At 45.5% G+C, this 86766-nt stretch carries 86 protein-coding genes and 2 tRNA genes (1 of these 88 only partly in view); 51 read left to right on the top strand and 37 right to left on the bottom strand.

Translation table 11 applies throughout. The features are described 5' to 3' along the window. Window positions 1–257, top strand: a 257-nt coding sequence (locus C1A02_RS09670) for a BMC domain-containing protein (RefSeq protein WP_101697988.1), incomplete at its 5' end; no start/stop codon positions are given. A gap of 197 nt (window positions 258–454) precedes the next feature. Here C1A02_RS09670 and C1A02_RS09665 read toward each other — a convergent pair. Continuing rightward, entirely contained in the window at window positions 455–1204 is a 750-nt protein-coding gene (locus C1A02_RS09665) for a response regulator transcription factor (protein WP_101697987.1), read from the bottom strand. Then, on the bottom strand, window positions 1201–2448 hold the full coding sequence (locus C1A02_RS09660; protein ID WP_306437207.1) for a sensor histidine kinase: 1248 nt from the start codon (window positions 2446–2448) through the stop codon (window positions 1201–1203). Before C1A02_RS09660 ends, C1A02_RS09665 begins: the two co-directional genes overlap by 4 nt. A 177-nt stretch (window positions 2449–2625) precedes the next feature. Here C1A02_RS09660 and C1A02_RS09655 point away from each other — a divergent pair, with 177 nt between their 5' ends. Then, window positions 2626–2847, top strand: a complete 222-nt coding sequence (locus C1A02_RS09655) for a hypothetical protein (RefSeq protein ID WP_101697986.1) — start codon at window positions 2626–2628, stop codon at window positions 2845–2847. Window positions 2848–2931: 84 nt separating this feature from the next. Here C1A02_RS09655 and C1A02_RS09650 read toward each other — a convergent pair whose 3' ends face one another. Then, on the bottom strand, window positions 2932–4050 hold the full coding sequence (locus C1A02_RS09650) for a 1-propanol dehydrogenase PduQ (RefSeq protein WP_306437208.1): 1119 nt from the start codon (window positions 4048–4050) through the stop codon (window positions 2932–2934). Between the two features lie 393 nt (window positions 4051–4443). Here C1A02_RS09650 and C1A02_RS09640 point away from each other — a divergent pair, with 393 nt between their 5' ends. Further along, window positions 4444–5361: a phosphotransferase gene (locus C1A02_RS09640; RefSeq protein ID WP_101698029.1), complete on the top strand. Its 918-nt coding sequence runs from the start codon at window positions 4444–4446 to the stop codon at window positions 5359–5361. A gap of 290 nt (window positions 5362–5651) precedes the next feature. Here the strand turns inward: C1A02_RS09640 and pflA are convergent, their stop codons facing one another. Together pflA and pflB are read right to left on the bottom strand one after the other, a co-directional pair. Then, a complete protein-coding gene (gene pflA, locus C1A02_RS09635; protein ID WP_101697983.1) occupies window positions 5652–6389 on the bottom strand; it encodes a pyruvate formate-lyase-activating protein in 738 nt (245 codons plus the stop codon). Between the two features lie 341 nt (window positions 6390–6730). Continuing rightward, the gene (gene pflB / locus C1A02_RS09630; protein ID WP_101697982.1) at window positions 6731–8944 is read right to left on the bottom strand and encodes a formate C-acetyltransferase; all 2214 of its coding nucleotides are present in this window, start codon (window positions 8942–8944) and stop codon (window positions 6731–6733) included. A 243-nt stretch (window positions 8945–9187) separates the two neighbouring features. On the opposite strand from pflB, the gene C1A02_RS09625 reads away from it, so the two are divergent. From C1A02_RS09625 to C1A02_RS09605, 5 genes are all read left to right on the top strand, one after another. Further along, window positions 9188–9961, top strand: coding sequence for a Crp/Fnr family transcriptional regulator (locus tag C1A02_RS09625; RefSeq protein WP_101698028.1), 774 nt, complete (start codon window positions 9188–9190; stop codon window positions 9959–9961). Between the two features lie 289 nt (window positions 9962–10250). Next, a complete protein-coding gene (typA, locus tag C1A02_RS09620; RefSeq protein ID WP_101697981.1) occupies window positions 10251–12065 on the top strand; it encodes a translational GTPase TypA in 1815 nt (604 codons plus the stop codon). A gap of 208 nt (window positions 12066–12273) precedes the next feature. Continuing rightward, window positions 12274–13179, top strand: coding sequence for a 3'-5' exonuclease (locus C1A02_RS09615; protein WP_101697980.1), 906 nt, complete (start codon window positions 12274–12276; stop codon window positions 13177–13179). A 47-nt stretch (window positions 13180–13226) separates the two neighbouring features. Beyond that, on the top strand, window positions 13227–14072 hold the full coding sequence (pgeF, locus tag C1A02_RS09610; protein ID WP_101697979.1) for a peptidoglycan editing factor PgeF: 846 nt from the start codon (window positions 13227–13229) through the stop codon (window positions 14070–14072). Then, complete coding sequence (locus C1A02_RS09605) at window positions 14062–14952, top strand: radical SAM protein (protein WP_101697978.1); 891 nt, start codon at window positions 14062–14064, stop codon at window positions 14950–14952. Before pgeF ends, C1A02_RS09605 begins: the two co-directional genes overlap by 11 nt. Before the next feature lie 682 nt (window positions 14953–15634). Here C1A02_RS09605 and C1A02_RS09595 read toward each other — a convergent pair. Then, window positions 15635–16777: an FtsW/RodA/SpoVE family cell cycle protein gene (locus C1A02_RS09595; RefSeq protein ID WP_101697976.1), complete on the bottom strand. Its 1143-nt coding sequence runs from the start codon at window positions 16775–16777 to the stop codon at window positions 15635–15637. Window positions 16778–17122: 345 nt separating this feature from the next. Here C1A02_RS09595 and tsaE point away from each other — a divergent pair, with 345 nt between their 5' ends. From tsaE to upp, 4 genes are read left to right on the top strand one after another with little or no spacing between them, the layout of a single operon-like run. Beyond that, window positions 17123–17545, top strand: coding sequence for a tRNA (adenosine(37)-N6)-threonylcarbamoyltransferase complex ATPase subunit type 1 TsaE (gene tsaE / locus C1A02_RS09590; protein WP_101698027.1), 423 nt, complete (start codon window positions 17123–17125; stop codon window positions 17543–17545). Then, entirely contained in the window at window positions 17542–18255 is a 714-nt protein-coding gene (tsaB, locus tag C1A02_RS09585) for a tRNA (adenosine(37)-N6)-threonylcarbamoyltransferase complex dimerization subunit type 1 TsaB (RefSeq protein WP_101697975.1), read from the top strand. The genes tsaE and tsaB overlap by 4 nt, the downstream gene beginning before the upstream one ends. Window positions 18256–18257: 2 nt before the next feature. After that, a complete protein-coding gene (rpiB, locus tag C1A02_RS09580) occupies window positions 18258–18704 on the top strand; it encodes a ribose 5-phosphate isomerase B (protein WP_101697974.1) in 447 nt (148 codons plus the stop codon). 12 nt (window positions 18705–18716) lie between these two features. After that, window positions 18717–19349 carry a uracil phosphoribosyltransferase gene (gene upp / locus C1A02_RS09575; protein WP_101697973.1) on the top strand — a complete coding sequence of 211 codons (633 nt, stop codon included), beginning with the start codon at window positions 18717–18719 and terminating at the stop codon, window positions 19347–19349. A gap of 236 nt (window positions 19350–19585) precedes the next feature. Here the strand turns inward: upp and C1A02_RS09570 are convergent, their stop codons facing one another. Together C1A02_RS09570 and C1A02_RS09565 are read right to left on the bottom strand one after the other, a co-directional pair. Further along, a complete protein-coding gene (locus C1A02_RS09570) occupies window positions 19586–20479 on the bottom strand; it encodes a YitT family protein (protein ID WP_101697972.1) in 894 nt (297 codons plus the stop codon). Window positions 20480–20765: 286 nt separating this feature from the next. Then, entirely contained in the window at window positions 20766–21428 is a 663-nt protein-coding gene (locus tag C1A02_RS09565) for a hypothetical protein (RefSeq protein WP_101697971.1), read from the bottom strand. Between the two features lie 284 nt (window positions 21429–21712). Here C1A02_RS09565 and C1A02_RS09560 point away from each other — a divergent pair, with 284 nt between their 5' ends. Further along, window positions 21713–22288 (top strand): zinc dependent phospholipase C family protein, encoded by a 576-nt coding sequence (locus C1A02_RS09560; RefSeq protein WP_101697970.1) that lies wholly within the window; start codon window positions 21713–21715, stop codon window positions 22286–22288. A gap of 225 nt (window positions 22289–22513) precedes the next feature. Here the strand turns inward: C1A02_RS09560 and C1A02_RS13340 are convergent, their stop codons facing one another. Continuing rightward, window positions 22514–23266, bottom strand: coding sequence for an alpha-helical endospore appendage domain-containing protein (locus C1A02_RS13340; protein WP_129588157.1), 753 nt, complete (start codon window positions 23264–23266; stop codon window positions 22514–22516). 129 nt (window positions 23267–23395) lie between these two features. On the opposite strand from C1A02_RS13340, the gene C1A02_RS13335 reads away from it, so the two are divergent. Beyond that, the gene (locus C1A02_RS13335) at window positions 23396–23917 is read left to right on the top strand and encodes an alpha-helical endospore appendage domain-containing protein (RefSeq protein ID WP_129588156.1); all 522 of its coding nucleotides are present in this window, start codon (window positions 23396–23398) and stop codon (window positions 23915–23917) included. On the opposite strand, the gene C1A02_RS09540 is transcribed toward C1A02_RS13335, so the two are convergent. Beyond that, window positions 23914–25587: a recombinase family protein gene (locus tag C1A02_RS09540; protein WP_101697966.1), complete on the bottom strand. Its 1674-nt coding sequence runs from the start codon at window positions 25585–25587 to the stop codon at window positions 23914–23916. The two genes, C1A02_RS13335 and C1A02_RS09540, sit on opposite strands and share 4 nt — an antisense overlap. An 84-nt stretch (window positions 25588–25671) precedes the next feature. After that, the gene (locus C1A02_RS09535) at window positions 25672–25935 is read right to left on the bottom strand and encodes a DUF6870 family protein (protein WP_010723032.1); all 264 of its coding nucleotides are present in this window, start codon (window positions 25933–25935) and stop codon (window positions 25672–25674) included. A gap of 407 nt (window positions 25936–26342) precedes the next feature. Between C1A02_RS09535 and C1A02_RS09525 the strand changes: the two genes are divergently transcribed. From C1A02_RS09525 to C1A02_RS13855, 5 genes are all read left to right on the top strand, one after another. Then, complete coding sequence (locus C1A02_RS09525) at window positions 26343–26858, top strand: MarR family winged helix-turn-helix transcriptional regulator (RefSeq protein WP_243577978.1); 516 nt, start codon at window positions 26343–26345, stop codon at window positions 26856–26858. Window positions 26859–26887: 29 nt separating this feature from the next. Beyond that, the gene (locus C1A02_RS09520; RefSeq protein ID WP_101697964.1) at window positions 26888–28051 is read left to right on the top strand and encodes an MFS transporter; all 1164 of its coding nucleotides are present in this window, start codon (window positions 26888–26890) and stop codon (window positions 28049–28051) included. Window positions 28052–28078: 27 nt separating this feature from the next. After that, window positions 28079–28219 carry a VOC family protein gene (locus C1A02_RS13525; protein ID WP_164997184.1) on the top strand — a complete coding sequence of 47 codons (141 nt, stop codon included), beginning with the start codon at window positions 28079–28081 and terminating at the stop codon, window positions 28217–28219. A gap of 150 nt (window positions 28220–28369) precedes the next feature. Continuing rightward, entirely contained in the window at window positions 28370–28780 is a 411-nt protein-coding gene (locus tag C1A02_RS09515) for a BclA C-terminal domain-containing protein (protein WP_101697963.1), read from the top strand. 13 nt (window positions 28781–28793) lie between these two features. Continuing rightward, window positions 28794–29711 carry a BclA C-terminal domain-containing protein gene (locus C1A02_RS13855; RefSeq protein ID WP_164997183.1) on the top strand — a complete coding sequence of 306 codons (918 nt, stop codon included), beginning with the start codon at window positions 28794–28796 and terminating at the stop codon, window positions 29709–29711. A 316-nt stretch (window positions 29712–30027) separates the two neighbouring features. Here the strand turns inward: C1A02_RS13855 and C1A02_RS09500 are convergent, their stop codons facing one another. From C1A02_RS09500 to C1A02_RS09480, 5 genes are read right to left on the bottom strand one after another with little or no spacing between them, the layout of a single operon-like run. After that, the gene (locus C1A02_RS09500; RefSeq protein WP_101697961.1) at window positions 30028–31752 is read right to left on the bottom strand and encodes an ABC transporter ATP-binding protein; all 1725 of its coding nucleotides are present in this window, start codon (window positions 31750–31752) and stop codon (window positions 30028–30030) included. Continuing rightward, window positions 31749–32570, bottom strand: coding sequence for an ABC transporter ATP-binding protein (locus C1A02_RS09495; RefSeq protein WP_101697960.1), 822 nt, complete (start codon window positions 32568–32570; stop codon window positions 31749–31751). Before C1A02_RS09495 ends, C1A02_RS09500 begins: the two co-directional genes overlap by 4 nt. A gap of 9 nt (window positions 32571–32579) precedes the next feature. Continuing rightward, window positions 32580–33593 carry a FecCD family ABC transporter permease gene (locus C1A02_RS09490; protein WP_101697959.1) on the bottom strand — a complete coding sequence of 338 codons (1014 nt, stop codon included), beginning with the start codon at window positions 33591–33593 and terminating at the stop codon, window positions 32580–32582. Further along, window positions 33590–34621, bottom strand: coding sequence for a FecCD family ABC transporter permease (locus C1A02_RS09485; RefSeq protein WP_101697958.1), 1032 nt, complete (start codon window positions 34619–34621; stop codon window positions 33590–33592). The genes C1A02_RS09490 and C1A02_RS09485 overlap by 4 nt, the downstream gene beginning before the upstream one ends. A gap of 22 nt (window positions 34622–34643) precedes the next feature. Continuing rightward, window positions 34644–35597: an ABC transporter substrate-binding protein gene (locus C1A02_RS09480; RefSeq protein WP_243577977.1), complete on the bottom strand. Its 954-nt coding sequence runs from the start codon at window positions 35595–35597 to the stop codon at window positions 34644–34646. 329 nt (window positions 35598–35926) lie between these two features. On the opposite strand from C1A02_RS09480, the gene C1A02_RS09475 reads away from it, so the two are divergent. Then, entirely contained in the window at window positions 35927–36895 is a 969-nt protein-coding gene (locus tag C1A02_RS09475; protein WP_101697957.1) for a helix-turn-helix domain-containing protein, read from the top strand. 266 nt (window positions 36896–37161) lie between these two features. On the opposite strand, the gene C1A02_RS09470 is transcribed toward C1A02_RS09475, so the two are convergent. Continuing rightward, on the bottom strand, window positions 37162–37584 hold the full coding sequence (locus C1A02_RS09470) for a hemerythrin domain-containing protein (protein ID WP_101697956.1): 423 nt from the start codon (window positions 37582–37584) through the stop codon (window positions 37162–37164). Window positions 37585–38045: 461 nt separating this feature from the next. On the opposite strand from C1A02_RS09470, the gene C1A02_RS09465 reads away from it, so the two are divergent. After that, window positions 38046–38321 (top strand): late competence development ComFB family protein, encoded by a 276-nt coding sequence (locus tag C1A02_RS09465; RefSeq protein ID WP_101697955.1) that lies wholly within the window; start codon window positions 38046–38048, stop codon window positions 38319–38321. A gap of 306 nt (window positions 38322–38627) precedes the next feature. Here C1A02_RS09465 and C1A02_RS09460 read toward each other — a convergent pair whose 3' ends face one another. From C1A02_RS09460 to C1A02_RS09450, 3 genes are all read right to left on the bottom strand, one after another. Continuing rightward, window positions 38628–38846, bottom strand: coding sequence for a hypothetical protein (locus C1A02_RS09460; RefSeq protein ID WP_101697954.1), 219 nt, complete (start codon window positions 38844–38846; stop codon window positions 38628–38630). A gap of 300 nt (window positions 38847–39146) precedes the next feature. Beyond that, a tRNA-Thr gene (locus C1A02_RS09455) sits at window positions 39147–39222 on the bottom strand. 4 nt (window positions 39223–39226) lie between these two features. Then, window positions 39227–39303, bottom strand: a tRNA-Asp gene (locus tag C1A02_RS09450). 377 nt (window positions 39304–39680) lie between these two features. Between C1A02_RS09450 and C1A02_RS09445 the strand changes: the two genes are divergently transcribed. Next, a complete protein-coding gene (locus tag C1A02_RS09445; RefSeq protein WP_101697953.1) occupies window positions 39681–40841 on the top strand; it encodes a 5-bromo-4-chloroindolyl phosphate hydrolysis family protein in 1161 nt (386 codons plus the stop codon). A gap of 877 nt (window positions 40842–41718) precedes the next feature. Here C1A02_RS09445 and C1A02_RS09440 read toward each other — a convergent pair. The 9 genes from C1A02_RS09440 to C1A02_RS09395 form a co-directional block, all read right to left on the bottom strand. Continuing rightward, window positions 41719–42363 (bottom strand): NAD(P)H-dependent oxidoreductase, encoded by a 645-nt coding sequence (locus C1A02_RS09440; RefSeq protein WP_101697952.1) that lies wholly within the window; start codon window positions 42361–42363, stop codon window positions 41719–41721. Continuing rightward, the gene (locus C1A02_RS09435; RefSeq protein WP_101697951.1) at window positions 42360–42866 is read right to left on the bottom strand and encodes a flavodoxin family protein; all 507 of its coding nucleotides are present in this window, start codon (window positions 42864–42866) and stop codon (window positions 42360–42362) included. Before C1A02_RS09435 ends, C1A02_RS09440 begins: the two co-directional genes overlap by 4 nt. Window positions 42867–43107: 241 nt before the next feature. Next, a complete protein-coding gene (locus C1A02_RS09430; RefSeq protein ID WP_101697950.1) occupies window positions 43108–43629 on the bottom strand; it encodes a PadR family transcriptional regulator in 522 nt (173 codons plus the stop codon). 403 nt (window positions 43630–44032) lie between these two features. Next, window positions 44033–44332 (bottom strand): GNAT family N-acetyltransferase, encoded by a 300-nt coding sequence (locus C1A02_RS09420; RefSeq protein WP_101697948.1) that lies wholly within the window; start codon window positions 44330–44332, stop codon window positions 44033–44035. A gap of 31 nt (window positions 44333–44363) precedes the next feature. Continuing rightward, entirely contained in the window at window positions 44364–45779 is a 1416-nt protein-coding gene (gene gatB / locus C1A02_RS09415; protein WP_101697947.1) for an Asp-tRNA(Asn)/Glu-tRNA(Gln) amidotransferase subunit GatB, read from the bottom strand. Continuing rightward, window positions 45776–47245, bottom strand: a complete 1470-nt coding sequence (gene gatA, locus C1A02_RS09410) for an Asp-tRNA(Asn)/Glu-tRNA(Gln) amidotransferase subunit GatA (RefSeq protein ID WP_101697946.1) — start codon at window positions 47243–47245, stop codon at window positions 45776–45778. Before gatA ends, gatB begins: the two co-directional genes overlap by 4 nt. A gap of 14 nt (window positions 47246–47259) precedes the next feature. After that, window positions 47260–47538: an Asp-tRNA(Asn)/Glu-tRNA(Gln) amidotransferase subunit GatC gene (gene gatC, locus C1A02_RS09405; RefSeq protein WP_101697945.1), complete on the bottom strand. Its 279-nt coding sequence runs from the start codon at window positions 47536–47538 to the stop codon at window positions 47260–47262. Between the two features lie 23 nt (window positions 47539–47561). Beyond that, window positions 47562–49310 carry an aspartate--tRNA ligase gene (gene aspS / locus C1A02_RS09400; protein WP_101697944.1) on the bottom strand — a complete coding sequence of 583 codons (1749 nt, stop codon included), beginning with the start codon at window positions 49308–49310 and terminating at the stop codon, window positions 47562–47564. A 658-nt stretch (window positions 49311–49968) separates the two neighbouring features. Continuing rightward, window positions 49969–50742 (bottom strand): IclR family transcriptional regulator, encoded by a 774-nt coding sequence (locus tag C1A02_RS09395; RefSeq protein ID WP_101697943.1) that lies wholly within the window; start codon window positions 50740–50742, stop codon window positions 49969–49971. Window positions 50743–50927: 185 nt separating this feature from the next. Here C1A02_RS09395 and C1A02_RS09390 point away from each other — a divergent pair, with 185 nt between their 5' ends. The 6 genes from C1A02_RS09390 (at window position 50928) to C1A02_RS09365 (ending at window position 56831) form a co-directional block, all read left to right on the top strand. Beyond that, a complete protein-coding gene (locus tag C1A02_RS09390; protein WP_101697942.1) occupies window positions 50928–51893 on the top strand; it encodes a bifunctional 4-hydroxy-2-oxoglutarate aldolase/2-dehydro-3-deoxy-phosphogluconate aldolase in 966 nt (321 codons plus the stop codon). A 63-nt stretch (window positions 51894–51956) separates the two neighbouring features. Next, complete coding sequence (locus C1A02_RS09385) at window positions 51957–52976, top strand: sugar kinase (protein WP_101697941.1); 1020 nt, start codon at window positions 51957–51959, stop codon at window positions 52974–52976. Window positions 52977–53147: 171 nt separating this feature from the next. Continuing rightward, on the top strand, window positions 53148–54173 hold the full coding sequence (locus C1A02_RS09380; RefSeq protein WP_101697940.1) for a sugar kinase: 1026 nt from the start codon (window positions 53148–53150) through the stop codon (window positions 54171–54173). 279 nt (window positions 54174–54452) lie between these two features. After that, a complete protein-coding gene (locus C1A02_RS09375) occupies window positions 54453–55220 on the top strand; it encodes an AIM24 family protein (protein WP_101697939.1) in 768 nt (255 codons plus the stop codon). 265 nt (window positions 55221–55485) lie between these two features. Then, entirely contained in the window at window positions 55486–56202 is a 717-nt protein-coding gene (locus C1A02_RS09370; protein ID WP_101698025.1) for an AAA family ATPase, read from the top strand. A gap of 98 nt (window positions 56203–56300) precedes the next feature. Then, the gene (locus C1A02_RS09365) at window positions 56301–56831 is read left to right on the top strand and encodes a hypothetical protein (RefSeq protein WP_101697938.1); all 531 of its coding nucleotides are present in this window, start codon (window positions 56301–56303) and stop codon (window positions 56829–56831) included. A gap of 112 nt (window positions 56832–56943) precedes the next feature. Here C1A02_RS09365 and sufU read toward each other — a convergent pair whose 3' ends face one another. From sufU to sufC, 5 genes are read right to left on the bottom strand one after another with little or no spacing between them, the layout of a single operon-like run. Then, complete coding sequence (sufU, locus tag C1A02_RS09360) at window positions 56944–57417, bottom strand: Fe-S cluster assembly sulfur transfer protein SufU (RefSeq protein ID WP_101697937.1); 474 nt, start codon at window positions 57415–57417, stop codon at window positions 56944–56946. Then, a complete protein-coding gene (locus C1A02_RS09355; protein WP_101697936.1) occupies window positions 57407–58633 on the bottom strand; it encodes a SufS family cysteine desulfurase in 1227 nt (408 codons plus the stop codon). Before C1A02_RS09355 ends, sufU begins: the two co-directional genes overlap by 11 nt. Next, on the bottom strand, window positions 58630–59712 hold the full coding sequence (locus C1A02_RS09350; protein WP_101697935.1) for a SufB/SufD family protein: 1083 nt from the start codon (window positions 59710–59712) through the stop codon (window positions 58630–58632). Before C1A02_RS09350 ends, C1A02_RS09355 begins: the two co-directional genes overlap by 4 nt. Before the next feature lie 13 nt (window positions 59713–59725). Continuing rightward, a complete protein-coding gene (gene sufB, locus C1A02_RS09345) occupies window positions 59726–61144 on the bottom strand; it encodes a Fe-S cluster assembly protein SufB (protein ID WP_101697934.1) in 1419 nt (472 codons plus the stop codon). Continuing rightward, window positions 61141–61896, bottom strand: a complete 756-nt coding sequence (gene sufC / locus C1A02_RS09340) for a Fe-S cluster assembly ATPase SufC (protein ID WP_101697933.1) — start codon at window positions 61894–61896, stop codon at window positions 61141–61143. The genes sufB and sufC overlap by 4 nt, the downstream gene beginning before the upstream one ends. 304 nt (window positions 61897–62200) lie before the next feature. Here sufC and sigG point away from each other — a divergent pair, with 304 nt between their 5' ends. The 20 genes from sigG (at window position 62201) to hisE (ending at window position 82640) form a co-directional block, all read left to right on the top strand. Beyond that, window positions 62201–62983 (top strand): RNA polymerase sporulation sigma factor SigG, encoded by a 783-nt coding sequence (gene sigG / locus C1A02_RS09335; RefSeq protein ID WP_101697932.1) that lies wholly within the window; start codon window positions 62201–62203, stop codon window positions 62981–62983. 202 nt (window positions 62984–63185) lie between these two features. After that, window positions 63186–63476, top strand: a complete 291-nt coding sequence (locus C1A02_RS09330) for a YlmC/YmxH family sporulation protein (RefSeq protein ID WP_101697931.1) — start codon at window positions 63186–63188, stop codon at window positions 63474–63476. Window positions 63477–63636: 160 nt separating this feature from the next. Further along, window positions 63637–64374, top strand: coding sequence for a 30S ribosomal protein S2 (gene rpsB, locus C1A02_RS09325; RefSeq protein ID WP_101697930.1), 738 nt, complete (start codon window positions 63637–63639; stop codon window positions 64372–64374). 101 nt (window positions 64375–64475) lie between these two features. Further along, a complete protein-coding gene (gene tsf, locus C1A02_RS09320; protein ID WP_101697929.1) occupies window positions 64476–65390 on the top strand; it encodes a translation elongation factor Ts in 915 nt (304 codons plus the stop codon). Between the two features lie 242 nt (window positions 65391–65632). Next, window positions 65633–66343, top strand: coding sequence for a UMP kinase (gene pyrH, locus C1A02_RS09315; RefSeq protein ID WP_243577976.1), 711 nt, complete (start codon window positions 65633–65635; stop codon window positions 66341–66343). Window positions 66344–66379: 36 nt separating this feature from the next. After that, on the top strand, window positions 66380–66934 hold the full coding sequence (gene frr / locus C1A02_RS09310; RefSeq protein WP_101697927.1) for a ribosome recycling factor: 555 nt from the start codon (window positions 66380–66382) through the stop codon (window positions 66932–66934). Between the two features lie 9 nt (window positions 66935–66943). After that, on the top strand, window positions 66944–67681 hold the full coding sequence (gene uppS / locus C1A02_RS09305) for an undecaprenyl pyrophosphate synthase (RefSeq protein WP_101697926.1): 738 nt from the start codon (window positions 66944–66946) through the stop codon (window positions 67679–67681). Window position 67682: 1 nt separating this feature from the next. After that, window positions 67683–68507, top strand: coding sequence for a phosphatidate cytidylyltransferase (locus tag C1A02_RS09300; RefSeq protein ID WP_101697925.1), 825 nt, complete (start codon window positions 67683–67685; stop codon window positions 68505–68507). A 49-nt stretch (window positions 68508–68556) separates the two neighbouring features. Beyond that, window positions 68557–69702: a 1-deoxy-D-xylulose-5-phosphate reductoisomerase gene (locus C1A02_RS09295; RefSeq protein ID WP_101697924.1), complete on the top strand. Its 1146-nt coding sequence runs from the start codon at window positions 68557–68559 to the stop codon at window positions 69700–69702. A gap of 25 nt (window positions 69703–69727) precedes the next feature. Beyond that, complete coding sequence (locus C1A02_RS09290) at window positions 69728–70801, top strand: M50 family metallopeptidase (RefSeq protein ID WP_101697923.1); 1074 nt, start codon at window positions 69728–69730, stop codon at window positions 70799–70801. Continuing rightward, window positions 70798–71844, top strand: coding sequence for a flavodoxin-dependent (E)-4-hydroxy-3-methylbut-2-enyl-diphosphate synthase (gene ispG, locus C1A02_RS09285; protein ID WP_101697922.1), 1047 nt, complete (start codon window positions 70798–70800; stop codon window positions 71842–71844). The genes C1A02_RS09290 and ispG overlap by 4 nt, the downstream gene beginning before the upstream one ends. 42 nt (window positions 71845–71886) lie before the next feature. Continuing rightward, the gene (locus C1A02_RS09280) at window positions 71887–76233 is read left to right on the top strand and encodes a PolC-type DNA polymerase III (protein ID WP_101697921.1); all 4347 of its coding nucleotides are present in this window, start codon (window positions 71887–71889) and stop codon (window positions 76231–76233) included. Window positions 76234–76440: 207 nt separating this feature from the next. Beyond that, window positions 76441–77652: an ATP phosphoribosyltransferase regulatory subunit gene (gene hisZ / locus C1A02_RS09275; RefSeq protein WP_101697920.1), complete on the top strand. Its 1212-nt coding sequence runs from the start codon at window positions 76441–76443 to the stop codon at window positions 77650–77652. Continuing rightward, window positions 77649–78317: an ATP phosphoribosyltransferase gene (hisG, locus tag C1A02_RS09270; protein ID WP_101697919.1), complete on the top strand. Its 669-nt coding sequence runs from the start codon at window positions 77649–77651 to the stop codon at window positions 78315–78317. Before hisZ ends, hisG begins: the two co-directional genes overlap by 4 nt. Further along, window positions 78296–79579, top strand: coding sequence for a histidinol dehydrogenase (gene hisD, locus C1A02_RS09265; RefSeq protein ID WP_101697918.1), 1284 nt, complete (start codon window positions 78296–78298; stop codon window positions 79577–79579). Before hisG ends, hisD begins: the two co-directional genes overlap by 22 nt. 6 nt (window positions 79580–79585) lie before the next feature. After that, entirely contained in the window at window positions 79586–80650 is a 1065-nt protein-coding gene (locus C1A02_RS09260) for a pyridoxal phosphate-dependent aminotransferase (protein WP_101697917.1), read from the top strand. After that, on the top strand, window positions 80647–81225 hold the full coding sequence (gene hisB / locus C1A02_RS09255; protein ID WP_101697916.1) for an imidazoleglycerol-phosphate dehydratase HisB: 579 nt from the start codon (window positions 80647–80649) through the stop codon (window positions 81223–81225). Before C1A02_RS09260 ends, hisB begins: the two co-directional genes overlap by 4 nt. 14 nt (window positions 81226–81239) lie before the next feature. Further along, window positions 81240–81956 carry a 1-(5-phosphoribosyl)-5-[(5-phosphoribosylamino)methylideneamino]imidazole-4-carboxamide isomerase gene (gene hisA / locus C1A02_RS09250; protein WP_101697915.1) on the top strand — a complete coding sequence of 239 codons (717 nt, stop codon included), beginning with the start codon at window positions 81240–81242 and terminating at the stop codon, window positions 81954–81956. Between the two features lie 4 nt (window positions 81957–81960). Further along, entirely contained in the window at window positions 81961–82317 is a 357-nt protein-coding gene (gene hisI, locus C1A02_RS09245; RefSeq protein WP_101697914.1) for a phosphoribosyl-AMP cyclohydrolase, read from the top strand. Further along, window positions 82314–82640, top strand: coding sequence for a phosphoribosyl-ATP diphosphatase (hisE, locus tag C1A02_RS09240; protein WP_101697913.1), 327 nt, complete (start codon window positions 82314–82316; stop codon window positions 82638–82640). Before hisI ends, hisE begins: the two co-directional genes overlap by 4 nt. Before the next feature lie 65 nt (window positions 82641–82705). On the opposite strand, the gene C1A02_RS09235 is transcribed toward hisE, so the two are convergent. The 3 genes from C1A02_RS09235 to C1A02_RS09225 form a co-directional block, all read right to left on the bottom strand. Beyond that, window positions 82706–83005, bottom strand: a complete 300-nt coding sequence (locus C1A02_RS09235) for a hypothetical protein (RefSeq protein ID WP_101697912.1) — start codon at window positions 83003–83005, stop codon at window positions 82706–82708. A gap of 121 nt (window positions 83006–83126) precedes the next feature. Beyond that, window positions 83127–83606 carry a GNAT family N-acetyltransferase gene (locus C1A02_RS09230; protein ID WP_442338928.1) on the bottom strand — a complete coding sequence of 160 codons (480 nt, stop codon included), beginning with the start codon at window positions 83604–83606 and terminating at the stop codon, window positions 83127–83129. 25 nt (window positions 83607–83631) lie between these two features. Continuing rightward, the gene (locus tag C1A02_RS09225) at window positions 83632–84594 is read right to left on the bottom strand and encodes an RluA family pseudouridine synthase (RefSeq protein WP_101697911.1); all 963 of its coding nucleotides are present in this window, start codon (window positions 84592–84594) and stop codon (window positions 83632–83634) included. A 211-nt stretch (window positions 84595–84805) separates the two neighbouring features. Between C1A02_RS09225 and pyrE the strand changes: the two genes are divergently transcribed. The 3 genes from pyrE to uvrB form a co-directional block, all read left to right on the top strand. Further along, window positions 84806–85387, top strand: a complete 582-nt coding sequence (pyrE, locus tag C1A02_RS09220) for an orotate phosphoribosyltransferase (protein WP_101697910.1) — start codon at window positions 84806–84808, stop codon at window positions 85385–85387. A 34-nt stretch (window positions 85388–85421) separates the two neighbouring features. Beyond that, complete coding sequence (locus C1A02_RS09215; RefSeq protein ID WP_101697909.1) at window positions 85422–86150, top strand: JAB domain-containing protein; 729 nt, start codon at window positions 85422–85424, stop codon at window positions 86148–86150. 116 nt (window positions 86151–86266) lie between these two features. Continuing rightward, window positions 86267–86766, top strand: partial view of an excinuclease ABC subunit UvrB gene (uvrB, locus tag C1A02_RS09210; protein WP_101697908.1) — the 5' portion only. 1462 nt of this gene lie beyond the right edge of the window; 500 of the gene's 1962 nt are visible here — the first part of the coding sequence; it begins with the start codon at window positions 86267–86269; the stop codon falls past the right edge of the window.

Raw genomic sequence — 86766 nt, 5'->3', positions numbered from 1 at the left:
CAAAAGGTTTAGTAGGTTCCATCGAAGCAGCCGACGCCATGGTAAAGGCAGCAAACGTTTACCTGATCGGCAAAGAGCACGTGGGCGGCGGTTTGGTAACCGTGATGGTCAGAGGCGACGTTGGCGCCGTGAAGGCTGCCACCGATGCCGGCGCTGCTGCCGCACAGCGCGTGGGCGAGCTGGTTTCCGTCCACGTTATCCCCAGACCCCACGCCGAGGTCGAAGCAATTCTGCCCAGCATGAACAAAGAAGCTTAATAGAAGCTGGAAATTTGGTCAAGAAGCCCCGAAGGAATTCCTTTGGGGCTTTTCTTTTTATTCTTTCACTCTGAAAAATCATGAGTTTGCAATTATGGAACATGATGAAAAAGCTCTCAAACAACAGTGACTGTTGGTTGAGAGCTTTTTTTATGTGCTTTATTCTCGAAAGAATAAAAAGAAGAACAGTATGTTCTTTAAGAAGTAGCGGTTCGGCGATACGCCTGAGGAGTCATGTTCATGCGAGAACAAAAGACTCGGTTAAAATAAGAGGGATCGGAAAAACCGCTTTCGAAGGAAATTCGATAAGCCGGATAATTGGTTTTGCTTAAAAGACGGCACGCATACTGAATCCGCAGATTAATCACATATTCCGTAAAAGCTACGCCGGTTTCCCGTTTAAATACATGGCTAAAATATTTGGGGTTCACAAATACTTGAGACGCGACCATCTCTAGTGTGAGTCTTTCCCGAAAATGCTCGTTAATGTAGTTAAGTGCTTCCTCCACAAAGCATTGATGCTCTTTTTTGACTATTTGAGAAGAAGGGATTGCCTCTGTTTTCATTACCGATTGGGTGGCAGCATTGCGCATTTTGCGAAAGGTTTCAAGAAAGGCAGTGGGCTTGATGGGTTTTAAAAGAAAATCAAATACACCCAAACCAATTGCACGCTGTGCATAACTAAAATCGGAATAGGCCGATAACACAGTGACACAGGTATCCGGTAAAAAAGATTTTACATCCTGAATGGCGGTTAGGCCATCCATTTCCGGTAAAACCACATCCATAAAAATAAAGTTGGGCTGATGCTGCTTTGACAGTTTTACTGCCTGCAATCCGCTTTCACAAGTGAAAAGCTGATCCTGTGGTGAAAGCTCGTCTTGTACGACAGAGCGAAGAAATTCCTGTTCTAAAATCTCGTCCTCTACGATTAATACCACACTCATTCTGTATACCCCCTGTTGAGTTGTGCAGGAATCGTAATGGTGACTGTACTCCCGCTGTAATCGGATTTTACAATTTCAAGGCCATAGCCTTCTCCGAAATATTTTTGCAGACGCTTGTGGGTGCTGCGGAATCCCAAACCGGAAGAATTTTCTTTCTTTTTCATTTTCTCAAGCACTTCTTTGGGGAATCCATTGCCGTTATCCACTACAAAGATGACAATTCCCTTTTCGTTTTCTTCTGCGTAAATACTGACTTTTCCGCCGTCACGTTTGGGCATCAGGCCATGAATAATTGCATTCTCCACAATGGGCATAATGACCATGTTTGGGATTCGATGCGCTTTGATCTTTTCAGAAATGTGAATCTCATAATCCAAGCGGTTTTTGAAACGAATCTTTTGAATGTGCAGATATTTTTCAATATTGCTGATTTCTGAACCGATGGTATGCAAATTATCCACTTGCTTTAAATTGTACCGTAACAGGTCAGACAAACAGTAAATCAGTTCCTCTGTGGTGTGAGATTTTTCAAAATATGCAATGCGGGCAATGCAGTTTAGTGTATTGAATAAAAAGTGCGGATTCACCACCAGCGACATGTTTTTGGTTTCTAAATCGATGATTTTCTTTTCTAAAATTTCTTTTTCAATAGAGAGCCTGGCCACATCGGGATCTGTATGAGTTTCAATTTCAGAAAGATCAAACGAAATATTTCTTGCAATGTGGGAACAGAGCTGCTGATGAATTTTAATTTTATTGGGTTCCACGGTTTTAAGCGATGAAACTGTTTTTGCAATGAATTCTAGGCCGCAATTTTTTTGTTCCTGCAGTCCCTGTATGTTAATCAGATATTTTTGATATTCGTTATCTGGCAAATAAGCCTGCATTCCGGCAATATAGGCAACCGTTTCCCCATGAACTGCAATTGGCAAAAGGGTGTTTTCCAGGCCATGCCGGCACACAAAACAGTCTTCCCGCCCAGAACTCAGGCGCCGTTTATAATCTTGGCAAACCTGGTTGTTTTTTTCTTGACAAACATAAGTGCAAAAGTCTGGTGATGGTATAAATTCCAGAAGAATATTGCCATCGGTATCAATCAGAAACATCGAAATATCGGATAAAGATAATATTCCGCTGTACCGGGTATATAAGTTAGAAGAAATCAAATTTTGAAGCATATGATTCATCGTACCGTCTTTTGGAACGGTATGATTTTGTTTTGTTTCCGACATCATATTGATCATAGATTCCTCCAGTAAAACAAACAAAAAAGGCTGCCCGATTTTATGCGGAATTTTCTTGATTATTTTTTAAAAATGATACTCTTATTGTAAACGAAAATACCATAAAAAGCAAACAAATCCGGTGTGAATTTTAGATAAACCTAGCAGGAAAAATTCAGCAAATGCGTGAGTTTGCGAGTGCTTCTCAGTATTGATGAACAGACCGGAAAAACGACAAGGAAATCGTTGGAAAATGGGCGAAAAAAACTCCTTCCAGCAAGTCGGGCCCTAAAGGCCGTAACTGTGCAGAAGGAGGTTGGAAGGGCATTGGAAAAAGAAAATAAAAAAGCAAGAAACGCACTCATTTTAAGGAGGATAAGAGGAAACATGGAAAAAAGAGAGGGGAGCCTTGCCGATTGAAAGGCCAAGCATAAAAAGAGTGCGTTTTCCTGCTGAACCGATAGTAGTCAGATTGCGTTATTTTCACCGTGTTATAAACCGGTTTTATTCATAACATCTTTGATAAATCTGGATTAAGTCCTCTTTGGTGGGCTGGCGGGGATTGCTGGGCGTGCAGCGATCTGCCAAAGCGCTTTGTGCCATGGATTCCAGAGAACGTTCAAACAGTTCCGGTTCCACCCCAAGGGCACGGATGCTGGTTTCTACATCCAGCTTTTTCTTTAGCTGTTCCACAGCTTGAATGAAGCTGACAACGCCTTCTCTGTGGGTTCGGGCGGGCAGCCCCAAAACAGCGGCCAGTTGGGCGTAGCGCTCGGCGGCATATCCGTCAGCGGAGCCTTTCAGGTTGGAGTTGTATTCTAACACTCCTGTTAGCAAGATTGCGTTAGAACGTCCGTGAGGAATGTGGAACGTGGCTCCAAAAGCGTGAGCCAGACTGTGGTTGATTCCCAAATTGGTATTGGTAAAAGCCATACCGGCCATGCACGAAGCATTTTGCACTTTATCCCGTGCAGCAGAATCTTCGCTGTTTTTATAACAAGTTTCTAAATGTTCAAAAATAATTTTAATTGCTTTTTCTGCCAAAGCGTCAGTAAAATCTGTGGCGTTAACCGAAACATATGCTTCAATGGCATGCACCAGAACGTCAATTCCGGTATCTGCCACTACACGTTGGGGCACATGCTGAATACAGGTCGAGTCCAGAATTGCAATATCCGGTGAGATATAATCATCCACAATGCAGACCTTTTCTCCATCCGATGTGATAACCGAAAAATCAGTTACCTCAGACCCGGTTCCGCTGGTGGAGGGAATGGCGATAAACAACGGTTTGTGGAACGCCCGGTCGTCGCCTAATTTCCAGGCGAAGTACAGAATCCCTTTGGCCGTGTCAATTGCAGAGCCGCCGCCCAGAGCCACCAAAATATCCGCACCGCTTTCCCGAAAGCGTTTTAGTCCTTCTGTAACCACAGAAGTATCCGGATCCGGCCGTACTTCGGTAAAGGCAGTGGTGTCAATGCCCGCTTCTTTTAAATAGCAAATCGCTTGCTGTAAGTAGCCCAGCTTTTCCATAATGGCATCCGAAACAATAAAGGCACGCGAGCCGCTGATTTCTTTTAAAAATTGCATGGATTGCTGGTTAAAATAAACTTTGGATTTCAGAGTGAATTGCTTTGTAATAATTGCTCTCTCCGTCCTTTCTTGTTGACAATATCGGACTTAGTACAATTCTTTGTTTTAAGAATAACACACTGGCGGGCGGATGTGTGGAAGATTTGTCATGCTCTTTTGGGATTCTTTCAGGGTTTTGTGTGGGGATATGGTACAAATTCTTTTTTCTTGCACAAAAGCCATGGAAAAGGTGAGATTCGGCAGATGGGGACGAAAAGCGTTTTCTTTTTTGTCAATACTATCAGAAAATCTTCCGCGGCCAAACTGTTTTTTACGGCAATAGTCCATTGTTTCCTGCGGGTGTTTTTGCTATAATGAAAAAAATTGAATGGCTCTGTATTTTCGGAAGGATGAAAAGAAACGAAACCTATGGTGGAAAACTGTATGAAAATAGAAGAATTAGTCCAGCAAACATTGCGTATGGTCTTTCAGGATGACAGCCTTATATTTGATAAATCCCGGTTTGCGGGCGGATTAACAAATTACAACTATATCATGAAAATTCATGGAATCGAATATGTGATTCGGGAACCGGGCGGTATGACGGATCAGATGATCGATCGAAGAATTGAGAAAAGAAACAATGCCATTGCGTCCGAATTGGGACTGAATTCGGCATGTATATATTTTGATGAAGATACCGGCATAAAAATCAGCAGGTATGTAGAGAGCAGCCGCAATATTGCTCTGGCGAATCCGGAGGATCCGAACAATATGCGTGAAGTTTCCCGGCTGATCAAAACAATCCATAACAGTCCCCGGCTTTTTTCCAACGAATTTAACTGGAAGCAAGAATTAGTTAAATATGAAAAAATCGTAGAGGAACTCAACGGCAGTTTTTTCTTCGATTATAGTGAGCTGAAACAGCAGCTTCTGACTTTGGTGAAGGAGAATGTGAAACAGATTACTCTGGTTCCGTGTCACAATGACACTGTGCCGGAAAACTTTTTGCTGTGCGACAGCGGAAAAGTTTATCTGATCGACTGGGAGTATGCCGGCCTAAATGATCCCAGTTGGGATGTGGCAGCTTATATTTTGGAATCCCGCCTGTCGGAGGAAGCTATTCATCAGCTGATGCTGGAATATTATGGGCAGCCGCCCGCTAAAGAAGAAATCGCTAAAATCAAGTGTTATATTTTGGCTCAGGATTTACTGTGGACAGTTTGGGCGCTAATTCGGCATTATAACGGGGACGATTTTCTGGAGTATTGTGTTTTTCGGTATGACCGGTTCCGAAAAAACATTCGGGAGTTTTCTAAATACGCCGAGTATCCTATTTCTGAAATGGTAAAAGTGGACTAAAAGCATGCTGGACATTGCATGGCACCCCGGTTGTTAGACCGTATCAATACGATTTAACAACCGGGGTGATTTTTGTTCTAACGGGAATACCAAATAAAAAAGATGCACCAGAGTTTAAGAAGTATAAAACAAACACAATACGGGTTGTTTTGTCTGCCACATGCGTCGTTATCTCACTGTTTTTAAAACAGCTAACTGACTTCCAGTCCGTATGTCTTAGTTTATAATTCTCAAAGTAAAAAGAGTAAGTCCGGCAGCATCGGGCTTACTCTTTTTACTTATATTTTTATTTAAGCTTCTTTTAAAAGGTAGGGTAACCTACGTTTATCAAAAATTTCTTGCACCATATGCAGTTCTTCTGCGGAAGGCTCTGGTGTGTGTGCCAGCGTGTATTTCAGGTTCAGTTCCTTCCATTTAAATTCCCCCATTTTATGAAAGGGAAGAAGTTCTATCACTTCAATACAAGAAAAGTCAGCCAGATAATCTGCCAGTTCTTCCAACAGGCTTTTTTCCAAGGTCAAACCAGGGACCAGCACATGGCGCAGCCACACCCGCTTTTGGGTGCTCTCGCAGTAATCCAGTGTTTCCAGTGTGTGTTCCGGTCCTTGTCCGGTTAATTGCAGACATAAGGAATCATCAAGGCTTTTAACATCCAGAAGAAGCATGTCTGCAGCATCAATGACCGGTTTAGAGACAGCAAGGGGAACACTCCCTGCGGTATCCACCGCCGTATGAATTCCCTGCATCTGACATCGGTTCAGAAGATCTTCCACAAAAGCGGGCTGAAGCAGTGGTTCCCCACCCGAAATGGTAACCCCGCCGGAACGAATAAAATTACGGTAGCTGAGAATTTCCTTTTCCATCTGTTCGGAATCTACCAGCCTGCCGCTGGAGATATCCCAGGTATCCGGATTGTGACAGTAAAGACAGCGCAGGCCGCAGCCTTGCAAAAAAAGCACATAGCGGATTCCCGGGCCGTCTACTGTGCCAAAGCTTTCTACGGAATGAATACGCCCCAATATTCCCATTCGGATTCCTCCTGATTTTTGGAATTTTTCCTTTGTCTTATTACGTTTTGGTGTGTGGTGTATGGATTGGCATCTTCTTATTACACCGCTATGGTACAACATCCATTTTGCTTTTTGGTTCAGCCCTCATGCCGGACGAGGGCTGGTTGGCGAATGGTCGTTTTTTAACAGAACGAAAAGGCGGCAATGTGCCGCCTTTGTAGGGCTGTTCTTTTTATAGAATTCAGTGATGCGGCTCCATAGGGGCAATCATCAGCGGGAAACAATGCCCCTAGATGGAGCGGACTGATATTTAAACCTGATTCAGCAGTCTGATATTATTCTGTCAAAATGGTTTTCTCTTAAAATTTTTCGTGGAAAGTACGGCTGAGTACCTCTTTCTGCTGTTCACGGGTCAGCTTAATAAAGTTGACGGCATAGCCGCTGACGCGGATGGTCAGCTGCGGGTATTTTTCCGGATGATCCATAGCATCCAGCAGGGTTTCTCGGTCAAATACATTGACATTGATATGATGCCCGGTTTCCAGGAAGTAGCCGTCTAAAAGCGACACCAGATTTTCTGTTTTTTGCTTTTTCAGCTTGCCCAAAGCATCGGGAATGATGCTGAATGTGTAAGAAATACCATCTTCAGAATCATCATAAGGAAGCTTCGCCACGCTCTTCATGCTGGCCACTGAACCGCTGGTGTCACGGCCGTGCATAGGGTTGGCGCCCGGTGCAAAAGGTTCTCCCTTTTTGCGTCCGTCGGGGGTGGTTCCCGTCTTTTTGCCATACACCACGTTAGAGGTGATGGTCAGAACCGACATGGTTTGAAGCGAATTGCGATAGGTTTTTTGGCGGCGCAGTTTGTGCATAAAGCTGCTGACGATCTCACTAGCGATATCGTCGGCTTCTGAGTCATTATTGCCGTATTTGGGATAATCGCCCTCAATGATAAAGTCCACTGCCAGTCCTTCTTCGTTGCGAACCGGCTTTACTTTGGCATGTTTAATTGCAGAAAGGCTGTCTGCTACTACGCTCAATCCGGCAATACCGGCGGCCATGGTGCGAAGAACTTCTTCGTCATGCAAAGCCATCTCAATTCGTTCATAGCAATATTTGTCGTGCATATAGTGAATCACGTTTAAGGTGTTGATGTACAAATTGGCCAGCCAATCGCACACAGCATCAAATTTACGGCGAACCTCATCATAATCCAGATATTCCGATGTGATGGGGGCCAGTTCGGGGCCGACCTGCATTCCATAGCGTTCGTCTTTTCCGCCGTTAATGGCGTATAGAAGCGCTTTGGCTAAATTGGCGCGCGCGCCGAAGAACTGCATCTGCTTTCCAATCCGCATAGCGGAAACACAGCAGGCAATGCCGTAATCATCGCCGTATTTCGGGCGCATGATATCGTCGTTTTCATACTGGATGGAAGAGGTTTCAATAGAAACCCTGGCGCAGTATTTTTTGAAATTGTCTGGCAAATGAACGCTCCACAATACCGTCAGGTTAGGTTCTGGGGCAGGGCCCAGATTTGTTAGGGTATGCAAAAAACGATAGGTCATTTTTGTGACCATATGCCGCCCGTCCAGTGCGATTCCGCCCAAAGCTTCGGTTACCCAGGTGGGGTCGCCGCTGAATAGCTCGTCATAATCTGGGGTGCGCAGAAAACGGACAATGCGCAGCTTCATCACGAAATGATCTACCATTTCCTGAATCTGTTCTTCGGTGAAGATGCCGTTTTTCAGGTCTTGCTCGGCGTAAATATCCAAAAAGGTAGAAACACGCCCCAAGCTCATTGCTGCGCCGTTTTGTTCTTTTACAGCAGCCAAATAGCCAAAATACAGCCACTGAATGGCTTCTTTGGTGTTGGAAGCGGGTTTGGAAATATCAAATCCATAGGACGCCGCCATTTCGGTCAGTTCGCCCAAAGCGCGAATCTGTTCGCTGATTTCTTCGCGAAGCTGCATCAAATCGCTGTCCATAGTGGCAGACACATACTCTTTTTTTGCTTTCTTTTTTTGCTCAATGAGAAAAGCAGTGCCGTATAGAGCCACCCGGCGGTAATCGCCGATGATGCGGCCCCGTCCATAGGCATCTGGCAAACCGGTGATAATTCCGCAGTGACGTGCCAGTTTCATCTCATCGGTGTAAACATCGAATACACCGTCATTGTGCGTTTTGCGATACCGGAATACTTCGTTGATTTCCTGCGGAAGCTTGCGGCCATAGGTTTCCAGCTCGGTATGAACCAGCCGGATTCCGCCAAAAGGCATGATAGATCGCTTGAGCGGTTCATCGGTTTGAACACCGACAATAGTTTCCAATTCTTTGTTGATATAGCCGGGATCGTGAGAAGTGATGGTGGATATGGTGTGTTCGTCAATATCATATACACCGCCGCGCTCGTTTTCTACTTTCATCTTGGCTGAAAGTTCCTCCCACAGCTTTTTCGTGTTTTCGCTGGGGGGTGTCAGAAAACTTTCATCCCCATCATAAGGGGTGAAGTTTAAAAGGATAAAATCGCGTGTGTCAATTTTCTTGGTCCACAGACCTTCTGCAAAAGACATTAGGCATGCTCCCTTCTGTTTGGAAATCAATCGAATCAGAAAACCTCTTTACGAGTTACATTATACTAACAAGTGAAAATTTATACTGTGACTTGTATCACAATTAACAAGCAAATCAGAAGGAATGATTCTTTTAAAAAATTATTTCGATCACTTTGACAAAAAATGAACATTTCCTTATAATGAAAGAAAAAATAGATCTGGATGATGGATTGCGCCGTGCGAAAAGAGGGATTTGGAACATTGAATTGTAATCGAAAATGCTTTAATTGCCTGAAAGAGCTGTGCGTACATAAGGTTCCTTTGTTTTCTGCGCTGGAACCAGAAGATTTTGAAGAAATTGCGGACCGGATGATATATCGCAAATACAGCAAAGGAGAAATCATTCTGGCCCAGGGTTCTATGCCACACGCTATTACCATATTAAGCAAAGGGAGCGCTAAGGCTTGCCGAATTACTTCGGATGGACAGGAAAAAATTCTGTATATTTTTTCGAAAAATGATTTTTTCGGGGAGCAATATTTATTCGGGGATCAGCGGGCTAACTACAATGTGGTAGCGCTTCAGGCCTGTGAAACCTGTTCCTTTTCCCGCGAGCATTTTCAGCAAATGATTTCCACACGTCCCACATTAGCTCAGCGCTGTATTGAGGATTTGGGGCGACGGGTAATTGCGCTGGAGCATGCGGTGCACAATGCCTGCAATCAAAAATTAGATTCCCGAATTGCCGCGCTTTTGCTGGATTTTTACCGCAAATACGGTGTGCAAACACCCCAGGGGCCGGCTGTGGTTTTGCCGCTGAGCCGCGAAGGGCTGGCCAACTATTTGGGAGTGGCGCGTGAAACACTTAGCCGAAAGCTGGGGCAGTTAGAAGGGGAAAGGATCATCCGCCCCATGGGGAATAAAAAAATTCTTCTTTTGCAGCCAGAGGTTTTAAAAGACATTGCGGCAGGGGAGCAGGGGGTGGGGATTCCTTCGGAAAAAGAAGCCGGGAATCTGTCAGGCGATTCGATCTAAATTCAGTAAAACAAAACGTTTGCAAAAAATGAAAACTCCCATTTTTTGCTTTTTCTTTGGTTCTTCTATGGAAAAAACACCCGATAAACTGTAAAAAATAATGAAAAAGACGGCTGACACAAGCAAAGGGTTGGCTGTCTTTTCTGTGATTTCCTATGCAAACCGTCTGTGCAAACGGGTTCTTTTTTACACAAACTTTGTAGGATTTGTTTGCAGCACTTTCTATGAAAATCGGGAAAAGTATGTTATACTATGAAATGTTTGTTATTTTGTAAAAAGAGGTAATTTGATGGACGTTAGAAATGACTTAAGAAATATTGCGATTATTGCGCACGTTGACCACGGCAAAACCACGCTGGTTGACCAGCTTCTGCGCCAAAGCGGAATCTTTCGCGCCAATGAAACAGTAGCCGAACGAGTGATGGATTCCAATGATCTGGAGCGCGAGCGCGGGATCACAATTCTTGCTAAAAATACGGCTGTGATGTATCAAGACACCAAAATTAACATTGTGGATACACCTGGCCATGCTGATTTTGGCGGTGAAGTAGAACGAATTCTGATGATGGTTGACGGAGTTCTTCTGCTGGTGGATGCGTTTGAAGGCTGTATGCCTCAAACCCGTTTTGTTCTGAAAAAGGCATTGGGCCTTGGCAAAAAGCCTTTGGTAGTGGTGAATAAAATTGACCGTCCCGGTGCACGTCCGCTGGAAGTAATCGACGAGGTTCTGGATCTGTTCATTGAACTGGGCGCCGACGAAAGCCAGCTGGAATTCCCGGTGGTCTATGCTTCCGGACGAGATGGCTATGCATCTTTGGATCTGGAAAAACCGGGTGAAAACATGGTTCCCTTATTTGAAGCGATTCTTCAGAATGTTCCGGCCCCTCAGGGCGATTTGGAAGGGCCGGCTCAGGTTCTGTTTTCAAATATTGACTATGATGAGTATGTGGGACGCATCGGCATTGGTCGTGTGGAACGCGGCAGAATCCGCGATGGCCAGGCAGTTGTGCTGTGCGGCCATGAAGACGGCAACCGAAATTCCCGCATTGTAAAGCTGTATCAGTTTGAAGGGTTAAAGCGTGTAGAAGTGACAGCTGCCGCCTTGGGTGATATCGTGGCTGTTTCAGGCATTACCGATTTAAATATCGGCGAAACGGCTTGTTCACCTGATTGTGTGGAGCCGCTGCCCTTTGTCAAGATTGACGAACCCACCGTTTCCATGATGTTCATGGTAAACAACAGCCCCTTTGCGGGAAAAGAAGGCAAATTCGTTACTTCTCGCAATCTGCGTGACCGCCTGTTTAAAGAGGTGGAAACCAACGTGGCTTTGCGTGTGGAAGAAACAGAATCTGCAGATACCTTTAAAGTGTCTGGCCGCGGAGAACTGCATCTTTCTATTTTGATTGAAACCATGCGCCGTCAGAACTTTGAGTTTCAGGTGTCTCGTCCCAGTGTGATTTACAAGACCATTCAGGACAAAAGACACGAGCCCATCGAGCTTTTGATGATTGAAGTGCCGGACAATTATGTGGGCGCCGTTATGGAAAAGCTGGGATACCGCAAAGCGGAAATCGTTAACATGGGAACCAGAGAATCTGGCATTACCCATATGGAATTTAAGATTCCTGCCCGCGGCCTGATGGGGTACCGTTCAGAGTTTATGACGGACACCAACGGCAACGGCATTATGAACCATGTGTTTGATTCTTATCAACCGTACCGCGGCGATATTATGCAGCGTCCCCAAGGCTCTTTGGTGGCGCATGAAACAGGGCAAACCACTGCGTATGGCCTGTTTGCTGCCCAAGATCGCGGCAAGCTGTTTATTGGTGCGGGTGTAGAGGTTTACGAAGGCATGATTGTTGGCGCCAGCCCCAAGCAAGAAGACATCGCGGTTAATGTGTGCAAAAAAAAGCATGTGACCAATACCCGTGCATCTGGTTCTGACGATGCATTAAAGCTGACTCCTCACACGGTTTTAAGCTTGGAACAGTCTTTGGAATTTATCACCGATGACGAATTGGTTGAGGTTACCCCAAAATCGATTCGTATGCGCAAAATGATTTTAAATAAAGAACAGCGCATGAAAAAAATGAAAAAATAATCAGACCTTGTTTGGAAAAGGAAAAGTTTGGCCGCTGAAGCATTCTGAGCCGATTGCGTCAAAAAGTATTTGGTATACAGAATGTGCTTTGTCGGTGTTTTGCGCCGCAGCCCATTGCTTTTCCTTTTTGAATCAGGGCTGGGCAATTGTTTGAAACTATAAATTTTGAATAGGCGCTTTTGCTTATTCGATAAGCCCGGAGAAGCCAATGAATTTGATCATCTTAGATTTGGAATGGAACGGAACCTATAGCCGCCGGCTGAAGGGCTATATCAATGAAATCATCGAATTCGGAGCGGTCAGGGTAGATGAAAGCCTGACCGTTGTGGATACTTTTCACGCTTTTGTCCGGCCACAGGTTGGGAAGAAAATCAGCGGTAAGATACAAAATCTAACCCGGCTGCGCAACGAAGATCTGGAAGATGGCATCCTGTTCATGCAGGCGGTCAGCCGTTTTAAAAAGTGGGCCGGCGATGGAATACTGATGACCTGGGGAACCTCTGATCTATTGGCTTTGATTGAGAATTGCCGGTATTTTTGCGGCAACGGACATATTCCTTTTTTAAAGGAATATGTGGATTTGCAGCGGTATTGCGAATCACGGCTTCCCGGGATCGGCGGTATGCAGATGGGGCTTTCCACCTGTGCAAGTCTTCTGGGAATTGAAGAAGAGGAATCAGAGCATCACCGGGCGCTGAATGACAGTATGCTTTCGCTGGATTGTTTTCGGATTCTTTATCAAAAAGAGGCATTTTTGTCGATGGTTCAGGATGCAGACGACCCGGATTTTTATCCCCGGCTGACCTTTAAGACTGTCGTTTTGTCCGATTGGGATCATCCGTTGGTGCAAACGGCCGACATGACGGTATACTGTGACCAGTGCGGCCGGGAGGCCGAGCGCTTGGGTGACTGGATTATTAAAAACAAAAGCTTTCGGGCGGATTTTTATTGCGCACCCTGCGATTACCGTTTTGTGGGGCGGATTCAGTTAAAACTAAAGTATGACGGATTAATTATCAAAAAGAAAAACCTTCCGTTTCAGCCCGAAGAAACCGAGCAGGAAGGGGAAGACCTTACGGATTCCGCCGAGGAGTTACAGGAGTTGGATTCCTGAACCCGGCGGATTTTCCGCTTTTCGGAGTATTATTCAGGAGGTAGACTATGCAGCTGAATCACATGGAACAAAAAGAGAAAAATGGGGTATCTTATCTTACTTTTCCGGTTTTTGATCACTATCCGCAGTTGCTCCATTCTTTTTCCACCCGTTTGGGCGGTGTAAGCCAGGGGGAGTTTGAAAGCCTGAATCTAAACTTCCGCCCCGGGGACGCAAGAGAGAATGTGCTGGAAAATTACCGCCGTATTTGTGATGCAGTGGGCTATTCCTTTGATGGATTGGTGTCCTCTGCACAGGATCATCACACCGTGCTGCGGCGGGTGACAAATGCAGAAAAGGGAATAGGGTTTACCAGACCCCGTGATATGCCCAGTGTGGATGGCCTTTACACCAATGTTCCCGGCATTACTTTGGTGACCAGCTATGCCGATTGTGTGCCCCTTTATTTCTTTGATCCGGTGAAGCGGGTCATTGGTTTGGCACATGCCGGCTGGCGTGGCACGGTACAGCGGATCGGAGAAATCATGACAAACACTTTGCAAAAAGAGTTTGGCTGCAATCCCCAGGATTTGCTGGCGGCTGTCGGCCCTTCTATTGGGCCGTGTTGTTATGAGGTGGACGACGTGGTGCGGGATCAGGTGATGCAGCATGAGGATTTGATTCCGCTGGAACTTATGAAAGAATTGGGCGGCGGTAAGTACCTGCTGGATTTGTGGGAATGCAACCGCCGGATTCTGGTGTTATCCGGAATTCCGGATCAGAATATTACCGTGGGAGAGGTCTGCACCAAGTGTCATCCCGAACTGTTCTTTTCTCACCGTTTGATGGGGGACAAACGGGGCGGCATGACAGCTATGATGGCCTTGAAGGAGGCGCACTCTTTTGATTCTTGAGCAGTGCAGTCTGTGCCCCCGCCACTGTGGTGTGCGCAGAGAGCCTTCACAAGGGAAGGGGTTCTGTCAAATGGGAATTCACCCGATGGTGGCCCGTGCAGCCCTTCACTTTTGGGAGGAACCCTGTATCAGCGGTACAAAAGGATCCGGAACGGTATTTTTTACCGGCTGTACTTTAGGATGTGTTTTTTGCCAGAACTATGAAATCAGCACCCGGCGGGCTGTCGGAAAGGAACTGACGATTCCTGAGCTGGCCGATGTGTTTCAGCGTTTGATAGAGCAGGGGGCTCATAATATCAATCTGGTCAGCCCCACGCAATTTGCCCTTCCCATTGCACAGGCTTTGCGTTTACGCCCGGTACCTGTTCCGGTTGTCTATAACAGCAGCGGATATGAAACGCAAGAAACTTTGCAAATGTTGGAGGGTCTGGTGGATGTTTATTTGCCGGATTTAAAATATGTGACTCCCCATATCGCCGGCCGATACTCCGGAGCGCCGGATTATCCGGAATATGCCCAAAAAGCGATTTTAGAAATGCTAAGACAAACCGGCCCGGCACAGTTTGATGAACAGGGAATTCTGGTGAAAGGGACTATGGTGCGGCATTTGATTTTACCGGGAAATACACGAGAATCCATTGCGGTATTAGAGTGGCTGCGAGATAACCTGCCGTCGGGTGTTCCCGTCAGTTTAATGGCTCAGTATGTTCCCTGCGGCAAAGCGGCGCAGTTTCCGGAAATTAACCGTTCTATCACGGTCCGCGAATTTGAGAAGGTAGAACATTGCCTGATGGAAACTGGGTTAGATGGTTTTGTACAGGAGCGTTCGTCGGCTCAAAAAGGATATATTCCACCTTTTGATTTGCAGGGACTGAAGTAAACAAACGGAGAAGTGTATGAAAAAAGAGGAAAGTTTCCAAGATTTATGGAACTTTCCTCTTTTTTTTATTATTTTTCGAAAAATGGTCACAAAACCACTGTGTCATTTGTTTTAATAATAGGAAGAATTTATTTCAACCAATGTTAATAGGCTGCTGTGGATATCTGCTTTTATCACCATGGAGACGAGGGAATTTGTGTGAGCCGATATGTTAAATATTATATTGTTGAAATATGTTCCTTATTTTTTATCTGCTTGCTATGGGTTTCTTTTTTTCGGATTTTCACTTATCAAAACACCGGCAAGCTGCTGCTGATCAGCACTGTAGGAATGTTTTTAACCAACCAGTATTATTATGCAAGGAATGCAGAAAAGAAAAAATCTGATATTGATTATTTAAAAAAGAACAGCACCCTATTTTCCATTTTGTCAAAGAGCAGCGTTGTTATGATTGCCGTGTCTTGTGTCTGCCTTTTCATAGCTGTGATTCTGTGGATAATTTTGGAATATATTGGGGTTTTAACGATTTAGACAGACATTTGTTGTTTTGTTAGATTTTTATTTTTGCATTCAAAACCAGCCTTATTTTACTTTTGCCATCCCTTCTTATGATTCATATAATGCAGTAAAGAAGAAGTCCCTGCCTAAAAAGCAGGGACTTCTTCTTTTTATTTTGATTCGTTTAAAGCCGTAATCGAACCTTATCGGTATCATGCTGAAACATATACACGCTCTGCACCAGTCCAAAGCCCAAATACAAACAAGCTGTGGAAGAACCGCCGGCACTGAAAAAGGGGAGCGTTACACCCATAACAGGAAGAAGACTCAAACACATGCCTACATTAAAAATCGTTTGAGAAGCAATCATTCCAAAAAATCCAAAGCACAGATAGGTTCCCAGCGGATCACTTGCTTTTCTGGCGCAGTACAGGGTGCACAAAAGCAGTGCTAACAGTAAAAACAGAATCAGAGAAGTTCCGAGGAACCCCAGTTCCTCGCCTGCAACTGAAAAGATAAAATCACTTTGCTGAATGGGAACGCTGTTGCGGGCTACCCGAGGACCTTCAAACAGACCGCGCCCAAAGATTTGGCCGGAACCAATCGAGATTTTTCCTTGGATCTGCTGAAGCCCTGCACCGAGAGGATCGGCTTCCGGATTCATCATGTTAATCAGGCGGGTTTTTTGATAATCTGCCAAAACATATTGCCAGGCAATGGGGGCACCTATCATCATTGCGCCGAAAACCAAAGCAAAATAGCGAAGCTGTATTCCGGCTGCGAAGGACATAGCCAAAAACATGCAGAAAAAAATCACAGCAGCACCGTCATCGCCCTGAAAATGGGTCAAAAGCATGGGAATCAGGGCGTGCGCCCCTAAAGAAACCACATACAATGGGGATTTTAAAAGTCCCCGTTCCTCCAGAACCGATAAATGCTTGGAAAAGGTAATCATAAAGCCGATTTTGGCCAGTTCAGAGGGCTGAAACGTAGTTCCGCCGGGCAGTTTGATCCATGCCCTGGCATCAACACCAGAAGTTCCCGTGGCAGCATGTCCAAAAATCAGTGTGTAAATAATTAGAAAAATACAAAATCCCGCCACCAGATACCAGAAATTTGATATTTCCCGATAGTTCAGGCGAGTCAGAATAAATGCGGCAATGTACCCTAAAATCACAGCGATTAACTGTGTTTTAAAATAGTTTACGCTAAATGCTCGAGTCACGCTGGCAACCAGCAGCAGCCCAAATACTGAAATGGATATCATAATCAGCCACAGGGGTTTGTTTGTGCGCCGAAAATACGATCGAAAGGATTCTAACACCATAATTTCACCTCTTGTCCTATTATATGATTAAAGGCACTAAAGTTCAAGCAAATACTTTTATCCGAATACAGGATGTGGTATAATAACTTGACGCCGCACTCACAAGCGGCGCTTTTAGCGGCTGAAAGAACCTAAGATGATTGTTTGTGTTGGCACACAACAGCAACATAGCGGGATGAAATATGCCGCTGACTCAGATAGAACTGAAAACTAGACGCATATAAAAAGGTTTGGCCTGCCCACATTAGGCAGCTGATTGCAATAATATATTGAAATAATCTGTCGGGTCTAAAAGTTTTGGCCCAGCATCGGATTATTTGCACGATTTTTAAAGGAGGATTTATGTTGGAGATTGTCACAGACTCGCCTGCACAGACAGAAGAACTGGGGCGCCGTATTGCGCAAAAGCTGGGTGGGGGAGAAGTCCTTGCGCTGTTCGGCGGCATGGGGATGGGGAAAACCGCATTCACTCGGGGTCTGGCAGATGGGCTTGGAATCTCTTCCGGGGTCAGCAGCCCCACCTTTGCACTGGTCAATGAGTATCATGGCCGCCTGACGGTCTATCATTTTGATATGTTTCGGGTGGATAGCTGGGACGACCTGTATTCCACCGGATTTTTCGATTATCTGGACACAGAGGCTGTTTTGGTAATCGAATGGAGTGAAAATATAGAGGGAGCGCTTCCGCCTGACGCAATTCGCATAGAAATAGCGGCAGGAAAGACAGAGCAGGAGCGAGTTTTCCAAATAGAGGGGATAGAGCCATGAAAATTCTTGCAATCGATTCCACAGCCGTGGCGGCCTCCGCAGCTGTGATGGAGGATGACCGTCTGCTGGGGGAATTTTTTATTCATACCAAACAGACTCACAGCCAGACACTGATGCCTATGGTTCAACAGGTGTTAGATTGCACCGGAATATCCATCAATGAAATTGACCTGTTTGCCGCGGCAGCAGGCCCCGGTTCTTTTACCGGGGTGCGTATTGGGGTGGCCTGTGTAAAAGGGATGGCAATGGCACAGAATAAGCCTTGTGTGGGGGTTTCTACCTTAGAGGCAATGGCCTATAACCTGTCTTGTCCCGGCGCCGTGGTATGTGCGGTGATGGATGCCCGGCGGGAACAGGTTTATAATGCTCTGTTTCAACTGACAAAGGATGGATTTCAGCGATTGACTCCGGATCGAGCCATTTCAATTGAGGACTTGGCACAAGAATGTAAAAACTTTAACAGCTCTTTATTTCTTGTTGGAGATGGAGCTAAATTATGTTATAATACAAACGGGTTTCAGGAGCTTTCTGCTCTTCTTCCGCCGGAACCGTCTCTTTATCAGCGGGCTTTTGGTGTGGGAAAAGCGGCGTATCGGGCCTGTTTGCAGGGACAAGCGGTACCCGCCGGGGAACTGCTGCCTGTATACCTGCGCCTGCCTCAGGCGGAGCGCGAGCTGAAAAAACGGCTGGAAAATCAGAAGGAGGACTAAGCATGGTAGTATTAGGAGCAGACCATGGCGGCTTTCGTTTAAAGGAAGCGGTTCGGGCCTATTTGGAACAAAATTCCATCCCGTACAAAGATTATGGCTGCTACAGCGAAGATTCGGTGGATTATGCACCGTTTGCTTTTCAGGTAGCCAGCGATGTGGCACAGGGGAAAGCGGAGCAGGGAATTTTGTGTTGCGGCACGGGCATTGGCATTTCTATTGCGGCCAATAAGGTCAAGGGAATCCGTGCGGCCGTTTGCACCAATGAGTTCTGTGCACAGGCTACTCGTCAGCACAATGACGCCAATGTTCTTTGTATGGGCGGGCGTGTAATCGATGAGGAAACAGCGGTGAAACTGGCAAAGCTGTTTTTAGAAACACCTTTTGAAGGCGGCCGCCATGCCAGACGGATCGCGCAAATTGAACAAATAGAAAACGGAGAAAAGCTGTAAAGGAGTACACGAATGGAACATCAAGTTTTTGAAATGACACACCCTCTAATCCAACACAAGCTGACTTTATTAAGGGATAAAAACACCGGATCAAAAGAGTTTCGCAGCCTGATCGGTGAGGTTGCTATGCTGATGTGTTATGATGCAACACGGGATCTGCCGCTGGTAGAAACACAGGTGGAAACACCGGTTTCTGTTGCTACCACAAAGGTGCTTTCGGGTCGCAAGCTGGCTTTTGTGCCGATTCTGCGTGCCGGCCTTGGTATGGTAGATGCTGTTTTAGAGATGGTTCCTGCCGCAAAGGTTGGGCATATTGGTCTGTACCGTGACCATGAAACATTGCAGCCGGTGGAATACTACAGCAAGCTGCCCCAAGATACCAGCGAGCGTGATGTGATTGTTTTGGATCCCATGCTGGCGACAGGCGGTTCCGCAGTGGATGCCATTACCATCATTAAGAGAAGCCATCCCAAAAGCATTAAATTTATGTGCATTATCGCTGCTCCTGAGGGTGTTGAGGCGTTGGTTAAGGCGCATCCCGATGTGCCGATTTATTGTGCCCATATTGATGAGTGCCTGAATGAGCAGGGGTACATTGTTCCCGGTTTAGGCGATGCGGGCGACCGTATTTTCGGTACTCAGTGAGTCTTCGTTTTTTGAAACTATTTTAAATTAAAAAAGAGATGCTGCCTAAGGCGCGGTGAAATTCCGCCGGTTTTAGGGAGAATCTCTTTTTTTGTTTTCTATCACGCCAGGGCAGATGGCAGAGAACCGCTTTGTATGATTAAAAGAACCAAAGCAGGTGCAATTCCCTGCTTTGGTTCTTTTGAAAAGAGAATCTTTTATTAAGATACCCTCAAGTATTTCATTGGTTTTAGAATCTATAAGCGCTTGATGAAGTTTCCGCTGATATCCAGGCGGTCATTGATGATAATGAATGCCTGTGGATCAATGTCGTGCACGATCTTTTTGATTCGATTAATTTCAAATTTAGAAACGACCGTCATGAAGATGTAAGAGGACTCGTGGGTATAAGCTCCATAGCCCTGCCAGCAAGTGACGCCTCTTTGCAAAAGCTGCACAATTGTATCGGCCACTTCCGGATGCTTGGTAAAAATCATGGCGCTGGACTTTATGTTTTGATAATGGGCCCGGTCTACCACCAGCGAGGTGACGGCTGCAAAAATGATGGAGTAAACCACAATTTCTACTTCATAGCGGAACAGGCAATAGAAGAAAACCAGACTGCTGACAGAGATGGAAAGCTTGCCCACACTCATATCGGGGAATTTTTTAGAGCAGTAAACGCCGATGATGTCTGTTCCGCCGCCGGAACCGCCAGAGCGCAGCATCAGGCCGATTCCGCTGCCGGCTATCAAGCCGCCAATAATACAGGCGGTCAGGTAATCACTGATAATGGGGGAGGAAGGCACCGGAATGATCATCATAGCCACAGACTGGCAAGCTACAGTTAGCACCGATTTGATAAAGAAAACTCGGCTGATTTCCCGATAAGCCAAAAGCATCAGGGGAACGTTCAGCAAAAGCAGGAAAAAGCCAGAGAAATTAAACGTAGGGGGAATGTTTACATGCAATACATGAATTAAGAAATCAGACATAATTTGCGAAATACCCACAAATCCGCCGTTAAATAGCTTTAATGGAATGATGATGGTATTCAAGTTTGTCGCACAAATGATTCCGCCTAAAACCGAAAAGAAATAGCCGGACAGCATCTGCATTTTTTCCTTGCGCAGGATACGCGTTTTTTGCATATCTTTTCCCCCTGATTTGTTTCATTTATTTCCAATTGATATGTATATACACACATTATATCGGTAGAACCGGAATAGTCAAGCAATTTATGCGGAATCGATGAAGCCCGGTTATAAATTTAAAAAGAAAAAAATCGTGCAATGCTTTTGCGTTAGAGTGGATTTTATTGATTAAGAGAAAAATAAAAATGCCGGCAATGCAGGCATTTTTATTTTAACATTCGCCATTTTGGTTGTGTGTATCATCAGGCTGTTTGATTACGCCATGCATTGAGCCAGAGGCTTTTTATGCATTGGTAAATTGAATGGAAGATAAAACATTGTTGATTTCGGTCAGTTTTGCATCATCCAAACTTCCCTGACGGGTGGTATAAGTAAAGGTATATATTGTTTCGTCAAAAGCGGTAATGGCCTGATAAATAGACAGGGGAATGTCTGATTTCGTGTAATTAAATTGATAAATAACATATAAATTGCCGGCGATTGTTTTGTTTTCCGGTTCGGAAACAAAAGCAAAGTCTTCGCCGTCCAGTGCTCTGGCAAACGCAGTTTGTTCTTTCATACTATCCAGTACTTCTTTTCCCTTTAAGCTAGAGGCCTGAAATCCAGGCATTTCTACAGAGATAAGATTTAGATTGGACGCACAGTCCTGAAGAGCCAGTTCTGAATCAAACAGTACAAAGTCGTAAAGGCTTAGTGATTGCTCTATGGTATCTTCCGAAATTCCCGATTTTTCGTAAATGGATTTTAGTGCTTCGGAATCGTTTTCACCCTCTGAATGAACGGCCAGCCAGGTGGGGGGGTACTGCAATTTGATATTTGGACTGGTACTTTCATAAGTCAAATATCCGTCCAGTTGCTCTTTTGGGGCGTTGGCTGCTTGTTGTGAACACGCGCAAAGTACCATAAGCAGCGAAAATGCCAACAACAAGCTTAATTTACGTTTCATAATAGCCTCCTAAAAATTATAATACCCTTTCAATATAAAGCAAATTTGCTAATTATCGACTATTTTAAAAGAATTATTCAATGAAAATTATTTAAAAAATCTAAAAAATAACGGTTTGTTGATGATTATACAGGCTGAAAGTATCATTCACAGAAATTCACACTTTTTTTATAATGGAATAAAGTAAGTTTTGGAATCGTGTAAAAAGGATTTTACTTTTTGAAAAAATGTGGTATAGTGTAAAACGATGTTTCTAATAACCAAAAGGGAGAGGAATGCCTGATATGAATAGTCCGAATCATGTGCTAATCGGACTGATTGTTTATGGATATGTTCGTGACAAATATGGGGTTCACCTGGATAAAGCCAGCTTTTTAAAGGGAAACACCAGCCCGGATCATTCCCTTTCGTTTCTTCGGCCGCACCGGATGCGCTACTGCCGTGAACTCATGCGCAGAAAAATTGCCCGCATGTGCCGTTCGGAATGGGAAGACGATAACCGGCGCCTGTCGAAACGACTGGGTGTATTATGTCACTATTATTCTGATTTTTTTTGCTTGGCTCATAATCCGGAATTTGACGGCAGTCTTTCGGAACATATTCAATATGAACAAGATTTGTTGTTTTATATGAGCCGAAGGCTGGAATATTTTTGGGGACTGGATTATGTTCCCTCCATTGATGTTCCATTGGACGCTGATGAAATCTATGAACATATGCATCAAAGAATTCAGCAAAAGTTTAAGGAAGAACAAGATTTTGAAATAGAGTTGTATTATGCGATTCGTTCTTGTATCGAACTGGTGCTGCACGTGTTTTTTCAGGAACGCTGCCAGGCTTGGCCTGTGGTTCAGCAATAAACCGGCACTTTACTTTATTCGCAATGTAACGTCATAAATTTTGGGGCAGACAGCAAACCGCTGTCTGCCCTGGCTTTTTTCATTCCCAAAAAACAACGGATAAAAGAACCTTGCCCATGATAAAAACGGCAAAGTTCTTTTTGGAAAGGTAAATTGAGAATTTTCGCTTTCATTGAGCTTGACTTCGATTCTGATTTTTAGAAGCAAACCGATGATAAGAACCATTTATAGTTCAATTACTCTTAAAATAGATCTCTGAATTTTAATGCTGTCTTTTGATAACAGAATTAAACTGACTTTAACAGGTTGCGTACATGCTACAGTTGACACAACGCCGCCCCCGGTAATCACACACCCGGCAGGGGAAGAAAACGAATTCGGATAAAACCCAATTTGCTGGTTTTCTGCCTCAAAACCAATGCAAATATCTGTTTTTGTATTCCATTCCAATGTGGCAGAAAAACCAAGAGAATATTGTTTGCCCGGTAAAAGCACAATGGCAGATGGATTACAGGATGCCAGAAAAGCAGAACAGCCACAGCCGGACTCAAAAACGAGGCGGTTATTGGGAATCCAGCGGAAACATCTTGATTGAAATTCCCCACAGACAGCCCATTGACAGCAAACAGGTGGGGTGGGTGAAGGCGGCGGTTTGGGATCTGGCGGTGGAGGAGGGCAAGGCTTTGGAGGGGGGGGAGGAGATGGTATTTTATCTAATACCTTTTCCATTTTATTTTTCAGGAGCATTTGCAGCTGTGCTACAGTTTCTAACAAAGAGGTGACACTATTATTTACCTCAATCACTTCTTGAGGACAGGTTTGAGATTCCTTTCCCAATATATATTTAATTTTTTCACTTTCCGCATTCATGATATTGCTGAGTGCTAATTCCTCCATTGCAATAGAGGAAAGAAGCATATTAAGCGCCTGATCTCTCGTCAGATATGGATCATGTGGCGGAAATTCAGGCATGGACATTAAAATTCTCCTTCCTTATTACTATAGTTTATTCCCAAATAAGATAGGACGTACTAGCAAAACCACTGAAAAGTCCATATATTATTAGCACAGATCAAGCTTGGCTTGATATTATATGGAGGTGTTTTTTTGTCTATTCCATCTTTTCCGCCAATAGATCCTTCCGTATCAAGAGAAGATGTTATAAATCAGATTCTGTCTTCCATCGCGATGGAAGAATTAGCACTGAGTCATATCATTAACTCTGAGGGCGAAAAACTACAGTATGTATTGGGGACAATCCCAGGAGTTACAGGGCCTGACGCAACCATAGATGATATTCTTCGAGCGAACCAAAGCATTCGCAGCACGTTGGAAAGCGCTGCTTACAGTCAGTTATTTTTAAAGGCGAAAATGCAGCAGGCACTTTCTTCGTCAGAAATGCAGGGCCCCACGGGCCCCACAGGACCTACTGGAGCGCCCGGGCCTTCAGGCGGCGATACCGGGCCAACCGGACCAGCCGGACCCACCGGACCGATGGGGCCGGCTGGCGCACAGGGGCCCACAGGGGCTACAGGCCCTACAGGACCCGCAGGCCCCACAGGCCCCACAGGGTTAACTGAACCTGTTTTATTAGGAAAACAAACTGCCTTTTTATTAGCGGCCTGTTAAACCGCTTCGGATTGGGTATTGATTTCAATGTATTCCATTACCCGGCGTAGCTCGTCAGCGAATTTAAATTTCACGCTGATGTTGCCGTTCTCATGTACTTTGATATGGTCTACAAGTTCAACTAAAATCTCTCTCGCCAGTTTGTCGATAGTTTCAAACTTCTTGAAAGCCACCAAGCAAGGGCTTTCGGCGGTAATGCCGTTTTGCAATTCCTCACGTTCTGCGTGTAGGTTTTTCAAAATTTCGCCCAAAGCGGCTATTTGCCGTTCGTAATTTTCGCTCATATGGCGGTAGTCGCTGTGGGTGATTTCTCCGTCTTTCCAGTCCTGATAAATGGATTGCTTGTAACGCATGATTTTGGAGCGTTCCTTTTCTTTCGCGTCTATGAGTACTTCAATCCGAATGGACTGACTTTTTTGAAGCGGTGCGGTGCTGATGTATTCTAAAGTGTTGGCATAGTGTACCGCAAGATATACCTGTTGTTGAATGGCATACAATACTGCCGCTTCCAGCCGGTTGTGATTAATGGAATGTTTGGTGCAAGCCGTTTTTGACTGGTCTTTATAGGTGCGGCAGAAGTAGTACACCGTGCCTTTTACTTGACTGCGGCTCATAGCCTTGCCGCAATCGGCACAACGGAGAAAGCCACTGAACAGATAGAGTTTCTTTTTCTGTGGAGCGGTGCGGGTGTCACGCTTTAGCAATTCCTGCACTTTCTCAAAGATAGGCCGTTCTATGACCCCCTCATGGGTATTCTCCACAATGTACCATTCATTTTCGGGAACCTGTTCCTGCGTATGTATCTTGTAGCTTTTCACACGCTGGCGGCCTTGCACCATATCTCCTACATAAAGGCGGTTTTTCAAAATGTCGGTTATCGTCTTTGCGCTCCATAAGGGCCTTTCTGAACCGCTTGGGTGCTGATAATTGAGGCCCTTGCTTTTCTTGTACTCGGACGGACACAAAATGCCACGGTCATTAAGATTTCGTACAATAGCATTTTTACTCATACCGTCCAAAAACCACTCATAGATATTCTTTACGACCTCGGCGGCTTCTTCATCAACGATTAAGGCGTTTTTGTCCTTTGGGTTCTTCGTGTAACCATAGGCGGCAAACCCGCCGATAAACTCACCATTGCGCCGCTTCATATCAAAAACCTGCCGTATCTTCTTTGAAGTCTGGTAGCAGAAATTGTCGTTGATAACATTGGTAATCGGCACAATGAGATTGGAAATACTGTCTGGGTTCAAGTAGCTGTCAATGCCCTCTGCCAAGCTGATAAAACGTACATTCATCTGCACAAACAGATTTTCAATCAAGCTTCCTGCGTCCGTATAGTTACGGGATAGGCGAGAAAGGTCTTTGACGATAACACAGGTTACCTTTTTGGCGTATATGTCAGAAAGTAATCTTTGAAAGCTACCTCGGTTGGTGTCCGTTCCAGTGTACCCATCGTCCACATAAGGCGGCTGAACGCTTTCAAACTCGTCTATGTGCTGCTCATAGTAATCATCAAGCAACGCCTTTTGATTGACAACACTGTTACTGTCGTCTTTTCCACGGTTTAAATCCTCTTTGGATAGGCGGATATATTGACCAAGCTTCCAGCGGATATTTTGAGGTGCGAATATTTTTTCCTCAAAACCCCTATTTTTAGTTCGTGCCATGTGTCCTCCTTCCTATCACATTACACTTATATTATACTATTTCAGCGTAATGCGAAAAATGTTGCCGCGGCCTGTAAACTGGCTTTACAGGCCGCTTTTCTTGCGTTTCAGGAAGTCGGCAAACACATCTTGCAATGGGGGAGCGTTTTCTGGAAACTCTAGCTTCACACCCATATCACCCACACGAAAACAATAGGGATTTTTTACTGCTGCTATGACTTTTGCCGCACGTTGTTCCTGCGGTACAGTCGTATCAAAGGTGAAGCCGCTAACATCAACTAAATCCTCTTTGTTTACTGCTTCTATGTCTACGCTTGCCAACTCTGATATTGGAATACGTTTCTTCAATCACAATCGCCCCCTCCTTTCCATGAATATGTATTTCTCGGATTGTCCTATGAGAAAACACAAACAGCCACCGCTTTATCAACAAAAGTGATGGCTGTTAATTTTACCTCACACTTCTGGCCAAATTGGCCCGAAGTGTGAGGTAAAAGACGCGACAGCTTGTTAGGGGAAAAGGAGAGAGCACAATGGATACTGCAAAAGCAAAAAAGGCACTGAAAAAACTTGCCAAACAAAAAGGAATCAGTGAGAGGGATGTACGCCAGGAAATTGAAATTGCGATATAGGAAGCAATGACAAGCCCCAACCCACAGACAGGCGTTCTGGAAAGCCATTCCCCATGAGGGAGAACAGCCAACGCCGGAAGAAGTCCTTGCCTACATCGCGGATATGGTTAAGTAAAATATTAGTTGCACAGCAAACTGCTTTTTGCTATAATTTTATTAGTTTCCCTTTCAACTAATTATGGAGGCAAAACAGTAATGGATAATATAGGAAAATTGAACGCAGCCATTTATCGGAATTTACAAAGCATATTAAGTTTAAAATTGCAGGGCATCCCTATCCGAAGCGGACAGCACGATTTTTTATATGTCATATCACAGAATGAAGGTATCACACAAAAAGAACTTAGCGAAAGATTATTTGTAGATAAATCTACCACAGCAAAAGCGGTCAAAAACCTTATTTCACAGGGTTATGTGGTAAAAGAAACTCTTTTGGCGGACAAGCGTTTCGTGCAATTATATCTAACGGAACAAGGGAAGCAAATTATCCCCCATATACAAAAGACGTTTTTAGAACTCATTGAAATTTCGACGCGGAACTTGTCAAAAGAGGAAGCAGACCAAGCTGTTTCTTTGCTGAAAATTATTCTGGATGGTTTGGTAGAGGAAAAAACGCAGTTATATACAAAAGCCGAATAAGTAAACATGATACAGCAAGGAGATACGCAATGGAACAACAAAAAACACCGTTATGGACAAAAGATTTTATTATTATATCGATCCTCAATCTACTCTTGTTTTGTGGATTTCAAATGCTTTTGCCAACGCTGCCAATACATGCGAAATCTTTAGGCGGTTCCAATACAATGCTTGGCTGGATTATAGGCGCATCAACCGTAGCGTCTCTTTTGATACGCCCTGTTTCAGGAATGCTTCTTGATAAAATGGGCAGAAAAGGCATACTCATAGGGGGGCTGTGTATCCTTATACTTGTCACTCTTTCCTATGGTTGGCTCCCTTCTCTAGGTGCAATTATCGCCGTTCGATTTTTACATGGACTTGGCTGGGGAATGGCCAGTACCGCCAGCAGCACAATCGCATCAGACCAAATTCCAAAACATCGTTTTGGGGAAGGAATGGGATTTTTCAGCTTATCCAGCAGCCTGGCTATCGCATTGGCTCCAAGTATAGGACTTGGAGTATTAGCCGCTTATGGCTTCAATCCTCTTACATTTTTGTCAGCAGGTTTTACTATAGCCGTATTGCTATTATCCATTTTTATTAAAAGCACTGAAAAGGCTCCCCAGAATACTAAAAATGTAAAACTGGCACCTTATGAACGTGCTTCCGTATTTCCCTCTGTGATTATGTTTTTTGCCAGTGCTACTTACGGTTCCCTAACGGGCTTTTTATCCTTGTATGCCGCCGAGAAAAACATAGCCAATATTGGTATGTTTTTTACTGTTTATGCCGCATTTTTGTTGCTGTCACGGCCCATTTATGGGAAACTGACAGACCGGTTCGGTTTTAATGTGATTGTATTTCCCGGTCTGTTACTACTGATGGTAGCTATGTTTTTCTTATCAAAGTCAAACACCTTGGTTATGTTTTTAATCAGCGCTGCTATTTATGGTACGGGTTTCAGCGCAGTGCAATCCAGTTTTCAAACAATGGCTATTATGCGCGCTCCTAAGGAACGTTTGGGTGCCGCAAATGCAACCTTTTTCACAGGGTTTGACGGAGGGATTGGGTTTGGTTCGGTCATTGGCGGTATCATTGCGGCATCTGCTGGTTACAGTCGTATGTACCTGTCCTTTTCTATTTTTATAGTTATTGCAGCAATTTTATATTTTGTTGGTTTTATTAAAGATAATAAGCTTACCCAAGCTTAATGATAACTCCTTAGAAGGATTAAAATCATGAATTTTTCTTGGGTTACTCTACCGGTAAAAAATCTTGAAGCAGCTCTCGTCTTTTATTATGGTGTACTTGGACTTCCGATTGACGGCAAACACGGCGGGAATGGAAATGGTTATGCTGGGAGAAGAAAACCAGCCTAAGATTGAGTTAATCTATGCCCCGGCCAATCAAAACAAAAGCCTACATAGGGTTTTGGCAGTTTTCCTTAACAAAAGCCTACATAGGGTTTTGGCAGTTTTCCTTAATTAACTGGTTCAACTGGTGCCACGGGCCCCACCGGACCCACGGGCGTGAATGTAACGCAAACCACTGCTTATGCGACAAACGGCGGCGGTTCACTGGTAGCGGTATCCCTGGGTACGCCGGTGCCGCTTCCCAACAATCAGATTTTACCTCCCGGAATTACAGTGGATGGAACCAACACGGTGTTTACTGTGGCAACCCCCGGTCGGTATCGCATTTCCTATACAATTAATACAACTGCCTCTTTGCTGTTGGGCGCGGGTATTTATGTCAATGCTGCTTTGGTGCCTGCATCCAATATTCCTGTATCGCTGATCAATCTTTCCACTTACTCTGCTGAGATTTTGGTTGATCTGCTTGCTAACTCTACAGTTTCGCTTTATTTGTTTGGTGCAAACGTAAATGCTTCTCTGGTATCGGGAGCAGGCGCCTCCCTTATGATCGTGCGTTTAAGTTAAGGAGGGGAGAAATATGTCACAGCCTTCATTTCCCGATAACCCCAATATTCCCAGAGATAATGCGGTTAATCAGATTATATCGTCTATTGCTTCAGAAGAACTGGCACTCAGCCATATTCTGAACGCTCAGGGGGAAAGCATCCAATATGCGGTTGGAACTCTTCCTGGATTGCAGGAAAACAGCACGGTGGATGATGTTTTAAATGCCAATCAAAGTATGCAAGATGTTCTAAACTCACTTTTAGAAAATCAAATGCTGTTAAATGGTAAATTTGCAGATGCCGTACAGACTCCTGTCGTTATGGGTCCTACCGGGCCAACCGGGCCAACCGGCCCAACTGGTTCTCCCACAGGGGATACCGGCCCAGCCGGCCCAATCGGATCTGTTGGTCCAACTGGACCTGTTGGCCTTCCGGGGCCGATTGGCCCAATCGGCCCTACTGGCCCAGTCGGTCCCACAGGGGATACGGGCCCAACAGGGAGCGCCGGACTTCAAGGTGCCCCGGCTCCCGTTTCGCCAACTGTTTCGTCCAGCTTTGCAGTGAATACTTCCGGCACTTCTTTTCCATTGCTGATTTTAGGCTCTACAGCCAATATTCCTTTGTCCAATGCGCAGCTCTTGACGGGTGTAACCGCCAGTTCCGGCAATACGGTGTTTACGATAAATCAGGACGGCTTCTATCGAATTTCGTATTCCATTAACCTTACACTGGCATTGCTGATGGGAGCCCGACTCGTGGTTAATTCGGCTGCGCTGCCGCAGGCCACAGTTCCTGTTGGGCTGGCTCGTTCCCGGTTTCAGGGTGAGGTGGAACTGTACTTGACGTCTGGTACTACTGTATCGTTACAATTAGTTTCGGGTTTAATCGGAAGTGCCACCTTGATTTCTGGCGGTGTAGGTGCATCTTTAATGATTATTCGTTTGAGTTAATCTTGCCGTATGCCTACAGAAACTCATCACAAATGTAGGGAAAAGATTCTTAAAATAATTTATGCATCCATTCATTAAAATATATAGTCCCGGTGCTTCTAAAAGAAGGTTCCGGGGCTTTTCTTAGCTATTATGTAATGATATTAATATTTAAATTATTAAATTAAAACAAATAAAAATCCCTTAGCGAAACGTGCGGTAAAAATGCACATTCGACTAAGGGAAGAGAAAGGTTTGTTTAGTTATTGTCCTATAAGTTACATAAAAAGGATTAGCCAGAAAGAGTGTTCATCGATTTTATTTAGAGAATAGCCGATTAACTGGCCTGTACCTGGTGAAGCCCTGCATAGATGCCGCCACGCCGTATGAGTTCATCATGAGTTCCCAGCTCGGCAATGCCGGTGCCGTCCAGTACCACAATTTTATCTGCATTCCGAATGGTGGAAAGCCGGTGAGCGATAATCAGAGTCGTCCGCTCTTTCGAGAATAGATCCAAAGCATCCTGAATCTCTTGTTCTGTTTTGGTATCCAGTGCTGAGGTCGCTTCGTCCAGAATCAGTATGGGGGCATTGCGCAAAATCGCCCGGGCAATGGATAGCCGTTGCTTTTGGCCGCCGGAAAGGCGAACTCCGCGCTCTCCAATTACGGTATCATAGCCTTCTTCCAGTTCCATAATGAAAGTATGGGCGTTAGCGGCTTTGGCCGCGGCAATAACCTGTTCGCGTGTGGAGCCTTGGTAGCCATAAACAATGTTCTCATACACTGTCCCGTTGAAGAGAAAAGTGTCTTGCAATACCATGGAAATATTGTCGCGAAGACTGGACAGGGTTACTTCGCAAATGTCGATTCCGTCAATGAGAACCTTGCCTTCCCATGGGTCATAAAAACGATTTAATAGACTGGCAATGGTAGTTTTTCCAACACCTGTCGTGCCGACCAGTGCTATGGTTTGGCCCGCCGTCACAGTCAGGTTTACCTTTGACAGTATAGGGGTTTCTGGGTTGTAGCCAAAGGACAAATCCCGCAATTCGATGTTTCCCTTTGCAAGGGGCATTTTCTTGGCGTTTTTCTTCTCTTCTACATCCGGTGTTTCGTCGATTACTTCAAAGACGCGCCGACACCCGGCGGTGGCTTCTCCGGCCATTTCTATCAGGCGAGAAAAGTTTTTTATGGGTCCGTAGAACATGCCCAGATACATCACGAAAGCGACAATATCCGCAATGCTGACTTCACCGGTTCCCACCAGACGGCCGCCGAGAATAATGACAATTACAGTTCCCAGGGCAGTAAAAAAAGCCAAGAGGGGATAGGTGGTTTCAATAAAGAAGCTGGCTTTCAGGTATGCTTTGGTATGCCGCAAAGACAGCCCCGCCACCTTTTTTTCTTCTTGTGCCTGCTGGTTAAAAATCTGGATTTCTTTTATGCCGGACAAATTGTCCTGTACTGTGCCGGAAAGCTCTCCGCGAACTTTAAAATTCTCTTTCCAGATGGGGGACAAGTGTCTGCTTTGCCAAATGGTAATGCCCAAAAGGAAGGGGATTGCCGCAAGGCTGGCAAACGCCAACTTTGCATTAATCGTAACCAGCAAAAAACCAACCCCGGTAAAAGTTAAAACATTTACGATAAAATCAGGGATGACATGAGCCAGAAGAATTTCTGCCTGCATGGCGTCATTGACAACGCGCCCGGTCAAATCCCCGGTTCGGCTGTGGTTAAAATACCGCAGACTCATATGCTGCAGCTTTCGGTATAGCTGGGTGCGCAGATCTTTCACATAATGCAGTGCTGCATAGTGGTTCAGATATCCGGAAGCAGAAGCTCCCAAGGTTTGCAAAACGGTGGCTCCCAGAAGCAGAAGGCCGATGCGCATTGACTGAACCGCAAAATCTTCGCCGCCTTGTGTGGCCAGATTGGTGAGTTCCCGCAGTGCCCAAGGGGTATAGAATCCGGCAATGGTAGAAATGATGACCGCTACAAACGCCGCTGCAAGGTGTGCCCAATAGTGTTTTGCTCCCTGCAATACGCGCAACGCTGTTTTCATATAGCAATTTTCTCCCTTCTGGCCGGATCTTGTTCCCGCAGCAAATCATAGGTGATGCAAACCGGGCGGCCGGTGCGGGGATCTGAAACAATTTGAGCGTCTATGCTGAATGCTTCCTGCAAAACAGAAGGCATCATCACCTGATCCGGTGTCCCGTGCCGGATGATATGGCCGCCACGAATGGCTATCATATAATCTGAAAAGCGGGCGGCCAGATTCAGATCATGCAGCACCATGGCGATGGTACAGCCCTGCTGTGTATTTAAATCCCTCAAAAGCTCCAGCACCTCCAGCTGATGAGCCAGATCCAAATAGGTGGTGGGTTCGTCCAGCAAAATCAGGTCGGTTTGCTGCGCCAGTGCCATGGCGATCCATACTCGTTGACGCTGCCCGCCGGAAAGCGTGTCAACCTCCCGGTTTTCCAATTCATCCAGTTTGGTAACATGAATGGCCCATTTGACAATTTCTTTATCTTGCGGGGTCAGCCGGCCAAACCCTTTCTGATGGGGAAAACGCCCGTATGCCACCAGTTCCCCAACCGTCAATCCACTGGGGGCAGTGGGGGTTTGCGGCAAAATGGCCATTTTTTTAGCGATATCCTTAGTGGTCAGGTTCCGAATATCTTCTCCGCTTAAATACACCATTCCGTTTTTGGGTTTCAAAATACGCCCCACCGCTTTTAACACGGTGGATTTTCCGCAGCCGTTCGGCCCGATAATGGATGTTATTTTTCCATGGGGAATTTCCATGTTTAACGCTTTTACAATTAGATTCTCTTCATAGGCGACATCTAATTTTTCTGTTGCAATGCTGTTCATAGTATCCTCCTAATTTGCCTTTGCCAGCAGATACAGAAAATATGGCGTACTCAGCACCGTGATAATAATGCCGGTGGGTACATCGGTTCCCAGACTGATGGTGCGGGTTATGGTATCTGCCAGCAGCACGATTATGGCTCCTGCCAAAGAAGACGCCGGCAGCAGCAGCTTGTGGTTTGGCCCCACCAGTTTTCGGGCCATATGGGGGGAAATCATTCCCACAAAGAAAAAATTTCCGCCCAAAGCCACACTTCCCGATGACAATGCCACCGCCGCAACAGACAAGCCCAGAAACTCGGGCTTTACCGCAACGCCCAGGCCTGTGGCTGTTTGGTTCCCCAGGTGAAGTGTGTTTAAAATACGGGATTTGTAAAACACATAGCCGCAAAGGATTAGTGTCCAAGGGGCTAAAATGGAAAGATAGTTCCAGTTGTCTCCCCACAGGCTGCCGGCATTCCAACGCTGAATAAACTCCATTTGAGATTCGTCCAGCCTTAAAGTCAGCAAAGTGGTAAATGCTCCATAGCCGCTGCTGAGTGCCACACCGGTTAAAATCAGCCCGGTGGGTGAAATTTCTTTTCCCCGGCGGTAAGACAGCAGAAAAATCAGCCCGGCGGCGGTCATTCCGCCCACAAAAGCCAAAAGCGGCAATACGATGGCAGAAGACATCGTTTGCTTTGAGAAAAAAACCACAAAAAGAAGGACAAACAATCCGGAACCGGAGCTGATGCCAAGGGTTCCCGGGCTGGCCATGTCATTGCGAAGAAGACTCTGCATAATACAGCCGGAAGCCCCCATGCCCAAGCCCACCAGAATGGCAAGAATAATACGGGGAAGGCGAAACTCAAATACAATCAGATTCTGCCGGGCGCTTCCCTTGCCAAACAGCACCGTCAATACTTCTGTTGGTGACAGATTCATCTTGCCGGAATTAATACTGATGACGGCAATTGACAGCACCAAAAGAATGAGAATACAAATTAAAAAGATTCCGCGTTTTTGCGTAAAGCGTTTTTTCTTCATTCGAACTCCCTCCTTTGCTTTCTGGCAAGATAAAGGAAGTAGGGGACACCCACAACAGCAAAGATGATTCCGATGGGTGTTTCATAGGGTTTGTTGATCAGCCGCCCGATTAAATCGGCCCCCACGGTCAGCAGTGCCCCATATACCGCAGAAGCGGGGATGATATAGCGGTAATCCACGCCGATAAAATATCGCACGATGTGCGGGGTAATCAAACCTACAAAGCCTACAGGGCCAACAACAATGACGGAAATTCCGGTTAACACTAAAACAATAAGGGTGGAAATTCCTTTGATCAGCCGTGTCTTCAGGCCCAGCGCGGTGGCGACGTCTTCCCCAAGGCTCAACACCGTAACAGAAGGAGAGATGGCGATAGACGCCAAAATGCCGATTACAAAAAAGGGAGCCACAATTGCCAGCTCGCTCCACTTGGCGCCGGCGGTCCCCCCGGCGGTCCAATAGGCAAGAGCGTGCCCCAAATGATACTTTATGGCAATGTATTGGCTGAATGCGCCGAACAGCGCGGAAATGGACATTCCGGCCAGCACCAGACGCTGGGGGGTCATGCCCCTTTTTCCCAAGGAGGCAATGAAATAGGTCATTAAGGTGGTTACGGCTGCGCCCATAAAGGCGAACAGCATGGTTTGGCTGTAAGTTCTGGCTGGCAAAAATGCCATGCATAATGCGATGGCAAATCCGGCGCCGCTGCTGATGCCCATCAGGCCGGAATCCGCCAGTGGATTGCGGGTGGTTCCTTGCATAATAGCACCACAGACGGCCAGGCTGCACCCCACCAGAATGTCGGCTACGGTTCGGGGGAAACGCAGGGTTTGAATAATCTGGTGTTCTGTTTTTGAGGGGTCGAAACGAAAAATCGCTTCCCATGCTGTGGCCAAACGCATCTCAGCGGCGCCGAATGAGATCGACGCCGCCGACACAAGCACCAGCAACCCAAGCCCCACAGCCATATAAATTGCAAAGCGAGCGGTTCCGCGCCGCTTTTGCTTTAAGGGGATGGTCTGTTGCATTCCAAATGTTCCTTTCGGGGGATTATTCTGCCAGTTTGTTGAGTGTGTCGATAATATAGTCCAGCTGAGCGGTCAGGCTGGCAACGTCGGAATAATAGAAAAGGCCCTGATATTTGCCGGGAATTGCTGCAAGCCGACCTTCGGTAACCGCCGGAATACTCTTCCAGATTTCTGTTTTGGCATACTCGGAATCTTTTCCTTCTTGCTGGAACCACAAGATATAATCGCCGAAATACTCATGTGCCACTTCATAACTTAAAGTGCCCCGGCCTTTGCCGGATTCTGCAACCAGCTTTTCCAGTTTTTCGGGCTTTTTCAGTTCCAGATATTCATAAACCAAAGTGCCGCCTCTGGATCCGGTTTCATAAGCCACACCGCTCCAATCGCCGGAAGGACCCCAGTCCTCTAAAATACTGAAGGTTTTGCCCTGAAAAGCATTGTTCTGCAATTCTTCTTTGGCTGCAGCCAGTTTGGTTTCAAAGTTTTTCACAGCGGCTTCGGCTTCTTGAGCGCGCCCGGTGGCTTCCCCAAGAATCATCGTGCGTTCTAAAGAGGTGATGGGGGTTTCTGGAATCACCAAAACCGGTGCAATTTTTCCGAACTTCTCAAAATCCTCTTCCTGATATGTAACAATCAAATCCGGCTCCAGCTTCATAACGTCTTCCGGTGACCAGTTTTCCAGTTTAGTGGAAGCGGTAAGTTCCTCATAAAAAGGCATGGTTTCCTGTTCCCAGGCGCTGTATCCCACCAGGTTCAGGCCTAAGGCAATTACATCGCCCACATACCAGTTGGCCACGATTCTTTGAGGATTAGAGGGAACCTGAATGTCACCCATTACAGTGCTGACTGTGCGGGTTGCGGATTCTGATGTATCTGAATTGGTTTGCGCACCGTCGGTGCCGTTGGTTCCGACGCATCCGGTTAAGGATGTCAAAAGCATGGCAGATACGCAAAGAAGGCTGAAAAGCTTTTTCATAGAATACTCCTTTTTTTCACCTGTTTTTTCTAATACAACATAAGCGCTTAAATTGTGTAATGCTCTTCGAGTTAGATGAGTCTAACTAGGCTGAATATTATCATGAATCCAACAGTCCGTCAATATACTTTTCATTTTGTTGTCAGAAGAAAAGAATTTTACAAATTTGTGTTTGTCCAGTAAAATAGAGGATAAGAAGGGGAAATCAAAAGGCCTGAATTTTATTCTTGGATTATAATTAAAACAAAATGGAGTATTTTTATCTTGTGTCAATTTCAAGCGCAGTTTATAATATAAATATCTTATTTTAAAGATTGTGGTGTTAAAAAATGGATGAGTATGAAAAAGCAGCTTGGCTTGCTGTGGCAGAAAAATATAATTTAAAACAATTGGCCTATGGAAATGGAAAAAGCTATCAGTTCCCCCCGCATTGGTCCAATGGATGGATTGCAGAAATGCGGCCTGCGCCGGGACTGTTTGTTTCCAGTGCATGGTTTACACCCAACCAGAAAATTACCCATACGGTGAATGTTTCAAAGCCTTGCATGTGGATTTTTTGCGTTGACTGCGGTGAGGTTATTTACAGTCAGCAGGGGAAACCGGCTCGATGCCTGACCCCTATGAACCATGTCATTATTAACCCACAAAAACAGTTTCGATTTACTTTCCCAAAAGATATACACGCTTGTTTTACCAGCGTTCTGGTTTTTGATGATTTTATCCAATCTTTTTTGCAGGCGCGCGAAGAGAAAACCAGAATGGGAATTACCGATGCCATGGACTGGGAATCAGAAAATTATAACACGCCAAATACCATGCTGATTTTGGAACAAATCCGTTGGGGGGTTCGCAATATGGATATGCCGCTTTTGGGGTTTGAAGGCATGGTGCTTCACCTTTTGGCCTCTATTGCCCGCAATGCTCCCGAAGTGCCAAAAAGAAGAAGCCACCGCCGGAATTATGTCACATGGGAAAATGAGCAAAAGGTATTTCATGTCAAAACTGAAATGGATCAGGATATTCTGAATGTTCCCCCGGTGAGCGAATTGGCCAAACGTGCCGGGATGAGTGAAAGCAAATTTCGCCTGTCCTTTAAAAATATCTATGGAATCCCGCTGTATCATTATATCCAGCGTGAAATCATGAAACGGGCGATGCAGTTTTTATCAGAAGATCACCTGAGTATTCGGGATATTGCAGAACGCTGCGGCTATCAAAATGCAGCTAAATTTGCAGCTGCATTTAAAAAAATTCATGGAATCACCCCTCGGGAATTTCGAAAAGCGTTTAATTTATAGTGGGATTATTGTAAAGGGAGCTTCTCAATGATTTGCCGATTTGCAGGCTAAATGTGAAACCACCTGTTCTATTTAGAATGGAACAGGTGGTTTCACTGGTTTTTGTGTCTATTTCAGTTTTTCTATCGCTGTTCGCACGATGCAAGATGTTTTAAGGAACTGTAAGCTGCCAAATAAAATGACTTGGAGTCCTTCGTAAAGAGGGTTTTTCTTAGTTGATATCGTCATCCGTGAATTTCATGCTCTTGATTTGTTTGGCAAGTGATTTAAAAGGAACTTTCATCAAGTAGCGGATATAAGTCGTGATCTTCTTTTTTGATTCTTTCTCGAATCAGCCGGAACACTTCCGGGCTTTTTGCCATGAACTCATTTTTGTTTTGAAGAATTTTGGCTGGGGTATTATATTGGGATACGAAGTCCTTTAGCTGTTCAGAAAGTCCGCTCATTTCTGTATTAAATCGGTGGGCAGTGTCTTTAATCGCTTTGTTTTGATGATTTAACAGATGGGGATACAGAAATTTATCTTCGGATAAAAGGTGCATTTTGAGCTTCCCGGATAAAGTATTGATGCAATAGGCAATCTCGCTGGCGGCCTCCTCTTTCATATTCGGATAGCTTAATTTTTCTATGTTCTTTATTAATTCCAACACTTCGGTATGCTGTTTTTTCAGATTTGTTAAATTACCCATGTGAATTGCTCCTTTTGTCAGATTTTAACATCTTTTACTGCTCTAAAGATACCGGTTTCCAGCAAAAAAATCAGTTGCAATTGCAACAAATGAAATATCAAATGATATGTTTTTAATTTGTTAAGTTTGATAAAGGGAAGAAAGGAAAAAGATTTTAATGAAAGCTTTCGGCATTGACGCTATGATAAGAGGATAAGAAATCAAGAAGTAAAATCCGGTTTTATTCGCTGGAGTAACCAAGAATATGAATTCAAAAGCCGCAGATTTATAGAATGGCAGAAGTGTTTTTCTGAGAAATCCGCCGTTTTTTGGAATGTATCACACAAAAAGTTACTATAAATGGAAAATGGCGAGTTTCATCAAAATTCAATTTACTTTTTGATTGCATAGTGTTAGTATAAAAAGAAACTATTGGTAAAATATTCCAAAAATTATTTATAAGAAAGAAATAGGTGGCTGTGATGGAAATTGTTTTAAAAAATTTGGCAGAGTCACTGATTTTGCTCAAACTAGATGAGTGCGTTGAAAAGCTGGGATGCTGCAAATGTGAAAAATGCAGAATGGATATTGCTTCTTATGCTTTAAATCGAATTCCGCCTAAATATGTAGCAACTTATGAAGGGGAAGTGTATTCAAAGCTAGATACGCTTTCTTTGCAGTACGAAACCGATTTATTAAATGCATTGTATCATGCGGCACGAGTGGTTGCGCAAAATCCCCGGCATGAAGAATTATAGTTCTGGGGCCGGGACTTCGATTGAATAGGCTGGTTTTTCGAAAGCTATATTGGCATCGCAAATAAATACTATCTACAAAAGGAACTGCATGTTAAGCATGTGGTTCCTTTTTTGTAAATATAACAAAAATTTTCTTTTAAAAATAGCTTATATTTTTTGGACAGACGCACGGGGAAGGGGCAAGAGAAAAGATGCGCGAAAATGAATTTGCCGCCTTTGAGCCAAAGCACAAAGACGGCAATGCGGACTATTTTAATTCATAAGAAAGGTGATTGCTTTTTTTAAAAATTAAGAAAGCGAAACAGGCTAATGTTCCAAAGGGTTTTCAAGTAATGTTTCATCTCCACCGCGGGCAATAAAATCGGTCTTTACTTTTTCCATTAGGGGTTGGATGTCGCGAATTTCTTCTCCGGTTTTTGTGATTTCCTCTGCATTTTTGGGGTTTTGCAAATATCCAATGCATTGATTTTTATATGCTTGCAGCGCTGAGTATAAAACAGTGGTTTCGGGTATCGTATAATCCACTTTATCACCTCTTTTCTATTTGTATTTTATCTCAATTCAGGAAAAGATTGTAAGGATGAGAAACGATTGACAGAGTCCCAATGCCAAAAACGACAGGTGCTGCGAAAAATTTCGCGAAAGCAAATTAGTCAGTGGTTTTTCACTTGTGATTCTCTTTGGCAAAATCACTTTGTAGATTAAAACCTGATAAAAAGTTGCCCTTTTTTCACTTTTCTGATACATTCCAAATTAAAGTAATCTGCTGTTATTTTTAAATTCAAAACAAAAAAACCGCTTAGTTTTAAACTAAGCGGTTTTTATTGGAGCTGCTAACGCGATTCGAACGCGTGACCTCGTCCTTACCAAGGACGTGCTCTGCCAACTGAGCCATAGCAGCAAATTGGCGACTCGGAACGGGTTCGAACCGTCGACCTCTAGCGTGACAGGCTAGCGTTCTAACCAACTGAACTACCGAGCCGTGTGTAAAACACGGAAACAATTTACCGGGACAACGATGATTATTATATCTGGTTTTCTGCTATATGTCAATATGTTTTTAAAACTTTTTTCAAAATTTTTCAAACTTTGACATATTTCGTAAAAAGAAGAAAATAAACAAGGTTAAAAAGAAGGGGTGGAACACCTATATCGAATACAATGTTGTCAATTTCGTATTATTTCGGTATAATAAAAGTGCAGCATCACAGAGTAAATGGCTTTTGATGCGTGACACAATAGAAAGAGATAGCTGTTGTGATGGTTCCGGAACAGCTGGGGCACAAAAACAGATTTTCAGTTTCAGACACTGGAATGGAAAGCTGTCCTTTTTAAAGAACTACATAGTGAGGAAACAATATGTTTGAAAAATTTTTTTCGATGTTGGGAAGACAGATCAGTCATAGTGTGAAAGATGTGGTTCGATCCGAAGAATTCCAGGATTTAAAGAATGAGGTAGAAGACACCTTTCATGGTGCATTTGGAGGGAAGTCCTACGCTTATCGTCACAAGCGGAATAAACGCTCTCGCAAAAGGCCAGAAGAGCCTATGGCAGACCCAATGATGCCGCAGGTAACGCCCCTGCGGTATTCGGATTCTAATTTCCCATGGAAACAGGTGGCCAGCGTTCTGCTTTTGGTTTTTGGGGGTCTATTTGGTCTGGTTGCCGCGTTATCGGTTTTTGGACTTATGCTTTCCGCTATAACCGGCATGGCCATGGAAATGGTTTTTGGTGTCTTTTTGGCAGGGGTGATTCCCTTTGGGGCAATGTCAGCCTTGATGTTGGGGAAAGGCTGCAAACTAAGGGGAAGGCTCTCTCGTTTAAAGCTTTATTTAAAATGTGTTGGCGGTGCTAATTTCTGTTCCATTGATCAATTGGCTAAAATGGTGCGAAAAGAACCGGAATTTGTGGTGAAGGACCTGGAAAAAATAATTCGAACAAACATGCTTCCGGATGGATATCTGGATGATCAGCGAACCTGCCTGATGTTGGGGCAGGAAACTTATCAGCAATATTTGCAGGCGCAGCATTCTATGGAGGAAAGAGAACGTGAATCCTCAGAAAAGAGCACCCGGGATTCTTCTGTAGTAGAAAAGGGCAGGAATCAGCTTCATCAAATTCGGCTGGCAAAGGATTTTGTAAAAGATGATGTCCTTTATTTAAAGATTACCAGACTGGAAAGTGTAACGGAAAAAATCTTAAGTTATGTGGAGAAACATCCCGAAAAGGAAAGTCAGATCCGAAAATTTAATGATTATTATTTGCCCACCACGTTGAAACTAATCAATTCTTATTGTCATTTTGATATGCAGCCGGTTCAGGGCGAAAATATTACCACGGCAAAAAAACAAATTCGTGAAAGTCTGGATACCATTAATACTGCATTTGAAAATTTATTAGACAGCCTGTTCGGAGATGTGACTTTGGATATTTCTTCTGATATTTCGGTTTTAGAGGCTATGCTGGCTCGGGAAGGGCTGACTGGCAACGATTTTAAGAAAAATGAGGACTCGGAATAGTATATTCCTGATCTGAAATTCCGGGTAATTACAATGAATAAAACTTTCTGTCTTCTAATGATAGAGAATTGTTTCGTAAGAAAAGCTTCATTTTCGAAGGTTTCTGCCCCCAAAAGCAACTTCTATTTTATAAAGGATAAAATAGAAAAATTACAAAATTTTCTTCTTTTTCCATGTTAAAAATTGCATTTGATCAATGGTTACAGAAATGTTACACTTTAGGCACATTCAAAAGCAATCAATAAACCTTTGAGTGAATCTAAAAAAGGAGAATGTTGATTATGAATTGCCAGGAACTGATTCAGCTGTTGCTCCAATCTTTGGGCCAGTGCAGCAAATAACTCTTTTCTTTAAAAAGTACATTTTATTTTTTGATTGATGAAAAAGGAGAATAATTATGAATTGCCAGGATTTATTTCAACTGCTTCTCCAGTATCTGGGACAGTGCCAGTAAAAGAAAATAATAAGCCGCGGCTCGGATAATTAATCCGGGCCGCGATTTTTTATCCATATTTTTGAAATGTTCTTATTGGGTTCATAGTTTTCACATATCTGTATCTTATACTAAAAACAACAAAGAAACACTGCTATAAACCGCCTGTGGTTGGTCGGAATACCGAACCACAGGCCGGCAGACAAATTATAAGTACCTCTTTTTGAGGATTGAAATATTTGAATTTTTCATGTTTTCTCTTTTTGAAAAAATGCTAACTAACCCGCCGTCAGGCGGACAAATCCCCCACAGCCCCTTTTGGTTTTGTGGGGGATTTTGTTTTTATAGGGCACGGATACAGACAAACCTGATTTTTATATAGTTCATCCGCTTCTCGTAGCCCTTTCATTAAAACATAAAAACATAACAGCTGATAGAGTTTATTTAGTCTATTTTAGCATAGTACAAGTCTTTTTTAGACAAACCATTTGCTTTCGCACGCTTATTCCATACTAAAATAGAAGCACCCATTTTCCAAGCAAATCGTGGAATATTAGGTGAGACAATTATGTTTTCACCCATGTCTAAGCGGTTGATTGTGTCTACTATTTTATCAAGGGCTTTCCCTAAATTGGCGGTTGGCCCTACTCCCATTGGCACACTGGAAAGTGAACCATACATATCGCCAGCGCCGCTGCCAAGGGCCTGACCCCATTTCAGTCCTGCTTTTTTGCACCAATGTTTCATCATATCAATTGCAATAATGGAATTTTTTCCTTCGTAAAAGCCTCCGTTTACGATTGTATAAACAACAGGGTTATTTAGGGGGTTATCTTTCCGATAGCTTTCCATTTGGAACAGGGGGGACAGAAGATGTGAGGGCAAAGAATCCATGTATACAGGCAGGGCAAAAACAACGGCATCCGCATCGAAAATCTTTGCCATGTTTTCCGGTGTAAGATCTTTACCGCTAATATCATATAGTTCTGTTCTGATATCCGGCAGTAGTTTCGTTTTGATATAATTTAAAAGTAGCCCAGATGTGCTTTTATCAGCCTTTGGGCTCGCGTTGATCAGAGCGATTTTCATAATACCAGTCCCTTCATTTCTATAATAGAGCTATAAAATTTGACACAGGACTCATTTCTTATGTTGAATTGGCGGCTGTTTGCTAATACCAGTTGCTTTGCTGTCTTTTTCTCTTCTTGGGTAATGTCTTCACCATAAAAATGCACTTGAATGGTATTTATCTTCTTTTTGTACCGTAGTTTATGTCGGCTTTCACCTTTTCGTATTTCCAGATAAGGCAGAAAATACGAAAGACTTCTATCCATAATCCCTTTTACAAAAGGACTAAAGCCCCCATAATAGCAATTGCTGATCATAATAATGTCATCACAGTTGGCAAATACCTTTCCCAAATTGCTATAATCATCCTTGATGGCACATTTTGTCGGTGTTTTTAACCAACAGTCATAACATCCCAAACAGCTATGGAGTTTGTTTGTTTCAGAGATGACGATATCATCCTTTTGCCTTTGTATCACGTCGTTAAAATCCTTCTCACTCAAATCATGAATATATAATTTCATAGCTTACGTACTCCTGTCGTATAAATATATATCGAAACGATACAATGGGGCAAAATTTTATCCACTTTCCAAATGATTAAAACTGTTTTTATAATCATCAATGCCTTTTCGTATTGTAGATAAGAGAATCAGGATAAATCCGGATGTCACAAATAAAATGCGAAGAATAAGTTTAATAGGAAATTTTAATTTTATCCTTTTCATAAGAATGTTTGCTCCTTAAATAATAGGATAAAAAATGTTAGGCATCTTCTAATTGGTAAACCAATCCATTACACCAAGTTAAAATAGCCTCAAAATAATGAATCCCACAAATAATAGTAGAATATGCAAAATTACCTTTCACAGAATACATATTTTCAGCTCTCTGTTTTTGCCGATTTAACTGATCTAAATGCTGCTTCAAAACAATAATAAAATCTTTTAGATTTCGAATCGCTACATCAAGCGGCAAGTAATGATAGAAATAAATACGGACTAAATAACTATGGTTGGCTTTTACAAACTCGATTGGCTGCTCCAGCCAATCGAGAAAATCTTTCTTTCCAATATCAGTGATGGAATATAGTTTTTTGAACTTACTGTCTTCCACTGACTCACGGCAAACAATATAGCCCTTTTGCTCCATTCTTTTGAGAGCAGGGTAGATGCTGCCGAAACTTGCATCAAAAAAATAAGAAGTACATTCTCCCATCCATTGTTTTAGATCATATCCGCTCATTTCTTTTTGCATTAACATACCCAAAATGATATACTCTAACATAAATATCTCCATATCAATTAATTATATATCGGTTAGATATAAACCGATTGTAGCAAAGAATTTTTTGTTTGTCAATCCAATTAAGGGAGCCGCCTTATTATTTTGTGGTTACTAAGAGAAACGCAAAAAAACAAGGGGAAGAACCACCAGAGTTCTTCCCCCGTTTTTATTCAGTCTTGCTTTAATAGTGATATTATACGTCCTGTCATAGGCGGACTTACCAAGAGGCTTCAAGCAAAAAATATTCCATTCAGAAGTTTTCTGCAAATAGATTTGGCTGAAAACAAAGGGCAGAAGCGATCTCTGAAAGAGAATCATAATTCTATCCTATTTCGGAAGAATTTTAGTCAATGACTTTTTAAAACGCTTGAACTGCCTCGACAATAGCTTGTGCAGAAGACCATTAATTATTGCTGGAAATATCTGCGGAGGAAGCCAATAAATCGGAAAAATCGGAATTTTTTTCAAACCATTTTACTGCATAAGGGCAGGTGGCAATGGCTTTCTTGCCTTGAGCCCGAATGCTGTCCACAGCCGCCAGCATTAACTGGCCTGCAATGCCTTGCCCGCGCAGAGAATCATCCACAAAGGTGTGGTTAATGTCAACAGCCGTGTCAGAAATCGCAGGAAATGTAATTTCAGCAATTAGTTTTCCGTTTTCATCATTTGCGAAAATGCGGTTTGCATTTTTAGTGAATTCCATGGAACTATCCCTCCGTTTTTCCATCCGTATTTTATTCGGAAATCAGTTCGATTAACAGCCGCTCCGCTTCTAAAGCATCTGCTCTTCCGCGGGAAGCTTTCATAACATTGCCTAAAAGCGCCTTCAAAGCCTTTTCTTTGCCGGCACGGTAATCGGCCACTGCATTGGGGTTTGCCGCCACAGCCTCTTGGCAGTATTTTTTCAGGGTGTCGGAATCCACGCCGCTTAAATCGTTTTCGCTTAGGAATTCGGCAGCAGGCTTTCCGCTATCCAGCATTTTGTCCAAAGTTGTTTTAAGCAGATTCATGCGAATCTTCCCACTGTCCAAAAGAAGAACCAGATCTCTTAAATAAGAGGCTGGAATCGATACCTCAAACTTTTCTTTGGCATCGTCATTTTCCATCCGGCGGAAAATTTGACCGATGATGCAGTTGGCTACCACTTTGGGGTTTGCCACGCCTTCACAGGCGGCTTCAAAGAACTCTGCAATGGCACGGGATTTGGCCAGCTGCAATGCATCTGCCTCAGGCAAGCCCAGCTCTGCGATATACCGTTCGCGCTTGACGTGGGGCAGCTCCGGCAAAGACCGGCGCAGTGCATCCACTTCTTCGTCGGTAACGTGAATGGTTACCAGATCCGGGTCGCGGAAATAACGGTAATCGTCAGCGTCTTCTTTGCTTCTCATGCTGGAAGTGGTGTTGTCCTGCTCATTGTAGCGCAGAGTTTCCTGAGTAATGGTTCCGCCGTTTTCCAAAACATCTATTTGGCGGCTGTATTCGTATTCTATGGCCTTTGTCATAAAGGTAATGGAGTTCATGTTTTTAATTTCGGTGCGGGTTCCATATTCTTCGCTGCCTTCAGGGCGCACAGAGATGTTCACGTCACAGCGCATAGAGCCTTCTTGCATTTTGCAGTCGGACACGCCGATGTATTTCATGATCAGCTGAAGCTTTTCCACATATTCGCGGGTTTCTTCGCTGCTGCGAATGTCCGGTTCTGTTACGATTTCAATCAGAGGAACACCGCCGCGGTTGTAATCTACATAGGTGTTGCCGTTTTGATGAACCAGCTTTCCGGCATCTTCTTCAATGTGAATATGGTTAATCCGGATTTTGCGCCCGTTGGAAAGCTCAATAAATCCGTTTTTGCAAATCGGCATATCAAATTGAGAAATCTGGTATGCCTTCGGCAAATCCGGATAGAAATAGTTTTTGCGATCCATTTTTGAAATATTAGAAATTTCACAGTTGGTGGCAAGACCGGCCATAATGGCATATTCCACCGCTCTTTTATTCAGCGTGGGAAGGGTTCCCGGAAAGCCCAGGCACACGGGGCAGCAGTGGCTGTTGGGTTCGCCGCCGAACTCTGTCGAGCAGCTGCAAAAGATTTTTGTGTTGGTGGAAAGCTCTACATGAGTTTCCAACCCCGATACTAATTCATATTTCATAGTTGCACCCCCGTTTTTGCTGCGCGGAAGACAGTTTCTCTGGTTGCCTGCTCAAATTGATAAGCCGCATTCAGCAGAGTCGCTTCGCAGAAGGAATTTCCGATCAGCTGCAAGCCGATAGGAAGTCCTTTTTGATCAAAGCCGCAGGGAACCGATAGTGCCGGCAGCCCCGCAATGTTGACAGGTACGGTGCAGATGTCGGTCTGATAAGTTTCCACAGCGCTTTGTGCTGCTTTGTTTCGTTCAAAAGCGGTCATCGGTACTGTGGGGGCAACAATAACATCACAGCGCTCAAAAGCACTTTTAAATGCCTCAATTAAGACGCCGCGCAAGCTTTGTGCTTTCTTATAATAGGCATCATAATAACCGGCACTTAAAACATAAGTCCCCAACAGAATTCTGCGCTTTACTTCATCGCCAAAGCCTTCGCTTCTGGTTTTGGCTACCATTTCATTCACATCATTATAATGCTGGGTTTTGTATCCATAACGGATTCCGTCGAAACGGCCCAGGTTGGAAGAGGCCTCTGCGCAGCTTAAAATGTAGTAAACCGGCAAAGAGTAGGAAAGCTGGGGAAGATCCAGTTCCACCAATTCTGCACCCAAGTCTTGATAGACTTGCATGGATTTTTCCACCGCTTGCTTTACTTCTTCGCGCACGCCGTTAAAGTATTGCTTAGCAAAACCGATTTTCATGCCCTTAATATCCTTTGGAAGAGCATTGTAAGCGGAGCCTTCTGTACTGCGGGAAGTGGAGTCCTTCGGATCGTATTTGGCCAGAGCATCGTGTACCAAGGCGATATCCTCAACCGATGTGGCAATAGGGCCAACCTGATCAAAACTGGAAGCATACGCCACCACGCCATAACGGGAAACAGCGCCATAGGTGGGTTTCAGGCCCACAATGCCGCAAAAACTGGCCGGCTGGCGAATGGATCCGCCGGTATCTGTACCCAGCCCGTAAACGGCCAGATTTCCGGCCACAGCGCTGGCAACGCCGCCAGAGCTTCCTCCGGCTACATAATCAGTGTTATGGGGGTTCCAAGAACCGCCGTAAACAGAAGTTTCGCTGGAAGAACCCATAGCGAATTCATCCATATTGGTTTTGCCCAAAAGCACCGCGTTGCGGTTTTGCAGCAATTCCCAAACGGTTGCGTCAAACACCGGGCGGTAATTTTCCAGCATTTTAGAGCCGCAGGTGGTTTCAATCCCTTTGGTAGAGATGTTGTCCTTCAGCGTCATGGGGATGCCTTCCAGAAGATCCAGCTGTTCGCCCCGGGCAATTTTTGCATCTACCTTGCGGGCGGTTTGCAGGGCTGCTTCATGGGTAGTATGAACATAGGCATTAAGGGCAGCGTTATCGGCCTCAATTGCCTTAATATATTTTTGGGTCAGTTCCTCGCAGGAAAATTCCTTATTCTGCAAAGACTCATGCAGCTTTTTAATTTTTCCGGTACCGGTTTCCATAAAACACACCTGCCTTATCCTCTTTTTCTCACCAGAAAATAACCATCCTCCTGGCTGTCTGCATTGCTCAGAATTTCTTCAGGGGGAAGGGACGGAACGACTACGTCCTCACGAAATACATTTTCCAGATGATTAATATTATCAAAGTCGGAGGATTCCACCGTTGCCTGATTAATCGTATTGGCGAAATTGATGATTTCATCCATATCTTTGGTGAAGGCATCCAGCTCATCCTCATGAATGGAGAGCTTAGAAAGCCGTGCGATTTTTAATACATCCTCATGTGTGACCATGTGGAAACGCCTCCTTAGCCTATTTATCTAATTTTAATGTGAACCTCTCTGAGCTGCTGTTCGGTTACCTCAGTGGGGGCACCAAGCAGCAAATCCTGCGCATTGCTGTTCATGGGGAACGCAATGACTTCGCGGATGTTCTGCTGTTCTGTCAGCAGCATGACCATGCGGTCAATTCCGGGCGCCATGCCGGCATGGGGCGGTGCACCGTAATGGAACGCATTGTAAAGTGCGCCGAATTTTTCCTGAATATCTTCTTCGGTGTAACCGGCAATTTCAAAGGCTTTGACCATGATTTCTGTGTCATGGTTACGCACTGCACCGGAAGAGAGCTCTACGCCGTTGCAAACAATATCATACTGGTATGCCAGAATCTCTTCCGGATTTTTGGTTTGCAGCGCTTCCAATCCGCCTTGCGGCATGGAGAAGGGGTTGTGGGTAAAAATATACTTTCCGGTTTCTTCGTCGATTTCATACATGGGGAAGTCCACGATAAAGCACATTTCGAAAGAAGATTCGTCAATCAGGTTCAAACGTCTGCCCAGTTCGGTGCGGATTTGGCCAGCCAATTTCGCCGCCGCATTCTTTTCGTCGGCGATGAAGAAAATAACGTCGCCGGGAATCAGGCCTGCGCGGGAGATCAGTTCTTCGCGCTTATCATCGGGCAAAAACTTGTTGATAGGACCTTTGTATTCGCCTTCGCCGATTACGCTGATATAGCCCAGACCTTTCATGCCGATTTCGGTGGCGAACTTCAGCATGTTTTCAAAGAAGCTTTTCGGTTGGGCGGTGCATCCCGGCACACGGATGGCCCGAATGGTTTTATTTTTAAAGGGAGCAAAGGTGGTGTTGTCAAAGATATCGGAAATATCAATGATTTCCAGCGGGTTTCTCAAATCAGGCTTGTCTGTGCCATATTTCAGCATAGACTCTGCAAACGGGATGCGCTGGAAGGGGGCCTGAGATACCTTCTTGTCCGAAAATTTAGCAAATACGGAGGAAAGCACTTCTTCCGCCACAGCAAAAACATCTTCCTGAGTGGCAAAAGCCATTTCAAAGTCCAGCTGATAGAACTCACCGGGAGAACGATCGGCTCTGGCATCTTCATCGCGGAAGCAAGGGGCTACCTGAAAATACCGGTCAAATCCGGAAACCATCAAAAGCTGTTTGAAAATCTGCGGAGCCTGAGGCAGCGCATAGAATTTTCCGTGATGCTTGCGGCTGGGGATCAAGTAATCCCGCGCGCCCTCCGGAGAAGAGGTGGAGAGAATCGGGGTCTGAATTTCCAAAAAGCCCTGCTCGGTCATTTTCTGGCGCAGAAAGGAAATCACCTGCGAACGAAGCACGATATTTTGATGAACTTCTGGATTTCGCAAATCCAAAAAGCGGTATTTCAGACGAACGTCCTCTTTGGTTTCGGTGGAGTTCGGAACCTCGAAGGGGAGGGGGTTCGATACCTTACCCAAAACGATCAGGGTGTCTGCTTTTACTTCCACCGTTCCGGTGGCCAGTTTGGGATTCACGGTTTCTTGGTCGCGAAGGGTCACTTTGCCCTCTACGCTGATGGTGCATTCACGAACCACATTTTCCAGCATGGCCTCATCATGTACCACGACCTGTACCACACCATAATGATCCCGCAGATCCAGAAACTGTACCCCGCCATGGTCCCGGATATTTTCTACCCAGCCCGCTACACGGATCGTCTGGTCCATATCGGTTTCGCTCACCCTGCCGCACAGGCGGGTGTGATATTTGTTAGCGCAAATCATATCTTAATTTATCCTTTCATCTGCTCAGATTTCTGAAAACAATCACAAATAATTATAGCATCAAATTCAGGGGGTTTCAACAAAAGTCGTATAGTTTTTGCATAAAAAACCCTATGTATCCTATCTTTTCCGCAAAACCTTGGTTTTTGCCTTTTTCTTCTGATAGAGAAACACAGGACAAACGCAAAAGAATCAAGAATTTAAACGGAAGAAATCCTAAAAAGTTTTATCGGCATATTCCGTTTTTTCTATCGTTTTAGGTATAACATTCATGCCAGCCGAAGCCTTGCCCTAAGGAACAAGATTCGCAAGAGAAGCGTAAAAACGCAATCCTTCTTCCATTACTACAAAACAGTTTGCATTACTGTCGATAGACGAAAACGAAGCAAAACCTTTGGGATGCACCAAGAAAAATTCATTTTGATCTTTAAGCACACCCGGGTATTGCGGTGGCTTTTACACAAATATGAGATCGAAAATAGAATTCAATAGGGATTGTTTGCTTGTTTATAAAAATATAGACTGTGGAAAATCACCCATCATATCCTGCCTTACTCCATTCTTATTCCTATAAAGGAGAAAGCAAAAAAAGCCCATGCCTTTTCTAGCTTCTCCAAATTGTGGTATAATAATTAAGAAAAGAATGGACCGTTTTTTCTTATAAATCCCCAGAGTATCCTATCTCCCGAGAAAGTTCGCATCGGGTTTGCAGTATCTGTTCTGCCAGTTCCAACACCCGTTCGTCGGACATGCGGGCAACCGGGGCTGATATACTGAATGCATTCAGGGCTCGGCCCCGGTAATCCAACACACAGGCTGCCACACAGCGGACGCCCAGTTCGTTTTCTTCATTGTCCAAAGCATATCCTAAGCGGCGAATGGTTTCGATTTCCCGCAAAAGCTGGTCGTAAGTGACAATCGTATAGGGCGTAAAGGCCTGAATATCGCTTTGCTTCCATATTTCATGAATTTCGCTGTCTTTCAGGTGCGCCAGAATTGCTTTGCCGACCCCGGTGGAATACATGGGCTGGCGCAGGCCGATGCGGGAAACCATGCGGATGCTGTTGGCGTCGGATTCCACTTTATCCACATAAATAATATGGGTATTTTCCCGCTGGACGAAATGAACGGTTTCATGGGTTTGTTTCATCAGCTGCTCCAAATGGGGACGTGCTGCGGTCAATATATCAATTTTTGAAAGCACTTTCCCAGCCAGACTCAAAATTTTGAAAGTGGAAAGATATTTTCCGGAGTCTTTTTCCTGCCGCACATAACCCATGGCCACAAGGGATTTCAGCAGCCGGTGTACAGTGCTTTTGTGCAGGGAAAGGCGGGTGCTCAGTTCAGTCAGGCTTAACGGGCCTTCTTGAACCAGTGTTTCTAAAATTTCAAAAATACGTTCTGCAGATTGAACCGGATTGGTTTGGGGCATATCGCACCTTCTTTCTGTTGTGCGTTTCCGTTTGATTAGAATTATCTTATCACAGCGTACTGGGAAAAACAATTGGGAAGAAGGCAGATTCTATTGACTTCCCAGGGGGAAGCAGTATAATAAAGGTACAAATATTTGAAACTCAGTTTCACATTATGAAACAAAAAATATAAGGGGTGCTGAAAATGAATGAAGTGTTAGAAAAGATTGGCGCGATTGGTATTGTTCCTGTTGTGAAAATTGATGATGCGAAGGACGCCGTACCGCTGGCGAAAGCATTGTGTGAGGGCGGCTTGCCCTGCGCAGAGGTGACTTTTCGTACCGCTGCCGCGGAAGAAGCCATTCGCGCAATGACACAGGCTTATCCCGAAATGCTGGTGGGTGCCGGCACGGTTTTGACTACAGAGCAGGTGGACAAAGCAGTGAACGCGGGTGCGAAATTTATCGTCAGTCCCGGACTGAACCCCAAAATCGTAACATACTGCGTGGAAAAGGGTGTGCCGATTACCCCCGGAACTTCTAACGCCAGCGATATTGAGCAGGCTTTGGAATTGGGACTGGAAGTGGTCAAGTTTTTCCCGGCGGAACAGGCGGGCGGCTTGGCGATGATTAAGGCTTTGGCGGCCCCCTATGTGAATGTGAAATTTATGCCCACCGGCGGGGTGAACGCAAAGAATCTGAATGACTATCTGGGGTACAATAAAGTGTTGGCCTGCGGCGGCAGCTGGATGGTGAAAAGCGAACTGATTAATGAAGGCGCGTTTGATCAAATCCGTGACATGACCCGCCAGGCCGTTCAGACTATGCTTGGCTTTGAACTGGGTCATATTGGTATTAATACAGAAAATACGCAGGAAGCAGAAGAGGTAACCGATGCTTTTGACCGTATTTTCGGCCTGACCAAAAGAGAGACCGCGGTTTCTTTCTTTGCGGGCACTGCGGTGGAAGTGATGAAGGGAAAAGGATATGGTGTGCATGGACATATGTCGATCAATACCAATTATTTGCCCAGAGCCATCCATTATTTAAAGAGTCAGGGCATAAAGTTTGACGAGGAGTCCGCAAAATATGATGCCGACGGAAACATGACCATTATTTATTTGGAACAGGATTTTGCCGGTGTCCGGGTACACCTCGCTCAGAAAAAATAAGATGCAGTACCGATGAGCTCAATTATTTGACATGGAAAATAGAATGTGGAGGGTTCCAAAATTATGAAAGTAGTCACCTTTGGAGAAATTATGCTTCGTCTGGCCCCAGAAGGGTTTTACCGTTTTATTCAGGCAGAAAGTTTTGGGGCCACTTATGGCGGCGGAGAGGCCAACGTAGCGGTTTCTTTAGCCAATTACGGCATTGATGCCAGCTTTGTCACAAAGCTGCCCAAGCATGATATCGGACAAAGTGCTGTGAATTCCCTGAGAAGATTCGGTGTGGATGTTTCTAAAATTACCCGTGGCGGTGACCGGGTGGGCATTTATTTTTTGGAAAAAGGAGCAAGTCAGCGTCCGTCCAAAGTGATTTATGATCGTGCGGGTTCTGCAATTGCCACCGCTCAGCCTTCTGACTTTCATTGGGATGATATTTTTGAAGGGGTAGACTGGTTCCACTTTACCGGCATTACTCCCGCCATCAGCGACAGTGCGGCGGCAATTTGTCTGGAAGCCTGCAAGGCGGCGAAAAAGCATCATGTTACGGTCAGCTGTGACCTGAATTACCGCAAAAACCTATGGTCCAGAGAAAAGGCAGGCAAGGTGATGGGCGGACTGATGGAATATGTGGACGTCTGCATTTCCAACGAAGAGGATGCCAGCGATGTATTCGGCATCAAAGCGGTCAATACCGATATTACCGGGGGCAAAATCAGTCACGAGGGTTACAAAGAGGTAGCCAAGAAATTAGCGGATACCTTCCATTTTGACAAGGTTGCCATTACGCTGCGCGGTTCCATTTCTGCCAGTGACAATAATTGGGCGGCTATGCTTTATGACGGCAAGGATTACTATTTCAGCAAAAACTATTTGATTCGCATTGTGGATCGTGTAGGCGGCGGCGACAGCTTTGGCGGCGGGCTGATCTATTCTTTGCTGAACCAGTATGAACCTCAGGATGCCATTGAGTTTGCCGTTGCAGCCAGCTGCCTGAAGCACACCATCGAAGGGGACTTTAATCAGGTTTCTGTGGATGAAGTAAATAAACTGGCTAAGGGCGATGGTTCCGGCCGCGTACAAAGATAAAAACGGTTAGGCTAACGGCAGATGTGGGTTTGGATGAATTCGGTCTGCGCTGTTTTGTGGCCTGCAAAAGGCAGGGCTCCCATAATGATCAAAAACATCATTCGGGAGCTCTGTCTTTCTATAAAAATGCGTTGGCTCGGTGTGAACCAACCGTGGAAAGAGAGAATTACGATGGAATCGAAAAAACCTTTTGATGCGATCACCTTCGGTGAAATTATGCTGCGTCTTTCGCCTGCCATCAATGAACGGATCGTCGATGGCGTTAGTTTTGAAAAGCGGGCGGGCGGTTCGGAACTAAATGTGTCTTCCGGATTGTCATTATTGGGACTGCGCACCGGAATTATTTCTAAACTTCCCCGCAGTGAAATCGGCACTTTTATTAAAAATCGGATTCGGTTCGGTGGGGTCAGCGATGACTTTTTGGTGTATGACGAAAGTCCGGATGCGCGACTTGGTGTTTATTATTATGAAAACGGGGCTCATCCACGAAAACCTTGTGTGGTGTATGATCGAAAATATTCCTCGATTAACAGCATTTGTTTAGAGGAAATTCCGGAATCAGCCTATACCAGTACCCGGGTATTTCATACCAGCGGCATTTCTTTGGCGCTTAGCCGGCAGACCCGTGAGGTGACGACAGAAATCATTCAGCGTTTTCGTCGGGGAGGAGCCAAAATCTCTTTCGATGTGAACTACCGTGCTAATCTGTGGGAAGAGCAAGAGGCCCGCCGAACCATAGAGAGCATTTTGCCTTATGTTAATATTTTGTTTGTTTCTTCTGAAACATCCCGCAGAATGTTTGGAAAAACCGGAGAACTGCGCGATATCATGAAAAGCTACTGTGAAGAATATGGGGTAGAGGTGGTGGCTACCACCGACCGCAAAATCATCAGCCCCAAGCAGCATACCTTTGGCTCTATTTTGTATAGCGCCAAAGAAGATACTTATTATGAAGAAGAACCGTATACGAATATTGAAGTGGTAGACAGAATCGGCAGCGGCGACGCTTATGTGGCAGGGGTGCTGTTTGGCCTGTTAAAATATGGGGATCACCAAAAGGCGCTGGAATTCGGCAATGCCAGCAGTGCGGTGAAAAACACCATCCCCGGCGATATGCCGGCTTCTGATTTTTATGAGGTCGAGCGGCTGATTCAGGAGCATCAGCATACCGGGGCACAAAGTGAAATGAACCGTTAATAAAAAATAGCAAACAGCCCGGAACAAGTCATAGGGATTTGTTCCGGGCTGTTTTTTCGTAAATAATTCTTAATTTTTTCAGATGGTATGGCGGGAAGTATTCCTGTTAAGCGATTCAGAGTTTGTTCCTTTTTGCCAAATTCTGTGTATAGATTCATACAGGATAAACATTTCTTGACAGATTCATACAATTCCTGATAGGATAAAATCATAGTAACCGAAAGATAGCAAATAAATCAGGGTTTCGTTATCAGAACCGAAATAGAAGGGGAAATAATTATGTACAAAATTTCAAATTTCACAAATAATGATGATATCAAAACGCTGGATTCCTTAGGAGCGTTTACTGTCATTGAGTATCAACGGGATTTAAGCGTTATGCCGGGGGATGCCGAGCAGGCTTATTTTTGCAGTAAAATGAATGTGCGCAAGCGCCAGGTGATTTGCGATCTTAGCAAGGCGCAGATTACGCTGCAAGCAGGTGCGATGCAATGGACTGTGGGAAATGTGAATGCAACCACTGGCATTAAAGGGGTGGGGGATTTCTTAGGCAAAGCGATGCGTGGTAAAGTGACAGGTGAGTCTGCCATTAAGCCGGAATACACCGGTGACGGGATTATGGTGCTCGAGCCCACTTACCGCCATATTATTCTAATTGATCTGAGGGATTGGAACGGTTCTATTGTACTAGATGACGGACTATTTCTTGCTTGCGATTCCAACTTAAAACACAAGGCAGTGATGCGCTCGAATTTCTCTTCCGCAGTGGCTGGAGGAGAGGGTCTGTTTAATCTGGGCGTGAGCGGCAGCGGTGTGATCTGCCTGGAATCCGTGTGCCCCCGTGAGGAATTGGTGGAGATTGCTTTGGAGAATGATGTTCTCAAGGTAGACGGAAATATGGCTGTTGCTTGGAGTGGCAGCTTGGATTTCACCGTGGAGCGGTCGGGAAAATCACTTTTAGGCTCGGCTGCTTCTGGAGAGGGGCTTGTGAATGTATACCGTGGTACGGGAAAAGTTCTGCTGGCTCCGATTGCGCAGGGTGTTTGAGTTACGAAATGAAGTATGATAGATTGGGTAACCTGATGTTGCAATTTGTATGACATGGGTATTTCCTTTAAACTATGAGCCTGAAAACCTGATGAGAAAGAGAGTCACTTTCTCAGCAGGTTTCTGTTTTTATTTTTTTAATTTATTCATCGGGGCTTACTGGCAACTTGCCCACCCAGTGTTCTGGTGATACAATAATAAGAATCAGACATGTCATAAAAGGGGAGGAGAGTATTTGGAAACACGGTATATCAAACGAATTGAAATGGATACTCTGCCAAAGGAACCCTATTACTGGAAGGATCTGCCTGCTGTTCAATCTCTCTGGAGAAATCGTGGCCTTCCGCTGGAGGCGGATGTCACTTTTTTGGTGGGGGAAAACGGAACAGGAAAATCCACATTGCTGGAAGCTGTGGCGGTGGCCTATGGTTTTAATCCGGAGGGAGGCACGAAAAATTTTTCGTTTGCATCCAAAGAAACCCATTCGGAACTAAATCAATACCTGCATCTGGTGAAGGGATATCGGCGGCCACGGGATGGTTTTTTTCTGCGGGCTGAAAGTTTTTACAATGTGGCAACCGAGGTGGATCGCTTAAATCATCTTTCGATGGTTCCTCTTGTAAAGAGTTATGGCGGCAAATCCCTGCACAATCAATCCCATGGAGAAAGCTTTCTGTCGCTAATTACGAATCGGTTTGGGGGGAATGGGCTGTATATTTTGGATGAACCGGAGGCTGCGTTGTCGCCGTCCCGCCAAATGTCGCTTTTAACTTGTATTCATCAGTTGGTGAATCAGGATTCTCAGTTTATTATCGCAACCCATTCACCCATTTTGCTTTCATACCCGGGCGCATGTATTTATGTATTATCACAGAATGGAATTCAGAAAACCCCATATCAGGAAACAGAGCATTATGTTTTAACCCGGGAATTTTTAAATCATCCGGAAAAAATGCTGCAATATTTGCTGGAGGGTGAATGAGGTTTTTTCTCCTCGGCAAGCAATGGTCATAAAAACGGGTGGAGCGGCAAATCATTCGAAAAACATTAAGAAAAGGAACGAATGAGGAAGGATATAGTGTGGCTTTGAAACAAAACAGAAAGCAGAAACTGAAAAAAGAATTAAAGCAGTTGGCCGTGTTAGAAGCCTATAATGCCGTTGCTTTTATCGCTCTTTATTTTTTCTGGATTTGGCAATTCCAAGAACGGTTTTCTCTGATTGCATTTTATCCGATTTTACTTTGCAGCATAATTTTATTACAGGGAGCGGCTTACTGGAAAATCTGTTTGGAGCGGGTGAAAGAGAAAAAGAATAGGGGTGAAAAAACGGCTCGTATTTTTTCTTGCTTTCGATGGTTGGATATTTTTCTGCTGTTGATTTATCTTGTGATATTGGGGCTGCAGTGGCAGGAGCCCCAATCCGGCTGGCTGATTTTTGGTATTGGAATGTACGTTTTTGCGATTATTGAGTATTTTAATTATTATTTTATCAGGCTGTCTTATCCTGTTGTACCGTTTTTTCGCAGATTGGCTCAGCTGGATTTCGGAAAATCTCAAATTGCCAAAGAAATTCAGGATTATCGCCGTGGGCTTGCTCGTAAAATAAAATAAAACGAAAGAAACCGGCCTTCCTATCAGGAAAAGCCGGTTTCTTTCGTTTGGGCATGGGTCAGTGCGCCCTGTGCCGAATTTTATTGCAGAAAACTATTTTAAAAAGATGATATTATGCTTTTGCTGTGTGCCCAGAAACAGCTTCCTCTGGACAGTTTTCTTCCGATGAAACTGCGTCTTTCAGGGTGTGCCAAGCCAGAACAGCGCACTTTACCCGTGCAGGAAGCTTCGAAATATTCTGAAAAGCCACAGCATCTTCTAATTCTTCCAAAACGGTTTCGTCATTCAGACCGTCCTTAATCATAGAAAAGAAGATTTCGCCCAGACGAAGAGCTTCTTCTGCCTTTTTTCCTTTAATCAGGTCGATCATAATCGAGGCAGATGCCTGAGAAATGGCACAGCCGACCCCGGTAAAGGACGCATCCTCAATGATGCCGTCTTTTTCCCGGATTTGAAGAGAAATCTCATCGCCGCAGCTGGGGTTTACCCCTTTGATAATTGCGGTGGGGTTTTCCAGCTGTCTTTTATTCCGGGTGGAGCGGCTGTTTTCCGTAATGATTTCCGTGTAAATCTGGTTAAGATCCATATCCAAGGACTCCTCTTACTTTTTTCAGACTATTCAGGAATGCGTCGATATCCTCCCGTGTATTATAAACCGCAAAGCTGATGCGGTTGGCGGCATACAGGTTCAGGTGATGCAATAAAGGCTGCGCGCAGTGATGGCCTGCGCGGATGCAAACACCGTCTGCGTCCAGAATGCTTGCCACGTCATGAGGATGTGCGTCCTGCACGTTAAAGGAAATCACGCCATACCGCTCTTCGGCGGGAATGCTGCCGCCCAGCACGGTTACATAAGGCAGTTGACGCAATCCATCCAAAGCATATGCCATCAAATCATGTTCGATGCGGGTGATTTCTTCCCAGCCGATTTTCTGCATGAAACGAATTGCAGCGGCCAAAGCCACCGCGCCGCCGGCGTTTTGAGTTCCAGCCTCAAATTTCTGGGGAATAGGGGCATAGGAGGTCACCTGTTCTTCCACCGAATCGATCATATCGCCGCCGGACAAAAAGGGCGGCATTTTTTCCAGAAGGCTTCTGCGGCCCCATAAAACGCCGATGCCCAAGGGTGCGTACATTTTGTGGCCGGAAAATGCGGCAAAATCCACATCCAGTTTTTGCACATCCACCGGAATATGAGGAATACTCTGGGCGCAGTCCAGCACTACCACAGCGCCGACTTCCCGGGCACGCTTCACGATTTTTTCCAGAGGGAACACCACGCCCAAAACATTCGAAATATGGACAACGGAAACTAATTTGGTTTTTTCCGTAATTTTTGCGGCAATTTCTTCGTCAGAAATTTGCGCTCCGTCAGTCAGATATAAATAATCCAAAGAAGCACCGGTCACCTTGGCAACCTGCTGCCAGGGCACCAGGTTGCTGTGATGCTCTGCAACTGAAATGGTAATGCCGTCTTCAGCAGATAAAAAGTTCATTCCATAGCTGTAAGCAATTAGATTTAATGCTTCGGTGGCGTTTCGGGTAAAAATTACTTCCGCTTCGTCTTTTACCCCGATAAAGTCCGCCACCACCTTGCGGGAAGCCTCAAATGCCTGAGTGGCACGCATGGCCAAATCGTAAACGCCCCGATGGGGATTGGCGTTCGAGGTGGTGTAGAACTCCTCCAGTGCTTTCAGTACACTGACCGGTTTTTGAGAGGTTGCGGCATTATCCAAATAAGCAATCGGGTTTCCGTTGACTTTTTGCTGTAAAATGGGAAATTCTTTTTGAATTTGGTTCATTCCATTCCCATCCTTTCCTTCAGCCAATGACGCACGGAATCCTGCAGTGATTCCACAGAGATTTTTTCAATTGCGGGGGTGAATTGCGCTTCAATTACAATCTGTTTTGCCTGTGCTTCAGACAAACCGCGGGACATCAAATAAAACAGTTTGGTTTGATCGATTTTTCCAATGCTGGCGGCATGCTGCCCTTCCACATTCTCTTCACCGCAAAGAATCAGCGGTGCGGTGCGGTTGCGTACACGGGGGCTGAACAGCAGAGTGTATTCGCCTTCGTGACCCACAGAATAAGCGGCGCCTCGAACAAAATCGATGGTGCCCCGATAGATTTTTTGGCTTTCATCCAGCAAAGCACCGTTGGCGTGAATTTCGCTTTCTGTTTCTCTGCCAATATGCTGTGCCACATAATTCATATCGATGATACGGGACTTATCTCCCAAATAGATCGTTTCAGATTCAAAGCGACTTCGGCGCTCTGCCAAAATGGCCTTGCAGCCGGAAAACAGCTTGCGTGCACCCAGTTCAATATGAATTACTTCCACATGAGCGTTTTCTTTTATGATTACGCCCACATCATCAAAATGGAATGCGGTGTCGTCCAAAAGCTGTACCTGCACCAGACGTACCGATGCACCCTTTTCTGCAAAAATCTTAGTCAGGCTGCCGTGAAAAACCGGCGCATCTCCCTGTGAATGATAGTGCATCACCACAGTGATTTGGCTATTTTCTTTTGCATAAATCGTATTGTAATCCGCTAAAGTCGGACAGGATTCCTTTAAAAGATAATCCAGTAACAAAGGTTCCTGTGTTTTTATTCCGGTTTCCACCGTCAGGTGAATTCCGGCGTTGCGGTTTTCTTTTACAAAGTTTTCGGCCTCTTGGCCCATACCGGTTTCAATTTCATCTGCGCCGTCAAAAGCGCCGTTCTCTTGTTTCACACCATTGGGCAAAGAAAGCGGTTTTGATTCCCACGGCAAAAACTCTGCTGGAATCGGTTCTTCTACTGCTGTGCCGTTCACTCCAAGCCATTTCCAGGTTCTGACCGGCAGCGTGTTTATTTGATTCAAGGTAATGTTCATTCCAATGCTCCTTTCATCCGATGCTGCCGCTCATTTCGAGCTTAATCAGGTTGTTCATTTCTACGGCATATTCCATCGGCAGTTCCTTTGCGATGGGCTCTGCGAAGCCGCTCACGATAATGGAACGGGCATCGTCTTCGCTCAGGCCGCGGCTCATCAGATAGAAAATAGCGGTGTCGCTGATTCGGCCGATTTTTGCTTCATGCCCGATGTCCGCTTCATCATTTTGAATATCCATCACAGGGATGGTATCGGACCGGGACTCGGAATCCAGCATCAAAGATTCGCAGGAAACAGAGGATTTGCTGTGTGCCGCATTGGGGGTTACCACCACACTGCTGCGGTAAATACATTTGCCGCCGTCCTTTGAAATCGACTTGGTGCTGATCCAGGAGCTGGTGTTGGGTGCAGCGTGAACCACTTTCGATCCGTTATCTAAAGTTTGACCCTTGCCCGCAAAAGTAATTCCGGTAAATTCGGTGCGTGCGCCTTCGCCTTTCAAAACACTCATGGGGTAAAGGCAGGACGTGTTGGAGCCAAAGGAACCCGATACCCATTCAATTGCGCCGCCTTTTTCGACCAAAGCACGCTTGGTGTTCAGGTTATACATATTTTTTGACCAGTTTTCAATGGTAGAATACCGCAGGCGGGCATTTTCGCCGATAAACAGCTCCACACATCCGGCGTGCAGGTTGGCAACGCTGTATTTGGGGGCAGAACAACCCTCAATAAAATGCAGATATGCGTTCTTTTCCACGATGATCAAAGTATGCTCGAACTGACCGGCTCCCGGTGCATTCAAACGAAAGTAAGACTGCAAAGGAATGGTCAGGTTTACGCCTTCCGGCACATAAACAAAGGAACCGCCCGACCAAACAGCGCCGTGCAGTGCAGCAAATTTATGGTCGCTGGGGGGGACGAGCTTCATAAAATGCTCACGAACTAAATCGGCATATTCCCCGTTCAGGGCACTTTCCATATCGGTATAAACCACACCCTGCGCTTCCACTTCGGAACGAACGTTGTGGTAAACGACTTCGGAATCATATTGAGCGCCCACACCGGCCAAAGAAAGCCGTTCTGCCTGTGGGATTCCCAACCGTTCAAAGGTGTTTTTAATGTCTTCCGGAACTTCGTCCCATTTAGAACTCATTCCCGTTTTAGGTCTGATATAAGTCACGATATTGTCTATGTCCAGTCCGTCCAAAGCGGGACCCCAGCTGGGCAAAGGCATTTCATTATAGGTTTTCAGCGCCTTTTGACGGAACTCGCGCATCCATTCCGGATCGTTTTTTTCTACAGAAATCTGATCGACAATTTCGGGCGTTAGTCCGGATTCCACAGAAAAACCGGCATCCACCTTATCTTTAATGTCATAGATGCTTCGGTCTATATCGTCAACCCTTGTTTTTTCTTCTTCAAAGGCTCTCAATTGCGGACACCTCCTGCTTCAAGAAACTGGAAGCCCTTTTCATTAATGGTTTGAATCAGACTGCTGTCACCGGTATGTGCGATGGTTCCGTTTGCCAGCACATGCACATAATCAACGGGCAGCCCTTCCAGAATTTTTGCGTTATGTGTAATGATCAAAAGTGCATTGTTTTCACTGCGGTATTGGCGAATTCCCTTGGAAACAACCTTCACCGCGTCCACGTCCAAGCCGGAGTCTGTTTCGTCCAGAATAGCAAGCTTGGGGTTGAGCATCAGCATTTGCAGAATTTCAGACTTTTTCTTTTCACCGCCGGAAAAGCCTACGTTTAGATAACGGGCCGCATAATCCGGATTAATTTCAAGGGCAGACATGGTGCTTTTCATTTCTTTCTGAAATGCCAGAATGCGAGGGGGTTCGCCGGTGACAGCTTCTCTGGAAACCCGCAAAAAGTTGCCCAGCGCAATGCCCGGCACTTCTTCAGGATTCTGGAAAGACAGAAAAATTCCCTTTTTGGCGCGCACATCTGTGGACTCCTCTGTAATATCTTCGCCTTCAAAGAAGATTTTCCCCTGACAGACATTATATTGGGGATGACCCATAATGGCATAGCCTAAAGTGGATTTGCCGGCGCCGTTCGGGCCCATCAGCACATGGGTTTCGCCGCTGCGGATCACAAGATCCAACTGCTTTAAAATCACCTTATCTTCAACACCCACCTGCAGGTTTTCAATTTTGAGTAATTCATGGGACATTAAAGTTCACCTCATTCATGATGTTTAGTTTGTTAAAATGGAATGTATACTAAAATTGTATACTTAAATTGCATATAATAAATTATACCCTTTTTTTTACAGGATGCAAGAGAAAAAACAAATTAATTTCTGCAACACGACATAGTTTTTTTTGATAATTATGCTTTTTATTCGTAATTTCGCAGATTCCACACGATTCGGGTAAGATTTTCCTCAATTTTTGATTCCACGGCATAACTGCGCATGAAGCTTTCAGAATCCGGCAATAATGAATGTAAGTTTTAAAGCGGAAGGCGGGGGAGTCATGCAGTACAATAAAGTAGAAATCTGCGGAGTAAACACAGCCAAACTGAAGGTTTTGACAGAGGCGGAAAAACAGGTGCTTCTGCAAAAAATCAAGAATGGAACACCCAGCGAAAAGCAAAAAGCCCGGGAAGAAATGATTAGCGGGAATTTAAAGCTGGTGCTGAGCGTGATTCAGCGGTTTACAAACAGGGGTGAAAATCTGGATGATTTGTTCCAGGTGGGCTGCATTGGCCTGATGAAGGCCATCGATAATTTTAACCCGGATCTGGAAGTTCGATTTTCCACTTACGGCGTTCCGATGATCATTGGAGAAATCCGCCGCTATCTGCGGGACAATAACAGTGTCCGTGTGAGCCGTTCTATGCGGGATACCGCATATAAGGCAATGCAGATGAAAGAAAAAATGACCGCAGAACAAGGAAAAGAACCATCGGTCAATGAAATTGCCAATGCTCTGGGGATTCGCAGGGAGGACGTCGTCCTTGCACTCGAAGCGATTGTGGAGCCGGTTTCCCTTTATGAACCTGTTTTTTCTGATGGAAATGATACCATTTATGTGATGGATCAGGTGGGCGACAAAAATGATGACAGCAACTGGCTGGATGAAATTGCGCTCAAAGAAGCCATCAGCGATTTAAGCGACCGCGAGAAACGAATTCTTTCCATGCGCTTTTTCCAGGGAAAGACTCAAATGGAAGTCGCCGGTGAAATCGGCATCAGTCAGGCCCAGGTTTCAAGGCTGGAAAAAGGGGCCTTGGATAAAATCAAAAAAGAAATTTAACGTTACCCCAAAATCCAAGGATTTTTTTCCATTCCAATAGTATCGTTCAAAAAACGAAAAAAATGATTTTTTAGGAGAAAAAAAGTGCTTTTTTCATTCTTTTATTGAAAAAATTTCAGAAAAGCCCGTTTTCATCTGAGTTACGGGTTTTAAAAGGACGGCCCGGATGAATATAGATAGCATCAGGCGGGAGGTGTGCCTGATGATAAATTGCAGAATGGCTGATATGAGGAACAAAGAAGTTATCAGTATGAAAGATGGAACCAGGCTTGGAAGCGTTAGCGATATTGAAATTGATATCAAAGCGGCGCGTATCAGTGCCATTGTCATTTATGGCAGGCTGCGGTGGTTTGGTCTTTTGGGCCGGGAAGACGATATCGTCATCCAGTGGGACGATATTCAAATTATTGGGGAAGAAACTGTTTTGGTGGATTATACGGTTCCGTTCCGTCCCAAAAAAAAGTTTGGCGGAGGATTATTCCGGATTGGATAAAATCCGATTAAAAATCAGGAAAAAACTTGCCAAATTCATTGTCCCATGCTATAATACACCAGTAAATCACACGCTGCACTTTGACGCTATGGTGCCCGCATGCGGGTTTTCCGTCAGAATAATCGGTGCAGCGGAGGTATAACCAAGGAGGAATTACATTATGGCAGTAGTATCTATGAAACAACTTTTGGAGGCCGGTGTTCATTTCGGCCACCAGACCAGAAGATGGAACCCCAAAATGGCAGAGTACATCTTCACCGAGCGTAACGGTATCTATATCATTGACCTGCAGAAAACAGTAAGAAAGCTGGAAGAAGCTTACAGCTTTGTCCGCGAATTGTCCGAACAGGGCAAACCGGTTCTGTTTGTTGGCACCAAAAAGCAGGCTCAGGATTCTGTGAAAGAAGAAGCAGAGCGTGCGGGCGCTTATTATGTGAATGCCCGTTGGTTGGGTGGTATGCTGACAAACTTCCGTACCATTCGCCGCAGAATTGACCGTTTGAACCAGCTCAAGACAATGGAAGAGGATGGCACTTTCGAGCTGCTTCCTAAAAAAGAAGTTGTTAAACTCCGTCTGGAAATTGAAAAATTAGAAAAATTCCTGGGCGGCATTAAAGAGATGCGTCAGCTTCCCGGCGCTCTGTTTATCGTGGATCCCCGCAAAGAACGCATTGCAGTGGCAGAAGCGAAAAAGTTGGGTATCCCGATTGTTGCAATTGTTGACACCAACTGCGATCCCGATGAGATCGATTATGTTATTCCCGGCAACGACGACGCAATCCGCGCAGTCAAGCTGATTTCCGCCACAATGGCAAACGCCATTGCAGAAGGCAGAGAAGGTCAGATGGGTGCCGCAGCTGCCGAGGAAAAAGAAGAGGCGCTGGCAGAGGCTGAATAAAAACAGCTAAAGTTGAGAGGAAGATACCCGCCTGATTTCAGACGGGTATTTTTTGAGAATATTTCACAACACCACAACAATTAGAAGCGGAGGAAAATAGAATGGCTTTTACAGCGAAGGATGTAGCAGCGCTTCGCGAGAAGACAGGCTGCGGAATGATGGATTGTAAAAAGGCTTTGACAGAATCAAATGGTGATATGGAAGCCGCAATCGATTTCCTGAGAGAAAAAGGTCTGGCTGCGGCAACAAAGAAATCCGGACGTATTGCGGCGGAAGGCATGGCATATGCCCAGGTCAGCGAAGCAGGAAATGTTGCTGTGGTTGTAGAAGTAAATGCAGAAACCGACTTTGTGGCACAGAATGCAGAGTTCCAGGCTTTTGTTAAGACAATTGCCAACACCATTATTGAAAAGAACCCTGCTGATGTAGAGGCTCTGTTGACCATGCAGGCAGCCGGTTCCAAAGATACTGTGGATGCTTTGCTGAAAGATAAAATTCTGACTATTGGCGAGAACATCAAGATTCGCCGTTTTGTGCGTCTGGAAGGCGCTGTGGCCAGCTATGTTCACGGCAACGGCCGCATCGGCGTAATCACTCAGTTTGACACTGCTGCAGAAGTTGCCGCAAAACCTGAGTTCCACGAGTTTGCCAAGAACGTTGCCATGCAGATTGCTGCTGCCAACCCGGCTTATTTGGATGAGACATCCGTTCCCGCGGATGTGGTAGAGCATGAGAAGAAAATTTTGACCGAGCAGGTTATTAACGATGGAAAACCCGCAAACATTGCGGAGAAAATCGTTGTTGGCCGTTTGTCCAAGTTCTTCAAAGAAATCTGCCTGGTGGATCAAATCTATGTCAAAGACAGTGAGAAGACGGTTCAGCAGTATACTGAATCCGTTGGAAAAGAGCTGGGCGGCGACATCAAAATCAAGGCTTTTGTCCGTTTTGAAAAGGGCGAGGGACTTGAGAAGAAAGAAGACAACTTCGCCGATGAAGTTGCCAGCATGATTCAGTAATTAATCCGTAAAATTGGAAAGGCGCGGAAGTGATTCCGTGCCTTTTTTGCAGCCAGAATAAGAAAAACAAAGAATAGAACCCGACATTATTTTGCAAAATAGCAAAATAAGAAATAATTATGAACGGAATGTATCAGAGAAAAGAATATTGCCAATCCTCCCATTAAAACCGGGGATTAAGACTTTACTTTCCTTTTCTCCTATTGTAAAATATAGTAAATATAATAATGGGGTGTTATGAATTGCAACCTAAACCTAAATATAAAAGGATCCTGTTAAAGCTGAGCGGCGAATCTCTTGCAGGTGGTAACGAGCATGGTATTGACTTTGATACGGTGCTTCGAATCTGTGCGCCAATTAAAGAATGTGCGGACTTAGGGGTGGAAATCGGTATTGTTGTGGGCGGCGGCAACTTTTGGCGTGGCCGCAGCAGCGGCAAGATGGACAGAACCCGGGCGGACCATATGGGAATGCTGGCCACCGTTATCAACGCGCTGGGTGTGGCGGATGCGCTGGAGCAGCTTGGGGTTCCGGTAAGGGTGCAAACTGCGATTACAATGCAGCAGGTAGCCGAGCCTTATATTCGCAACCGTGCGGTGCGCCACTTGGAAAAAGGACGTGTGGTGGTGTTTGGGTGCGGTACCGGCAATCCGTTTTTTTCAACGGATACGGCGGCCTCTCTGCGCGCGGCAGAAATTGACGCGGACATTATTATGAAAGCAACTATGGTGGATGGTGTGTATGACAGCGATCCGAAACTGAACGATATGGCAATCAAATATGATTCGCTTTCGTTTATGGATGTTCTGAATCAGGATTTGCATGTAATGGACAGTACAGCGGCCACCTTATGCAAAGATAACGATATTCCAATTTTGGTATTCAGCATTGCAGAGCCCGAAAACATTCTAAAAGCGGTCTGCGGTGAACCGATTGGAACCCTGGTAAAATAATTTAAGATTTTGCGCAGTTTAGAAAGGAAGAGTGTAATGAAAGAGGTATTGACCCAAGCCGAAAGTAAAATGCAAAAAACAATTTCCGTTCTGATCAGTGAATATATGGCAATTCGGGCAGGCCGGGCCAACCCCGCGGTGTTGGATAAAATTATGGTGGATTATTATGGGACGCCTACGGCGATCAACCAGCTGGCGGCGGTTTCTGTTTCCGAAGCCAGAATGCTGACAATTCAGCCGTGGGATGCCTCTATTCTTCGTGCCATTGAAAAAGCGATTCAAACTTCTGAATTGGGAATTAATCCCCAGAATGACGGTAAAATCATTCGTTTGGCGTTCCCCCAGCTGACAGAGGAAAGACGGCGTGAAATTGCAAAAGAGATTGCCAAAATGTCTGAAGACAGCAAAATTGCGATTCGTTCCATTCGCCGCGATGCCATTGAAAAGATGAAGAGCATGAAGAAAAATGTAGAAATTTCAGAAGATGATTTAAAACAAGGCGAAAAAAAGGCACAGGATCTGACGGATAAGTATGTCAAAGAAATTGACGGTTTGTTTGAGAAAAAGCAAAAGGAAATTATGGAGATATAGTGCCGGATTATGAATCATATTTCAGATTGGGAAAAGGCCTCAGCGCAAGCAGTTTTGCCTCGCCATTTGGGTATTATTATGGATGGCAACGGCCGCTGGGCCAAAAAGCGGGGATTGCCCCGCACGGCAGGGCATACGGCCGGAGCCGCCAATTTTAAAAAAATTACCCGTTACTGTGCCAGCATCGGAATTCCTTATCTGACCGTTTATGCATTTTCTACAGAAAATTGGAAACGGCCCTCTGATGAAATTCAGGCACTGATGGGGATTTTTAAGCAGTATCTGGAAGAGGCTCTGCGTGACTTTTTAAATGAGAATATTCGGGTGCGTTTTATTGGGGATGTCTCTGTTTTTGAGGGCAATCTGCGTGAATTGATTACCCGAACCGAAGAGGTATCTGCCGACAAAACAGGCATGGTTCTGAACATTGCAATGAATTACGGCGGCCGCGCGGAGTTGACCCACGCGGTTCGTCTTTTAGCGGAACAGGTGAAACAGAGTTCTTTGCTGCCGGAACAGATTACCGAAGAGATGATTTCTCAGCATCTGTATACGGCAGGCCAGCCGGATCCGGATTTGATTTTACGCCCCAGTGGAGAATATCGCATTTCTAATTTTTTGTTATGGCAGTCTGCTTATGCGGAATATATTATTATGGATAAGCTGTGGCCAGATTTTACTACTAATGACCTTGACAGCGCTTTGTGGGAGTTTTCAAATCGAAACAGGCGTTTTGGAGGGATCTGATTTGAAAAATCGAGTTATGTCCGGGGTTGTTCTGATTCTTTTTCTGGCGGCTATTGTCGTATTTAACGTGCGGTTTCCTCCGGCATTGAATCTTGCAGTAGCGCTGATCTCAATATTGGCAATTAACGAGATTATTCAGGCGCTGGGAATTTCAAAGGAATATGCTTTGGTGGTTCCCAGCCTGATGTTTGCGGGCATTTTGTTTTTTGTTCCCCCGGGATTGGGCGTGCAGGCAACCTATTTCATTTATACGGCGGTTATGTTTGCCGTTCTGATTTTTTTTCACGAGTCCATTTCGTTTCGGGATTTAATTGTTGTGTACAGCATGACTCTTTTAATTTCTACCATGCTGGGGTCGATTATTGGGCTCAGGGAATTTGACAGCAGCCATGGAATGTTTTATGTGATTATTGCGATTTTCTCTGCATGGATTTCTGATACCGGTGCCTTTGTTGCCGGAAGCCTTTGGGGCAGCCGCAAGCTGTGTCCAAAAATCAGCCCTAAAAAGACAGTGGAGGGCGCAGTGGGCGGTTTGGTTCTGAATGTGGCCGCCATGCTGGTATTCGGTTATATTTTTCATGTGGTTTTTTATAGGTATCAGGTTGATGTTTCTTACCTTTCTCTGCTTTTGATTGGGATTGGCGGTTCCGTAATGTCTATTTTAGGTGATTTGAGTTTTTCTCTTATTAAACGCAGCTGCCATATCAAAGATTTTGGAGAATTGATTCCTGGACATGGCGGGATTCTGGATCGGTTTGACAGCGTAATTTTTGTTGCGCCTTTTGTATATCTTTTGGTTCAGTTTTTACCCATTGTGATGCATTGAGCCTTTGTTGCAAAAAAAGTGCAATAAAAGGATAGAATGGTGAATACTAATGATGAAAACAATTTCTTTACTGGGTTCTACAGGTTCCATCGGCCGCCAGACGCTGGAGGTGGCCAGAATGCATGGTTTTTCGGTGTGCGCTCTGGCGGCCCACAGCAATGTGGCCTTGTTAGAGGATCAGATTCGAGAGTTTGGCCCTGCTTTGGCGGCTGTGTTTGATGCAGACGCCGCCAGGGATTTAAAGCTGCGTGTTCAGGATCTTTCGGTTCGGGTTGTTTCCGGGATGGAAGGTCTTTGTGAAGCGGCAGCTATGGAAAAAGCAGATATTGTTTTAAATTCGGTGGTGGGCATGGTAGGATTGCTTCCTACCCTGACCGCCGTTTCTGCCAAAAAGGATGTTGCACTGGCAAATAAGGAAACGTTAGTGGCGGGCGGTGCTTTGGTGATGAAGGCCGCGCGGGAAAACGGAGTGCGGATTCTGCCGGTGGACAGCGAACATTCCGCGATTTTTCAGTGCCTGCAAGGCTGCCCGGATCCGTCAGCGGTTCGCCGATTGATTTTAACAGCGTCGGGCGGGCCCTTTTTTGGCAAATCAAAAGAGGACTTGGCCCATGTAACGCCGGAACAGGCACTGAAACACCCTAATTGGAGCATGGGAGCAAAAGTGACCATCGATTCTGCCACCATGATGAACAAGGGGCTGGAAATTATGGAGGCCTCTTGGTTGTTTGATCTGCCGGTTTCTCAGATTGATGTGGTGGTTCATCGGGAAAGCATCGTACATTCTCTGGTAGAATATCAGGATTATTCGGTTTTGGCGCAGCTTGGGGTGCCGGATATGCGAATTCCGATTCAATATGCGCTCACATGGCCTCAAAGGATGCCGTCACCGGTAAAACCCCTTAGTCTTACCGAGATTGGCTCTTTAAGCTTTTATCCGCCGGATGAAAATGCGTTTCCCTGCCTGCGTCTGGCAAAGCAGGCAGCCGAACTGGGCGGCCTGGTTCCCGCCGCTGCTAACGGGGCAAATGAAGAGGCCGTAAAGTTGTTTTTGCAGCATAAGATTGCATTCATGCAGATTCCTGAATTGGTGGAAGAAGCCATTCAGCGCCAAGCACCGGAACTGCCCCAAACATCGGCTCAGGTGTTGGAAGCGGATCGGAAAGCAAGGGAATTTGTTTTAAAAAGCATATAATTTGTTATAGAATGATGAGGTGGATATGATTACCAACGTCCTGCTAATTTTATTTGCACTGCTCTTATTTGGGCTGATTATTTTCGTCCACGAATTCGGACATTTTTTTACCGCAAAGCTTTCGGGCATTCGGGTGAATGAATTTGCCATCGGTATGGGGCCCCAGTTGTTTTCGTTCCAAAAGGGAGAAACCAAGTATTCGCTTCGCCTGCTTCCCATTGGCGGTTACTGCGCCATGGAAGGGGAGGATGAATCCAGCGATGATGAACGGGCCTTTGGTCGAAAGCCCGTTTGGAAACGAATTATTGTTGTTTGCGCCGGTGCGGTTATGAACATTCTGATGGGAATTGTTCTTATGATGATTTTGCTGGGGCAGCAGCCTGCTTTTACTTCGACTACCATTTCACAATTTGCGGAAAATTCTGCATTGCAGCAGGCTGGAATGCAGGAGGGTGATCAATTTTATTCTGTAGGCGGCTACCGTGTTTATACTGACCGCGATTTGAGCTTTTCCTTGGCAACTTCGAATCCACAATCGATCGATTTTGCTGTGGTGCGCGATGGAAAAAAACTTTATTTTCACGATGTGAAGATGAATACGCGCCCGCATGGGGAACAGCAGGTCATGGTGTTGGATTTTTATGTATCGGCAATTCAGAAAAATCCCATTACGCTGATACAAAAAGCTTCAGCCGACACGGTTTCGGTTGTTCGCATGGTCTGGTACAGTCTGGTAGGGCTGGTGTCAGGTCAATTTGGGCTCAATGACATGGCCGGCCCCATCGGTGCAGCCGATGCCATTTCTCAGGCGGCTTCCATTGGATTAAAACAGGGCATTGGCCCGGCAATGAATAATATTGTGATGATGATGACCATGATCACGGTTAACCTGGGCGTGGTGAATTTGCTGCCGTTACCGGCTTTGGATGGCGGCAGACTGATTTTTCTATTGATTGAATTGGTGCGCCGTCGTCCTATCAATCCCAAATATGAGGGTTGGGTACACGCGGCAGGATTTGCTTTACTCATGACATTTATGCTAATTATCACCTACAGTGATATTTTAAGACTCTTTACCGGAAAGGGATTGGGAGGATGAACAGACGCATATCTCGCAAGCTGACTGCCGGAGGCATAGCGATTGGCGGTGGTGAGGGCATCACCGTCCAGTCTATGCTGAATGTTCCGGCGGCAGATGTGGAAGGAAATGTCCGGCAGGCCAAAGAACTGGAAGAGGCGGGCTGTGAAATTTTGCGTGTGGCGATTCCCAATCAGCAGGCAGTGCGCCTGATTCCTGCAATCAAACAAGAAATCCGAATTCCTTTGGTGGCCGATATTCACTTTGATTATCGGCTGGCACTGGAATCGGTGGCAGCCGGAATTGATAAGATTCGGATTAATCCCGGAAACATCGGTTCCGATGACCGGGTCAAAGCGGTGGCGGACGCCTGCCGTATTCATGGGATCCCCATTCGCATTGGGGTGAATTCAGGATCACTGGAAAAAGAGATTTTAGCGAAATACGGGGGGCCAACGGCTCCGGCTTTGTGTGAAAGCGCTTTGTACCACGCTTCTCTTTTGGAACAATTTGATTTCGGTGACATTGTGCTTTCTATGAAATCTTCCCGGGTGGATACGATGATAGAAGCCTATGAATTGGCGGCGGAGCAATGCGAATATCCCCTTCATTTGGGGGTTACAGAAGCCGGAACGGAACGCATGGGTATGATTAAATCTGCCATTGGCATCGGCTCGTTGCTGCAAAGGGGAATCGGTGATACCATCCGGGTTTCGCTGACTGCCGATCCGGTGCGAGAAATCGCAGCGGCTTTTGATATTTTAAAAGCACTGAACCTTCGTGCCGGAGTACAGATGGTGTCATGTCCCACTTGCGGAAGAACCAATATCGACCTAATCGGCATTGCCCATCAGGTGGAAGAGCGTCTTTCTTCCTGTCAGAAGCCCATAACCGTGGCTGTGATGGGCTGTGTGGTAAACGGGCCGGGAGAAGCCCGGGAAGCCGATATCGGGATTGCCGGAGGAAACGGCGTAGGCCTGATTTTTAAAAAAGGAGAGATTGTACGCCGGGTTCCCGAAGATCAGCTGGTGGACTGTTTGATGCAGGAGATTGAAGCGTTGTAGGGAAAAACGGCTGGGATAACAGATTAGGAAAAGGATGTTTCAATGAAAACCTTTGCAGAGTTATTTGGTACTTATTTGGATGTTTCTGGATTGCCTGCCGCTGTTTTGGAGGGGGAAGTTCATTCCCTTCAAATCGATGAGCAGAACCGGGATTTAACAATAGAGGCGGCGTTTCCGGTTTTGGTGGAGCGCCGTATTCTTTTTGGAATGGAAGAACAGTTAAAACAAGCTTTTTCGGTTCGCCGGGCGCTTATTTTGCCCCGCTATTCCAAAGAGTTGTTTACGGTGGAATATTTTCAGGAAATGGCGCAGGAACTTCGCCGCAGAGACGCCAGCCTGAACGGAAGCCTTCGGCATGCCGAAGTTCGCCGGGAGCAAGGCACGCTGGTGATTACGCTGGCTCACGGCGGCCGGGATATGCTGGTATCCCGCCGGTTTGATAAATCTCTTTCGACTTTAATCCGAGAGGAATTTGGAATCAGCCTGAATGTATCCTTTGATGGGACGGTAAGCATTAATCCAGACAGTGCGCCTTACATAGAACAACAGAAAAAAGAAGAAGAAACCCAACGCCGTCAGGACTTAGTGGAAGAAATGGATCGGTATGAGTCTTCTATGCAGGAACACAGTGGCCAAAAGAAAAAAAAGGTACTTAATGTGCGCACTGCCGACACATTAATGCCTTCTATTCTTTTAGAAACGGCAAAGCCTCTGTATGGTAAAATAGGGCGCGCGAAGCCGGTTCCGATTGTTCGTGTTGCGCCGGATTCCGGCAGTGTTACCATTTGGGGCCAAATTTTTAGCATGGATGAACGCCAGACCCGGGATAAATCAAAGAAAATTTATTCCATCAATATAACCGATTATACCGGTTCCATGACCCTTAAACTGATTGAGGATATGAGTCAGTGCCGGGCGTTGGATACCCTGAAAAAGGGTGCCTCTATCTTGGTGCGGGGAGAAATCAGCTACGATAAGTATGATCATGAAATTGTTCTGCGCCCACGGGGAATCAGCACGGTGGAGCAGGTGAAGGTGACAGATGATGCCCCCGTGAAACGAGTGGAACTGCATCTGCATAGCACCATGTCCAGCATGGATGGTGTTACCCCTGTTTCTGACTTGATTCAGCGTGCCCATGAATGGGGACATACGGCCATTGCCATTACCGATCACGGTGTGGCACAGGCTTATCCCGATGCCATGAATGCTGCCGCCAAAATTAATAAAAAGGGCGGTAACTTCAAGATTTTGTACGGGGTTGAGTCTTATTTTGTCAATGATATGGTTCCGGCACTCAGCGGAGAATCGAATAATTCACTGGAAGATGAATTTATCTCTTTTGATATTGAAACCACCGGTCTGAGTGCACATCAGGATCGTATGACAGAAATTGGTGCGGTGCGCATCAAAAATGGCGAGATTGCCGATTCTTTTAATACATTCGTCAATCCTTGCAAACCCATTCCGCCCAAAATTACTGAGCTGACGGGAATTACCGACGCTATGGTAAAGGATGCTCCTTCCGAAGAAGAAGCTTTGCGTGCATTTTATGAGTTTTGCGGGGACAGCCCGGTTTTGCTGGCTCATAATGCCCAATTTGATACTTCTTTTATGCGTGCCGCGGCAGAACGCCATGGAATGGATTTCCCTTATGCATATTTGGATACGATCCCCATGTGTCGATCCATGTTAAAAGATATTAAAAATTATAAGCTGGACACTGTCGCAAAATATTTAAAGCTGGATCCCTTTAACCATCATCGGGCCAGTGATGATGCTGCGGTGTTGGCCAAAATTTTTCTCGCTCTTCTTCAGCGTCTGAAAGAAGATACTGGGGCAAAAAAGGTAAAGGATATTAATACCTGTCTGGCAGGGGGGAATCCTAAAAAAATTCGCCCGGTTCACCAGATTATTTTGGTGCAAAACCAGACTGGGCTAAAAAATCTGTACAAGCTGATTTCGTATTCTCATTTGGAATATTTCTATCAAAAACCGCGTATTCCGAAAAGCGTATTGGTCAAACACAGGGAAGGACTGCTTTTGGGCAGTGCCTGTGAAGCAGGTGAGCTTTACAGGGCTGTCGCTGGCGGTCAGCCTTGGTCGACTTTGTGCGAAATTGCAGACTTTTACGATTATCTGGAGATTCAGCCCACGGCAAACAACCTGTTTATGGTGCGCGAAGGACAGGTTTCTGACGAAGAAAAGCTGCGGGAATTCAATCGCACGATTGTAAAGTTGGGGGAAACGCTGAATAAACCGGTTGTAGCCACCTGCGATGTGCATTTTCTGGATCCCAAAGATGCGGATTACCGTAAAATCCTGATGGCGGGCCAGGGGTTTGGCGATGCGGATGCTCAGGCACCGCTGTATTTGCGCACCACCGCCGAAATGCTGGAGGAATTTTCTTATTTAGGCAAAGAAAAAGCCTATGAAGTGGTTGTAACCAACACCAATAAGATAGCGGATATGATTGATGAGATTTCTCCCATACCGCCGGGCGTATTCCCGCCTTTTATCGACGGAGCAGAAGAAGAGCTCAATCGTATTTCGTGGGAACGTGCCAAGCAGATTTATGGCGAACCTTTGCCGGATATTGTGAAAAACCGGTTGCAGCGGGAATTGGATTCCATTAATAAGCACGGTTTTTCCGTTTTGTACATGACTGCCCAAAAGCTGGTGGCGGATTCGGAGGCTCACGGATATCTGGTGGGATCCCGTGGTTCGGTTGGTTCGTCCTTTGTGGCGAATATCTCTGGTATTTCAGAAGTAAACCCGTTAGAGCCCCACTACATTTGCCCCGGCTGTAAGCACAGTGAATTTATAACCGATGGCAGCTATGGCTCCGGATTTGATTTACCGCCAAAAAAATGCCCGCATTGCGGTGCGGATTACGATCGGGACGGACACACCATTCCTTTTGAAACCTTCTTGGGATTTGACGGCGATAAAACTCCTGATATCGACTTGAACTTCTCTGGAGAATACCAGAGCGAAGCCCATCGATACACGGAAACACTGTTCGGAAAAGACAACGTGTTTAAAGCCGGAACGATTGCCACTGTGGCAGATAAAACAGCCATTGGATTTGTCCGCAAATATGCCGAAGAGCATGGCATGCTGCTGCACCGAGCCGAAGAACTGCGCCTGGCTACAGGCTGCACAGGTGTCAAACGCACCACCGGCCAGCATCCCGGCGGCATGGTTGTCGTGCCCCGCGGAATGGAGGTTTACGATTTTTGCCCGGTGCAACGGCCGGCGAATGATCAAAAATCCGACAACATTACCACTCACTTCGACTTCCATGCTATTCATGACACCATCTGCAAATTGGACGAGTTGGGGCATGATGTGCCCAGCATCTATCGTTATCTGGAAGATTACACTGGAATTCCGGTTATGAAGGTATCCATGAGCGATCCCAAAGTGATGTCTCTGTTTACCTCAACAGAATCTTTGGGTGTAACGCCCGAAGACATTGATTCCCCAACGGGAACCTTCTCTTTGCCAGAGGTGGGAACCGGCTTTGTTCGCCAGATGCTGATGGATGCACAGCCGACAACTTTTTCTGATTTACTTCAGGTGTCGGGTTTGTCCCATGGTACTGACGTGTGGCTTGGCAATGCGCAGGATTTGATTAAAAATAAAACCTGCACCATTTCTGAGGTAATCGGTACCCGTGACAGCATCATGACTTATTTGCTGCTGAAAGGTCTGGAACCGAAAATGGCCTTCCAGATTATGGAGATTACCCGAAAGGGAAAGGCACCCCAGCTTTTGACTCAGGATCATATCAAAGCGATGAAAGACCATGGGGTGCCCGCCTGGTATATTGATTCCTGTATGAAAATCAAATACATGTTCCCCAAGGCTCACGCCGCCGCTTATATGATTTCTACTTTGCGGCTTGGGTGGTACAAAGTGTATCATCCGGTGGAATATTACGCCGCTTACTTTACCGTGCGGGGCGAGGATTTTGACGCCGCCGTTGTGTTAAAAGGACGAGAGGCCGTGCGCCGCCGCATGAACGAAATTCAGATGAAGGGGAAAGAGGCAAGCAAAAAAGAAGAAGACGCCTTTGCCACTTTCCAGATCGTCAATGAAATGCTGGCTCGTGGAATTGAAGTTCTGCCCATTGATCTGTATCATTCCGACGCCAGAAAATATATGGTGGAGGATGGAAAAATCCGTTTGCCCTTTGCATCGCTTGCCGGTGTGGGAGAATCAGCGGCCAACAGCCTTGCAGCGGCAAGGGAAACCGGCGGGCCGTATATTTCGATTGATGATCTTCAAACAAGGGCAAAAGTATCCAAAGCGGTCATTGAATCCCTTCAGGGGGCGGGTGCACTAAAAGGACTGCCCGAAAGCAGTCAGATGAGTTTGTTTTAAATTGGGAAAGTGGTAAAACTTTATTTTCCTTATCCAAAAAAGTCCGGCCTGATTTATAAAAGGCCGGACTTTTTTGGTAACAAAATACAAGTTGTTTTTCACAGATTGCATTGCTTTTATAGCCAATGATAAAACGCAGGGAATTGCTTGACTGTTACAATTTCATATGCTATCATGGTAGCACACTAAAGCGATGGCGGTGCGATTATGAAAAAATATAATAAAACTACTCCCGAGGGTACTCGGGATTATCTTTTTGAAGATTGTTTGGTTCATCAAAGGGCAGAGCATCATCTGGAACATGTATTTCGAAACCGGGGGTTTCGTCAGGTGGTTACTCCCGGACTGGAATTTTACGACGTGTTTGACCCGGAACGTTCCGGTATCCCGGCAGAAACGATGTATAAGCTATCGGATCGCCGGGGGCGGCTTCTGGTTCTGCGTCCCGATTCCACATTGCCCATTGCCCGTTTAACGGCAACCAGTCTTCAAGGTCAGCCCAAACCGCTCCGATTATTTTACACCCAGCAAGTTTACCGGAATAATCCGGGGCTGGCAGGGCGAGCCGATGAAATTATGCAGTCTGGCATTGAACTGCTTGGCATCGGCGGTTACCGAGCAGATTTGGAAGCACTGGTTACAGCAATTGAGGCACTTTCAGCCTGTATGTCCGATTTTCGAGTAGAATTGGGCCATGCCGGCTTTTTTCGCGCAATTATTGCCGGGTTACCTTTGTCAGAAGATGTAAAAGAAGATATTCGCGGATACATTGAAATGAAAAATTATCCCGCGTTGGATGAGATTTTGAACACGTTGCCCGAATCCAGAGAAGTAAGTGCCCTGCGCCAGCTTCCCCGTCTGTTTGGCGGAGAAGAGGTGTTTGAAAAAGCAGAGACATTGGGCCTTGGCGAAAGCGCTATGGAACCGATTCGCTATTTGCGCCGGCTGTATCAAATGCTGTCTGAAATGAAGCTTTCTCACCGGATTATGGTGGATTTGGGGTTGGTTCAAAGAAATGATTATTACACCGGAATTGTGTTCAGCGCCTATGTTCAGCAAGCGGGGGACGCTGTGTTGGTAGGCGGACGCTACGATCAACTGCTGGGCCTTTATGGGACACCGATGCCCGCCATTGGTTTTGCGGCTAATGTGGATGCTTTGGCCAAAATTATGGCGGAGCAGCAGGAAAATGCGGAAAGTCATCTGGCTAAAATTTTAGTGCATGGCGATGATGGATTTGAGATAAAAGCACTGAATTATGTATCCGATTTAACCCGAAAGGGAATTACCTGTGAGTTTTCTGTATTAGAAAGCAGAGTTCAGGCGCTGGAATATGCGGCCAAAATGGGAATTCCCCAAGTGGATTTTATAGCGGCACAAACGGTTTCCGTTAAGACCGCCAAGGAGGAAATAAAGTGAAGCCCCTAAGAATTGCCCTGACCAAAGGGCGGCTGGAAAAAGATACGGTTTCTTTGCTGGAAACTATGGGATATGATTGTTCTGAGGTAAGAAACAAAGGCAGACGACTGATTTTGCCTGTGGGTGACGGTGAGTTAGAAGTTGTTTTGGCAAAAGCTGCCGATGTGATTACTTATGTAGAGCAAGGCGTGTGTGACTTGGGGGTGGTGGGGAAAGACACCATTTTGGAAAGCGGAGGAAGCTTTTTTGAGGTTTTAGATTTGGGTTTTGGCAAATGCCGGTTTGCTGTGGCGGGCCCAAAGGGATCGGATTTCTTTGAAGGATATTCTGCAAAAACGGTTGCGAGTAAATACCCGAAGGTTGCCCGGACTTTTTTTGAAAGCCGGGGCATGGATGTACGGATCATTAAAATAGAAGGTTCTGTGGAGCTGGCACCTTTATTGGGGTTGGCCGGCGCTATTGTGGATATTGTAGAAACCGGGTCTACTTTAAAAGAAAACGGATTAGAAGTTTTAGAAACCATTTGCCCCATTTCAGCCCGGTTAATTGTAAATGCGGCGGTTATGAAACTGAGGAAAGAAGAGATTGAAGGATTAATCAGTCAAATGGAATCTGCTATGGAATTAGAAAAGGAGGGACAAAGATGTTACAGCCGATCCAGTTAAGCGGAGAAGAAGGCCGCCGCGCGGTAGAGCAAATCCGCCGGCGGGGCGAGGAAAAGGATAAACAGGTCGAAGTTCGGGTAGCAGAGATTCTGGAACAAGTTAAAATGCGGGGCGACGAAGCGGTTGCGGAATACACCCAAAAGTTTGACGGGGCACTGCCTGAAAAAAGAGAACTGAATCGTCAGGATATGGAACAGCTGGCCAAAGGGTGCGATCCGGAATTCATCGGTGCGCTGGAGCGTGCCGCAGAAAATATTCGCGATTTTCACCGCCGTCAGGAACAGCAAAGCTGGCTGACAACCCGTGAAAACGGCGTTATCATGGGCCAGCGGGTGCGGGGGCTTTCCCGGGTAGGCGTTTATGTGCCCGGCGGTACGGCGGCTTACCCTTCCTCTGTTCTGATGAACGCAATTCCGGCTAAAATCGCCCAAGTGGGCGAAATCATTATGGCTACCCCGCCCCAAAAGGATGGGCAGCCCAACCCTAACATTATGGCGGCGGCTCTTATTGCAGGAGTAGATCGGGTCTTTTTGATGGGCGGCGCTCAGGCAGCGGCGGCTTTGGCCTATGGCACACAGACCGTTCCCAAAGTGGACAAAATTGTGGGGCCGGGCAATATTTATGTGGCCACAGCGAAAAAGCAGCTGTATGGAATGGTGGATATTGATATGATCGCCGGGCCCAGCGAAATTCTGGTTTTGGCAGATGATTCGGCAAACCCGGTGTATCTTGCGGCGGATCTGCTGTCTCAGGCAGAGCACGATATGCTGGCTTCTTCCATTTTGATTACCACAAGCCGCCGGATTGCCGACGCAGTAACGGCAGAGCTGGAAAAACAGCTTGCGGCTTTGCCCCGGCGAGAGATTGCAGAAAAATCAATCGAGGATTACGGTGCAATTCTGGTATGCGATGAGATGCAGGAAGCCGTTGCCTTTGCCAACAGTCTGGCACCTGAGCACTTAGAGGTTTGCTGCGAAAACCCCATGGAATATTTGGGAAAACTGGATAACGCCGGTTCTGTGTTTTTGGGAAACTATTCCCCCGAACCCCTTGGCGATTATTATGCCGGGGCAAACCATGTGCTGCCCACCGGGGGAACCGCCCGGTTCTTTTCCCCTTTGTCAGTGGACAGCTTCCTGAAAAAATCCAGTTTTATCTATTATACAAAAGAAGCGCTGCAGGATGCTGCACAAGACGTGATCACTCTGGCTCAGACGGAAGGGCTGGATGCTCACGCCAATTCCATCAAAGTTAGGATGTGATTCGTTTTGTATCAGCTAAACAGTAAAATTCGGGATTTAAAACCGTATGAACCCTTAGAAGGGGGCTACCGGATTCGTCTGGACGCCAACGAATCCTTTTTGTCTTTAGCTCCGGAATTGGAAGCTAAAATGATAGATGCTTGTGCCTGCACCTTGTTTCACCGGTATCCGGATCCCATGGCGCGGCAAGTGTGCCAAGCCTTTGCTGACTATTATAAAATCAGCCCGGAGTCTGTAACTGCCGGAAACGGATCGGATGAATTAATTTCGGTTTTGATGACCGCTTTTTTAGCAAAAGGGGATACTGTTTTAACCCTTTCTCCAGACTTTAGCATGTATCGGTTTTATGCTTCTTTAGCAGAAGTGAATTGTCTGGAACTGGTGAAAAAAAGTGATTTGACTATTGATGTGGACGAATTGATCTCTGTCGCTGCACAAAGTAAGGCGAAAATGCTTCTCTTTTCCAATCCCTGCAACCCTACTTCATTGGGATTATCTCGCGAACAGGTGCGCAGGCTGATTCGTTCGATAGATTCTTTGGTGGTTTTGGATGAAGCCTATATGGATTTTTGGGATCAGTCGTTGATTCGGGAAGTGGCGGAATACGATAACCTGATTGTGCTTCGCACTTGCTCAAAGGCATTGGGAATGGCTGCTTTGCGCTTGGGATTTGCCGTTTCAAACCCCACACTGACCAATGCAATAAAGGCAGGAAAATCCCCTTATAATGTCAATGCAATAACCCAGAATATGGGGACTGCCGTATTATCGGAACATAAAAAGATCGATGAGGCTGTAAAAAAGATTGTAGAATCCCGTGTGGTTTTGTCACAGAAACTGGAAAAACTGCTTGAGAAGTATCCCGGCCGTTTTTTCTTATACCCCAGCTGCACCAATTTTGTATTTTTACATCTTTCTGACGCACGGCAGGTATACGAACAGCTTTTGTCCTGCGGAATTGCGGTGCGCCTGATGGGCGATTCCCTTAGAATTACCGCGGGAACCACGGCGGAAAATACGGAATTGATTTCTGCCCTTCAACACATATTCAGTCAGGGGAAACAGCCATGAGAAATGCAGAGCAAATCCGCGAAACGCGGGAAACGAAAATTACGGTTCGCTTGTCGCTGGACGGCGGCAGCAGTGAAATTCAGACTGGGATTGGTTTTTTTGACCATATGCTGAATGCCTTTGCCACCCATGGCGGATTTGGACTTCAAGTTCAGGCCGAGGGGGATTTATTTGTGGACGGTCACCATACGGTGGAGGATACCGGGATCGTTTTGGGCCGGGCATTTCGTCAGGCTTTGGGGGATCGCTCCGGCATTGCCCGGTTCGGCAGTTTTTATGTTCCCATGGATGAAGCCCTTGCGTTTGCCGCGGTGGATGTAAGCGGACGGCCATTTTCGGTGTTTGATGCCCAGTTTCCCCAGCAGGTGGTGGGGGACTTTGACGCCTGCCTGACCGAAGAATTTTTCCGTGCCTTTGCCATGAATGCAGAACTGACTTTGCACACCAAAGTGGAGTACGGCAAAAATTCACACCATATGATCGAGGCCATGTTTAAGGCAGTTGCTCATGCTCTTCGGCTGGCGGTTGCACAAACAGCGCCTGGGCAGGTGCTGTCTACCAAGGGAAGTTTATAAGAAAGGGAGATTCCATGATTATTTTTCCGGCCATTGACATTAAAGGCGGAGCATGTGTCCGGCTGTATCAAGGGGATTACGAGACGGCCCATCAGGTGGCAGAGGATCCCCAAACCACAGCCCAATCCTTTGCGGATGCGGGGGCACAGTGGATCCATATGGTGGATCTGGATGGTGCCAAGGAAAAGCGTCCGGTAAACTCTCAGGTGTTTTTTGGGGCAGCCCAAAGCGGTATTCCGGTGCAGGTGGGGGGCGGTATTCGCACCCTTTCGGATGTGGAATTTTATTTAACCAGAGGAATTTCCCGGGTAATATTGGGTTCGGTCGCTTTGTACGATCCGCAGCTGGTGAAACAGTCGGTGGAACAGTATGGCGAGAAAATTGCCGTGGGAATTGATGCCCGTAACGGGATGGTGGCGGCGGAAGGCTGGACGAAAACCTCTCAGGTGAATTATATTGAGCTGGCAAAGCAGATGGAATCTGTTGGTGTAAAGTATATAATCTTTACAGATATAGCGAAAGACGGGATGCTCTCTGGCCCAAACCTGGAACAGTTGGATTTGCTGAACCGTGCGGTTTCTTGTCAGATTATTGCCAGCGGCGGGGTAGCTAATCTGCAAAATATTCAGGATTTACGCGGGTTAGGACTATATGGGGCGATTTGCGGAAAGTCCATTTACAGCGGCAGTTTAGATTTACGGCAGGCAATTGAGGCCGCAAAAGGAGAATAAACGCATGAGTGAACAGTACAACGCCTTTACAGAAGAGAAATTAGAACAATTTTTTCAGAAATCCGACTTGATTCCCGTGATTGTGCAGGAGCAATCCACCAAAGAAGTTCTTATGATGGCCTATATGAATCGGGAATCCCTTAAAAAAACCTTGCAGACCGGGTACACCTGGTTCTATAGTCGTTCCCGAAAAGAGCTTTGGAACAAAGGGGCTACCTCTGGCCATGTTCAGCGGGTGATAGAACTCTACACCGACTGCGATGATGATACTTTGTTGGCTGTGGTGGAGCAAACCGGGGCAGCGTGCCACACCGGGAATCACAGCTGTTTTTACCGAACAATTGAGGAGGGATTGCAATGAACAACGTGTTACAGGAGCTTTACCAAATTGTCGAAGGCAGAAAAAATGAACGGCAAGAAGGTTCTTATACCTGCTATCTGTTTGAAAAGGGTTTGGATAAAATTTTGAAAAAATGTGGGGAAGAGTGCAGTGAGGTCATTATCGCCGCCAAGAACGGTGATAAGAAAGAGACCGTTTTAGAGCTATCTGACCTTCTGTATCACCTAACGGTTTTGATGGTAAACGAGGGAATTTCTTGGGAGGACGTAGCCGGTGAGCTAAGTGCCCGGGAAACGAAAACAGGGAACCTGAAGCAATTCCACCAAGTGGATAAAAATACTTGAGTTACAGTAAAAAAGGGAAGCCGATTATCTTGTGATAATCGGCTTCCTTTTTTACTTTTCAGCTTTTATGCCAGCCTTTGCTGTTCCGTTTCTGCCTGAAAAACAAAGAGCTCTAACAGGCAGGAAAGCAACAGGTTTTCTGTGATTAGTTCTTGCTTTTGCTCCTTTTCAAAACGCTGAATTCGCACTGCCTGCAATGCCGCAATCTTTCGTTTGCTGCAAGGCTGCAATTTCAGCAGGTATTCAAAACCATCCACTTTCATGGTTACGTCGTAACTGGCCAGCAAAGGGGTGGATTGCCCGGTTTGAATCAATCGTTTTTTCAGGGATTCGTATTGTTCTGCACTTAGTTGCCTGATAATCATTTCCTTTCATCCTTTTTCTAATGGCAATCTGTATACTCTAGTCGTTTTCAGTATAACAGAACGATTTAGAAAAAGTAGGCTACCTGTAATACTGTTTATTCTTTTATAATTGCGTAAAGCTTCATATCCAGAACGTCACCGTCTTTGACCGCGTTTTTCGCAGAGTTCCTTCCAAAGAAAACCCGGCTTTTTCCAGCACCCGGCAAGAAGCAGTGTTGCGGGCAAAAGGCTCTGCAAAAATACGAAGGATGTCGCTGTTTTCAAATACATACCCACATATCTGACGAACTGCGTGGGTGGTAATTCCGTTTCCCCAGTAAGGTTCCGCTATATAATAGCCCATTTCTGCGGTGCGAAAGTGAATGTTTTCTTTACGAAAAACGCCGATGCTGCCCACTGCTTTATCCTCCACCGTAATGGCAAAGGAATATTGATTTTCTGCTGGTGCAGAAAGCATGGCCCCGATATAGCTTTCCGCATCCGATTTGGTATAAGGATACGGCAGGCCGTCCCGCAAATTGGCCAGTATGTTCCGATTATTCAGCGCGGCGGCCAGATCGGCCGCATCCTCCGGCCTCCATAGGCGAATACTGCACTTCATAAAACATCCTTCTTTCGTCTGAAAATCACGGTTGCCAGGAATAAAAATCTTTTAGGAACCAGATGTCTTTCGCCTCAAATTCTCGGTGATTCAGGTATTCCAGTATCCCCGCGGGGGAAGTAAATTCAAACCGCAGTTTGTAAGAATACAGCGCCTGATAGGGCAGCCCGGTTTTCTTGTTTTGGCGGTTGATTCCGTATTTTCCGTCCCCAGCCAGCGGATGCCCTACAGAGGCCAGATGCGCCCGGATTTGATGGGTGCGCCCGGTCATCAGGTCAATTTCCAGCAGGCTGTATTGGCCCCGCTCCTCTAACACCCGGTATTTAGTTAGGATACTTTTGGCTCCCGGTGTGCTGCGCTTGGAGATATAAACTCGATTCTGATTTTCGTTTTTTTCCAAATAGCCTTCCAGCGTGGCGGCTTTTTGTTCCATCCGTCCGCAAACAATACAAAGATACAGCTTGGTCAATTCCCGGTTTTTTACTTTTTCATTCAAAATACGCAGTGATTCTGCATTTTTTGCCGCCATCACAATGCCGCCGGTGTTCCGATCAATTCGGTTAACCAAAGCGGGGGCAAAGCTGTTTTCTTCTTTGGGGTCGTATTCTCCCTTGTCGTACAGGTAGTGCTGTACCCGGGCAATCAGCGAATCGAAATGATAATTTTCATCCGGATGCACAATGAGCCCCGGTTTTTTATCCAGTAAAAGCAGGTTTTCATCCTCATACAGAATGTTCAGCTTGAGGGGCGCCTTTAAAAAGTCATATTCTTCCGGCTCCTGCTGAAAAAATTCATCTTTTAAATACATGGTCAGTACATCGCCCGCGTTCAGCCGGGTAGAAATTTCACACCGCTTGCCGTTGAGCTTGATGTCTTTTTTTCGAATGGTTTTGTACAGCATGGACTGGGGCAGATTCCGATAGGTTTTGGTCAGGAACTTATCCAAGCGCTGTCCCGCGTCGTTTTCTCCGATAGTTACGGATTTCATTCATATCACCCTTATTAATTCAGCACGATAAACGTGCCATCTTTCCTTATTTCAACTTTTTAAAATAGAATCAAGTTATTATAGCATAAATCCTTACCTTCACAAAGCCTTTCAATACTTCCCAAATAATTTATTTTAGTATATAATAGATGCTAATTAATAGAAGAAAACCAGATGCTGACGAATTTGCGAAAAGGGGTAAACAGGATTTATGATTACACAGGAACGAGTATTAGAAGTGATGAAAGAGGCCGGCGTATTATTAGAAGGGCATTTTCGCCTGACTTCCGGCCGTCACAGCAGCCGTTATTTGCAATGTGCCAAGGTGTTTCGTAATACAAAATACAGTGAAGAGCTTTGTGGTGCTTTGGCTGAACATTTTGCCGGCGATGGGGTAGAGGTTGTGATTGGCCCGGCTATGGGAGCCGTTCAAATGGCGTATGAAGTCAGCCGTGGGCTGAAATGTGAAAACTTTTTTGCCGAACGGGAAGATGGCGTCATGACCTTGCGCCGCGGATTTGCCATAGAGCCCGGACAAAAGGTTCTGATTGTGGAAGACGTGGTAACAACCGGTGGTTCTGTTCGGGAAGTGATTGAACTGGTTCGCGCTGCCGGCGGCGATTTGGTGGGCGTGGGTTCCATTGTGGACAGAACCGGCGGAAAGATTGATTTTGGCGTTCCCTTCCGCGCGGTGATCTCTTTGGATGTAGAGTCTTGGGAGCCGGAAGCTTGCCCCTTGTGCAAAGAAGGCAAACTGGAACTGGTAAAACCGGGCAGCCGCAAGGTAAAATAAGACAAGCCCATCATTCCGGAAAGGCGGTGTGTGCTTGAAAACCGAAAAGGCTCCCGAAAAGTCCACATCGTACCAACTTCACGCAGGACACCGCAAACGAATGCAGGATCGTTTTTTGAATAAGGGAATTGACAGCTTTGAATCTCACGAGGTTTTAGAGATGCTTTTGTTCTTCTCGATTCCTCGTGGTGATACGAACGAACTGGCCCACCGGCTGATGGATCAGTTCGGCTCGCTGTCAGGCGTATTTCATGCCCCTTATGAGGAACTGTTAAACATAAAGGGCGTTGGAAGGGTTTCTGCGCTGCTTATCAAAATGATCCCTCAGTTATGCCGTGTCTATTACGAAGATTGTCACAAAGAAAAGGTACGGGTGTTCGAGGTGGAGCAGGCGGCGGATATTTTTCGCCGCAAATACATTGGCCGCGCCAACGAAGTGGTGGTACTGATGCTGCTGGACAGCCAGTGCCGCCTGATTTTGTGTGATGTCGTCAACGAAGGGGCCGTGAACACGGTGCCGGTTTATGTTCGCCGAATTGTGGAGCTGGCGGTGCGTTATAATGCCAGTGCGGCGATTTTATCCCACAACCATCCCAGCGGAAATCCAGTGCCGTCGAAAGGGGATATTGAGTCCACCATTTCTGTTTTTCATGCGCTGAAGGCGGTGAATGTTCCTCTTCGGGATCACATTATTTTTGGGGATCAGGACTATTTATCTTTGTCTCATTTGGGTATATTAAAAGATATCATGGAGCCTTTTTAGGCTCCATTGTTTTGCCATAAAATGCAAAAACAGGAATCGACCAACAGTTGACAAGAACGAACAAATGTACTATCATATAACAGTTAAGAAAGATTTTGTTGTGGGGAGGGGACAAAGTGGATTTTAAACTGGTTTCTAATTTTCAGCCGATGGGCGATCAGCCCAAGGCGATTGAAAAATTGGTGCAGGGACTGAACAGCGGCCACAAGGAACAAACTTTATTAGGGGTTACGGGTTCCGGTAAAACGTTTACCATGGCCAATGTGATTGAAAAGGTGAACCGCCCCACTTTGGTGTTGGCTCACAATAAAACGCTGGCTGCCCAGCTTTGCTCAGAGTTTCGGGAGTTTTTCCCGGAAAATGCGGTGGAGTATTTCGTCAGCTATTACGATTATTATCAGCCGGAAGCATACATCCCCACCACAGATACTTATATTGAAAAAGATTCCGCCATCAACGATGAAATCGACAAACTGCGCCACTCTGCCACCTCTGCTTTGTCAGAACGGCGTGATGTGATTATTGTGGCCAGCGTATCTTGCATTTACAGCTTGGGTAACCCCATTGATTACCATACCATGGTGATTTCTCTGCGCCCCGGCATGATCAAAAAACG

This window comes from Clostridium minihomine (assembly GCF_900240385.1).
GTDB classification, from domain to species: domain Bacteria; phylum Bacillota; class Clostridia; order Oscillospirales; family Acutalibacteraceae; genus Faecalispora; species Faecalispora minihomine.
The sequence above is the reverse complement of the archived record's forward strand: the minus strand, read 5'-3'. Positions and strand labels throughout refer to the sequence as shown.

What these genes read in the sequence shown, in the direction of transcription:
- gatB (WP_101697947.1), bottom strand. Translation starts at nt 45,779, where the DNA reads ATGAAATATGAATTAGTATCGGGGTTGGAAACTCATGTAGAGCTTTCC.
- C1A02_RS09615 (WP_101697980.1), top strand. Translation starts at nt 12,274, where the DNA reads ATGAATTTGATCATCTTAGATTTGGAATGGAACGGAACCTATAGCCGC.
- gatA (WP_101697946.1), bottom strand. Translation starts at nt 47,245, where the DNA reads ATGGAAACCGGTACCGGAAAAATTAAAAAGCTGCATGAGTCTTTGCAG.
- C1A02_RS09595 (WP_101697976.1), bottom strand. Translation starts at nt 16,777, where the DNA reads ATGGTGTTAGAATCCTTTCGATCGTATTTTCGGCGCACAAACAAACCC.
- C1A02_RS09295 (WP_101697924.1), top strand. Translation starts at nt 68,557, where the DNA reads ATGATGAAAACAATTTCTTTACTGGGTTCTACAGGTTCCATCGGCCGC.
- C1A02_RS09445 (WP_101697953.1), top strand. Translation starts at nt 39,681, where the DNA reads ATGTTTGAAAAATTTTTTTCGATGTTGGGAAGACAGATCAGTCATAGT.
- hisB (WP_101697916.1), top strand. Translation starts at nt 80,647, where the DNA reads ATGAGAAATGCAGAGCAAATCCGCGAAACGCGGGAAACGAAAATTACG.
- C1A02_RS09540 (WP_101697966.1), bottom strand. Translation starts at nt 25,587, where the DNA reads ATGGCACGAACTAAAAATAGGGGTTTTGAGGAAAAAATATTCGCACCT.
- C1A02_RS09660 (WP_306437207.1), bottom strand. Translation starts at nt 2,448, where the DNA reads ATGATCAATATGATGTCGGAAACAAAACAAAATCATACCGTTCCAAAA.
- sufC (WP_101697933.1), bottom strand. Translation starts at nt 61,896, where the DNA reads ATGTCCCATGAATTACTCAAAATTGAAAACCTGCAGGTGGGTGTTGAA.
- rpsB (WP_101697930.1), top strand. Translation starts at nt 63,637, where the DNA reads ATGGCAGTAGTATCTATGAAACAACTTTTGGAGGCCGGTGTTCATTTC.
- sufU (WP_101697937.1), bottom strand. Translation starts at nt 57,417, where the DNA reads ATGGATCTTAACCAGATTTACACGGAAATCATTACGGAAAACAGCCGC.
- C1A02_RS09640 (WP_101698029.1), top strand. Translation starts at nt 4,444, where the DNA reads ATGAAAATAGAAGAATTAGTCCAGCAAACATTGCGTATGGTCTTTCAG.
- C1A02_RS09485 (WP_101697958.1), bottom strand. Translation starts at nt 34,621, where the DNA reads ATGCAACAGACCATCCCCTTAAAGCAAAAGCGGCGCGGAACCGCTCGC.
- C1A02_RS09560 (WP_101697970.1), top strand. Translation starts at nt 21,713, where the DNA reads ATGAATAGTCCGAATCATGTGCTAATCGGACTGATTGTTTATGGATAT.
- C1A02_RS09380 (WP_101697940.1), top strand. Translation starts at nt 53,148, where the DNA reads ATGGAATCGAAAAAACCTTTTGATGCGATCACCTTCGGTGAAATTATG.
- C1A02_RS09520 (WP_101697964.1), top strand. Translation starts at nt 26,888, where the DNA reads ATGGAACAACAAAAAACACCGTTATGGACAAAAGATTTTATTATTATA.
- rpiB (WP_101697974.1), top strand. Translation starts at nt 18,258, where the DNA reads ATGGTAGTATTAGGAGCAGACCATGGCGGCTTTCGTTTAAAGGAAGCG.
- pyrE (WP_101697910.1), top strand. Translation starts at nt 84,806, where the DNA reads ATGATTACACAGGAACGAGTATTAGAAGTGATGAAAGAGGCCGGCGTA.
- C1A02_RS09570 (WP_101697972.1), bottom strand. Translation starts at nt 20,479, where the DNA reads ATGCAAAAAACGCGTATCCTGCGCAAGGAAAAAATGCAGATGCTGTCC.
- uppS (WP_101697926.1), top strand. Translation starts at nt 66,944, where the DNA reads ATGAATCATATTTCAGATTGGGAAAAGGCCTCAGCGCAAGCAGTTTTG.
- C1A02_RS09500 (WP_101697961.1), bottom strand. Translation starts at nt 31,752, where the DNA reads ATGAAAACAGCGTTGCGCGTATTGCAGGGAGCAAAACACTATTGGGCA.
- C1A02_RS09235 (WP_101697912.1), bottom strand. Translation starts at nt 83,005, where the DNA reads ATGATTATCAGGCAACTAAGTGCAGAACAATACGAATCCCTGAAAAAA.
- C1A02_RS13855 (WP_164997183.1), top strand. Translation starts at nt 28,794, where the DNA reads ATGTCACAGCCTTCATTTCCCGATAACCCCAATATTCCCAGAGATAAT.
- gatC (WP_101697945.1), bottom strand. Translation starts at nt 47,538, where the DNA reads ATGGTCACACATGAGGATGTATTAAAAATCGCACGGCTTTCTAAGCTC.
- ispG (WP_101697922.1), top strand. Translation starts at nt 70,798, where the DNA reads ATGAACAGACGCATATCTCGCAAGCTGACTGCCGGAGGCATAGCGATT.
- C1A02_RS09225 (WP_101697911.1), bottom strand. Translation starts at nt 84,594, where the DNA reads ATGAAATCCGTAACTATCGGAGAAAACGACGCGGGACAGCGCTTGGAT.
- C1A02_RS09665 (WP_101697987.1), bottom strand. Translation starts at nt 1,204, where the DNA reads ATGAGTGTGGTATTAATCGTAGAGGACGAGATTTTAGAACAGGAATTT.
- pflB (WP_101697982.1), bottom strand. Translation starts at nt 8,944, where the DNA reads ATGTCTTTTGCAGAAGGTCTGTGGACCAAGAAAATTGACACACGCGAT.
- C1A02_RS13340 (WP_129588157.1), bottom strand. Translation starts at nt 23,266, where the DNA reads ATGTCCATGCCTGAATTTCCGCCACATGATCCATATCTGACGAGAGAT.
- pgeF (WP_101697979.1), top strand. Translation starts at nt 13,227, where the DNA reads ATGCAGCTGAATCACATGGAACAAAAAGAGAAAAATGGGGTATCTTAT.
- typA (WP_101697981.1), top strand. Translation starts at nt 10,251, where the DNA reads ATGGACGTTAGAAATGACTTAAGAAATATTGCGATTATTGCGCACGTT.
- hisI (WP_101697914.1), top strand. Translation starts at nt 81,961, where the DNA reads ATGAGTGAACAGTACAACGCCTTTACAGAAGAGAAATTAGAACAATTT.
- upp (WP_101697973.1), top strand. Translation starts at nt 18,717, where the DNA reads ATGGAACATCAAGTTTTTGAAATGACACACCCTCTAATCCAACACAAG.
- C1A02_RS09370 (WP_101698025.1), top strand. Translation starts at nt 55,486, where the DNA reads ATGGATACTCTGCCAAAGGAACCCTATTACTGGAAGGATCTGCCTGCT.
- tsf (WP_101697929.1), top strand. Translation starts at nt 64,476, where the DNA reads ATGGCTTTTACAGCGAAGGATGTAGCAGCGCTTCGCGAGAAGACAGGC.
- C1A02_RS09465 (WP_101697955.1), top strand. Translation starts at nt 38,046, where the DNA reads ATGGAAATTGTTTTAAAAAATTTGGCAGAGTCACTGATTTTGCTCAAA.
- hisZ (WP_101697920.1), top strand. Translation starts at nt 76,441, where the DNA reads ATGAAAAAATATAATAAAACTACTCCCGAGGGTACTCGGGATTATCTT.
- pflA (WP_101697983.1), bottom strand. Translation starts at nt 6,389, where the DNA reads ATGGGAATATTGGGGCGTATTCATTCCGTAGAAAGCTTTGGCACAGTA.
- C1A02_RS09330 (WP_101697931.1), top strand. Translation starts at nt 63,186, where the DNA reads ATGATAAATTGCAGAATGGCTGATATGAGGAACAAAGAAGTTATCAGT.
- C1A02_RS09440 (WP_101697952.1), bottom strand. Translation starts at nt 42,363, where the DNA reads ATGAAAATCGCTCTGATCAACGCGAGCCCAAAGGCTGATAAAAGCACA.
- C1A02_RS09290 (WP_101697923.1), top strand. Translation starts at nt 69,728, where the DNA reads ATGATTACCAACGTCCTGCTAATTTTATTTGCACTGCTCTTATTTGGG.
- C1A02_RS09430 (WP_101697950.1), bottom strand. Translation starts at nt 43,629, where the DNA reads ATGTTAGAGTATATCATTTTGGGTATGTTAATGCAAAAAGAAATGAGC.
- frr (WP_101697927.1), top strand. Translation starts at nt 66,380, where the DNA reads ATGAAAGAGGTATTGACCCAAGCCGAAAGTAAAATGCAAAAAACAATT.
- C1A02_RS09390 (WP_101697942.1), top strand. Translation starts at nt 50,928, where the DNA reads ATGAATGAAGTGTTAGAAAAGATTGGCGCGATTGGTATTGTTCCTGTT.
- sigG (WP_101697932.1), top strand. Translation starts at nt 62,201, where the DNA reads ATGCAGTACAATAAAGTAGAAATCTGCGGAGTAAACACAGCCAAACTG.
- tsaB (WP_101697975.1), top strand. Translation starts at nt 17,542, where the DNA reads ATGAAAATTCTTGCAATCGATTCCACAGCCGTGGCGGCCTCCGCAGCT.
- C1A02_RS09395 (WP_101697943.1), bottom strand. Translation starts at nt 50,742, where the DNA reads ATGCCCCAAACCAATCCGGTTCAATCTGCAGAACGTATTTTTGAAATT.
- hisD (WP_101697918.1), top strand. Translation starts at nt 78,296, where the DNA reads ATGTTACAGCCGATCCAGTTAAGCGGAGAAGAAGGCCGCCGCGCGGTA.
- C1A02_RS09480 (WP_243577977.1), bottom strand. Translation starts at nt 35,597, where the DNA reads ATGAAAAAGCTTTTCAGCCTTCTTTGCGTATCTGCCATGCTTTTGACA.
- C1A02_RS09375 (WP_101697939.1), top strand. Translation starts at nt 54,453, where the DNA reads ATGTACAAAATTTCAAATTTCACAAATAATGATGATATCAAAACGCTG.
- C1A02_RS09280 (WP_101697921.1), top strand. Translation starts at nt 71,887, where the DNA reads ATGAAAACCTTTGCAGAGTTATTTGGTACTTATTTGGATGTTTCTGGA.
- C1A02_RS09230 (WP_442338928.1), bottom strand. Translation starts at nt 83,606, where the DNA reads ATGAAGTGCAGTATTCGCCTATGGAGGCCGGAGGATGCGGCCGATCTG.
- C1A02_RS09355 (WP_101697936.1), bottom strand. Translation starts at nt 58,633, where the DNA reads ATGAACCAAATTCAAAAAGAATTTCCCATTTTACAGCAAAAAGTCAAC.
- C1A02_RS09495 (WP_101697960.1), bottom strand. Translation starts at nt 32,570, where the DNA reads ATGAACAGCATTGCAACAGAAAAATTAGATGTCGCCTATGAAGAGAAT.
- hisA (WP_101697915.1), top strand. Translation starts at nt 81,240, where the DNA reads ATGATTATTTTTCCGGCCATTGACATTAAAGGCGGAGCATGTGTCCGG.
- C1A02_RS09565 (WP_101697971.1), bottom strand. Translation starts at nt 21,428, where the DNA reads ATGAAACGTAAATTAAGCTTGTTGTTGGCATTTTCGCTGCTTATGGTA.
- hisE (WP_101697913.1), top strand. Translation starts at nt 82,314, where the DNA reads ATGAACAACGTGTTACAGGAGCTTTACCAAATTGTCGAAGGCAGAAAA.
- C1A02_RS13525 (WP_164997184.1), top strand. Translation starts at nt 28,079, where the DNA reads ATGAATTTTTCTTGGGTTACTCTACCGGTAAAAAATCTTGAAGCAGCT.
- C1A02_RS09385 (WP_101697941.1), top strand. Translation starts at nt 51,957, where the DNA reads ATGAAAGTAGTCACCTTTGGAGAAATTATGCTTCGTCTGGCCCCAGAA.
- C1A02_RS09475 (WP_101697957.1), top strand. Translation starts at nt 35,927, where the DNA reads ATGGATGAGTATGAAAAAGCAGCTTGGCTTGCTGTGGCAGAAAAATAT.
- C1A02_RS09350 (WP_101697935.1), bottom strand. Translation starts at nt 59,712, where the DNA reads ATGAACATTACCTTGAATCAAATAAACACGCTGCCGGTCAGAACCTGG.
- C1A02_RS09470 (WP_101697956.1), bottom strand. Translation starts at nt 37,584, where the DNA reads ATGGGTAATTTAACAAATCTGAAAAAACAGCATACCGAAGTGTTGGAA.
- C1A02_RS09490 (WP_101697959.1), bottom strand. Translation starts at nt 33,593, where the DNA reads ATGAAGAAAAAACGCTTTACGCAAAAACGCGGAATCTTTTTAATTTGT.
- aspS (WP_101697944.1), bottom strand. Translation starts at nt 49,310, where the DNA reads ATGATTTGCGCTAACAAATATCACACCCGCCTGTGCGGCAGGGTGAGC.
- C1A02_RS09435 (WP_101697951.1), bottom strand. Translation starts at nt 42,866, where the DNA reads ATGAAATTATATATTCATGATTTGAGTGAGAAGGATTTTAACGACGTG.
- C1A02_RS09420 (WP_101697948.1), bottom strand. Translation starts at nt 44,332, where the DNA reads ATGGAATTCACTAAAAATGCAAACCGCATTTTCGCAAATGATGAAAAC.